This window comes from Giesbergeria sp., from assembly GCF_028686475.1.
Taxonomy (GTDB): Bacteria; Pseudomonadota; Gammaproteobacteria; order Burkholderiales; family Burkholderiaceae_C; genus Simplicispira.
On the sequence record NZ_JAQUCA010000002.1, the window covers coordinates 57,672 to 170,123 of the forward strand.

The window sequence follows — 112,452 nt, forward strand, 5'->3', positions numbered from 1 at the left end:
ATGCGCTATTAAAAGTTAAAAAATATGTACCAATGTAGATGAAATTTTTCTAATTTATGGATTCAGAAAAAAGAATTTCTTTTCTCCCATCAAAATCAAGAGAAATTTCATCACTCATAAGTATTTTAGAATCTGTATCGGTCAGTATTTGAATTTTTGCAAAAGGCAGTTGATTTTCAGGAATTATCAATTCACCTGAATTAGGTATTTTATTAACTGCAAACTTTTGATCACTTGATTTTTTCGAAAGAATATAAATACTTTTCATGTCCGCTGAAAAATTCCATACTATTTTTGAATGGTTTCTTTGTATGACAATAAAATTTTGAGAAGAATTACCTTTATTTTGAATTATTAATTTTTCCGAAGATGAATCGTAGCTTGATTTTTCTACTAAACGACTCTGATTGTAATTTTTAATGGCTTTATTCAGAAATTCAACATCATTTCTGTTTTTGGCATCAACGATGTCAGCAAGGGCTAAAGAAAAAGGGGAATTTTTCAAAACCAACGGCGGTAAGTTAGACGAGTTATTTATTTTTTCTCTAGCTTCCCAAGCGCCCGTCAAAATCATATTGATGTAATCTATCATGTGAAAATCTTTTTCATCAATAATAAAAACACTTTTTGTGCTTTGAAGATAAGAAGAATAATAATGATTCCACTGATTTTTATAAATACTTAATGATTTCCAGTCATTGTATTGACCTTTTGCTGCTAATGCTCCAAAAATAATTAAGATAAAAAATCCTAAAAACCGAAAGAGGCGAGAATTTTCTTTTGTTATCAATCCATAAACAAAAAATGATATGGCCACAGCAAGACCAACCCAAAATGCAAATAAAATGCGTGGCCCAATCAAATGGAATGTGCCGTTTGTTATCGTTATAACAATGGGCAACATTAAACTGGCTGCGATAGCAAGAAAACGCAACCAATCTTGTTTTGTAAATATTTTTTTGAAGATAAAAATAAAAAAGATTATTTTTATAGCATAAATAAAGAATACAGCCGTTAAATTTTTAACTCCGTAAAAAGAGCCTAACATTTGGAAGAAATTTAAAAAAGACTCTTGAGAGCTTATGCCAACCAAAGTTTGGCCATAACCTCCCACTGCACTTCCTAGAATGAATTTGCGCCAAACTACATAAATACTACCAAGCACTATGAAAGGCCACAACCAATAAATTCTATCACGCCATCCTTTAAGCCCAGGCCAGAAAAATAATATTAGAGGCAATGGAACATAAAGCTCTTTGCACAAAGCGGCATTCGCATAAGAAAATGCAGCCAATGCCAAAAATAAAAACGAAAATTTTCCAGACAAAGCTTTCTGGAAAAAAATCATGCACAATAAAGACCAGAGCAAGCCGCTTGTATAATGCCCAAGCATAATAGAATGGGCCGCATGTTGGGCAGGAACCCCTAGAAGAAAAAATGCAGCTGCTATCCACGCAGGAAATAAACCAATCCAATTTTTAAGGAGAATAATAATGGCTACAGCACTGACTGAAATGACGCACAATTGCATCCAGTATAAAGCGGTTGGTGAAAATCCAAAAAAATGAAGCCCTATATCATAAAAAAAAGGATTCCACGGGGTGATATGTGCATACGTTTGCTTAATTAGAACCGCAGGATCAAAAAAATATTGCCACGGTGAATATGAAGAAGCAAAACGCAGATGTTCTCCATCATCAAAACCCCAATTTCCTTCTAAGGCTTTATGATGCAAAAGAAAAGATAGTACTATTAAAGATAGTACTGCAATTAAATATTTTCTATTTGATAAAAAATAATCTTCTAAATTTTTCATTATCAAGCCTTGAATTGCGTTAAAAGAAAAATTCCAGCAAAGATAAATAAAATTCCAATGCCTTTTTGTATGGAAAATAATTCGGAGAAAATAAAATTTCCCATAATTGCTGTTAAGCAAAAGGTGAGACCAGCCATAATTGGCGTAGCTGTACTCATTGCATTAACTTGAAGTACTTTAATGGTTAAAATAAAACTTAATCCATAAAGGGCAATAGCTGCTATAATCCAAACAGAAAAAAGTGAAGTAAGCCAATGTATTGATTTTTCTGAATGATTGCTTTCAATAGAAAACTTCATGCAAATTTGAGCCCCTACATTGCAACAGACAGCCAAAATTGCAAATAACCAATTATTCATGATTATTTTCCAAATTTTCTTTATTGTTAGAATTTTTTGTTATACGGCCTAAAGGGCGGAGCAAATAAATTGGCCGTCCTTTGACTTCTTCATAAAGATAGCCCAAATAATGTGCAATAATACCAAGAACCGCTAAAATAGCTGTTCCAAAAATGACAATCAAGAAATTAACTGTCGTAAACCCTCCAAGGGCCACACCTGAAATTTTTTGAATTAAACTAATAATAATTACAACAAAAGCAAGAGCAGCACTGCTTACTCCAATTAAAGTAGCCAAACGCAAAGGCAAGCGTGAAAATCCGGTTAAATTATCAATGGCATATTTAGCTAATTTCCACGTATTCCAACCACTTTGACCAGATTCACGCGGGGCTACGTCAAATGGAAGACGGGCTGTTGGATACGCAGCCCAAGAAACAAGCCCTCGAAAAAATCGGTGGCGTTCTGGCATAGCAAGCAAGCTAGTTATCACTTTTTTATCTAACAACTTGAAATCGCTGGATCCACGAAGGTTTACATTACCGAAACGATCGAAAACTCCATAAAATATTTTGGCAAACAATTTCTGCGATAAAGACTCTTTGCCTCGCTCTTGCTTCACAGCTTCAACCACGAAAAAACCTTTTTTCCAGCATTGAATCATCTCAGGAATCAGCGAGGGTGGATGCTGAAGATCGGCATCTAAAACAATCACCGCATCACCTTGAGCAGCTTCGAGTCCCGCTAAGATAGCCGCTTCTTTTCCAAAATTGCGCGTCAGTGCCAAAGGATGAATTCTATTATCTTCATGGGCCATAGCGATTATTTCAGCCAGGGTGTTGTCGGCTGATCCATCGTCTATCACCCAACACTCAATTTCCATTTCTTGGTTTTCACATTCAGAAATAATTTTTTGAACGGCATTTTTTATTCCTATGGCTTCATTGTAGGCAGGTATAATCAAAGACAAAATCATATTAAAATTTCATAACTTAATAAATATTTAACAATTACTTGAACCAGAGATTCAAATTAAAATAGCAGATGATTGGTTTTTGAATAATTTTCAGTGAAGAAAAATTTTTAATGATTGAAATCAATTGCTTGACTTATTTTTTAGTCAAAAAACGCCCGACTTTCATTCCGGGTTTTTCAATGAAAATAAAACTTAAAAAAGCTATTAAAATGGTTAACAACAAAGAAAGCCCCACACCTGCAAAAGAATCTAGCCCCAAGCTGTGACGAACCCACAGAATGATAGGAAAATGGCAAAGATAAATAGAATAAGAAGTTTCGGAAATAAAAAAAACAAGTCGATTTTTAATAGATGTACTGTTGATAGCTGCAATCATGAAATAAGTTAAACCCACTCCAGTAATAAAAATAGGGTTAAATACCATGTAGTAGGGCATCAGCATAAAAATCATAGACCCAAGTACGAAGCCAGTAATAGGGTTCCATGTTTTTAATTTTTCTCTGTGGCTATAAATCCAAGAACCTAAAATAAAAAAACAAATCTGTGAAAAAAAGTGATTTCCAAGAAAAAGATAAGAAAATCCAGGGTTGCTATCGGTAACTCCTGGAAACAAAAAATCAAATTTTCTTTGACTCGCAAAATAAGACCATAGTGATGAAAAGACAGCAAAAAACAGCACAGCAGGCCAACGTACAGAGCCTTTTAGTAGCCAAAGAATGAGCGGGGCTAAGGCATACCAAAGTACTTCTACTGTTAAAGTCCAAGTGACATGCAATACATCAAAAGTCAACAAAGCACTAGGAAATAATTGTTGCCATAGTACTAAATTGGCAAAAAAATAACCAGGGAATTGTAAAATTTTACTAATGTTAATGCCGCCAGAGACAAAGCCGATGGTTAAAAAAAAGAAAAGGTATGCTGGTAGAATACGAAAACTGCGATGAAAAAAATAATCACGCAAAGAGTGTTTTTGACAACTCACTGTAATTAAATAGCCACTGATAAGAAAAAAAAGTTGTGGGCCAAATTGCCCACCATAACTGCCTAGAAATGGAAAATTTCCACCAAAAGTATGTTGGGCATGGTGGATAAAAACAGCAGCAACTGCAATGCATCTTAATAAATCAATATTGTTTTGTCGTGAATTATCAAAAATAGATTTGACATTTTCACTGATATTAAATACAGAGCTTTTTTCCATAGGGCATCACTGAAGCATTTGTCAAAAAGAGTACGTTTTTAGTACTTCACCAGTCATCAGCAATACTTGATCTTCTCCCGCGCTGGTTTCTAACCAAAACACCGGCAATTGCGGAAAAGCGGCCTCAAAAAAATCACGTTCATTGCCAATTTCCAGCACCAGTACCGCATGTTCGCTCATTCGGGCTGGGGCGTCGCGCAACAGTTGGCGAATGAAATCCATGCCATCATTGCCACCAGCCAAGGCTAATGCTGGTTCAGCTTGGTATTCTGCTGGCAATTGGGCCATACTTTGGCTATTTACATAAGGTGGATTGCACAAAATCAAATCCCAAGGGCCGGGCAGCTGTGCTAAGCCATCGGATAATTGCAGGTTGATACGCTTTTCTAACCCATGTTTAGCAACATTGATTTGTGCTACTGCCAAGGCATCGGGGGAAATATCGGCCCCTGTCACCTGAATTTCGGGCCAAGCCATTGCAGCCAGCACGGCTAAACTGCCGTTGCCGGTGCATAAATCTAAGACAGTATGGGTATGCTCGCCCAACCAGTCGTCAAAACCGCCATTGGCAATCAGCTCGGCAATGAAACTGCGCGGCACGATGGCGCGTTCGTCAATATAAAATGGTACGCCTTGCAGCCAAGCTTCCTGAGTGAGGTAGGCGGCGGGTTTGCGGCTGTGGATGCGTTGGTTAAACAGGGCAGTTATTTGCGCTTGCTGCTCTGGCGTGACGGCTTGATGCTGTATGGCCTCGGGACCTTCAGTATCTAAGGGAGTGTCCAGCGGTAGGCCCAACTGCCATAGTACCAGCCAAATGGCTTCGTCTTGAGCGTTGGTGGTGCCGTGACCAAACGACACACCAGCCGCTTGTAAGGATTGAGTGCCAGAAGCAATCAGTGCGGCAATAGTGTCGCCTTTCATGACTGGGCCGCCACGGCTTGCGCCTGTAGATTATCCAGCGTGCGGCGGTAGATATTTTTCAATGGCTCAATATCTGCCAAGGCAATATACTCATCGATTTTGTGAATGCTGGCATTGGGCGGGCCAAACTCAATTACTTGTGGGCAAATGGTAGCAATAAAACGGCCATCACTGGTGCCGCCAGTGGTGGACAGTTCAGTCGTCAGGCCGGTTTCTGTCTGGATAGCCTGTTGTACCGCTTGCACCAGTGTGCCGGGGGTGGTTAAAAAGGGTTCGCCGCCCAATGTCCATTGCAATTCATATTCTAAATCGTGGCGATCGAGTACGGCATGGACGCGCTTTTTCAGACCTTCAGCGGTGGATTCGGTGCAAAAACGGAAATTAAAATCAATCACCACGGAACCAGGAATGATATTGCTGGCCCCAGTGCCGCCGTGGATATTGCTCATTTGCCAACTGGTAGGCTGAAAAAAAGCATTGCCTTCGTCCCAACGCATGGCAGCCAATTCTGCCAAGGCAGGTACGGCTTCGTGGATGGGGTTGCGGGCTAAATGTGGGTAGGCAATATGGCCTTGGATACCGCGCACGGTGAGTTTGCCGCTCAGTGTACCCCGGCGGCCATTTTTAATCATATCGCCAGTGCATTTGACGGAAGTGGGTTCACCAACGATGCAATAATCTAATAATTCACCGCGTGCCTTGAGTTGCTTTACCACGATTTTGGTGCCATCCACCGAGGGACCTTCTTCATCACTGGTGAGTAAAAAAGCGATATTCAGCAGGGGTTCTGGTGTGGCAGCCAGAAATTCTTCTACCGCCACCACAAAAGCAGCGATAGAGGTTTTCATGTCGCTGGCACCCCGGCCATAGAGTTTGCCGTCACGCTGCGTGGGTGTGAAGGGGTCGCTTTTCCATTGGGCCACTGGGCCGGTGGGTACAACATCGGTATGACCAGCAAACACCAAAGTTTTAGCGCTGGCAGCGTTGGCCGGGCGTTTGGCCCATAAATTTTTTACCCGAAAATGGGCGGGGCCGCTGTCCATATCTTCACAAACAAAACCCAGTGGGGTCAGGCGTTCGGTAATCAGTTGCAGGCAACCGGCATCTTCGGGGGTGACGGAAGGGCGCGAGATTAACGCCTCGGCCAGAGACAAGGTCAGGGACATGGATAAAAACTTAGAAAAATGCCACAGCGGCCAGCGCCAAGGTGCAGCGGTATTGCTCAGGTGCCTGGTGTGACATCCAAGGTAATTTCGGTGAAGGAGGGGGTATCGTCTTCTGCCGCCTGGTCTTGTTGCTGGGCTTGGGCGGCTTTGGCAGCCAAGGAGAAATCATTTTGCAGCCGCCACATCAGGTTGGTGGGCGAATCGGCATAGGCCAAACCTTCTTTGCGGTCAATGCGGCCTTCCATAATCAGGCGGGCCAAATCTTCTTCAAAAGTTTGTGAACCTTCGGCCATTGATTTTTCCATGGCTTCTTTCACGCCAGAAAAATCGGCTTTTTCGATCAATTCCGATACCAACTTGGTATTTAGCATCACCTCGACGGCGGGCACGCGGGCACCGGCAGAGGTACGCACCAAGCGTTGCGTGACCACGGCCTTGAGGGCTGAGGATAAATCACTCAACATAGTGGCACGCACTTCAACTGGGTAGAAACTCAAAATCCGGTTCAGGGCGTGGTAACTGTTGTTGCCGTGCAAAGTGGCCAAGCACAAATGGCCCGATTGGGCGTAGGCAATGGCTGCTGACATAGATTCGCGGTCGCGGATTTCGCCAATCAAAATCACATCGGGGGCTTGGCGCAGCGCATTTTTGAGCGCAATTTGCATGGATTGGGTATCGCTGCCCACTTCACGCTGGTTGACGATGGATTTTTTGTTGCGAAACTGAAACTCTACCGGGTCTTCAATCGTCAGGATGTGGCCGGTTTGTAGGCCATTGCGCTTGTCAATCATGGCCGCCAGCGTGGTGCTTTTGCCCGAGCCAGTGGCCCCAACCACCAGCACCAACCCGCGTTTTTCCATAATCAAATCACCCAAAATGGGTGGCAGGTTCAGGTCTGCTAGTTGGGGGACTTCTTGGGCAATAAAGCGAATAACCACGGCATAACTGCCGCGTTGGCGCATGGCACTGACCCGAAAACGCCCGACACCCGCAATCGGCACGCCCATATTAAGCTCGCCGGTTTCTTGTAACTCTTCAATGCGCTCAGGAGCCACCACCTCGGACAACAAATTGCGCGGCGCATCGGGCGGCAGAATTTGGTTGTTGATAGGGATGCACTCGCCATTGATTTTGATGAGTGCTGGCGCATTGGCCGAGAGGTAAATATCCGATGCTTTTTTCTCGGCCATCAGGCGCAGAATGCGCTCCATCGTACTCATGGGCAAATCCGCAAAAGGTGGTGGTATGGGTGTGCGAGGGCCATCGCGGCGCTTAGTCGCGCAGCAAGTCGTTCAAGCTGGTTTTGGCGCGGGTTTGGGCATCGACGCGCTTGACGATGATGGCGGCATACAGGCTGTATTTGCCGTCGTCTTTAGGCAGGCTGCCCGAGATAACCACCGAACCGGCAGGTACGCGGCCATAGCTGATTTCGCCGGTGGCGCGGTCGTAAATGGGGGTACTTTGGCCGATATACACGCCCATGCTGATGACGGAGTTTTCTTCGACAATCACGCCTTCGACCACTTCGGAGCGTGCGCCGATGAAACAGTTGTCTTCGATGATGGTTGGATTGGCTTGCAGGGGTTCTAACACGCCACCCAAACCGACACCGCCGGATAGATGCACGTTTTTACCCACTTGGGCGCAGGAGCCGACGGTGGCCCAAGTGTCCACCATTGTGCCCTCATCCACATAAGCGCCGATATTGACGTAAGAGGGCATCAGGATGGCACCCTTGGCAATAAAGCTGCCACGGCGGGCCACGGCGGGGGGCACCACGCGCACGCCAGTGGCGGCGATGTCAGACTCGCTCATGCCTTCGTACTTGGTGGGCACTTTGTCGAAAAAGTTGAGCGCACCCGATTGCATGAGTACGTTGTCTTTCAGGCGGAAGGACAACAGCACCGCTTTTTTAATCCACTGGTGGACTGTCCACTGGCCCACGCCCTCGCGCGTGGCAACGCGCAATTGGCCGTCGTTGAGTTGTGCAATCACATGCTCGACGGCATCGCGTACTTCAGCTGGGGCCACAGCGGGCGAGAGGTTGGCGCGGTTGTCCCAAGCGGCTTCGATGATGGTTTGCAGTTGTTGGCTCATGGTGAATCTTTTAAATCTTAGGGATTGGATTGGATAAATTGAACGATGCGCTGGGCGGCCTCTAGGCATTCGGCGGTTTCGGCCACCAAGGCCATGCGAATGCGCCCTTGGCCGGGGTTGAAGCCTTGGGCTGCGCGCGCCAAGTAGCTACCGGGCAAAACCGTGACATTGTATTGAGCCAGCAATTCGCGTGCGAAGTCGGTGTCGCTGCCATTCCAGCGCGCTGGCACTGCGGCCCAAAGGTAAAAACCGGCATCGGGCAGGGCGACCTCCATCACGCTGGCCAGCAGCGGCGTGACTTGGGCAAACTTGGCACGGTATTGGGCGCGGTTGTCGATGACGTGTTGTTCATCGTTCCAAGCGGCGATGCTGGCGCTTTGCACTACGGGGCTCATGGCGCTGCCGTGGTAGGTGCGATAGAGCAAAAATTGTTGCAAGATGGCGGCATCACCGGCAACAAAGCCGCTACGCAGGCCGGGTACGTTGCTGCGCTTAGACAGGCTGGTAAAGGCTACTAGGCGTTCAAAGCCGGTGCGGCCCAGTTGCGTGGCTGCTTCTAGGCCGCCAAGGGGCGGCTCGTCGCGGAAATAGATTTCGCTGTAGCACTCGTCCGAGGCAATGGTAAAGCCGTAGCGGTCGCTCAGGGCGAACAGTTTGCGCCACTCGTCCAGCGGCATCACGGCCCCAGTGGGGTTGCCGGGCGAGCAGACGTAGAGCAGTTGGGTGCGTTCCCAAACCTCTGGCGGCACGCTGTCCCAATCGACGGCAAAGTTGCGGGCCGGGTCGCTGGGGGCGTAGTACGGTGTCGCACCGGCCAACAGGGCTGCGCCTTCGTAGATTTGGTAAAACGGATTCGGGCAGACGACCGTGGCACCGGCGCGCGTGGGGTCTATCACGGTTTGGGCAAAGGCAAACAGCGCTTCGCGCGTACCATTGACCGACAGCACCTGTGTGGCCGGGTGGACTTGCACGCCATAGCGCCGTTGCAGCCAGTCGGCACAGGCTTGGCGCAGTGCGGGGGTGCCGGTGGTGGCCGGGTAACCCGCTAAGCCGCTGCCCAGCGCTTCGGTCAGGGCTTGCTTGACCAGCTCGGGGGCGGCGTGTTTTGGCTCGCCAATGCCTAAGCTGATGGGCGTATAGGCCGGGTTGGGGGTAATGGGGGCGAAAAGTTCGCGCAGCCGCTCAAACGGGTAGGGCTGCAGACGCGAGAGCAAGGGGTTCATAGCCTTGGATTATCGGACATTTGGCATCCTTACATAGCGCTTGTGGTTCGCCCTGCACCCGTTACCAACGCTGCAACAGCGCATCGACTGCTTCGGTGTAATCGGCCGTGGCGCGGCTTTTGGGGGCAAAATAGCGCAGTGGTTGGCCAGCGGCAAAAGCCTCGGCCACCCGAATATCGTTGCGAATGCCGGGCAACATGCGGCCACGGCCAAATTGCTGGCCCAATCCTTCGGTCACTTGGCGGTGCAAGTTGACCCGAGTGTCTAACATCACCGGCAAAAAGCCCAGCACGCGCAGATTTTCGTTGCTGCCCCGGCTGGCAATTTTGAACAGTACCCGGGCCAGTTGGCGCACGCCTTCTCCGGCTAAGAAATGCGGCACAAAGGGGATGAGTACCCTATCGGCTGCACACAAAGCGTTGAGCAGCAAAGCATCCAGCGAGGGCGGGGTGTCTAACACGATGGTGTCGTAGGCTTGGGCCAAACCACTTTGCTGCAAAGCATCGCGCAGTAATAACTCGCCCACTTGGCCTGAGCCATGCTCAAACAGCGGGTCGCCGGGGATGAGGTCTAGGCCCGGCCAAGCGGTGGGCAGCACAGCAGCCTCTAGCGGGTGGCGGCCGGCCATAAAGCCATGCAAGGTGGGGGCATCGCGCGCTACCGTGATGCCTACGCCATAGGCGCAGTGCGCTTGGGTGTCCATGTCTATCAGCAGCACCCGCTGGCCTCGGGCGTGCAGTTCGGCGGCAATGTTGACAGCGCTGGAGGATTTGCCAGTGCCGCCTTTGCGGTTGCTGATGATGAGGGTACGGGCCATGATAGTGCTGCTTGCCTTGAACGCAGTGAGCGTGTTGAGAACTTAGAACTAGAACAGTTCAATCTTGGGACGGTCGTTGGTGGCGGCACCAGCGGTGGGGGTGGTGCCCATCGCCGCTTGGTGGGCATCAATTTGGCTTTGCATGACGTAGCTCTTGATATGCGCTTCTAAGCGCTCTTTGAGGGTGGTCATGGTGGCGGGGTCCCAAGGGTGGTCAATCAGCTGGTCGGTCATGCTTTGCAGATGCTGGTCTAGCTCAATCATGGCGGCCTGTACATGCTCTACCCGTTGGCGTAGCACATCATGAAACTGCATATGGCCCATTGCTTCGGTCAGGCACAGCGAGATGGAACTGTGCCCACGGTCCACACCGGCAATGATTTGTTCCATGTGCTGAGAAGCCTCGGCAAAGCGCTCTTGCATTTGCTCAATGTCGGTCAGAACATGGCGCATATTGCTGGTAGAAGCATGGCGCTGGTTCACATCTACGGCCTGGGCCAACTCGCTATCAATGCCATCGGTAACGGCAGCAATGCGTTGGGCAATTTCTTTGGCAGCGGAGGCGGTGCGGGTAGAAAGCAGCCGGATTTCTGCCGCTACTACCGCAAACCCCTTGCCACTGGGGCCAGCGCGGGCAGCCTCGATGGTGGCGTTGATGGCCAGAAAGTTGGTTTGCTGTGCCACATTGGTAATCACATCCACCAAACCAGACAGCTGTTTGACTTCTTGCAGCCGCTGAATGCGTTCGACATTGCTGGTTTCATCCTGCTCTTGTTTTTCGACAAACATTTTGAGGATGGCACCCAATTGGCGGTCAATCAGTACCTTGTCATGGAATACCTGCGTGATCTCTGCGCCTTGTTGCTGCGATGAAGCAATGCGCTCTACCTGCTCTTGCGAAGCGGCGTGCATTTGGTCGAGCAGGCTAATCAGCGCCACTACGCCTTCTTCGGCCTGATGCAAAGCCCCTTCTAACTGGCCACGCATCACGCTCAGGTAAGGCACCACGGCGCGAATTTCTTCAGCAGCGACCGCTACCGGCATACGCTGGCCATGACCAGCACCAGCGTACCCGTCGGGGCCTTGGCGTTGGTGCCAGCGGTTCCAAGCCCAATGCAGGGCTGCACCCAAGCCCATACTGGCCAAACTGCTGGACAGCACCCAGAGCCACGGCCCCGATAGCCACAGCACCACGAAAGAGACCAACACCGCCGCAATAACCGACGAAACCAGTGCATATCCGAAAGCAGACGACGATGTATGAACTCCCACGGTTCAACTCCTTCAGCTGGCTCAAGCGCCGGGCAGAACTTGTTTGACGATGCGTACCAAGTCAGGCCCCGAGACGGGTTTGACCAGCCAGCCGGTAGCGCCGAGTTTTTTGCTTTCGTCGCGTTTTTTGGGGTCACTCTCGGTAGTGAGGGTCAGGATGGGAATAAAGCGAAAACCCGGTAGCAGCTTAATTTGACGTATCAGCTCCATGCCGTCCATGCGTGGCATGTTGATGTCGGTGATGATAAGGTTAGGCTTGAGGCCACCTTTGAGTTTGGTCAGGGCTTGTAGGCCATCGCCGGCAGATTCTACTTTGAAGCCGTTCAGCTCTAAATTCGATTTGAGGCTCATGGTCATGGTGAGCGAGTCATCAACAATCAGAATGGTTTTGGTCATGGTGAGTTGTTTGGCTTGAGGGTGGGCTTTTAAGCACCACGCGGGATAAAAATAGATTGAAGAAATTGCTGTAGCACTACATCGCTAGGCCAAGCGTCAATCGGCACTTGGGCGGCCAACAGTACCTGAATATTGGCCGGGTGTAGATGTTCGCAGGTGGATAAATCGGCACTGAGGCCGCCTCTTTTTTGCAGGCCAGCCAGTAGATTTTCGGCTTCTTCTACCCCGACAATGCCTTTGAGCAGCACTTGTTTTTTGCGAAATTCAATCGGCATCAGAGCATCTCCTGGATATTGAGCACCATCAGCACCGAGCCATCGCCCATCAGGGCCGAGCCAGAATACATACTAAGGCCCGCCAGTACCCCCGACAGTGGTTTGAGGATGATGTCGGCAGTTTCATGGAAATTGTCCACCAACAGGCCCAAGGTGGCATTGCCCACACGCACCACCAGCACGGCATATTCGTCGTTATTGTTGCACTGGGGCGGCGCTGCCAGCCCAAGCAGGCGGTTGAGCGATTTGAGCGGCACTACCCGGCCACGCAACACGGTAACCAAGCCTTGTTTAATCTCGCGCACCGCCAAACGGGGCACGCGCACGGTTTCTACCACCTTGTCCATCGGTACGCCAAAAATTTGGCCATCGGCCTCAATCGTCATGACGTTGCTCACTGCCATAGACAGCGGCAGCGACAAGCGGACGCAGGTGCCTTGGCCCAGCACGCTTTCTAGGGCAATGGCCCCATTGACGCGGTTGATGGCGGTACGCACCACATCCATACCCACGCCACGCCCGGACAATTCGGATACCACCTCAACGGTAGAAAAACCGGCCAAAAAAATCAGGTTGATGGCTTCTTGGTCGGTGATGCGCTCTAGCGTGGCTTCGTCAATCAGGCCTTTTTCGTAGGCTTTGCGCTTCATGAGGGTGGGGTCAATCCCTTTGCCGTCGTCGCTGATTTCAATCAGCACCCGGTCGGCCTCTTGGCGCGCAATAATTTTGAGCGTGCCTTGGGCGGGTTTGCCAGCCGCCAGCCGGACTTCGGGCAGTTCTAGGCCGTGGTCCATGCTGTTGCGGACCAAATGGATGAGCGGGTCGCCCATCGCTTCGATGATGTTTTTATCGGCGGCGGTGTCTTGGCCCTCTAGTACCAAGTTGATGTCTTTGCCCAGATTGCGCGAGGTGTCGCGCACCAAACGCGGAAAACGCTGAAAAATGAACGATACCGGCATCATGCGTACCTGCATGATGGCATCTTGCATTTCTTCGGAGATGCGGTTGATAACGGCGTATTGGGCTTTGATTTCGCGCGCTAATTCGCGCACGCCGTATTGGTTTTCGGCCCGGTTGGCCAAATAGGGAATGGCATTTTTGGCCACCACCATCTCGCCAATCAGGTTCATGAGTCGGTCAATTTTGACTTGGTCCACTTTCAGGCTTTTGGGGCTGAGGTGGTCGTCACTGCGGCGGCCCATTTTGGACTCGGTACTGCCAAGGTCTGGCGCTGGTGGAGTTTCTGCTGCTGGCGCTGGGGCGGGTGGGCTTGCTGCTGCTGTGGGCGCTGATTTTGGTGCTGGCGCATGGCTGCTGCCCATGCTAACCACGGTGGCCGTTTCGGGGGTGGCAAAGGCGGTTTCTAGCCATTGGGCCAAAGGCAAGGCTTGGCCTTGTTCTAAGGCTGTATTGGTAGCAGCCTCTAAGCTGGCGCTTTCGGCCAAACGCCCGGTAGCGCGCAAGCAAGCGGCCAGCGCACCCGAGACGGCCTTGAGCCGCCCAGCCAACCAAGCATCGGTATCGGGCAGTGCCAGCACCTCGCGTTGCACCAGCAACAGGTGGTGCAGTGCCTCTTGCGTGGGCAACGATGTTGCCACAGCGCTGGCCGTGGTCGCTGGCGTGGCAGGAGCCGCCAAAGCAGCCTCTGCGTCCTCTGCATCATCGGCCTGTTGTTGGATAAAGGCGTGCCAGTCGGGCGCTTGCAGGGTGCGTATCGACAACACCAAGGCTTGCAGTGCTTGCCAGTCTGGGGTGGTGCTTTGGAGCAGGGTATCGAGCCAGCGCAGTGCCGAGGCCAGCCACAAGCTGCTGTTGGACAGCTCCAGCATCAGGCGCACGGTGCGCGCTAAGCCCGCACTATCGCGTACTTGAACAAATTGCAGCGCATCGGCCACAAAATCTTCATAAACGGGGCCGCCGTTGGGGTCTCCTATGGGCAGGGCCAAACACAGCGCTGGGGTGGGCAAAATTTCAATTTGCTCAGGGACGTAACGAAAATGGGTTTCGATGTCACTGCGGTGGCCGACCACCAACAGCCCAAAGTTGAGCTGGCACTGGTAGGCATCTATCTCGGCCAAGGGCGGCCAAGGGGCGCGTGCCTGCATACCACCCCACAGCAAACCGGGGGTGAGTTTGGCTTGGTGCAGCGGGTCTTCACCCTGAAAAAAGCATTCTTCTGCCGGTTGGTAGCGTACCCACAGCACCGGCTCGCCCTCTTGCGCCCGTTGCCAAGCCTGCAAACGCACACTTTCTGGGATTTGCAGCAACTCGGCCGCGTTGGGCATGGCAGGCACTGGTGGCGTGCTGCGCTCGCTGGCGCTACTGCTGTGTGCCAATGGCTCGGCGTTGTCACTGTTGCCGTCGGGGGTAATGAGCTGGCGCAGACCAGCGGCCAAACGCACTGCCTCGGTGGCCATTGCGGGGTTGGGAGGCTGGTTGCTTTCTATGCCGTCGCACAGGCGGCCAATAAAGTCCATTGCATCCAAAAGGCGATCGGCCAAGGTCTCGGAGTAGCTTACGCGCTCGTGGCGCACCGCGTCCATCAGGTCTTCACCGGCGTGCAACACCCGGGTCATTTCTGGAAAATCAAACAGCCCACTGTTGCCCTTGAGCGTATGCACCAGCCGGAATAGCTGTGTCATCAGCTCTACATCTTGGGGCGCGCGCTCCAACTCCATCAATTTGGTGCCGATGCCCTCTAGCGCATCGCGCGCTTCGGACAAAAATTGCTCTAGCAACTCATTCATGGTTGGGGGCCTCCGAGTAATAAATCAATCGGGGCAAGTAATTGCTCGGGGCGCACCGGTTTGACCAAATACAAATTGGCTCCCGCTGCATAAGCCCGTTTGCGGTCTTGTTCATCCGCTTCAGTGGAGACCATAATAGCCGGTGCTTGCGGTAAATTTTGGCGGCGCAATTCGCGCAGAAAGCCATAACCATCCAACTTGGGCATGTTGACATCCACCAAATACAAATCAAACGGCTGTACCAAGGTTTTTTCTAGTGCTTCGAGGCCATTGACGGCCTCTTGCGTCGCATAGCCCGCCGCCTCGAGAATTTCTCGATGGTACATGCGTACAGTGGCTGCGTCGTCAATGATGAGAATCCTTTTCATGGCACATTACTCGATGGGTTTTTGGTAAACAATGGCTTCGGGAAACTTGCGTACCCGATAGAGGGCTGATATCCGACTCATCGATTCAGAGTGCCCTAGGCAAATAAAACCTCCGGGTCGCAGCGCATCGTAGAAAGTCTCGGCAGCCGCCTTGCGCGAGACATCATCGAAATAAATCAGTAAATTGCGGCAAAATACCACATCAAAATTGCGGTAAGGGCGGGTATCAGCCCGGTCAGATAAATTAACCCTAGTAAACTCTACGGAAGAGCGTACATCATCTATCAGTTGAAACCCATTGGCCACACGCCGAAAATATTTTTGAATATACGATGTAGGCATTTGCGCTACCGAGCGCTCTGAATAAAAACCTGCCTTGGCTTGGGCCAAGATGTTGGTGTCAATATCCGAGGCGACAATTTCTATATCGTATTTCTCTAAATCAGCCCAACGCTCCAGTAAAAAAATAGCAATCGAGTAGGCTTCTTCGCCCGAAGAAGAGGGTAACACCCAAATGCGGAGTGGGCCGCTGTGTTTTTTACGCTCCACTAAATCGGGCAAAATAGATTTTGCCAAGCAATCGAATTGGTACTCTTCGCGAAAAAAATAAGTTTCATTGACCGTCATTAAGTTGGTCAGGTGTTGCAGTTCTTCGCCTGATGCCTGAAAGCGCAGCATGGTAAAGTAACTGCGAAAATTTTGGCTATCGGTGGCGGCCATGCGCTCCAATAAGCGTTTATCTACAAAATAGCGTTTACTAAAATCAAACTGAATACCTGTTTTACGGTAAAAAAACTCACGAAACTTGCCAAAATCTTCGTCGCTAATGGTGGGCTCGGTCATGGTGGGCTCATGCTTCTTTGATGCGCTTAATGGCCAAGTTGGCAGCGAACTGGATATAGGGGTCTTGGGGAAAACGGGCTTTGAGTTGTTGCAACGGATCTAAAGCCGTGGCCGAACCTACTTCGCCCAGCAAATCGACTGCCGTCGCGCAGACGTTGACATGCGGGTCGCGCACAATGACTTCGGTCAGCCAAGTTTCTACTTCGGGGTGGCGCAGGGTTTCTAATACATTGACGGCAAAAATTCGCACATCGCTCGATGGGTCAATCAGCAGCTGGCGCATGATGGGGGCGATGGCTTGGGGCAGTTGCTTGAGTGCTTCGATGGCCTCGCTACGCAGGGCCGCCTCTTCACTGCGTAGGCATTGCACCAAACCGGCCACGGCAGCGGCATCGCCAATGCGTACCAAGGTGGTCAGCATGATTTCGCGCACCGATTGGTCGGGTTCTAGCAGTAGCCGCGCCACAATAGCGGGGCTGCTGTTGGGGCAGTCTTGCAGGTCGCGTGCGGCCCAGCGCCGGGTTTCGGCCTCTGGTGCTTGCAATTGCTGGCACAGCACGGGGTAATCGCGCGCTGCGCGATGGTGGTCCGTGTTGACAGCGGCGTTGGTTTGCTCTTGCTGGGATGGTTTGATAAGGGCCATGATGAATCCAGAGGAGGGCTAGAACAATTCAATTTTGGGACGCTCTACGCCGGGGTGGGGCTTGGTAACAGCTCCGGTGGCGGCGTGGTGGGTGTCCACTTGGCTTTGCATGACATAGCGCTGCATTTGGGCATCAAGGCGTTGTTGCAAGCTGCCCATGCTGCCGGGGTTCCAAGGACGCTCTAGCAGTTGGTCGGCCATGCTTTGCAGGTGTTGGTCTAAATCGGTCATGGCCGTTTTAACATGCTCGATGCGCTGGCGCATCACATCATGGAACTGCACATGGCCCATCGCCTCGGTGAGCAGCTCGACCAGTGCATCGTGGCCTTGGCGCACGTTGCGAATCACCTCTTCCATGCGGTTGTTTTTGGCGGCCTCGGCGAAGCGGGCCTGCATGTCTTTGATGTCAGACAGCACGCGGCGCATATTGCTGCTAGAGGCATCGCGTTGGCTGGTTTCAATGGCATGGGCCAATTGTTCGTCCACGCCTGCGGTGGCTTTGGTGATTTTGGCTCCAATTTCGGTAGCTGCGCTGGCGGTGCGGATAGACAATTGGCGAATTTCCGCCGCGACCACGGCAAAACCGCGCCCAGCGGGGCCAGCACGGGCGGCCTCGATGGCGGCATTGATGGCCAGCACATTGGTTTGCTGCGCCACATGGGCAATCACCGAAACCAAAGAGGACAGCTCTTTGACTTCTTGCAGGTTGTGGATGCGGTCAAGGTTGGTTTGGACATCTTGCTCTTGTTTTTCGACAAACATTTGCAGAATGGAACCCAATTGCTCGTCAATCATTAACTTTTCGCGCACCACTTCTAGCAATTCGTTGCCGCTGCTTTGCGAGGCCGCAATGCGCTGTATTTGGTCTTGCAGCACTTGCGGCATTTGGTTGAGTACCGTTACCAAGGGCAAGACACCGCGTTCGGTCTCTTGCAGGGTGCCCTCTAGTTGTTGGCTGAGTACGTTCAGGTAGGGCGCAACGGTACGCAGTTCGGCCACGGCCTCTGGCAGCGGCATACGGCCTTGGTTTTGCCCGGCCCCTGACCAGCGGGGTTCCAGCCAGCCCAGCGCTAGATAGGCCAGCACGCTGCACAAGGTCATGAGGGCCAGCAAGGCCAGCACATGCGGCCACGGCCAAGCTGGCACATGGTCAAACAGTGCAGCTTGGAGCAGGGGCCAGAGAAAAAACACCAGTCCTATGCCCAGCACCATACTGACCAGCAAAAGCAAAATACTGCGCCCTGACAGCACTGGCTGGCGTATATCGTGAGGCTTCATTTTGTCGGAAATGCCTTGTTTCAAGCGCCTGGCACGACTTGTTTAACGACTTGGATTAAATCGGTGCCAGAGATAGGTTTCACCAACCAGCCGGTGGCCCCCATTTGTTTGCTGGCCTCACGCTTTTTGGGGTTGTTTTCGGTGGTTAAAGTGAGAATGGGCACAAAGCGTACTTCGGGCAGCAATTTGATTTCTCGAATTAACTCTAGGCCATCCATGCGCGGCATTTTGATGTCGGTGATGATGAGGTCGGGTTTGAGACCTGCTTTGAGTTTTTCTAGCGCATCGACACCATCAATGGCAGTGACAACGGTAAAGCCGTTGTGTTCCAAATTGGAGCGTAAACTCAAGGTCATGGTACGCGAATCGTCAACGACGAGGATGATTTTATTGGTCACGGTAGTCAGGCCGGTAAAGCGCACCATCTAGGATGGGCGCAGCGGTTAAAAATCGGTGCCTTGCATGTCCACCGTGTAAGAGGTATACGAAAAAACGAAACAAATCAGCGCAAGCGCCAATTTAGCGTAAAGCCCAAGCTTTGAGTTGGGCTGCGATTTTGTCAATTGGCAGCACCAATGACGCACCACCACGCTCAATCAATTCGGCAGGCATCCCAAAGACCACTGCTGTATCTTCGGATTCCGCTACGGTTTTTCCGCCGCTCTTTTTGATGTCGGCAAAGGCCGCAGCCCCATCATTGCCCATGCCTGTCAGTAACACAGCCACCAGCGATTGCGGGTTAACGTGCTCTAGCGCACTGCGCCCGAGCAACTCTACCGAAGGGTGCCAAAGATGTTGGCTCGATTCGGGTTTGGGCAAAACGGTCAGCGTGGTACCACGCTTGGCCAGTACCATATCGGCCCCGCCTTTGCCAATGTAAATGGTGCCCGGTGTCACGGGCATCGGGCGGCTGGCTTCCACTACTTGCAGCGCGCAGATAGAGTCCAACCGCGCGGCAAAAGGGGCCGTAAAACTGGCAGGCATGTGCTGGGCTACCAGCACTGGCCACGGAAAATCGGCCGGTAACAGCGGCAGCACCTCTTCTAGCGCACGTGGGCCGCCGGTAGAGACCCCCATCAGCACCAAACCCTCGCGCGATTGGCCAGCGCTGCTGACGCGCGCTTTTGCTGCTTGTGCTGCTTGGGTATGTTGTTCGCGCAGGCGCTCGCCCAAGCCACGCGCACTGACGCTGCTGGTGCGTGCTTTGCTGGGGCGCGCACGCACGGCACCACGCACCTTGGCGATGAGGTCGGCTTGGATGGTGTCAATCGACAGCGAAATCGTGCCGCCGGGTTTGGCCACATAGTCCACCGCGCCCAAATTGAGGGCCTCAAAGGTGGCCAAGGCCCCTTTTTCGGTCAGGGAGGACACCATAATGACCGGCACTGGGCGCTCGGCCATGATGAGCGACAACGCCGTGATGCCGTCCATCTGTGGCATGTTGATGTCCAATGTGACGACATCGGGTTGGAAGCTGCGGTTTTCGGCCACTGCCTCGGCACCGTCGCGGGCTTGGCGGATTTCAAAATCCCCCTGCGCCTGAAATAGCATGGAAAGCTGGCGGCGCATCAACGCCGAATCGTCAACGATGAGCAGCTTAATCATCAGTAAATCCTCGGCAAGTTTTACCCCGCTAAATCGTTCATAGAGGTTAAATCGCCTGCACTCAGTAGATGGTCGGGGTCAATCAATTGCAACATGCGTTTTTGCTTTTCTAGGTTCGCCATGCGCGCCAGCAGCTGGACTTGTTCGCTCGATAAGCAAGGGGCTGGCTCAATCGCTTGGCGTGGCACTTTCAGCACCTCGGCCACCGCATCGACAATAAAGCCAGTACGCACGCCACGAATCAAAAACACCACAATGCGCTGGCCATCGTTGCGCTCGACCGTGGGCAAGCCCAAGCGGCGGCGCAAGTCCACCACCGGCAACACGGTGCCGCGCAGGTTAATCACGCCTTCTACGGCAGCTGGGGCCTTGGGCACATGGGTCAGGGTTTCGGGCACGCGCACAATTTCTTGCACGCTGTCTATCGGGACACCAAACTCTTCGGTGCCCAAGCGAAATACCACCACTTGCTCGTCGTCGCCAGCTTGGTTGCGCTCGGCATCATCGGCGGTGCGGGTACGGGTGGAGTTGGCGTCGGTGGCGGTCACGGTGCTCAAAGCCTCTTTGATGGCCGAGTGGCGGAATAAATTTTCGGTAGAAACGATGGAGACCAAGCGTTTTCCATCGGACAGGCGGCAAATATCGGTGATGTCGGCCATGTCGCCATCGCGCGCCAACAGGGCTGGCATGGTCTCGACATTGCGCCGAGGCACGCGCAGCACCTCGTTGACGTTGTCCACCACAATCCCCACGGACGCGCCGCGAATGGAGACCACCACGATGCGGCTTTGCTCGTTGGCCGATTGCTCGGGCAGAGCGAACATGCGCCGCAAAGCCACCAAGGGCAGCAAGCGGTTGCGTAGTGTCATCACACCCAGCACATGCGCTTGGGCATGGGGCACTTGCACGATTTGCTCGGGCACTTGCACAATTTCTTGTACGTCTTCGATGGCGATGGCGTACTCTTGTTTGGCCACGGCAAAACTGACCAAGTGCAGCTCTTCTTCGCTGTTGCGCTCTTCGCTGGCGCTGCGTTGCGCGCTCAGGCCCGATTGCAAACCGCTGTTTTGGCGTTGGTACAACTCGGTCAGTTGAGAAAACTCTTGGGCGATGAGTTTTTCAAAGTTCAGCACCATCACCATCGCATGGCCGCCCACGTCTTTAATGAGGCCCGAGAGTAGTTCGGTATTGACAGTGCCTTGGATGCCCTCGACCCCTTCGATTTTGCTGGCATCGACACCGACCACGCTGGCCACGCGGTCCACCACAAAGCCCATTGGTTGGCCGATGTTAATCACTACCGCGCGCGAGGTGTCATCGGATTCGCGCTCGGTAAAGCCCAATGCGCGGCGCAAAGAGACAATCGGCAGCACTTTGCCGCGCAAATTGGCCAAGCCTTCTAGCGTGGGTGGCGACAAGGGGACGCGCACCACGGCGGGCACGCGGATGATTTCTTGCACCGGGGCCATTTCGACGGCAAACACCTCATCGCCAGCCATAAAGGTGACGTATTGGCGCGTGTCAGACGCTTGTTCTTGTGTCGCGCTGTTGGCACCATTGGCCAGTGGCGTGGCCGTTTCGGGGTTGGTTTCGCTGCTCATAGCCGACCTTTGCCTTAGGCGCTTTGCAGCTCGTCGGCCAGCGAAGCCACTTCTTCAATCGCGGCGGCCAGCTCCTCGGCACCTTGCGATTGTTGGCGTGCGGCCATTGCGGCTTCGTCAGCTGCTTTAGAGGCTTCTTCGGAGGCGGAAGAAATTTGCTCAATACCGCGTTTGACTTGGGCAATAGCGGCACCAATTTCAGTCGAGGCAGTGAGAATTTCGGCAGCACCGCGCTCTACTTCGGCAATATCTACTTCAATCGCATCGAGGTTGCTCGAAGTGGCCTTGGCTTTTTCAACTTCAGCGGTGGCGGTGGCAACAATTTCGTCTAAATCGCGCCCTACTAGCCCAATTTGGTCTTGCACGGCCTTGACCAAGTCTTTGATACGGTCGGCATTTTCGGCGGAATCTTGCGCCAAATTGCGAATATCGGTGGCTACGACGACAAAGCCCTTGCCAAACTCGCCAGCACGGGCGGCTTCAATCGAGCCATTGACGGCCAGCATATTGGTTTGGATGGAGACGGTGGCAATCGCATCGACAATTTTGTCAATGCGGCGCGACACCAGTTCTAGTTCTTTGACTTGCTTGATATTGAGGCGCGTAGCTTCAGCCGAAGACAAAATGCTGGCGACCAAACTGTTGACGGTGGCCTTGTTTTCGGTCAGGAGTTTGCGGATACCGGCCACTTTTTCGGTGTTGGAGGTACCGCGTTGCACCGCCACTTGGGCACCTCGGTCAATTTGCGTGATAGCGGCGGCAGATTCTTCTGCACCTGCCGATTGCACTTCGGCACCCTTGCGAATTTGCTCAATCGCGGCGGCAATTTGCGCGCCTGAACGGCTGATTTCTTGCACCGCTGCCGACAATTCTTCGGCGGCTGAGGCCACTTCTTCGGCACTTTTGGCCACGTCGGTGGATTTTTTCAGGTCTTCGGCCAATTCGGACAGGCTGGCAGCGGCTTGTTCGCTTTGCGACAAGGCTTGCGTTTGTTCAGCCACGGTTTTGGCGGCTTCTTCAGCGGCAGCAGATTGCTCTTCGGCGGCAGTAGCGATGTCTTCGGAGCCTTTGAGGGCCTGGCGCGTGGCCGCTGCCGATTGCACCGCACCGGTAGCAATTTCGCCCACACCCTTGACGATTTCAACCATTTCGGAGCGAATGCGCTCAAGCTGCTGGTTGATGGTTTTGCCGTTTTCGGCTTCGGCTTCGACGGTTTTGGCCGATTGACCAATGCCATCGGCAATCACTTTGACTTCTTGTTGGATTTGGGCCACCAAGCCTTGGATTTGCTTGGCGCTTTTTTCCGAAGTTTCGGCCAAGGTACGCACTTCGTCGGCCACTACGGCAAAGCCCTTGCCATGTTGACCGGCACGGGCGGCTTCAATCGCGGCGTTGAGGGCCAGCAGGTTGGTTTGGTCGGCAATGCGCGCCACGGCTTTGACGATGTCACCAATGTTGGCGGCTTGCTTTTCTAGCTCGGCCACCATCGTTACCGAAGAGCCTTGGCGCTGTGCCGACACGGCGACATTGTTCACCAAGGTGACCACTTCGCCGCTGGCTTTGAGCACCAGCGCTTGGCAGCCTTCGGATTTAAGGCGGCTTTGCTCGGCATTTTGCAGCTGGCGCGCCACCGAGACTTCTACTTGCTTGAAAGCACTGAGCGATTCTTGTGCTGCACCGGCGGCTTCTTCGGCCCCGGTGGCAATTTGGTCGGCTGAGCGCTTGAGCTCTTCGGCAGCAGAGGCGGCTTCGGCAATGCCGGAAGACATTTGGGCTGTGGCAGCGGCAATGCGCTCGGCGGCTTGTTGCTGCTTGGCCAGCGTGCGTGCGCGCTTGCGTTGCACTTCGGCCTCGCGGGCGGCACTGGCCGAGTTGCGAGTGCTGGCCGATAGGCTGGTGTCTACGCTGGCGTTAGGAGAGACAGATTTTTTGACAAGTGCCACGGTAGGCTCCTTTGATTCAGGTATTCAAGAAAATGCAAACAATGCAAAAACGAAAAAAACAGCCATAAAACTAATAGGCAGGGCGATGGCTGTGTTGCTGCTGGGTAGCATTTTGCGCTGGTGCGCTATTTTCTTCTGGTGTAGAAGTAAGTAATTGCTGAATCAGGCGCAATAAATCTATCGGGCTAAAGGGCTTGTTCAGGTAGGCTTTTACCCCAGTGCCCAAGCCGACTTCCCGGTCGCTTTGGCCGTCTAGCGCGGTCAGCATCACCACCGGAATGGCGCTCAGTTGCGGGTCATCGCGCAGGATGCGCCCCACTTCAAAGCCATCCATGCCGGGCATCATCACATCCAGCAAAATCAGGTCGGGGTGCTGGGTGCGGGCCAGCTCTAAGCCCTCGGGGCCGCTGGCGGCCTCTAACACGGTGTGGCCATCAAATTCTAAAGTCATCCGCACCAAGCGCCGGATGTCGGTTTTATCGTCGATGGTGAGGATGGTTTTTTTCATGTCCCAAAAAATTTTTGCCTAAATGTTAAAGAATGTTTCAGTGATTTTAGGGGTTCTGGCGTTTGAATGCAGCTACCAGCAACGTTGGACGTTTTAAAACGGGATGGAGCCATCTGGTGGCTCGTAGCGCTCGGGCAAGTTTTGGGGCGGCCAGCGATCTTCTCTGGGGGGCAGGTGGTGCTGCTCTGGCGCGGATTCGGCTTGGGTGGCGCTGCGTTTGTGGCGCACCTGATAGACCGTCATGACTTGCTGGGCCACGATGTCTAAGGAGGGGCGGTGGTTGCCCTCTTTGTCTTGCCAAGTGGCCACCTTCAGCGGGCCAGTTACGGCAACGCTGTCGCCCTCTTTGAGGGCCAGCAAAGCCGCCACCGGGCCATCGTCAAAGGCAATGACGCTGATAAATTGTGCTTGGCCATCGGTGCCCGTGGCGCGTAGTTTGGCCAATGCAAACAGTTTGCCGTTTTTGCCGCTGCGCTGGGCAGGCTGGCCATACACTTTGCCTGAAATAAGGGCATCAATCATGATAAATTATCCCAAGGGGGGAGAGTGCTAGGAATAAGGAGCATAGAAAAGCAAAGCTTACCAGTTTATCGATATACCATTGTGCAAAAAACCAAGCCAGCACGCCTTACTACACCGCCAAATGCAACTCAATTTCAGTAAAAATATCAGAGCTGCCACGGCCAGTGATGCCGCTGCGATTGCAGAAATTTACAACCATGCGGTACTGCACAGCACCGCCATTTGGAACGAAAAAACCGTGGATGCGGCCAACCGCGTGGCATGGATGGCCGAGCGGCAAAAAATGGGCTATCCGGTGTTGGTGGCAGTAGATGCCCAACAGCAGGTGTTAGGCTACGCCAGCTTTGGCGACTGGCGCGCTTTTGATGGCTACCGGCACACGGTAGAGCATTCTGTGTATGTGCATCCCAAGGCGCAAGGTAGCGGCATCGGCAAGGCCCTGATGCAGGCGCTGATGTTGCAAGCGCAACAACTGGGCAAGCATGTGATGGTGGCTGCGATTGAGGCGGGCAATGCGCCATCCATCGCACTGCACCGCCAATTGGGCTTTAGCCAAACCGGCTACATGCCCCAAGTAGGCACCAAGTTTGGCCGCTGGTTGGATTTGGTATGGATGCAGCGGCAGCTCGATAGCGTCTAGGGCCGGTGATGCACCTAGCGTAACTCGTAAGTGCTTATCACAAAAGAATATTTTCCAAACGGCATCACACGTACTAACCTACAACGTTTTCACCCACCCCGTTTTTTCATGAAAGTTTTGCTATGCTGAAAAAGACCCTCTCTGCTCTGGCCTTGGCCGTGTTGGCCCTGAGCAGCCAAGCTGCCGATGTGCTCAAGGTGGCTGCTACCGCCGTGCCGCACGCCGAGTTGCTCCAATTTGTGAAACCACAGCTACAAGCCCAAGGGGTAGATTTGCAAGTGCGCGAGTTCAGCGACTATGTACAGCCCAATGCCGCCGTGGAAGATAAGCAACTCGATGCCAACTTCTTCCAACACCAGCCCTACCTGAACAGCTACAACAAAGACCGCAAGAGCAGCTTGGTGCAAGTGCCCAACGGGGGCATCCATGTGGAGCCGTTTGGCGCTTATTCGCAAAAAATCAAGCACATCAAAGACCTGAAAGACGGGGCTGTAGTGGCTATCCCGAATGACCCCTCCAACGGTGGCCGCGCCTTGTTGCTATTGCAAAAACAGGGTCTGATTGAATTGAAAGACCCAAAAAACATCACCGCCACGCCGATTGACATTGTTAAAAACCCGAAGAAGCTCAAGTTCCGTGAGCTAGAGGCCGCTTTGCTGCCGCGCGCTTTAGCCGATGTGGATGTGGCTTTGATTAACACCAACTATGCCATCGAGGCCAAGCTCAACCCCACCAAAGATGCGCTGTTTATTGAGGGGGCTGAATCGCCTTACGTGAACATCATTGCTGCGCGTGCCGACCGTGCCAACGACCCCGTGATTCAAAAACTGGTCAAGGCGCTGCGTACCCCCGAGGTGAAGAAGTTCATCCAAGAGAAGTACAAAGGCGCAGTCGTACCAGCGTTCTAAATGCTTGGGGCAAGTTGGGGCAGTTAGCGGTGGCTTAAACGCCGCACTACCCAATCGCCCAAGCTTTGGATGGCTTGCACAAACAAAATCAGCACCAACACCACGGCCAGCATGACATCGGGCAAAAAGCGTTGGTAGCCGTAACGGATGCCCAAGTCGCCCAAGCCACCGCCACCGATAGCACCTGCCATCGCCGAGTAGCCGGTCAGGCTGACCAAGGTGATGGTTAGACCGGCCACGATGCCGGGCATGGCCTCGGGCAGCAGCACTTTATAGACAATCTGGCTGGTGGTGGCTCCCATGGATTGGGCGGCCTCGACCAAGCCGTGGTCCACTTCGCGCAAGGCAGACTCGACCAAACGGGCCACAAACGGGGCGGCTGTCAGGGTGAGGGGCACAATGGCTGCGGCAGTGCCAATCGAGGAGCCTGTGAGCAAGCGTGTGAACGGAATAATCGCCACCAACAAAATAATAAACGGCGTAGAGCGCACCGCATTGACGATGCCGCCCACGCTTTTATTGAACAGGCGGTTTTCCAAAATGCCACCTTGGTCGGTCAGGCGTAAAAATACCCCCAAAGGAATGCCAATCAGCGCACCAGCAAGCCCGGATACCGCCACCATCAGCAGCGTTTCCCACAAGGAGGTGGCAAACAGTTCTAACATCATGGCCGAAAAATGCTCAAACATGGCTTGCCCCTTGGATGTCCACTTCTTGCACGCGCACGCCATCGCTACGCAATTGGAGCAGCGCTGCTTGCAGCTGTGCTGGTGCGCCAGTAACATAAATAGCCAAGGAGCCAAAGGCTTGGCCTTGGATTTCGTCAATTTGGCCGTGCAAAATCGACAACTCCAGCCCGTGGATCCGAATCAGTTGTGATAGCAAGGGCTGGTAAGCCAGCTCTCCGGCGTAGGATAAACGCCACAAGCCGCCAGCACAGCCGGGGGCGGGTTGCTGCAACTGCCGCACATGTGTTAGCACGCTGGCGGGCAGCTCTTGCGGCACAATTTCGTCAATCAGGCGCTGGGTGATGGCTTGTTGTGGGGCGGTAAAGAGGTCTAGTACCGGCCCTTGTTCCACAATTCGGCCTGCATCCATCACGGCTACCCGGTCGGCAATCTGTTTAATCACCTGCATTTGGTGCGTAATCAGTACCACGGTCAGGCCCAATTCGCGGTTGACTTGCCGCAGTAACGACAAAATCGAGCCAGTAGTCTCGGGGTCTAGGGCCGAGGTGGCCTCATCGCTGAGCAAGACCTTGGGCCGACTGGCCAAAGCACGGGCAATGCCCACACGTTGCTTTTGCCCACCGCTGATTTGCGCTGGGTAGCGGTCGGCCAAAGCAGTTAAGCCCACCAGTTCTAACAAGGGCAAAACCCGTTGGCGAATGGCTGGGCGTGGCATATGGGCCAGTTCCAGCGGCAGCGCTACATTGTCAAACACGGTGCGCGACGACAAGAGGTTGAAATGCTGAAACACCATGCCAATATCGCGCCGTGCTGCGCGCAGTTGGGCCTCATTGAGTTGGGCTAAGTTGTGCCCGGCCACAATCACCTCGCCTTGGGTAGGGCGATTGAGCAGGTTGATAACACGCACCAGCGAGCTTTTGCCTGCACCACTGCGTCCAATAATGCCAAACACTTCGCCCGGCAAAATGCGTAAATCTACCCCGCGCAGGGCTTCAACCGGGCCTTGTGGGCCGGGGTAAATCTGGGTAATGCCACGTAAATCAATCATGGTGCCAAGGTTGCTTCAGCAGTCTGCGCCCACCCAATCGTAAAGAGTCGTGCGCTGATTTTCATCGAGCCACAGTTCTTCACGCGTGCAGAGTTTGTCCAAGTTTTGCGCCATTTGCTGTGCCAGTTGCTGCGTGGTATTTTGGCCGGGTGCAAACTGGTGCCCGCCCATTAAAAGGCCACGCAAGACCCAGTTCACCTCTTCGCGGCTGATGTCGCATTGGGCCAAACGGCACAAGTCGCGCACCCGTTTGCCGGTGTCGCGCAGATGGAACGGTTGTTGGGCCAAGTCATCGGCGATGGCTTGCCACAGTTGCCGCCAATCGGCCCGGCCTAAACGCGGTGCCTCGGTGGCATCGCAAATTTGGCGTACCAATTGCGGATCGGCACTGTCTAAAGTGCCATCGCGGCTGGTGGGCGGCATGGGGCGAGCGTGGCGTTGCGGGTCGTACAAATAGCCTCCCGAATGTGACCAGTCTAGCAACAAGGGCGACAACGAGAGCGTTTCAATAAAACGCCTAAAACTACCCAAGCCCGCCCAGCTGCTGCCATCTAAGCCTTGCACTTGTGTGGGCAAACGGCTGGCCAAGCGTGCCAAAGGCACAGCCAAGTCCGAAGTTTCGACTTCTTGGCGGATGATTTGCGTGGCCGCCTCGCGCATGGTTTCCCATTCTTGCGGGTCTGACGTGGCTATCGGTATCGACAACTCTGCCGGGGGCATCCAGTGGTGTGCAGGGGGCTGGTAACTGTAGCGGCTGGGGGCGGGTGCCAAGGTGGGGGGGATGTTCTCGTGGGGATCATCGCTTTCGCCCAAGGCATCGCGTACAAAGCTATCGGTGTCAATCAGCAAGTCTGCCGAGGCTTGGTAAGCCGCCGAAGGAAAGCCCACCGCCAGCACGGTGGTGCGCCGGTCACTGCGGCGCAATTTACGCAGCACCGGCGTAAAGTCGGCATCGGCAGAGAACACAATAAATTCATCAAACCGGGTTTCGTGTTGCAGCAGTTCTACCATGTCCAACACCATGTGGATGTCGGTGCTGGTTTTGCCCTCGGTGGTCATGGGCGGGCAGTCGATGGTCTCAAAGCCAGCACGGTTAAAGTGGGGCCGAAAGCGTTGATAGACATGCGGGTTGAAATAGCAGCGGCGCACCAGCAAACGGCGGCCCTTGGCCCCTAAAGGCGCATGGGCGGGCAGGGGCAGGCTATCGGTCAGCCAGTGCAACCAGTCTAGCGGTTGGCGGGCAAAACGTTCGGCATAGTGGATGTCTAAACGGCGCAGGGCGCTATAAACGTTGTCAAAATCAATAAAAAGAGCGCTTTTCATGAAGAAAATATATATAACAAAGGGCGATTGTGCCTGTCCCTAGGGCTTACGAACGAAAAAATGTTTCAGGCCACGCTACTTGATGGCGCAAATGGTCTAAAGCGCGCACGCCATCGACCCCAATACGGCGCACCACTTCGGCCTCGGCCATGCCAGCGCGCAACCATTGCACAATGGCGGTGTTGCGTAGCACCTGTGGCCCCACCCGTTGCAAAGGATAGGTTTGGCTGTTGGGGTCTTGGGCGGCATGGGCTTGGTGGATGATTTTGGCCGCCACATGGAACAAGGCACGCACCGACAAGGGCCTGCCACCCTTGCGCGAGTAAAACAACAAGCCGCTGGGTTCTGGCTGGTGCGCGCGCCGATAACGTAGCCAATCGGCCAAGGCCGTGCCTACGGCGGGCGGCAAAGTCAAAATGCGCTGCTGGGCCTTGCGTGCGCCCTCAAGACGTAAGGCCGCTGGCGCTGGGGGCGCTGCGGCATCCAAAGCGATGGGGATGCGGTTTTCATCGAGCAAGCCTTCATCGCGCAGGGTGCGGACTTCTTCTGGGGCCAAAGCCAGTTCGTACAGCAGCAGCAAAATAGCCCGGTCGCGTGCGCCTTGCAAACTATCGCTGGCCGGAAATTGCAAGGGCAGTTGCGCCCACAAGGCTGGTGGCAGACAATGGCCTAATTGGTCCACGGCTTTGGGGCGCTCGGTTTTGGGCAAAGCGGTCACCGGGCTGCGCGCCAGCAAACCCTGCTGCACGGCGTAGGCATAAACCCGGTCTAACACGCGCCAATAGCGTCGGCGCGTGACTTCGCTCAATTGCCGGTCGGGCTGGTGGTGCGCGCGTTGGCCAGCGCGGATGCGTAAAAAGCGTGCCACATCTTCGATTTGTGCTTGCTGCCACTCCAACGCGGCAGGTTGCAGGCTCTCTAACCAAGCGTTCCAGATGTCTTGGTACACCGCCAAAGGCTGCGCGCCCAAACGGCGGGCGGTATGGCCGTTTTTTTGCGCTTCTAGCCACTGTAAAAAAACCGCTGGCCCGCTGGGCGGGGTAGGTGCCACAGCAGCGCTCATGTGTGCCTCCGTTTTGGGGGCGGTGCCGGTGGCGCACCCGGTACCCGTTTGCGATAGACCGAATAGCCATAAGATTCTAGTGCTGGATTGACACCATTCAGGCTTTCAGAATGGCCAACAAAAAACCAGCCACCGGGGCGCAGTTTTTTTTGCAATCTATCAATGACACCCCGTTTGGTTTCTTCGTTAAAATAAATCAGCACATTGCGTAAAAAAATTACATCAAAATCACCCACATTGGGCAGTTCTTGGTTTAAATTAATTTGAGAAAAATAGACATGCGCCGTCACTTCGGGGGCAATTAAAAAGCGTCCAGCTTGTGCGCCTACCCCTTTCAGGCAAAATTTGCGTAAAAAATCTTCAGGAATTTCTCGGGCCATTGCTATATCGTACAAAGCCGAACAGGCTTGTTCTAGCACGCGGGTCGATAAATCTGAACCAAATACCTCCCAAGGTGTTTGTCCCAAGGTATGGGCCAATAGCATGGCAATACTATAAGCCTCTTGCCCGGTAGAAGATGCTGCACTCCAAATGCGTAGCGGATGCGCGCCCGTATGACCAGGCAATACCACATCACGCAACAATTCAAAATGGCGTGGCTCCCGAAAAAAATGGGTTTCGTTGGTGGTAAGCAGGTCAATCGCTATTTGGTGTTCTGCGGTATCACGGTGTAAATGCTCAAAGTAAGCATGAAAACTACGCAAGCCGTGGTGTTGCACGCGGCGTGCTAATCGCCCTGCCACCAAAGCTTTTTTACTTGGCCCCATTGAAATTCCGGAAATTTCAAAAATCCAATGCCGAAATTGGTTGAAATCGTGGTCTGATAATATCAAACCTGCGGGGGCATTACCATCCCATTCTTTGTATTTTATCAACATGCCACAGGCCCTTTAACTAGCCTTTAGTGATAGAGCGCATGGCATTGAGTTCTTCTAGCATAATAACCCGTTGGATATTGAGCAAAAGAATGAATTTTTCCTTCACTTTGGCAATGCCTTGCAAAAAATCAGGCCGTATGGGGGTACCAAAGCTGGGGGCAGGTTCAATAGCGGCAGGAGAAATATCCATGACTGCATTCACCATATCTACCACAAAACCTAAAGTGTGGCGCTGCTCAGGAAATTCAGAATACAGCGGAATTTCTAAAATAACAATGCAGTTACGCTTTCCAGTGCTTATCGTCTCCATGCCAAAGCGTTGCGCCAAGTCTAGCACGGGTACCACCATACCGCGTAAATTAATAATGCCGCGCAGGTAGTTGGGCATCATCGGTACGGTCGTGATAGGCCGAAGACCGATAATTTCTTTAATTTGTTCGATGGTGATGGCATACAGCTCACCATTCAGGGTAAAGCTGAGGTACTTTTTAGGCCCAGAGGGAGCCAGTAGCAAAGCCCCAGCAGGCGCTGCTTTGAGCAAGGGTCTGCTGGATGCTGCCAACGATAAAGAATCAGAAGCGGACAAAATCAGCCCCCGGCGAACCTTTGGCGACAGCGGTGCGCCGTGCAGGCATAGTTTGCAATGGCTTTTTAGGGGACGGTTTTCCGGCAGGCTTGTGCGCTGCGTGGTGTTCAGACGGCGGCTTGCCCATCATGCTGGTTTCGTGGGCGCTGAGTTTAAAGAAAGCCATGAGTTGCTGTAACTGTTCTGCTTGCGAACTCATTTCTTCGGCAGTGGCAGCCAATTCTTCACTGGCGGAAGCGCTTTGCTGGGTAGTTTGGTTGAGTTGACCCACTGCTGCATTAATTTGCCCAACACCGCTGCTTTGTTCCTCGCTGGCGGCTGCAATTTCTTTCACCAAATCCGAAGTTTTACGGATAGTGGGCACCATTTCTTCTAACAGTTTGCCCGCGCGTTCGGCTTGGTCCACTGAATTGCTGGCCAATTCGCCAATTTCTTGTGCTGCTTCTTGACTGCGCTCGGCCAATTTTCGTACTTCATCGGCGACGACGGCAAAACCTTTGCCATGTTCACCAGCGCGGGCCGCTTCAATCGCAGCATTCAGCGCTAATAAATTGGTTTGGTAGGCAATATCATCAATAATACCGATTTTGCTGGCAATGCTTTTCATAGCCTGCACCGTTTGCTTCACGGCTTCGCCACCTTGGCCTGCATCTTGGGCAGCTTGGGTTGCCATGCCATCGGTTACACGGGCATTTTCTGAGTTTTGCTGTACCGAGGCGCTGGATTCATCTAAGGTAGAAGAAATTTCTTCTACGCTGGCGGCTTGTTCGGTTGCGCCTTGGGATAAAGATTGGGCTGTGGCCGAAATTTCTTCTGAAGCAGAAGAAAGGTTGTCCGAGGCGGCACGCACATCGGTGATAATTTGCGAAAGTTTGCCCACCATATTTTGCATGGCTTCTTGTAATTGTGCGACTTCGTCCCGGCCTTGTGGATTAATTTGCACACTCAAATCACCGCCAGCCAGCAAACTAGCAACTTGGGTGGCCTCGGCAATCGGACGGGTGACGCTGCGTGTCACCAAGAAGGCAGAAAGCAAGGCCGACAGCACGACACCGCAGGCCAAGCCAATCATTAATTTTTCTGAAGCTTGGTATTGGGCATCCGCATCTTTGCCTGCTTTTTCTACCAATTTTGTCTGGAAATAAATCATGTCTTCTACCGATTTTTGGTAGGGATTCATGGCTTTCTGTAAATCACCCAGCAGCAATATTTTTGCTTCTTCTTTTTGGCCATTGGCCACCAGTTGTAAAAATTTTTCTAAATTATTTCCGTATTGGGCACGATTCTCTTTGATAATGACCAAAAATCGCTTTCCCTCTTCGGATTGTACATTTTTATCTAAAACTGCCAAAACTTCCGTGAATTTTTGACGCACATTGGCAATGTTTTGCTTCTCTTGCTTGGTGGCTTCATCATTTTCTGCCAAAAGAATGTTTCTCATGGCAATGTTCGCTGCATTGAGGCCATCAATCATTTGGTTAGAGACCACCACATTGGGGAAACGCCTATCCACCAAAACCTGGGTGCCATCGTTAAATTTATCCAACTCTAACATCAATAATACCACCATCGTCATAGTGGCAGCAATCACCAGAAAGAACCCAAGCCCTAAACGCAGACCAATACGCAAATTGTTTAACATGCAAATTTCCTATTTTAATGAAGGGTGATGGCTGCTGTTTTTGCCTGATGAGATAAATCTGCCACTGGGAGCGTGGCTTGGTGAATTAATTGCTGTATATCGAGCATTAATGCGACTTCGCCGGTGCCCAGCACCGCAGAACCAGAAATTCCGGGCAATCCATCAATCAGTGGGCCAAGGGGTTTAATCACTGCTTGCAACTCGCCTTTGAGCTGATCGACTACCAAGCCCATTTTACGCCCACCTACCTGCACCACCACGATGTTTTCGCGGCGCAATTCGCGTGGTGCTAAGCTAAAATGTTGCCGTAGCCTGAGCAAGGGTAAAACTTCGCCGCGCAGACTGACATAATTTTTTACATCGGGCTTGAGTTGCACGCATTCGATGACGACATCCAGTGGCACCACATAATGCGAATCACTGACCGACATTAAAAAGCCATCTACAATCGCCAAGGTCAGGGGCAAGCGAATACGGAAGGTGGCTCCGTGACCGGGGCGGTTTTCAATGTCTATGCTGCCGCGCAGGGCTTCGATGTTGCGTTTGACCACATCCATACCGACACCACGCCCAGACAGGTTGCTGACTTGTTCTGCGGTAGAAAATCCTGGCTCAAAAATTAAATCCCAAACTTGGGCATCGCTTAATTCGGCATCGGCAGCAATTAAGCCCTTTTGTATGCCTTTGGCAATAATGCGTTCACGGTTTAAACCTGCGCCATCGTCACCAACTTCGATGCCAATAATGCCAGCCTCGTGGTAGGCGCGTAATTCTAAGCGCCCCGCAGCGGGTTTACCACGTTGCACGCGCACAGTGGGTGGCTCAATACCGTGGTCGATGGCATTACGCACCAAATGGGTTAGAGGGTCGGCAATTTTATCCACTAAAATTTTATCTAATTCGGTGTCGGCACCGCTGATATGCAGTTCAATTTCTTTACCGGTTTCTTTAGAAACATCGCGTACCAAACGCTTAAAACGGTTAAAAGTTTCACCGATTTCTACCATGCGTAGCATCATGGCCCCATCACGTACCTGCTCGGTCAGGCGCGATACGAGTGAGGCCGCTTCGCGCATCGGTCGGTCTTTGTGCTGCCGAGCCAACACGCCTACCGATGAACTGGCAATAATCAATTCGGCCACGCGGTTAATCAGGGCATCGAGTTTATCGGAATGTACCCGAATAAGTTTGGCTTCTTGGGCTTGGCGTTGGCGTAATTCATTTTGTCGCCCAATCGCGCCTTGCACCAATTCAGGCGCTACGGCCTGCTCTTCAATCAAAATTTCGCCCAGCGCATGGCGCTCTTCATCAGGGGCTTGGGCTTGCTCTAGCAAGGCGCGTTGCAGTTCTTGGTCGGTAACGGCACCGCAGGCCAGCAAAATCTCGCCCAATAACATGCGGTCGGCGGGCAACTCGTCTATCAGGCGCAAATAATCTTCTACCAAACTATCAGGTGGTAAAATACGCAATTCGCAGTCGTCACTGACAAATTCAAATACACCTTCAATTTCACTTTTGCTGGCGTGGCTGGCAAAGCGAATTTCAAAACCCAGATAGCAATTTTCTGGATTCATTTCGCTTAAAGCCGGGAGTGCGTGCGTCAGAGTGCTGATTTGCACAATACGCCCCAGCGTACTCAGGTGGTGAATAAACGATGCTGGTTCAAAGCCTTGCTGCATCACACCCGCAGAAAAGCGCAGTGACAAATGCCACAATTCGTTGCTATTGAGGCTTTCGGGGTTATTAAAATCTATTTTGGGCAAGCTGGCAACCTGCACGGCACCGCCCACCGCGCCACAGGCCAATTGCAATTGGGCCAACAATTGCTGCTCTTGGTGGATGAGTGTATCGGTACGCAGGCCACCGGCGGCCATCGCATCGAGTAAATGGCCTACATGGTCGCCACTTTGTAGCAATAAACCGATTAAATCGCTGTCGAGTTTGAGGGTTTCTTCACGCACCAGCACCAACAGGGTTTCGAGGTGGTGGGTGAATAACACTATGTCATCCAAGCCAAACAGACCGGCGGCTCCTTTGATGGTGTGGGCAGCCCGAAACACGGCATTAATGGCTTCTGGGTCGCTGGGCACCTGCTCTAGGTGAATCAGGGCGGCTTCCATGTCGGTAAGCAAGCCCCGACTTTCTTCAAAAAAGGTCTGTAATGCGTCGTTCAGATCCATGAAACGGGCCTTTGTGCGGGGTTGCGCTTATGCAGGGTGGCTGGCAGCAGCAGCCACCACCAAGGGATCGCCCAGCCAAGCGGCCAAGTCATAAATTTCGATGAGTTCTAGTACCGCTGGACTGTGGCCGAGCAAGCGCAACTCTACGCCATGCGCGCGCGCATGGTTTTTAGCGGCCATCAGCACTTGTAGGCCAGCGGTGTCTATTTCAGTGACATTGGACAAATCTACATCAAACGACACCGGGGTACGTAAAATTTCTAGCAGCGCTGCACGCAACGACTCGGCGTGGTAAATGTTGCAATCGCCGCGCAGATGGAGACAGTGTTTATCGCCCGATGGCTCCCGAATGATTTCCATGATGACTGTTCTCCGACATTAAGGCATTTAAGGAGCCAAGCGCTCGCGCACCCAAACACCTTGGTCTTGGCGGTAGCGTAGCCGATCGTGCAGGCGACTTTTGCGGCCTTGCCAAAACTCCCATTGCTCTGGCAGTAAGCGATAGCCGCCCCAGTGTTCTGGACGCGGTGGTTGTAACAGAAATTGCGCCCCATATTTGGCAGCGTTGGCAACCAGCACACTGCGCCCGGCAATGACTTGGCTTTGGGGGCTGGCCCAAGCACCAATGCGCGAGTCTAGCGGACGGCTATGAAAATACGTATCACTTTCTTCGGCGCTGACTTTTTCCATGCGCCCTTCGATACGCACCACGCGCTCCAACTCTACCCAATGGAATTGCAGCGCGGCATAGGGGTTGCCTGCCAGTTCGCGGCCTTTGCGGCTGTCGTAGTTGGTGTACCAGACAATGCCGCGTTCGTCGTAGCCTTTGATGAGTACCACGCGCGTGCTGGGGCGCAAATCGTTGCCGACGGTAGCCACGGTCATGGCGTTGGGTTCGGGCAGTTCGGCTTGGATGGCCTCTTGCAGCCAATGGGCAAATTGGTCTAGCGGCTTGGCGTGCGAGGCTTCTTCGTTCAGTTCGGCGCGTTCGTAGCTTTTACGCAAGTGGGCAATCGAGGCGGAGGGGGTGGTCATTGCAATCAATTCCTCGCTGCTGTTCAGCGCAAACCGGTGCCAGCGGCAGTCTCGGTACGTTGGATGAGTTCGATTTTGTAGCCATCGGGGTCGGTAACAAAGGCAATGACGGTGCTACCGCCTTTGACCGGCCCGGCTTCGCGCGTGATGTTACCCCCGGCAGCACGGATTTTGTCGCAGGCGGCGTAGGCATCGGGTACGCCAATGGCGATATGGCCATAGGCGCTGCCGTGTTCATACTGCTCGGTGCCCCAGTTGTAGGTAAGTTCCAACTCCGCTTGGCCGGGGTTGCCGCCATCGAAGCCTAAAAAAGCCAAGGTGTATTGGTACTCGGGGTTCTCGGAGGTGCGTAGCAGTTGCATCCCTAAGACTTGGGTGTAGAAGTCGATAGAGCGTTGCAGGTTGCCAACGCGCAGCATGGTGTGGAGGATTCGCATAGTGTTTCGGATGGTGCCGGGAGTTGATAAGCCATACGAAAATAGCACCGAATCAACAGAATCGCACAGCAACACGCCAAATTCCCATGCTCCAGACAGAATTTTCACCCAATCCTCGCTCTACCTCACCGTGGCGCATGAGCATCGCGCCGATGCTCGATTGGACAGACCGGCATTGCCGATTTTTTCACCGGCTGTTGTCCAAAAAAGCCCTGCTCTACACCGAAATGGTCAATGCGCGGGCTATCGTGCATGGTGGCACCGAGCGCCATTTGCGCTTCAACCCCGAAGAACACCCTGTCGCCCTGCAACTGGGCGGTAGTGAGCGCGATATCTTGGCACGCAGCGCCCGCTTGGGCGAGGCCTGGGGCTACGATGAAATCAACCTCAATTGCGGCTGCCCGAGTGAACGGGTGCAGCGCGGTGCTTTTGGTGCTTGCCTGATGCAAGAGCCTACTTTGGTAGCCAATTGCATCAAAGCGATGCAGGATGTGGTGCAAGTGCCCGTCACCGTTAAACACCGTATTGGCATCGACAAGAACGAAGACTACGCCTTGGTGCGCGATTTTGTTGGCACCGTGGCCGATGCGGGCTGCAAAGTGTTTATCGTCCATGCGCGCAATGCGTGGCTCAAGGGCCTATCCCCCAAAGAAAACCGCGAAGTGCCCCCGCTGCGCTATGGCGTTGTGGCCCAACTAAAGCAAGACTTCCCTCAGCTCACCATCGCCATCAATGGCGGTTTTAGCGACGATGCGGCCGTGCAAGCGCAACTGGCGCTGCTCGATGGCGTGATGGTGGGGCGCGAGGCTTACCACAACCCGTGGTGGCTTAGCCGTTGGGACGAAGTGTTTTATGGCCAACCCGCATCCAACCTATCGCGCGAGGACGTAGAAGCCCAAATGGTGGACTATATGGCGCGCGAAGCCGCACAGCACGGCACCCACTGGTATGCCATTGCCCGGCATATGTTGGGTTTGCGCCACGGTTTGCGCGGTGCGCGCTATTGGCGCCAAATATGGAGCAACCATCAGCTCAAAGATTTGCCGCCCCACGAAGTCATGGCCTTGGCCCAGCGAGCATCTGTGTCTTGAGTGCAACACCGTTCTAGGGATATTCACTGACCACAGCAGGCTACAGCCCACGCGCCGCCCATATCAACTTGCTATATTGCACTGCAACATTTATATTGCAAGACAACAAAAAAGGATGCCACCATGCTCTACCAGCTCTATGAAACCCAACGCTCCTTGATGGAGCCTTTCTCTGACTTTGCCCAGGCCTCCTCCAAGTTGTTCAGCAACTCCGGTTCGTTCCTGAGCCAGTTGCCTGCGGCACAACGGGTAGCGGCAACCTACGATTTGTTCTACCGTTTGGGCAAAGACTACGAAAAGCCAACCTTTGACATCAAAACCGTCAAGGTCGAGGGTGTAGAGGTAGCCATCCACGAGCGCATTGCCTTAGACAAGCCTTTTTGTGAATTGCGCCGCTTTAAGCGTTTCTCTGACGACCCGGCCACGCTCAACAAACTCAAACAGCAGCCTGCCGTGTTGATAGTCGCCCCGCTGTCGGGCCACTATGCCACGCTGTTGCGCGACACGGTGCGTACCATGTTGCAAGACCACAAGGTATTTATTACCGACTGGAAAAACGCGCGTCTGGTGCCACTGTCTGAGGGCGAGTTCCACTTGGACGATTACGTCAACTACGTACAAGAATTTATCCAACTGCTGCAAGGTGCTTACGGCAATTGCCACGTCATCAGTGTGTGCCAGCCCACCGTGCCGGTGCTGGCAGCGGTGTCCTTAATGGCCAGCCGGGGCGAAAAAACCCCGCTCTCCATGACCATGATGGGTGGCCCGATTGATGCCCGGCATTCGCCCACCGCCGTCAATGATTTGGCCGCCAAACGCAGCTACGAATGGTTTGAGAACAACGTCATTTACCGCGTACCCGAGGGCTTTCCGGGTGTGGGGCGTCGGGTTTATCCGGGCTTCTTGCAATACACCGGCTTTGTCGCCATGAACCCAGACCGCCATATGGTCAGCCATTACGACTACTTCAAAGACCTTATCAAGGGCGATGGAGCCAGTGCCGAAGCACACCGCAAGTTCTATGACGAGTACAACGCGGTGCTGGATATGGACGCCTGTTACTACCTTGAAACCATCCGCACTGTGTTCCAAGAATACAAGCTGGTCAACGGCACTTGGGATGTGCGCTCCAGCAATGGCACCCCAGAGCGTGTGCGCCCGCAAGACATCACGGCTACCCGCCTGCTCACCGTAGAAGGCGAGTTGGACGACATTTCTGGCCCCGGCCAAACCCGTGCGGCGCTGGACTTGTGCAGTGGCATTGCTGCCGCCGACAAACAGCATTTTGAAGCCGCTGGCGCTGGCCACTATGGCATTTTTAGTGGTCGCCGTTGGCGCGAGGTGGTTTATCCGCAAGTGCGTGATTTTATTCTCAGCAGCCAAGGCAACTTGACTGCCACCCCAGTTGCCAGTCCCGCCGCCGTACCCGATGCCGCCCCGGCTGCACCAGAGGCAGCGCCAGCCGCCAAAGTCGCAGCAGCGGTAGCAACACCAGCCATTCAGGCGGAAATTTCTGTGGTCACTGGTGCTGCCGAGCCTATGCACCAAGAAGCCGAGCATGGCATGCAAATGGCCGCCACCGCCGTCACTGCCAGCCCACGCAGCGCACCGGTTAAATACAACCGCCGCACACGCAAGAGCTAAAGCAGATGGAGGCAGTGGCCGCTCAAGAGGGTGCTTGGCAGGTTTTGGCCGAGCGCATTGATGCAGCCCTGCCACAAACGCAATGTGGCCGTTGCGACTACCCAGACTGTGCCGCTTACGCCCAAGCCATCGCCCAAGGCCGGGCGGCCATTAACCAGTGCCCGCCCGGTGGTGCCGAGGGTATCGCCCGACTCGCGGCATTAACCGGGCAAACTATTTTGCCGCTCAACCCCGCACATGGCCAAGAAGGTCCACGCAGTGTGGCCGTCATTGACGAGGCGTGGTGTATCGGCTGCACCCTGTGCCTACCCCCCTGTCCCACCGATGCCATTGTGGGCGCTAACAAGCAGTTGCACACCATCATCAGCGCGCATTGCACCGGCTGTGGTTTGTGCGTGCCTGTGTGCCCCGTCGATTGCATTCAGTTGCTGCCCATCAGCGGCAGTGCCACGGCTTGGCAAGCCTGGACACCCGCCCAAGCACAGCAAGCGCGCAGCCGTTATCACCTGCACCAACAACGCTTGGCACCTCCCCCTGTGCCGCCTGCCCACCTATCCACCCCACCAGCGGCATCTGCCAGTGCTGCCAGCACACCCAGCGACAAAAAAGCAGCTATTGCGGCTATTTTGGCCAAAGCCCGCGCCCAACGCACGGCCAGCCGCTAAACAAAGCCGTACCAGTGCTTTGGTGCGGTCGATAACATAGATAATGTTTTCTGCGTCTGCTGTTGCATCCAGTATCTTCCTTTGGATATTGCATGGATGGATGGCGCAATCGTTCTAGAATGCCCATTTTCCGCAAGGGGATTTTTTCATGGTGAAACGCGTTTCAGTGGCTTTCAGCGCCGCACTGCTTGCAATTTGTGCCTTGCAGCCGGTAGTTGCACAACCATCTCGGGCCAGAGCCACTGCTGATGTTGATTTGAGCGCTCGCCTCAAAGAAGTGCAAGCCAATCCAGCACTAGAAGAGAGCCTGTTCAAGCTGGGGCGCAGGGTGGCTGCGGTCTGTATCCATTGCCACGGCGAAGGTGGCAACAGCCTCAACCCCGATATTCCCAATTTGGCCGGACAAAACCCTGCCTACCTGCTGGAGCAATTGCGCCTGTTTGCCACAGGCCAACGGCGCAATGAATTCATGGAAGGCATGATCAAGTCCATGAACAGCGATGAAAAAGTGGGCATGGTGTTGTTCTACTCGGCACAAAAAGTCGTTCACAAGCCCAGCACCAACCCCACCTTGGCCGAAAAAGGCAAGGCGGTGTACCAGCAGCAGTGTTTGGCCTGCCACGGTGCCAATGGCTTGGGCAACGAGAAAATCGCCGGCATTGCAGGCCAGCAGCCCGGATACCTACGCAAAATGCTAGACCGCTACCGTACCGCCCAATCAGGCCCCTTGGCGCAATCGGTCATGACCCCCACGGTGCGTAGCATGAACGAACCCGATTTACAAGCAGTGATTGCCTTCATTAACTCTATGCCATAAATGGCTAGAAATGGCCAGGTTTGCGGCGTGTGGGCCTGCCTTCAGGTTGCCGCTGCCAAGCCTTGGGCAAAATGGGTTTGCATGGCTTGGGCTGCTGCTGGCGCATCATGGGCCATGATGGCCGCCAAAATCGCCCGATGCTCGCGCAAAGAATCCTCTAAGCGGCCCTGCTTGAATAAAGAATTGTGCCGATTGAGCTTCATCACTTTGCGTAAATCGGTCACCACTTGGCTGCGCCAGCGGTTGTCGGCCAGCTCTAGCAACAGCATATGAAACTGCTCGTTCAGGGCGAAAAAGCGTTCGCGCTCTTGCACGGCGGCTTCGAGTTCGGTATGCAAGGCTTGCAGCGCTTGCAACTGGCTGCTCTCGGCGCGGGTGGCTACGACGGCGGCCGCATCGCTTTCTAGCAAACTGAGCAGGTGATAGACATCGCGCAGGTCTTTTTCTGACATCTCGGTGACGTAAGCACCCCGGCGCACTTTCATCGTCACCAGCCCTTCGGCGGCCAGCACTTTTAAGGCTTCGCGCAGCGGCGTGCGGCTGATGCCAAATTCTTCGGCAATTTTGAGCTCGTCAATCCAGCTACCGGGTTCCAGTTCGCGCCGAAAAATACGCTGGCGCAGTTGCTCGGCCACTTGTTCGTACAGCGCGCGGGGGGTCAGGGTAATGGCAGACATAGGCGCAATGGTACCGAAAAAAACTATAAATTAATAATTATGAATTGCGGTACACTTGCGTTTGTCGTGCGGGCCTGCGAAGCATTGCGAGCGCGCCAGCCACTCTCTTAGCGAATGGAGACTCGATCTATGAGCAGCCCTAACGAAACTTCAGACAATACTTTCAAAACGGCATCTTTGCAAGATTGGCAACGTGCCGCCGCCAAATCGGCCCCCGGTGGCAATGTCGATGCCCTGAATTGGACTACCCCCGACGGCATCGTCGTCAAGCCACTTTATACCGCAGAAGATACGGCTGATTTGCGTCACACCAACACCCTGCCGGGTTTTGAGCCTTATCTGCGCGGCCCCCAAGCCACCATGTACGCGGTGCGCCCTTGGACGATTCGCCAATACGCTGGTTTTTCTACCGCTGAAGAATCCAACGCTTTTTACCGCAAAGCGCTGGCCGCTGGCGGCCAAGGTGTGTCGGTGGCGTTCGACTTGGCCACGCACCGGGGTTACGACTCGGACCATCCGCGCGTCACAGGCGATGTGGGCAAGGCCGGTGTTGCCATTGACTCGGTAGAAGACATGAAAATTTTGTTCAACGACATTCCGTTGGACAAAGTCTCGGTCTCCATGACCATGAACGGTGCCGTGCTACCCGTGTTGGCCGGTTATGTAGTGGCGGCAGAAGAACAAGGCGTGCGCCAAGACCAGCTCTCCGGAACGATTCAGAACGACATTCTGAAAGAGTTCATGGTGCGTAACACCTACATTTATCCGCCCAAGCCGTCGATGAAAATCATTGGCGACATCATCGAGTACACGGCGCAGAATATGCCCAAGTTCAACTCGATTTCGATTTCGGGCTACCACATGCAAGAAGCGGGCGCTAACCAAGCGCTGGAGTTAGCCTTTACGCTGGCCGATGGCAAAGAGTATGTTAAAACCGCCATCGACAAGGGCATGGACGTGGATGCGTTTGCTGGCCGCCTGTCGTTCTTCTGGGCGATTGGCATGAACTTCTATTTAGAAGTAGCCAAAATGCGTGCCGCGCGCCTGTTGTGGTGCCGCATCATGAAAGAAACCGGTGCCAAAAACCCCAAGAGCCTGATGCTACGCACGCACTGCCAGACTTCGGGTTGGAGCCTGACCGAGCAAGACCCGTACAACAACATTGTGCGGACCACCATCGAGGCGATGGCAGCCGTGTTTGGCGGCACGCAAAGCCTGCACACCAACGCACTGGACGAAGCCATCGCTCTGCCGACTGAGTTCTCCTCGCGCATTGCCCGCAACACGCAGCTCATCATCCAAGAAGAAACCCACATCACCAACGTGGTGGACCCTTGGGCTGGCAGCTACATGATGGAAAAGCTGACCCAAGACATGATGGATGCGGCTTGGAAAATCATCGAAGAAGTCGAAGCGATGGGCGGCATGACCCAAGCGGTCGATTCCGGCTGGGCCAAGCTGAAAATTGAAGCTGCTGCGGCTGAAAAGCAAGCACGCATCGACTCTGGCAAAGACGTGATTGTCGGCGTGAACAAATACAAGCTGGCGAAAGAAGACCCAGTAGACATCCTGCAAATTGACAATGTCAAGGTGCGCGAGGGCCAAGTGCAGCGTCTGAACCAAATCAAGGCCAGCCGCGACAACGCCGCGGTGCAAGCTGCTTTGGATGCCCTGACCGCTGCCGCCGAATCGGGCCAAGGCAATTTGCTCGATTTGAGCATCAAGGCCATTCGTTTGCGCGCCACCGTGGGCGAAGTATCCGATGCATTGGAAAAAATCTATGGCCGCCATCGTGCCGATACACAAAAGGTGACCGGGGTGTACGCTGCTGCTTACGATTCTGCCGAAGGCTGGGACAAGCTGAAAGAAGAAATCAACGCTTTTGCCGAGGCCCAAGGTCGTCGCCCGCGCGTCATGATTGCCAAACTGGGCCAAGACGGTCACGACCGTGGCGCTAAAGTGGTGGCCACCGCCTTTGCCGACTTGGGCTTTGACGTGGATATGGGGCCGCTGTTTCAAACCCCGGAAGAATGTGCGCGCCAAGCGATTGAAAACGATGTCCATGCTGTGGGTGTCAGTACCTTGGCCGCTGGGCACAAAACGCTGGTGCCTGCCATCATCCAAGCCCTGAAAGACCAAGGCGCAGACGACATCATCGTGTTTGTGGGTGGCGTGATTCCGGCGCAGGATTACGAACACCTGTACCAAGCGGGCGTGAAGGGCATTTATGGCCCCGGCACCCCAATTCCGGCCAGTGCCAAAGACGTGCTGGAACAAATCCGCAAGGCCCAAGCGGCGTGAACATGGCCGTGCTGGCGCTGCAAGAAGCCCTGTTGCACGGCAATGCGGTGCAACAGCGGCGGGCGATGGCCAAAGCCATCACTCTGCTGGAATCCACCCGTGCCGACCACCGCGCACAGGGCGATGAGCTGCTCACGGCCCTGTTGCCGCACACGGGCAAAGCCTTGCGTTTAGGGATTAGCGGCGTGCCGGGGGTGGGTAAATCCACCTTTATCGAAACGCTGGGCCTGTACCTGATTGCCCAAGGGCATCGGGTGGCAGTGCTGGCGATTGACCCCTCCAGCAGCGTCTCGGGCGGCTCGATTTTGGGCGACAAAACCCGCATGGAGCAGCTCTCGGTGCAGGAGCGGGCCTATATCCGCCCCAGCCCCAGCAGTGGCACGCTGGGCGGTGTGGCCGAAAAAACCCGCGAGGCCATGCTGGTGTGCGAAGCCGCTGGTTACGACATCGTGATTGTCGAAACCGTGGGCGTGGGCCAGTCTGAAACCGCCGTAGCCAACATGACCGATATGTTTGTGTTGTTGCAATTGCCCAATGCGGGCGATGATTTGCAGGCGATTAAAAAAGGCGTGATGGAATTGGCCGATTTAGTCGTCATCAACAAAGCCGACATCGACAAAAACGCCGCTACGCGCGCCGAAGCCCAAATTACCTCCAGCCTGCGCTTGTTGGGCCAACATGGCAATCCAGAACACGCCCACCACAACGAGGCGCTCTGGCACCCCAAGGTAGTGCAAATCAGTGCCTTGCTGGGTCAAGGCGTGGATGGCTTTTGGGCGGCAGTGTCTGAATTCCGGCAACTGCAAAGCGCCAATGGCCGCTTGGCCATCCGGCGCGAAAAACAAGCCCTGAGCTGGATGTGGGAACGCATCGACGCTGGCTTAAAACAAGCATTCCGCCAACATCCCCAAGTGCAGGCGCTGCTGCCCAACACCTTGGCCGATGTAGCAGCGGGCCGTTTGGCCCCCTCCACGGCGGCAAGAAATCTGCTTCTGGCCAATACCCGCTAAATACCAGAAGTTTTCCAACACCACTTCCCCCTACAACCAAAGGACCGACATGCACGAAATCCTAGAAAAACTGGAGCACAAGCGCGAACTTGCCCGCTTGGGCGGCGGCCAACGCCGCATTGACGCACAACATGCCAAAGGCAAGCTCACGGCGCGCGAACGCATCGAGTTGCTGCTGGACGAAGGCACGTTTGAAGAGTGGGATATGTTTGTCGAGCATCGCTGCTCTGACTTCGGGATGCAAGACAACAAAATCCCCGGCGATGGTGTTGTTACCGGCTACGGCATGATCAATGGCCGTTTGGTGTTTGTGTTCAGCCAAGACTTCACCGTGTTTGGTGGTGCGCTGTCCGAAGCCCATGCCGAAAAAATCTGCAAGGTGATGGACCAAGCCATGAAGGTGGGCGCTCCCGTGATTGGCCTGAACGATTCGGGCGGTGCCCGGATTCAAGAAGGCGTGGCCAGCTTGGGCGGTTATGCCGATGTGTTCCAGCGCAACGTGTTGGCCTCGGGCGTGATTCCGCAAATCAGCATGATTATGGGCCCCTGCGCCGGTGGTGCAGTGTATTCGCCCGCCATGACCGACTTTATCTGCATGGTCAAAGACAGCAGCTATATGTTTGTCACTGGTCCCGAAGTGGTCAAGACCGTGACGCACGAAGACGTGACGGCAGAAGAATTGGGCGGCGCGATGGCCCACAGCACCAAGAGCGGTGTGGCCGATTTGGCTTTTGAGAACGATGTCGAAGCCCTGCTGATGCTGCGCCGTCTGTACAACTACCTGCCGCTGAACAACCGCGAAAAGCCCCCGGTGCGCCCCAGTAACGACCCGGCAGACCGCGCTGATTTGTCGTTGGATACGCTGGTACCAGACAATCCAAACAAGCCCTACGACATGAAGGAGCTGATTGTCAAAACGGTGGACGATGGCGATTTCTTCGAGTTGCAGCCCGACTATGCCAAAAACATCGTGATTGGTTTTGGCCGTATGGAAGGCCAAACCGTGGGCATCGTGGCCAACCAGCCGCTGGTGCTGGCTGGTTGCTTGGACATCAAGAGCAGCATCAAGGCGGCCCGCTTTGTGCGCTTCTGCGATGCCTTCAACATCCCCGTGATTACCTTTGTCGATGTGCCCGGCTTTATGCCCGGTACGGCGCAAGAATACGGCGGCATCATCAAACACGGTGCCAAGCTGTTGTACGCCTATGCCGAATGCACGGTGCCCAAAATCACCATCATCACGCGCAAAGCCTACGGCGGCGCTTATGACGTGATGAGCTCCAAGCACTTGCGTGGTGACGTCAACCTGTCGTGGCCCAATGCCGAAATTGCCGTGATGGGCGCTAAGGGTGCGGTGGAAATTATCTTCCGCGAAGACAAAAACGACCCAGTCAAGCTGGCCGCCCGCGAAGCCGAATACAAAGAGCGCTTTGCCAACCCCTTCGTGGCTGGTGCGCGTGGCTTTATCGACGATGTGATTTTGCCGCACGAAACCCGCAAGCGCATCTGCCGCAGTTTGGTCATGCTGCGCGACAAGAAGCTCGACAACCCCTGGCGCAAGCACGGGAACATTCCTTTGTGAAGTCTGCGCCACCTAGAAGAATGAGAGAGCAAGAGCTATGTTTACCAAGATTCTGATTGCCAACCGTGGCGAAATCGCCTGCCGCGTTATCGCTACCGCCCGCAAAATGGGCATTAAAACCGTGGCCGTGTATTCCGATGCCGACCGCGAAGCGCGCCACGTCAAGCTGGCCGATGAAGCCATCCATGTCGGCGCCGCCCCCAGCCGCGAAAGCTACCTGCTGGCCGACAAAATCATTGCTGCGGCCAAGCAAACCGGCGCACAGGCCATCCACCCCGGTTATGGCTTCTTGAGCGAGAACGAAGCCTTTGCCCAGCGTTGCGAAGACGAAGGCATCGCCTTTATCGGCCCCAAGGCCCATTCCATTGCCGCGATGGGCGACAAAATCGCTTCCAAAAAGCTGGCCTTGGCTGCCAAGGTCAACACCATTCCCGGCTGGAATGACGCGATTGAATCGCCAGAGCGCGCCGTAGAAATTGCCAAAGACATCGGCTACCCAGTCATGATCAAGGCATCGGCAGGTGGTGGTGGTAAAGGCTTGCGCGTGGCCTTTAACGACAAAGAAGCCTTTGAAGGCTTTGCCAGTTGCCAAAACGAAGCCCGCAACAGCTTTGGCGATGACCGCATCTTCATCGAAAAGTTTGTGCAAGAGCCGCGCCACATTGAAATCCAAGTGCTGGGCGATAGCCACGGCAATGTGATTTACCTGAATGAGCGCGAATGCTCGATTCAGCGCCGCCACCAAAAGGTGATTGAAGAAGCACCTTCGCCCTTCATCTCGGATGCCACGCGCAAAGCGATGGGCGAGCAGGCGGTGCAATTGGCCAAGGCCGTCAAGTACCAGTCTGCCGGTACAGTCGAATTTGTGGTGGGCAAAGACCAAGACTTCTACTTCTTGGAAATGAACACCCGCTTGCAGGTGGAACACCCCGTCACCGAGTGCATCACCGGCCTGGATTTGGTCGAGCTGATGATTCGCGTGGCTGCTGGCGAGTCCTTGCCCCTGACGCAAGAAGATGTCAAGCGCGACGGCTGGGCGATTGAGTGCCGTATCAACGCCGAAGACCCGTTCCGTAACTTCCTGCCCTCTACCGGTCGTCTGGTGCGCTTCCAGCCGCCCGAAGAAAGCATGTTCCAGTCCGACACCAGCAAAAAGCACGGTGTGCGTGTGGATACTGGTGTGTACGAGGGTGGCGAAATCCCGATGTACTACGACTCGATGATTGCCAAACTCATCGTGCATGGTACCGACCGCAACGATGCCATCACCAAAATGCGCGCCGCGTTGAATGGTTTTGTCATTCGTGGCATCAGCAGCAACATTCCGTTCCAAGCGGCATTGCTGGCGCATCCCAAGTTTGTCACCGGCCAATTCAACACCGGCTTTATCGCCGAGCATTACAGCCAAGGCTTCCATGCCGCTGATGTGCCACACGATGACCCGCTGTTCTTGGTGGCACTGGCCGCCTACATGAACCGCCGCTACCGCGCCCGCGCCTCGGGCATCAGCGGTCAGTTGGCCGGACATGAAGTCAAAGTGGGTGAGAAATTCACCGTGGCCGTGCTGGGTGTCAGTGGCCACAACGAATACCACCAAGTCTCAGTGACGGATTTTGTCGTAGCTGGCCAAGTGCGCTCCAGTGCAGTGCTGGTAGATGGCAAAACCTACCAAATCAGCAGCACGGCGACGTTGGGCCAAATTCGCGTGCAAGGCCAATGCAATGGCATGGGCTTTACCGCCCAAGTCGAGCGCGGCACCGCCAAGAATCCGCTGGCGCTGCGTATCAGCCACAACGGCACACAAATCGAAGCGATGGTGATGTCGCCGCGTGGGGCCGAGCTGCACGCGCTCATGCCCTACAAAGCACCACCAGATTTGTCCAAATTCTTGCTCTCGCCCATGCCCGGCTTGCTGGTGGATGTGGCCGTGCAGCCCGGCCAAGCGGTGCAAGCGGGTGAAAAACTGGCCGTGATTGAAGCCATGAAGATGGAAAACGTATTGTTTGCCACCCAAGATGGCGTGGTCAGCAAAATTGTGGCCGGTAAGGGCGAATCGCTCAGCGTGGACCAAGTGATTATTGAATTCGCCTAAAACGCGGTTTTAAACGACTCTAAGGGGCCTTGTGCCCCTTTTTTATCGCAAAATTGGAGATATTTATGAGTACCACTACACCCCGTCCGTTCAAAGTGCTGGGTATCCAGCAAGTCGCCATTGGTGGCACCGACAAGCAACGCATGAAAACCCTGTGGGTCGATATGCTGGGCTTGGAGCAAACCGGCACCTTCCAAAGCGAACGCGAAAACGTGGATGAAGACATCCTCGCGATGGGCCAAGGCCCTTACAAGGTCGAAGTGGACATCATGCAGCCAATGGACATCGAGAAAAAACCCGCTGTCCATACCACGCCGCTGAACCACATTGGCCTGTGGATTGACAACCTGCCCGTGGCAGTCGAGTGGCTCACCGCGCAAGGGGTGCGCTTTGCCCCCGGTGGTATTCGCAAAGGCGCTGCGGGTTACGACATCACTTTTTTGCACCCCAAAAGCAACGAACAGTTCCCCATTGCCGGTGAAGGCGTGTTGATTGAACTGGTGCAAGCCCCGCCCGAAGTGATTGCGGCCTTGGGTTGATGCTGCCCCTGCGCCAGCTGCTGATTTACAAAGCCGCGGGCTGGAGCGGCTTTTTTGTCATGGGCGTGGAGCTGTTGGGCGGGCGCCTGTTAGCCCCGTTCTTTGGCAACAGCATTTTTGTTTGGGGTGGCGTGATTGCGGTGTTCATGGCCTGCCTGTCGGTGGGCTATTTGCTGGGCGGCCGCTTGTCATTGCAACAACCTTCTCTGACCCAATTGGGCTTGCTGCTGCTGGGCGAGGCGCTGCTGGCCTTGCCGATTATTTTGCTGGGCGATACGGTGTTAGAAGGGCTGTCCGAAGTGGTGCCAGACCCGCGTTATGGCTCCTTGTTGGGGTCCTTGCTGCTGTTTGGTGCGCCCACGGTGTTCTCGGGCATGATTTCGCCCTATGCGGTGCGCTTGCTGATTGTGGCGCTGGATAGCTCTGGCTTAGCGGCGGGGCGCTTGTATTTTGTTTCTACTTTAGGCTCGGCGGCGGGTACGCTCATCACCTCGTTTTACTTGGTACTGTATTTGGAAATCCACACCATTTTGCTGTGCCTGATGGCCATTTCGGCCAGTATTGGGCTGGCGCTGATGGTATTGGACCGGCTACCAGCACACAAGCTGCAAAGGCTGCAAAGGCCCGCTCGATGATGCACCGCTGGGCCGCTACGCTGGCGCTGGTGCTACTGGCAGCGCCAGCCAGCGCTATGCCAGAAGACAAGTTTGCGCTCCAACGCACCATCTACCAAGAAAAATCCCTGTACCGCAATATCTTGGTGGTTGAAAGCGAGGATGGTTACCGCTGCATGAAGTTTGGCCGCCTCCATGCGCGGCAAACTTGCATCCATCTGGCGCAACCGCAACGTTTGGTACTCAATTACACTAAGGGGCTGCTGGCAGCACTCTATATGGCACCCACACCGCGCCGGGTGCTGATTATCGGGCTGGGGGGTGGCGTACTGCCCATGACGCTACGCGCGCTGGATGCCCAACTAGAGATTGATACGGTAGAACTAGACCCGGCAGTGGTCAAGGTGGCGCGCTCGCATTTTCGTTACCAAGAAGATGCCCGCGTGCGTACCCATGTGCAAGATGCGCGCGTATTTGTGCGCCAGCAGCTACGGCACGCAGCGCAATACGATATGGTGCTGGTGGATGCCTTCGACCGCGACTATATCCCCGAGCATTTACTGACCCGAGAATTTTTGCAACAGCTGCACCGTTTGCTTACGCCCAGCGGTGTCTTGGCGGCCAATACTTTTACTGCGGGTGCTTTGTCGCGCCACGAAGCCGCCACTTACCAAGCGGTGTTTGGTCAACTCTATCAATTGGAATTGGCGGGCGGCAACCGTATTTTATTGGCACGTCGCGATGGCCTGCCCGCGTGGGCGCAGGTGCAGCAGCAAGCCCACCACTGGGAGGCGCAACTGGCAAGCTGGGGGGTGTTATCAGCCCAATTGTTGCCACGTTTTAGGTTGCAAGCCAGTGCAGCCGGGGTGCGGGTGTTGACGGATCAGTATTCACCGTCTAATCTGTTGCTGCCATGAACCCAGAATTACGCTCCAACCATCCCCCCTTATTGAGCCAAGACGAGTTAGATGCGCTGATGCAGCGCAAAGCTGCCTTGCAAGCACAATTGCAGGCCCAGGCCGGAGCGGGTGTCTGTGGTAGCACTGGGACGGGCGCTTGCCCCTCTTGCCACTGCGGCAGCAGCGACAGCAATAACGCAGAGTTTGCCTTGCCCACGCAAAAAAGCCGCCTGCTCAAAATTGTGCTGGCGGCTTTGGGGATGCTGCTCGTGGTGGTGCTGGTGTTGCAGCTCTGATAATTTAGCGCTTGTCCAGCGGGCAGGTGTTCATACCCAGCAGGGTGTAAGCTGGGCAGAAACGGAACAAACCCGTCAGCAGGGGCACGATGCCAATGTAGCCCCACCAGCCTACGGTGTTGGTGGCGGCCAGGCCAATCAGCACCAGCCCAACGATGATACGCAGAATGCGGTCCATGCCGCCAATGTTGGATTTCATGATTTTTTCCTTGCTAGTCGGTTGATTAATCGAATGAGGGTTGTTCTGGCTTGGCCACCGGTTTACCTGCACCAGCCCAAGCGTCAAAGCCACCGGCAATGGACTGCACGTTCAGGTAGCCCATCTCTTGCATGGCGCGGGCTGCCAAAGCAGCGCGACCACTGGTTTTGCAGTACAGCACGACTTTTAAGTCGCGTGGCTCCATTGCCGGGGTGCTGCTGAGGCGAAACTCCAGCAAGCCACGCGGCACCAGCACAGCGCCGGGCAAGTGACCAGTGGCAAACTCATCGGCCTCGCGCACATCGAGCAACAGGTCGGCCTCTCGAATGGCCTGTTCGGCCTCGTCGAGTGCAACTTCGCAGATACTGCTTTTGGCTTGCATGACCAAATCGTGGGCGGTTTTCATAGGTTTCTCCTTCAAAGTGGGGCACGAATGCCACAGTAACGACTCACCCAAACCATGCCTTGGTGACCAGGGCCTTCGTCGCATGGTGTTGTCCGTTCAGCGTGTTGGGTGTTCAGAGGCGCTGCACAGCACAGCCCAACTGCAAGGCCAAAGCACTGATGCCGCCACCATTGACCGCTTGGGCGTAGCCATTTTGTTGCAGCCATTGCACGGCGATGCCCGAACGCGCCCCCGAGAGGCAATAAACCACCAAAGGCTGGTTTTGATCGGGCAGCGCGTGTGCTGCCGCCTGGGTTAGCTGGTCTAACGGGAGGTTGATGGCCCCAGCAAGGTGACCAGCAGCAAACTCGCCCGGCGAGCGCACATCGACCAGCAGACTATTTTTTTGTTCCATCAAGCTTTGCATTCAGCACCTGCTCCTTTATACAAAAATCTGATAACTATATGATTATTTAACTAATAAGCTAATTAGTCAAATGAGGTAAGATTATTGCACCATGAAAAATCTGCCTCCGGAAGTTTTGCAGCAAGTAGCCAGCTACTTTCAGGTGCTGGCTGAGCCAACGCGCCTGCGTATCCTCAACTTCTTGCGCCAAGGCGAACACAATGTGGGCGAGCTGGCCCAGTTGTGTGGCTATACGGCGGCCAATGTGTCGCGCCATTTGTCGCTGATGATGCAGCAAGGGCTGGTAGCGCGCGAGAGCCGGGGGACTTGTGTCTATTACCGCATCGCCGACCCCTCGGTGTATGCCTTGTGCGATTTGGTGTGTGACAGCATCGTGCGCCAGTTTGAACAGGCCAGCAAAAATCGCCAAGCCTTACTCGGGTACGCCGCAGAGTCTGAACAAAAAAAGACCGGCTAGGTTTAGCCGGTCTTTGGTGCCGCACCCTCAGCAAGGGTGCGCTGGACGCATTAAGCGCCTCGTCGTTGGCTAGACAGGCGTTGTACTACCGCTACCAGCCGGTCGATTTCGTCAAAGGTGTTGTAAAACGCCAGTGACGGGCGCACGGTGGTTTCTACCCCCATGCGGCGCAAAATCGGCTGCGCGCAGTGGTGGCCGGTACGCACGGCAATGCCTTCTTCGTTCAGGGCCTCGCCCACCTCGGCGGTGGTGTAACCCGCCAAAGTAAATGACATCACGCTGGCTTTGTCTGCCGCTGTGCCAATCAGGCGCACGCCGCGTACATCGCCCAAAGCACGCATTCCATAGACCAGCAAATCATGCTCGTAGCGGGCAATGTTTTCGATGCCGATGCGGTTGACGTAGTCGATGGCCGCGCCCAAGCCTACGGCATCGGCAATGTTGCCCGTGCCAGCCTCAAACTTGTTGGGAATCGGCTGGAACACGGTTTTCTCAAACGTGACATCGGCAATCATGTTGCCGCCGCCTTGCCACGGGGGCATATCCTCCAACACTTCGCGCTTGCCCCAAACCACGCCAATGCCGGTCGGGCCAAACACTTTGTGGCCGGAGAAGACAAAGAAGTCCGCGCCAATGTCTTGCACGTCCACGCGCATATGGGAGATGGACTGCGCCCCATCCACCAGTGCCTTGGCCCCAGCGCGGTGCGCCAGCTCGACAATTTGCTTGACGGGCACCACCGTGCCCAAGGCATTGGATACCTGCGTCACTGAGACCAGCTTGGTGCGGCTGTTGAGCAGCTTTTGGTACTCATCGAGCAGCACTTGGCCGGAGTCATCGACTGGAATCACGCGCAGCTTGGCCCCTTTGGCGGCAGCGAGTTGCTGCCAAGGCACGATGTTGGCGTGGTGTTCCAAGTTAGAAACGATGATTTCGTCGCCCTCACCAATGTGCTGCCAGCCCCAGCTTTTGGCCACCAAATTGATGGCCTCGGTGGTGCCGCGCACAAAGATGACTTCGTTCACATCGGGCGCGTTGATAAAGCGGCGTACCCGCTCCCGTGCGCCTTCGTAGGCATCGGTGGCACGGGCGGCCAGTTCATGGGCAGCGCGGTGGATGTTGGAGTTTTCGTGCGCGTAGAAGTAGCTGATGCGGTCAATCACCGATTGCGGCTTGTGCGTGGTGGCGGCGTTGTCTAGCCAAGCCAAAGGCCGACCATTGACGCGCTCTTGCAGCACCGGGAAATCGCGCCGCACCGCATGGACATCAAACGCTGGGTGCGCGCTCTGGCCTGCTTGTGGCACAGCCCCGGCTTGCGTGGGGTGTGCTGGGGTGGTGTAGCCACCGGGCAGCACCACGGCATCGACAAAGTAAAACTTTGGCTCTGCCGAGGGAACGGTGCTGGGCGCGCCTTTGCCTGCTGTGGGTGCGCTGACGCGCGGCACCTGTGGCGTGGCAAAAGGTGCATGGGCCAAGCTATCGAGTGCATCCGGGTTGCGGTTGGCGGTGCTGGCCGTAGTGCTAGATGGATTTGCCGCCGGGTGGCCTTGCCGGTCTGCCAAAAAGTAGAACGGCGATGCGGTAGCCACGGCGGGGCGGGCGGCAGTGGAGGCTTCGGGCACGCCCAAGACACCACTGCCAAAGCGTGGTTCGTAGCCCGGCAAGGTACTGACCACGCTGTCGGGAGCGCCATTGCCCGCCGCAGCGTGCGGCAGCAGCGCTGGGGCGCGGTGCGCCAAAGAAGCCAAGGGCGTGGGCGAGGCCGGAATCAGATTGGCACCAGGGACGATGCCTTGCGGAAACGGCGTACCCGGCACACTGGGGCCAAACCCCGCTGGACTGACCAAGGGCGAGCCGGGCGGCGCAATGTTGACCGGTGCTTGCACACCGGGCGGTGAAAAATCAGGCGTTTGACCGGGTAGCGCTGTAAAAAAAGCATTCGCCATGCGCGCCAGCAAATCTGGGGCGATGGGTGCTTGCGGAGCCACCGGCACGCCGGTAGGGGTGGATGAAAGGGTAGTCACCACGCGGCCACTTTATTTGTAGGTATCGGGGTAGTCGTGGTACTTGTTGACCTCGACATCGTCCAGCACCGCCAAGGCATCGGGGGTGAGTACGGCCAAGGAGCAGTACAGTGCAATCAGGTACGAGGCAATGGCATGGTTGTTGATGCCCATGAAGCGCACTGACAGGCCGGGGCTTTGTTCGCCAGGCAAACCGGGCTGGTACAAGCCGACCACGCCTTGGCGCTTGTCGCCCACGCGCAGCAGCAAAATTTTGCTCTTGCCATCGGCCACCGGAATTTTGTCCGACGGAATCAGCGGAATACCGCGCCACGTAATGAATTGCGAACCGAACAGGCTCACGGTGGGAGGGGGCGTGCCCCGGCGCGTAGCCTCGCGACCAAACGCGGCAATCGCCAGCGGGTGGGCTAAAAAGAAGGCCGGTTCTTTCCAGACTTTGGTCAGTAGCTCGTCCAAATCGTCGGGGGTGGGTGCGCCAGTGAGCGGGAAGATGCGCTGCTCATCCGTCACTTGGGCCAGCAGGCCATAGTCGGGGTTGTTAATCAGTTCGCTTTCTTGGTTTTCTTTGATAGTCTCGATGGTCAGGCGCAACTGCTCTTTGACTTGGTCGTGCGGGCTGCTGTACAGGTCAGAAATGCGCGTATGCACGTCCAACACAGTGCTAACCCCATTCAAGAAAAACTCGCGTGGATGCTCTTCATATTCGACAAAAGTGCGTGGCAGCTGCTTGCTGTCTTTTTCTTTGGCGCTGCACACCACTTTGATGTCTTCGGGGTTCTTGACGCGGTTGAGGCGGAAGATACCGGCCTCTACCGGCACCCATTGCAGCAAATGGGTCAGCCAACGCGGCGTGATGGTGGACAGCTGGGGGGCTGTCTTGGTGGCGTTGGCTAGTTGCCGTGCGGCGTTATCGCCCAGTGCGGTGGTGCCGCCTACAGTTGCTGACATAAAAAAACTCCCTGAAAAAAACAACGGTGAAAAATAACGATGAAAAACACGCAAAATTCAAAAGCCAGTGTCTGGGTTCTGTCGGTGCGCTTCAACAGGCTATAGCCGCCAATTGCAAGCCGCGCACCAAATTGCTTTGGCGCAGCACTTCGCCACGCTGCACTAAAGTGGAGGGCGCTATGCCCAGCGATAGCGCCAGCTTTTCGACGGTTTGCAAAGAGGCAATGGCGCGGCCACGTTCAATCTCGCCGACATAAGAGCGGTTCAGGTCCGCCTGTTCGGCCAGCCGCTCTTGTGACCAGCCCTGGGCCTCGCGCGATTGGCGCACCGCGAGGCCGAAGCTCTGCACCAAGTTGCTCATGGCTGGCCCTCGCGCGAGATGGCTTGGGTGACGTGGCCGCCAGCGGGTACGTCATGGGTAATCCATACATTGCCACCAATCACCGCGCCGCGCCCCAGCGTGACGCGCCCGAGGATGGTGGCCCCGGCATAAATCACCACGTCGTCTTCTACGACGGGATGGCGTGGCAGCCCCTTTTGCGGGTGGCCTTGGCCATCTTTGGGAAAACTCTTGGCCCCCAGCGTCACAGCTTGGTAGATACGCACGTTTTGCCCGATGACGGCGGTTTCCCCAATCACCACGCCCGTGCCGTGGTCGATAAAGAAGCCCGCGCCAATTTGTGCGCCGGGGTGGATGTCGATGCCAGTTTGGCTGTGCGCCAGCTCCGAGACGATACGCGCCAGCAGCGGCAGGCCCAAGTGGTACAGCCGGTGCGCCAGCCGGTGGTGAATCATGGCCAAAATGCCGGGGTAGCACAGCAGCACTTCATCCACGCCCCGCGCTGCCGGGTCGCCGTAGTAAGCCGCCAGCACATCGCTATCCAACAGATGGCGGATACCCGGCAAGGATTGGGCAAAACTGCGTGTAGCCGCCAGCGCATCGGCTTGCAAATCGCCGTTGCTGCTGGGGTTGTGCCTGCGGCTATAACGCAGCTCTAGCAAGACTTGCCCCAATAGGGCGTGCAACACCGCATCGAGCCGGTGGGCAACAAAAAAATCTTCGCTTTCTTGGCGCAAATCTAGCGGCCCTAAACGCATCGGAAACAGCGCTTCTTTGAGCTGTTCGATAATTTTGGCCAAGGCATCGCGCGAGGGCAGTTCGCGCCCGCCGGGTTCTTGCGAGCGGCTTTGCGCTTCGCGCCATTCGCGGCGTGCAGCGTGTAAGGCTTGGGTGATGCTGGCAATATCGAAGGTGGACATGCTGTGGCCTGCCTTTTCAGTCTTGCACCCACGGCAAGCCGTGGTGGCGCCAGCCGTCGTCTTTGCCGCGCTGCTGGCTGGCATCAATTTCGCCCTCAAAGCCTTCGAGGATGTTAAAAACATGGCTAAAACCAGCGGCGGCGGCAGCCTCAGCGGCCAGTACCGAACGTTTGCCACTGCGGCACAGCAGCAGCACCACGGCCTGTTTGCCACCGTATGGGGCCAGTTTGGCTTCTAACTCGCGCACAAAACGCGGGTTGCGCGTCAGGGAGGTGCCAGTGGCCCAAGCCACATGCAAGCCGGTGGGTACATGGCCGACAAATTTCCGCTCTTCGGTGGTGCGTACATCGACCAGCAGGGCTTGGCCGTTTTGTACCAGCGCCCAAGCGGCGGTGGGCGAGACCCCCCCGGCGTAGGCCAGACCCTCGGTTTGGGCTTGGGTACGGGCTTGCTCTAAGGCTGCTGGTAAGGTGGTGGTTTCTGCAAATGCTGTCGTCATGGTGAATGCTTTTTTGGGTGTGCCAAGCGGTCTATAGCCACCAATGTAAAAACAATCACTCAAATTTCAAAAGAATAAAAAACGTCTTCTAAATAACAAAATCGGCTATAAAAACCATGCTTCTTTAGATTTATTTTGAATAAAGTAAGAGAAATATATTCTTTTGAGTTTTAAGAGTGCCGCCACAGAATCTCCGTTCTGGCAACTTCTTGGCAATCAGCAGCGTGACTTCTTGTATCTCTCCCATCATCGTTCCCGGTTGGCGCGATTCAGGGCCAGGGCACTGGCAAACTTTGTGGGCGCAACGCTTGCAAGGGGCGCAGCGGGTGGTGCAGGATGATTGGATGACCCCGGTGCGCGCGGCCTGGGTGGAGCAACTGGAAAAAACGGTGCTACAAGCCCCCCACCCGGTGGTGATTGTGGCGCACAGTTTGGGTTGCATTACCAGCATTCACATGCGGCCCGAGGCGGCAGCTAAAGTGTGTGGTGCTTTGCTGGTCGCCCCGGCAGACCCGGAGCGCCGTGCCATCCTGACGGACTTTGCCCCGGTGCCTGCTGCCCCTCTGCCCTATCGCAGCATTGTGGTGGCCAGCAGCAACGACCCCTATTGCCCTATCCGTTTAGCAGGTGCTTATGCGCGCGCTTGGGGCAGTGATTTTGTGCGCCTGCAAAATGCAGGCCACATCAATGTGGACTCAGGCTATGGCGAGTGGCCATTGGGCATGGCCTTGCTGCAATCACTGGCGGGACAGATAGAGGGCTGAACCAGCTGAACCGCTTAGCTGTCTTGGCTCAGGGTTTGCTGTGCGTCCAATGCCGGTGCAGGGCGCGGGCTGCCGCATCCAAAGCAAAACCCAGCGCACCAATCAGCAAAATCACCGCCATCAGCTCGGAATAGGCCAAGCGGTCGCGTGTGTCCAGCACAAAGTAGCCCAAACCAGCACTGACACCCAGCATCTCGCACGGTACCAGCACAATCCAGACGATACCAATCGCCAGCCGTAGGCCAGTCAGGATATGGCCCAGCACGCCGGGTAGCACAATGCGGCGCAGCAGCTCCCAGCGCGTGGCGCTGAGGCTTTTGCCCAACATCATCCAGCGGGCATCGAGTTGATGCACCCCGGCCACGGTGTTGAGCAAAATCGGCCAGACTGCGGCAAAGGCGAGCAGAAAATAAATCGGCGCATCGCCCACGCCCAGCACCATCACGGCAATCGGCATCCACGATAGCGGCGAAATCATGCGTAAAAACTGGAACGCCATGCCGGAGCCAGCCTCCAGCAGGCGCGAAGCGCCCACCGCCAGCCCCAACGGTACGCCAATCAGCAGCGCAATCAGCAAGCCCACCAGCACGCGGCGCAAACTGACTAGCACATGCTCGGTCAATTGGTTGCTGATGAGCAGCTGCCACAAGCTGATGAAGGTTTGGTCCGGTGCCAGCGAGGCCGCCAGCGGTATCTGCGCGCGCAGCCAATAGCTGCCACCCCACCACAGCGCCAGCAACAAAGCCAGCCCACCCAGACCCAAGGCCCAGCGGGTGCTGGAGGCCAGCGGTTTTACGGTCGTTGCCATCGTTGCCATAGGCCGGGCTTAGCCGCCAAACACTTCGGTGCGCCCGAAGGATTCGGGGAAGCCAAACGCTTTCAGGCCGCCCGCTTGCTGAATGGCTTTTTTGACAAAGCGGTCATCTACCAAATCGCTGGCCGTCTTTTTGGCATCCAGTGCGGTGATAAAGCCGTTGTCGCCCTCTACCTTAGTGATTTTGAGCAGCTCGACCATTTTTTCGGTGTAGCTAGGGAAGGGATAGGGCTGGAAGTCGATGCGCTCTTCGTTCCACTCGGGGTGGCGAATGGCACCGCTGGCTTGGTATTGCTTGGCCTGCTCGGCGTTGGGTTCCAGCACGCGCAATAGGGTTTCTGCGTTGTGCGGGGTGTAGCGGTTGGGGCCGTCTTTGGCCAGCAGGCGTGCTGTGGCGGCGCGGTTGTTTTGCGTCCAAAGCTGGGCTTGCACCACGCTGTTGACCACTTTTTGGCTCCAATCGGGGCGCTGGTTCAAGTCGCGCTCGTGCATAAAAACGACGCAGCAGGCGTGGTTTTTCCAGACATCTCCGGTAAAGCGCAGCACTTTGCCCACTTTAAGCAATTCTGCTCCGGCATTGAAAGGCTCGGCCACGATGAAGCCAGCAATTTGTTTAGAAGCCAACGCGGGGGTCATGTCGGAGGGTGGCATCACCACCAATTTGACTTGGCTGGCCGTAGGCGTGCCTTTGGTGATGGCCTCTAACGCGCCTTTGCGCAGCAGGTGTTGCAGTACCACGTTGTGCATCGAGTACCAAAATGGCACCGCCACGGTTTTGCCGCCCAGCTGCTTGACCTCGTTAATCTCTGGGGCCACCGTCAGGGCCGAGCCACCGACGTGGTTCCAGGCCACCACTTTGGCCGGTACCTTGCTGCCATAACGCGCCCAGACGGTAATCGGCGAGAGCAAATGCACCACATTCACTTGTCCGGCGATAAAGGCTTCGACCAATTGCGCCCAACTGCGGAACATGCGCGGCGGCTCCACCGCCAAGCCTTGGGCTTCGTAGGTTTTGTTGTGGTGCGCCACCAGCAAGGGCGTGGCATCGGTAATCGGCAGGTAGCCGATACGCACCGGCGCGTTCGCATCGGTAGAGGCGCTGGCATTGAACGTTTGCAGCAGCGGCAGCGCGCCCCCGGCAGTCAGCATGGCGGACAGCTTGAGCCATTCACGGCGGTTATTTAGCAGGTGTTGGGACATGGTCAAATCTCGTAAAGCAAGGGTTCGGAAGAAGGGGCCGCTGTCGGTTTGCGCGCTTGGTGCAGCGCCTCGACAACGGACAGGCGCAACTGCGCCAAGGCGCGCACCGAATCAGCGCGCGGTTCGGGCAAGTTGATGCTCCAATCGCCCACCAAGCGCCCCGGCGTGCCACCAATCAGCACCACGCGGTCGGCCAGCAACAGGGCCTCGTCGATGTCGTGCGTCACCAGTACGGCGGCGGTGTGGTGGCGACGGCAAATGCCGCGCAGTAGGTTTTGCATCTCACTGCGGGTGATTTCATCCAAGGCACTAAAAGGCTCATCGAGCAGCAAAATCTCCGGCTGGCGCGATAGGCCACGCGCCAAGGAGGTGCGTTGCGCCATGCCGCCGGACAATTGCGCCGGGTATTGCCGCCGCGCTTCGCTCAGGCCCACTTCGGCAATCGCCTCTGTTACCCGCTGCTGGCGCTGGGCCGCCGTGAGTACCGGCTGGTGCTTGAAATCCAAGCCAAAGGCCACGTTTTGCTCCAGCGACAACCACGGCAGCAAGCACGGGTCTTGAAATACCATGCTCAGGCGCGGATGCGGGCCGCTCAAGGTTTCGCCATGCACCTGCACCGTGCCGCTTTCTGGCGCTTGCAGTCCGGCCAACACGCGCAGCAGTGACGATTTGCCCACGCCGCTGGGGCCAAGCAGCGCCACAATCTCGCCAGCGGCAATCGCCAGCGAAAAATCTTCCAATACCCGGCGGCTGCCGCCTTGGGGCTGGGGATAGGCCAAGCAGATGCCTTGGGCTTGCAAGACGATGGCGGCGCTCATGGTGCTGCACCCGGTAAAGTCAGTGGGCAAGAGCTGGTCTTGACGCGCACCAGCGCGGGACGCACCTCGTAGGGCACAGGCGTGCAAGCACACAACGCTGCTGCCAGCGTTTGCGCTTGGCGCGCAATCGGCTCAATAAAACGGCTGCTGCGCCCGTCCACCGAAATGCAATCGCCCAAGGCGTAAATTTGCGGCTGGCTGGTTTGCAGGGTTTGGGCAGCCACGGCAATGCCATCGTGCCAAGCCAGCGCGGCACTGCGCGCCAAGCGGCTGGGGGTTTGTAGCCCGGTGGCGGCAATCAGCGCATCCACTTCCCAGCTTTGGCCGCATTGGCTGTGGATGCGGTAACGCGGCCCAGTGCTGCTGGGCAAGGTCTGCACCTGCGCCAATTGGATGCCACCGACAAAACGAATCGGCAAGGCTTGCCAAGCTTGCAATAGTTGCGCGCCAGCGTTGTGTGCGCTCCACGCGGGCAGTGGCTGGGTTTGTGTCTCTAGCAAAGTGATGCGGTGGCCAGCCAATGCCAAGTCATTGGCCAGCTCAGAGCCTATCAAGCCAGCACCGAGGATGGCGATGTCTTTGCTGCCGCCGTCCAGCGTTGCGCGCAGTTTTTCGTAGGTATCGAGGTGATTGATACGCCAGCACCCTTCTGCGGGCACATGGGCGGGCAGTTTGGCTTGTGCGCCATGCGCCAGCACCAGCTGGCGGTAAGGCAAGCTGCCGCGTGTGGTACGCAATTGCTGGCGCTGGGCATCTATGTGAATGGCGTGGGTGTGCGCCAGCAGACGCAGGTTCAGGCGCTGGGCGGCATCTACACCACTTTCTTTACGCAAAGATGCCAAGGACAAATCGCGCGCCAGTGCCACCGACAGCAACGGTTTGTCATAAACATCACCGGCGCAGGCTGTGACCAAGGTAATGGGCACCTCGGCATCGCGCGCGCGCAGGGCGGCGGCCAGCGTCCAGCCCGCACGGCCCGCGCCGACAATCACCACGCCGGGGGCTTGGCGACTTGGTCGGCCAAGGCCAGCAGCAGCGCAGCCACGCGCTTGGGCCTTCAAATCAGCCAGACTGGGGGCTTGGTAGGGCGTGAAGTCCGCCTTGGTGACACCACACAGCGGGCAGGCCCAATCGTCGGGAATATCGGCAAAGCGCGTGCCCGGTGGCAAGCCGCCATCGGGGTCGCCCAGCGCTTCGTCGTAGATATAGCCACAGGCAGCGCAAATAAATTGCAGCCAAGGCGCGGTGTTGGTGGCCGTCATACGGGTTGCACCTCGGCGCTCAGACGGGCCATTTCTTTACGCAAATGCTTGATGGCGGGCGTGACGATGGCGACAAAGTGCGATTCGCGCACGCGCCGCTGCACGTCCGATTGCATCAAATAACCGCGCGCGCCTTGGTGCAGCAGCGCCGATTGCGCGGCGCGCAAGGACAACTCGGCCCCGTGGGCGCGCGTGTCTAGCACGTCAATGAAGAATTCGGTCGAGGTATCGAACGGCGTTTTGGCCAAATCCATCACGCGGCCCAGCAGCGCATCCAACTCGGCTTGCAGCGCGTTCGGGCGGTCTTCTAAAAATTGGTTCACATGGCCCAGCGGCTGCTCCACCGCCCACATCGAATCTATCGCGCCTTGGATGACTCCGGCGGCAATGCCGCACTGCAACAGCACAAAAGCCGGACGAATGCGGGCGATGAAGGGCCGCGCCGGGTCAGCCACGATTTGCTCCGCACCGATAAAATGCTCTTTCAGGCGCAGGGCGTAGGTGCCGGTGCCTTCCATGCCCGAGAAACTCGGGCACTCGTGCAGCTCCACGCCAGCTGCATCGCAGTGCAGCATGAACATCACTTCGCGCCCAGTGGCTTGGCCGTGTTCGTCCACCACGGCGGCAATCGCGCCACAATAATGGTCGGCAGCCAAATGGCTCACCCAAGGCAGGTTGCCGGTGACGCGGTAGCCACCCGCCACCGGCGTGGCCTTGAGCAGCAAAGTTTCAATCTGGGCATAGCTTTTCATCGGGTTGGACAAGGCGGTGCCGCCCATTCCCAGCCCTTGCACATGGCGCTGCAACATGGTGCCGGTCAGTGCCGGGTTGCCCGATTGCTGCAAATACAGCCCGCACACCGCTTGGCACCAGACCATAAAACCCGAAGCCCCACAGACGCGCGCCACCTCGGCCATCGCGGCAATCGCCAAACCAAAATCGCCTGCGCCGTGCGGGGCATCCAAGTGTGCGCTCATGGCACCGAGTTGGGCCAAGGCTTGCAGTTCGGGCTGGGGGTAGTAGCCATCTTGGTCGATGGTTTGTACTTTTTGCGCCAACGGGCCTTGGGCGTAGGCGCGCACAGCGGCCAACAGGGGGGGATTGTCTGTGGTGCTCATGGCGGCTTAGGCTTTTTTGCCGTCCCAGCGGTAGGCGGCCAGTTCGGGGTTGAGTTCGGTGCCAGCCAAGGTGTTGGCAAAGTTGCACAGCGTGGCCAAAGCGACACCCAAAATCACCTCCAGCACCTGCTGCTCGGCATAACCGGCGGCCAAAAAGGCTTGCAGCTCGTCTTGGCTGACGGCCCCTTTGGTGCGAATGACGGCGCGGGTGAACTCGGCCAGCGCTTCGAGTTTGGGGTTGGGCAGCGGCGTTTGGTCGCGCATGGCGTTGACCAAAGTGGGGTCGAGTTTGCCCTGCTTGTAGCAAACCGCCGTGTGGCCCGCCACGCAAAAAGCACAGCCGTGGTTGGTGGCGGCGGTGATTTGCACCGTTTCGCGCTCTTCCAATGTAAAGCTGCTGCGGCTGTTGATTTCCGAGACCTTGACGTACATCTCAATCGCTGTGGGAGCATTGGCCAGCACCCCGAGCAAGTTAGGGATGAAGCCATTTTTGGCTTTGGCAGCGGCCAGATAAGGCTGGCTGGCTTCGGGGGCCGATTCGAGGGTCTGGACGGTCAAGCGCGACATGGAAGCTCCGAAAAAAAAGACGTTGGAAAATGCCTTTGATTTTCAAGAAGCTGGCGACCAGGCTCAATGTGCAAACGTCCCGTTTTCTTGCTCGAATGTCCCATTTTGCACTGCGGCCATGCCGCGGCGCAGGCTACCGGGCAAACTGCCAGTGATTTTTTTGAAAGCCCGCGAGAACGCCGCATCCGACTGGTAACCCACCGATTGCGCCGCGCGCGACAGCGGCATACCCTCTTCCATCCACTGCGTGGCCAGCCGCATCCTGATTTGTGCCAAAAAATGGCTGGGCGAAGTGCCGACAGTCTCTGAAAAGCGCTTGAAAAACCGGGTACGCGACATGCAAGCCACATCGGCCATCGCCTCCACCGTCCAATCGTGTTCGGGCTGGCGCACAATGGCTTCGAGCAGCAGCGCAAACTCGGGCCGCGCCAACACCGCCCACAGGCCAGCACTGACTTCTTGGCGCTGGCACAGGTGCCGAATCACATAAAAAAACATCAAATCCACCAGCCGGGTAATCAGCGGCGAGGGCGCATCCGGATGCGGGCTGTGCTGCGCTTCGGCCAGTATCAAATCAAAAAGCGGTTTGATTTCTTGCAACGTACCACTTTGGCCCGAGACGATGACGTAATCCGGGAACGAGCTTAAAAAAACGCTGTTGAGCGGCGCGCGAAACTCAAAAAAGCCACAGGCCAAAGCGGTGCTGCATGGCACCGTGGCATCGAAGGCCGCCATTGGTATTTTGGGCGCTTGTGCCGCCAGCGTGGCATCGGCGTGCGGGCTGAGCAGGTGCGGCACATCGCGCAAGAAAAACACCGCATCGCCCGCTTGCAGCGCTTGGCTTTGTCCGCTGTGTGGCAAATGCAGCCAGCAGTCGCCATGCAGCAGCACATGAAACCCTGCCCGCGCCAATCCGGTGGTAGAGGCTTGCCAAGAACCACAATACTGCCCCAGATGGAACAGCGTGGTTTGCAGCTCTAGGCTACTGAGCAGCCATTGGATCAAACGGTCTTGGCGGTGGGGCATGGCGTGGTCTGGCAGTGGTCAGGGCGGGAGCCGCGATGCTAGAGTGGCCGCGCCAAAACACCAACAACGTTTTCCGTATTTGTATATGCACGCGGGGCCAAGTACCAGCCACTGCTTATCGACACCTATCAGCGCGCAGCGTGGGCATCCTTTTTCAGCGACAACACCACCGAGGTGCCAATGATGGCCGCCACCACGCCCAAAGACACCGCTACCGGGATTGGGTACACATCCAGCAGCAACATCTTCACGCCAATAAACATCAGCACCAGCGCCAGCCCGTATTTCAGCAGCGAGAAGCGGTCAGCCATATCGGCCATCAGAAAGTACATCGCACGCAGGCCCAAAATAGCAAATACGTTCGAGGTCAGCACAATGAACGGGTCGGTAGTGATGGCAAAAATCGCCGGAATAGAGTCCACGGCAAAAATCACATCGCTCAGTTCAACCAACACCAGCACCAAGAACAAGGGCGTGACGTAGCGCACCCATTGCACATCACCATGTGGGCCGCAAACTTGCTTCTGGACAAAGAAGCGCTCGCCGTGCAGCTCGTTGGTGACTTTCATGTGCTTGCGAATCCAACGAATCACCGGGTTGCTGGACAAATCTGGCTCTTGGTCGGCAAACCACCACATTTTGATACCGGTGATGAGCAAGAAAGCACCAAACACGTACAACAACCAATGGAATTGGGCAATCAGCCACACGCCCGCAAAAATCATCCCGGTACGCATGATGATGGCACCCAACACGCCAAACACCAGCACGCGCTTTTGCAGCTCTAGCGGGATGGCAAAGAAGTTGAACAGCATCAACCAAACAAACACGTTGTCCACGGCCAGCGATTTTTCAATCAAATAGCCGGTGACAAATTGCAAGGCTTTTTCATTCGCCACTTCGCGCCCAGCGGCCCCATCCAAATACCACCAGAGCGCGCCCGCAAACAGCATCGAGACACTGACCCAGATGCCTGACCAAGTAAGCGCCTCTTTGAACGAGACGCGATGCTGCTTGCCGCCACCGACGACAAACAAGTCGATGGCCAGCATGACGAGGACGATGGCGAAGAATCCCGCCCACATCCACCAAGTACCAATGGTTTCCATTGTGTGCTTCCTTGTAAAAATTTGTGCTGGCGGATTATTCCGGCGCTATCATTTCTAATAAACCAGATAAAAATTTACTTTAACTTCTAAAAAACCGAAGCTTCGCCCATGCTCAACTATCGTCACTTGTATTATTTTTGGATGGTGGCCAAAGAAGGTGGCCTGGCCCGTGCCGCCGAACGGCTAGACATGGCCATTCAAACCATCAGCGTGCAAGTGCGGGCCTTAGAAAAATCCTTGGGCCGCCAACTGCTCAAACCCGCTGGGCGCACCGTGGTATTGACCGAAGCCGGTGAGCAAGTGTTTGCCCGTGCCGAAGCTATTTTTCAGCTGGGACAACGTTTAGAAGAGGACATCAGCCAGCAAGATACTGTGGGTGCCAGCGTGCGCTTGGCGGTAGGGCTGTCCGATGGCATCTCGAAACTGGCAGCGCATACTTTGCTCCGACCGGTATTGGCCAGCACCCAGTTGCGCCTGCTGTGCCACGAAGGCGAGTTTGAGCAATTGCAAAGCGAACTGGCCCAGCACCATCTGGATGTGGTGCTGGCCGGGCAGGCAGCACCGCCCAACCCTAACCTGCGCCTGAGCAGCGAACGCATGGTTTCATCTCCGGTAGATTGGTATGGCCCGGCCCCCTTGGTGCAGGCCAGTGCGGGGCTGGCGTTTCCGGCGGTGCTGCAACAACTGCCCATTTTGTTGCCTACGGCGCACTCGGTATTGCGCGCCAGCGTCAATCGGTGGTTGGAAGAACAAGGGCTACGCCCGCATATCGTGGGCGAGTTTGAAGACAGCGCCCTGATGTCGGTGTTTGCAGCACACGGGCTGGGCGTGTTTCCGGTCAGTCGCTTGGGTGCTGACGACATTGGCTTGATGCCCGGCTTGGTGCTGCTAGGACGCTGCGAGGATTTGCACGAAGAAATCCATGCCATTTATGGCCGCCGGGGCCAACACCATCCTTTGGTGCAAAAGCTACTCGCGCGAGGGCTGTGCCAATAGGGCATCAATGGCTTGAATCTCGGCATCGCCCAAATGGCCACTGGCTTGGCGCAGTTTGAGGCTGCCCAGCAGTACGTTGTAACGCGCCAACGCCAAATCGCGCTTGGTTTGGTAGAGTTGGCTTTGGGCGTTGAGCACATCTATATTGATACGCACCCCGACTTGGTAACCCAATTGGTTGGCCTCTAAGGCGCTTTGGCTAGAGGCTTCAGCCGCCTCTAGTGCTTTTACTTGCCCTAAGCCTGATTGCACACCGTAAAAAGCGGCGCGGGCATTCTGCGCCAGCGTGCGGCGCAGGTTGTCTAAATCGGCGCGGGCTTTGGTTTCTAACGCTAAGGTTTCTTTTACCCGATTTTGCACGGCAAAACCAGCAAACAGCGGCAGATTGAGGGCCACGCTAATGCTGGTGCTGTGGGTGCGGCTAGACACACCAGGGGCAGTGAGGGTGCCATTGGGCGCACGCTGGGTGTTGTAGCCCACTTGGGCATCTATGGTGGGCAAATGGCCGGTTTCGGCTTTGCGCGTTTCTAGCTGGGCGACTTCTAGGGCAATGGCGGCTTGGCGCACCAAGGGCTGGGTGCTTTCGGCTTGGGCCACCCAGTGCTGTGGGTTGTCGGGTTGCACCTCTGGCAACAGCACCGGCTGGGCCAAAGGCAATGGCTGGAGCTTGCTTTGGCCTACCAATTGTTCTAAGGCCAAATTTTTGACGCGCAAATCGTTTTCGGCGGCAATTTCTTGTGCCAGCACCAAGTCGTAGCGGGCTTGGGCTTCGCGGGTATCGGTAATGGTGGAGGTGCCAACTTCAAAATTGCGCTTGGCGGCCGCCAATTGCTCGGAGACCGCTGCTTTTTGCGCTTGCACAAAGGTCAGGGTGTCTTGGGCAGCCAGCACGTCAAAATAGCCTTGGCTTACGCGCACCAACAGCTCTTGGGTCACGGCATCCAATTGTGCCTGTGCGGCATCGACCCCACGCTGTGCCTGCTCTAAGCTGATGCGGTTGGCAGGCCGATACAAGGGCTGTGAGGCATTGAGGCCCAAGGTTTGGTTGGTCAGGCCGACATTGCGCGGCCATTGGCTGCCGCCGTTTTCGGTGCGCGATACACCCGCCGACAAGCCCGCACTGGGCAGCAAGCCAGCACGGGCTTGTTCTGCGCGGTGCTGGGCGGCTTCTAGCTGCGCTTGGGCGGCTTGCCAAGGTGCATCGTATTGGCGCGCAGATTCCACCAAGGCCCGCAGGCTTTGGGCTTGTGCTGGCGCTGAAAATGCAGCGGCCACAGCCAGAGTAAGAGGCCACAATGGGCGGAAAAAGCGCATAGCGATAAACTCAGAATTTGAAAGTGGAAGGTTGGGTAAAACCTTGCAAACGTGGCGAGGTGGTGTCCCAAGGTTGGGTGGTCTCAAAACGGGGGCCTTTGCGCTCCACAATCGTCATCCGCATCACCGGAAAATCACCCACAATCGCGGCCAGTCGGCCGTGGTCTTTGAGCTTGGCCAACAAATCTTGCGGTACTTCAGAGACGGAACCACTTAGCACAATCACGTCAAATGGGCCTTCGGGCAGGGCATCGCGCGAGCCATCGCCTTGGCGCACCGTGGCATTGCTGATGCCAGCGCGTTGCAAATTGGCACGGGCTTTTGCTACCAAGTCGGGTTCAATGTCCAAGGCCAGCACTTGGGCGCTGCAACGGGCCAGCAAGGCCGTCATGTAGCCAGAACCTGCACCAATTTCTAGCACTTTTTCGTGCTTGCGGACTTTCAAATCATTGAGCAGGCGGGCTTCGATTTTGGGGGCCAGCATACATTGGCCGGTGCGGATACCCTCTTCAGGGGTGCCGTGCAGCGGGATTTCCATGTCCATAAAGGCCAGATGGCGGTAGGCCAGCGGGGCAAAATCTTCGCGGCGCAGGCTGTGCAGCAGCTCGATCACGTCCGCGTCATACACGTTCCACGGCCTGATTTGCTGCTCGACCATGTTGTAGCGCGCTTGCTCAATCGGGTCATGGGTGTGAATGGAAGACGTGTTCAGGGGCATGTTCATGGAAAAAATCTCCGCAAGGGGCAGTTCGGGGTCAACCCCTGATTTTAGGCCGCCCAGCATGGCTTGGTAGCACCACGACGCTTGCAATCGTGGCTGGAGTTGGTTTTTCTGTGGGGCCGATACCCAAACACAGGCTTCGCCCCACAATGCAGGCATGATGACTTTGCAACACATTACTTTAGGTGGCGGCTGCTTTTGGTGTACCGAGGCCGTCTTTACCCGCTTACGCGGCATCCACCGCGTACAAAGTGGCTATGCCAATGGCCACACCCCACAGCCTAGTTATGAGCAGGTGTGCAGCGGCACTACGGGCCACGCCGAAGTGGTGCAGCTGGCTTTTGACCCTGAAATAATGGGTCTGCGGCAGATTTTAGAAATCTTCTTTGCCACCCACGACCCCACGACCCTCAACCGCCAAGGCCACGATGTCGGCACACAGTACCGCAGTGCTATCTATTGGCACAGCCCAGAGCAAGAAGCGCTGGCCCATGCGTTGATAACCGACATCACGGCCCAAGGCATGTGGGAGGCCCCCATTGTGACCGAAGTGGCCCCCTTGCAAACATTCTGGCCCGCCGAAGACTACCACCAGCAGTATTACGCCCGCCATCCCGCACAAGGCTATTGTGCGGCGGTGATTACGCCCAAACTGGCCAAATTTCGCCAAACCTTTGCCCAATGGCTGCGACATGAAGATGCGTAAAAAATCAGACTTGCCGCAAAAAATTTGCCTGCACTGCGGCTTGCCATTTGTCTGGCGCAAAAAGTGGGCGCGCGATTGGGAACAGGTCAAATACTGTTCCGAACGCTGCCGCCGCTCTGCATGAGATTTTTAAAATATCTCGATATTTTTATCGTAGTCTTACCCAGTCCATACTTGAAAGATAGGAATAAATACCTTTTAGACGCTAAAGCCGGCCTAAGTGATTAGGTGTTTTCCCTTAAATCTCGAGATTTTTTCTGTATTGGGCCAGAATCTGGCATATTTGACTGCGGAACACAGCCCCCGGTTGGGGGCTGCTTTTTGCATCCCCAAGGACAAATCAATATGAAAAAAATCCGCAGCCTGCTGGTGGCCAACCGCAGTGAAATCGCCATCCGCGTCTTGCGCGCTGCCTCCGAGATGGGCATCCGCACCGTGGCCATCTACGCCAATGAAGACCGCTTCGCCTTGCACCGCTTTAAGGCCGATGAGTCGTATTTGGTCGGCGTAGGCAAAAAGCCGATTCAAGCCTATTTGGACATCCCCGACATCATCCGCATTGCCAAAGAAGCAGGGGTCGATGCCATTCACCCCGGCTATGGTTTCTTGTCGGAAAACCCTGACTTCGCTTTGGCTTGCGCCCAAGCCGGTATCGCCTTTATTGGCCCCAGCAGCGATGTCATGAAGCAACTGGGCAACAAAGTGGCAGCACGCGAGTTGGCCGAGCGCGCTGGCGTGCCGGTGGTGCCCGCCACCATCGCTTTGCCGCACGATATTGACAAAGCGCAAGCAATGGCCCAAGCCGTGGGTTACCCGCTGATGCTCAAAGCCAGCTGGGGCGGTGGTGGACGCGGTATGCGCGTGGTAGAGAAACTGCCGCCGAGCTGCCCGGAGCGATTGACGTGGCACGCCGCGAAGCCCAAAGCGCCTTTGGCAACGATGAGGTGTATTTAGAAAAACTGGTACGCCGCGCCCGCCATGTGGAAGTGCAGGTGATGGAAGAAGTCGGCTTACCCTTGCACTTCCACACCCACGACACCAGTGGCATTGCCGCCGCCTCCGTGCTGGCAGCGGTAGAAGCTGGTTGTGATGCGGTGGATGGCGCTTTGGATGCGCTCTCGGGCCTGACCTCACAGCCCAATTTAGGCTCTATTGCTGCCGCGCTGCAAGGCACCGAGCGCGACCCCGGCATGGATGGCGCTGCGTTGCTCTCGCTGTCGCAATACTGGGAAGGGGTGCGCCACGCCTACGCCCCGTTTGAGCCGGAAATCCGTTCCGGCACTTCGGATGTCTATAACCACGCCATGCCCGGCGGCCAATACACCAATCTGCGCGAACAAGCCCGGGCGATGGGCTTGGAACACCGCTGGCCGGAAATCTCACGCGCTTATGCCGATGTAAACCAACTGTTTGGCGACATTGTCAAAGTCACACCCACCTCTAAGGTGGTGGGGGATATGGCCATCTTTATGGTGGCCAATGATTTGACCCCGCAAGAGGTGGCGCATCCAGAGAAAGAAATCGCCTTCCCCGAGTCGGTGATTTCCTTGTTCAAGGGCGAATTGGGCTTTCCGCCCGAAGGCTTCCCCAAAGCCTTGGAGGCGAAGGTACTCAAGGGCGAGCAGCCTTTGGCAGGCCGCGTGGGCAACTTCTTGCCCGCTGTCGATTTGGAGGCCAAACGCCACGAAGCCGAGCAAGCGCTGGGCCGCCACATCAGCGACACCGATTTGGCCTCGTACCTGATGTACCCCAAGGTGTACAAAGACTATGCCGAACACCGTCGCCACTACAGTGATGTCTCGCTGCTGCCCACTTCGGCTTTCTTCTATGGTCTGCAAGACAACGAAGAAGTAGCGGTAGAAATCGACCGGGGTAAGTCCTTGGTGGTGCGCCAGACTGGCCGCTCCGAAGCGCCAGACGAAGAAGGCATGATCAAGGTCTTCTTTGAACTGAACGGCCAACCGCGTACCGTGCGCGTGGAAAAAACCGGGACCAGTGCCAGCAAACGCGCCCATGCCCGGCATGGTGGTCACGGTGGCGGTGAAGCCCGGCCAAAAGGTGGCCAAGGGCGCACCACTCATCACCCTAGAGGCCATGAAAATGGAAACTGTACTCACAGCCGAGCGCGATGCCACGATCAAGGCCGTGCATGTGAAATCCGGTGATACGGTAGAGGCCAAAGATTTGGTGGTCGAATTCGCCTAAGACCACTCGGCCTATCATGCACCTGAATGGTGCAGCCTGAGCAGCTCCAGTACACTGGCACCTTGCCGCGCCAGTGCTGGGGCTGCTTTGTTGTCTTCCAAATTTTTTGAAGGGTGATTTCATCATGCGCCGTGTTTGGCTCTCTTGCGTTGCAGTTTTGTTTTCGACCCCCATCATGCTGGCGCAAGCCCAGTCGCATTCTGAGCAAGAAAAACAGCAAGACATCGAACGCCACCGCGCAATGGCAGCTGCCCATACGGCAGCAGCGCAATGCTTGGCCTCGGGCAAAGACGAGCAACAATGCCTGAAAGAATTGCAAGCGGCCTGCAAAAACTTGGCGATTGGCAAATACTGCGGCATGAAGCACGGGCACTAAACCCATTTCTGCATGGCTATTTTTCGGCAGCAACCACATCGACCTGCTTGGCCCTGCTTGGGGGCTGCGCCCAGCCGTGCGCTGTGGTGGCTGTGCGCGCTGCTGCTGGTGTTGGCCCCCAGTCTGGGCCAGATACACCGTGTTTTGCACAGCGGGCAGGCTGCTCACCCGCCGCTGGCGCTGCATGACACCATCAGCGCCCATCCAGACCATCCCGCCAGTGGCTTACACCAGCTATTTTCCAGCCACCGCCCTACCGACCCCAATTGCCTTTTATTAGACGAAGGCAGTTGGGCCACGCCCGAAGTTGCTTTACAGCCGCTGCCTCCACTGGCACCGGCCACGCTGCGCCCAGCAGGGCCATACAGCCACCCGGCCGCCACACGCTTAGCGGCCTTTCAGGCACGCGCTCCACCCGATAAGTCTCTGGGTTGAGACTTCATCCCACCTGATTGATTTTGCAGCCGGTGTTTTTGCATGCTTTGCATGGCAGCACGGGCTAGTCTTTCTTTTTTCCGCTGCAATCCTGCACCGCCTGCCATCGCTTAGACCGATGGCAGGCGTGTGGCGTGCGTCGCGCGGTTGTTTCTTGATTTTTTATGTCGTCTTTCTCCTCTTCCTTGCCTTTGGTGGCACCTGCATCGGTCTGCCGTCCTGCCCAACAGCCTCTGCGCCGCCAACCACTGGCTTATGCCGTCGCTTGGTTCTTGGCCAGCTTGGGCAGCAACGCACCAGCCCAAACGCCTAGCGCTGCTGCGCCGGTAGTGGCTTTGCCCGACGTTACCGTGTCGGCCAGTGGTTTGCAACACAGCAGCAACGATATGGCGACCCCAGTCACTGTTTTGGAGGGCGACGAGTTGCTCCAGCGGCGGCAAGCCAATTTGGGCGAAACGCTCAATGGCGAGCCGGGCATCCACTCTAGCCATTTTGGAGCTGGGGCCAGTCGCCCCATCATCCGGGGCATGGATGGCCCGCGTGTACGTTTACTCTCCGATGGTGCCCCCATCCATGATGCCTCCACCATCAGCCCCGACCATGCCGTGGTGGCCGAGCCATTATTGGCCACCCAAATCGAAGTGCTACGTGGTCCCGCCGCACTGACGCACGGTGGTGGCGCTATCGGCGGTGTAGTCAATGTGTTGGATGGCAAAGTGCCCACCGCCATTCCAGCCAAAGGCTACGAAGGCAGTGCCGAATTGCGTGCCAGCAGCGCCAATGCCGAGCGTGCTGGCGCTTTCAGCCTCACTGGGGGTGCTGGGGCGGTAGCGATTCACGTCGAAGGTAGCAAAAGCCAAGCCAACGACTACCGAGTGGGCCAAGGTTGGGCCGGAGGGCGCAAAGTGGCAGGCAGCTTTAACGATAACGACAGCGCCAGTTTAGGTGTTTCTTGGGTGGGAAAGCGTGGCTACCTTGGTTTGGCTTACAGCCGCCAAAATGCCGATTACGGCCTGCCCGGCCACAGCCACAGCTACGATGGCTGTCATCTACATGGCATGAGCTTGCACTGTGGCGGCCACGGCCCCGAGCTAGAACACGGAGATGAACATCACGAGGATGAGCATGGTGCAGCACATGGTGTGCCCGTAGTCGATTTACGCAGTGAACGGCTGGATGTGCGCGGCGAGTTACGCAACCCCCTGCCCGGTTTTAGCAATTTGCGCCTGCGTGCCGGTAAAACCGATTACCAACACCACGAAAAAGAAGCCGGTGCTATCAGCACCACTTTCAGCAACCGTGCCCATGACATGCGCTTAGAAATGCAACATCTGCCGGTGGCTGGTTGGCGTGGCGTGCTGGGCGTACAAACCAGCCAGCGCCGTTTTGCTGCCGAAGGCGAAGAAGCCTACATCCAACCCACCGACACACGCCAACGCAGCCTGTTTGTGTTGGAAGAATACCGCTGGCAAAATTGGCGCTTTGAGGCCGCCTTGCGCCACGAACACCAAACCATCTTGGCCGCTCAACCTGGCACAGCAACCAGCCACGATGGCACTTCGGCAGCCTTGGGCGCGGTGTGGAGATTTCAACCCGGTTACCAACTGCAAGCCTCTTGGAGCCACGCTAAACGCTTACCCACCGCGGAAGAGTTGTATGCCCGGGGCCTGCACCTCGCCACCAGCACCTACGAACTCGGCAACGCCCAGTTGCACAGCGAAACCGCGCAAAATATCGACCTCGGGTTACGCAAAACTGCTGGCGACACCACGTTTGACATCAGTTTGTTCCATAACCGGGTCAAAAACTATATCTATGGCCGCACGCTAGAGGAATTGGATGGCCTGCAACTGCTGCAATACCAGCAACAAGACGCACGTTTTACCGGCTTGGAAGGGCGCGTGCAACAGCGCCTGGGCCGAGACTTTAGCATCAGTTTATTTGGTGATGTGGTGCGCGCCCGTTTGGATGGCGGCGGCAAACTGCCGCGTATTCCAGCCGACCGGGTGGGCCTGCGCTTGGATGGTCAGTGGCAAGCGTGGCAAGGCTACACCGAGTGGGTACAAGTGGCGCGCCAAACCCGCATTGCTGCCTTTGAAAGCGAAACCCCCAGCTATGGCCTGTTGAATCTGGGGCTGTCCTACCAAACCCGCAGCAGCAGCGGCCAAGCGTGGAAAATCTACCTGCGCGCGCGCAACCTGAATGACCGACTGGCCTACGCCCACAGCTCTTTCATTAAAAATGCAGCTCCGTTAATGGGACGTAATATCACGCTGGGCGTGCGCTTAGACTTCTAACTATCTGATAAACCAGATAAATTTGGTTACATTGCTGGCATCAGTAGCCTCGTGCTGGCAATGGAAATGGCGTTCAATGGAGCAAATCTCCTGCAACGCCATCTCCTTGACTGTTATGCCAGCCCCAACAACACCGGAAGACATCCGCCCCGCCGACCTGAAAACCATCCTGCATTCCAAGCGGGCCAATCTTTACTACTTGGAACACTGCCGCGTTTTGGTCAACGGTGGCCGGGTGGAATATGTAACTGACGCGGGAAAGCGCAGCTTGTACTGGAATATTCCTATCGCCAACACCACCAGCATTTTGCTGGGCACAGGTACTTCCATCACCCAAGCGGCCATGCGTGAGCTGGCCAAGGCGGGCGTGTTGGTAGGGTTTTGTGGTGGTGGCGGCACGCCTTTGTTCACTGCCAATGAAGTCGATGTGGAAGTGGCATGGCTGCTACCCCAGAGTGAATATCGCCCCACCCCATATTTGCAGTCTTGGGTGAAATTTTGGTTTGAGGACGACTTGCGCTTGGCAGCGGCCAAGCAATTGCAACTGCTAAGGCTAGAGCGTTTGTTGCCTGCATGGAACACGCGCACATTGCGCGAAGCCGGTTTTGCCGTAGATGCGAACCAACTGCAAACGCTGGTACAGCAGTTTCGCGTGCTGATAACCAATGCCCCCGATGTTACTGCCTTGCTTACGGACGAAGCCCGCCTGACCAAAGCCCTGTTTAAGCTGGCCGTGCAAGCCACAGGCTATGGCGACTTTACCCGCGCCAAACGTGGCACAGGCACCGACCCGGCCAACCGCTTTCTAGACCACGGCAATTATCTGGCCTATGGCTTGGGTGCAACCGCCACTTGGGTACTCGGGTTGCCACATGGTTTAGCCGTACTGCATGGCAAAACGCGTCGGGGTGGCTTGGTTTTTGATGCCGCCGATTTGGTGAAAGATGCTGTCATCCTGCCGCAAGCGTTTCTCTCGGCCATGCGTGGTGATGATGAGCAGTCCTTCCGCCGCCATTGCATTGAAGCCCTGACCCGCACCGAAGCGCTAGACTTCATCATCGAATCGCTCCAGCAGATTGCAAACGACACCGCACGACTGGCCCAACACACTGCAACCTCGACCAGTACGACCGGAGACACCCCATGAATGTGCTGTTTATTTCACAATGCAGCAAACGGGCGCTGACCGAAACCCGCCGCATCCTAGACCAGTTTGCCGAGCGCCGGGGCGATAGAACTTGGCAAACCCCCATCACCCAAGCTGGGCTAGACACTGTACGCAAACTTTTGCGCCAAACGGCGCGTAAAAACACCGCCGTGGCCTGCCACTGGATACATGGCAAAGACCACAGCGAACTGCTCTGGGTAGTGGGCGATGGCCGCCAGTTCAATACCGAAGGTGCAGTACCTACCAACACCACTGCCAACGATGTGTTGCGGGCCAACGATGAAAATACTTGGCACCATCTACCGTTGCTGACGGCCTTGAGCGCCTTGGCTGCTTTGCTGCATGACTTGGGCAAAGCCACGCAGGCTTTTCAAGACCGCTTGCGCCAACCCGGCCTGCGTGAACGCAACCTTTATCGGCATGAATGGGTTTCGGTGCGCTTGTTTCAGGCTTTTGTGGGCAACGATGATGATGCGGGCTGGCTACAACGCTTGGCCGCTTGTGGCAATGCAGCGCTTGATGCTTCAGCCTTTGAAGCCTTGTGGTTAGACCACCAAAAAGGACGCTTGCTGCGCGATGGCCTAGATACCCCACAGGCCGAAGGCCGTCTGCCATTTGCGGTGTTACCACCGTTGGCGCAAGCCGTAGCGTGGCTGATTTTGACCCACCACCGCCTGCCTTGCCTGCCAGTAGCAAAAGCCAATGGCAGCAGTGACGAAGACATCGACCAGCCACAAAACAAATACTGCCGCTTTGGGGCGCACCCTAGCTCGGTCAACCTTCTGACCTTGCAAGCTCTGTTGCAGCGCATCAATGCCGATTGGAATGAACCACACGAAGCCAGCCACGATTCCACGGTACGCGCCTATTGGACTTTTCCGCACGGGCTGCCGGTGGTGATGTTGCCTTGGCGCAAACAGGCGGCACGCTATGCCCAAAAATTGCTGGCGTTGTCGCAATTACCCACCCACATCACAGCACTGCATGACCCCTTTGCCATGCACGTCTCGCGCCTGTGCTTGATGCTGGCCGATCACCATTACTCCAGCATCAACGCTGAAGAGCAGCGCAAACCCTACCGTAACCCCAGCTATCCCCTGTATGCCAACACCAGCAAAAATCCTGCTGGTGCCTCTGTGTTCAATCAAACACTGGATGAGCATCTGCTGGGCGTGCAGGCCCATGCCTCATTGGTAGCGCATTCCTTGCCCTCGCTGGTACGCAGTTTGCCCGCCTTACAAAACCACCGTGGCCTGAGAAAACGCAGTGCTGATGCCCGTTTTCAATGGCAAGACAAAGCCGCTGATATAGCCGCCAGCGTGCGCCAGCGCAGTGCATCGCAAGGAGCGTTTATTGTCAATATGGCCTCTACCGGCTGTGGCAAAACGCTGGGCAATGCCCGCATTATGAACGCTTTGGCCCATCCCGAGCTGGGCTTGCGCTGCGCCTTTGCTATTGGCTTGCGTACCCTGACCTTGCAGACTGGGCGAGTGTTTCAGCATGATTTAGGTTTGGGCGAAGATCAGTTGGCCATCCAAGTGGGCGGTGCCGCCAGTCGTGCCCTGTTTGAGTATTGGGAGGCCCAAGCCGAGGCCACCGGGTCTGCCTCTAGCCAAGCCCTGTTGGATGAAGGCGGACAAGTGCTGTTTGAGGGCAATGACCGCCATCCCCTGCTAGAGCGCCTGAGCAACGATGCCAAGGTACGCTCTTTGATTGCCGCCCCCCTGTTGGTGTGTACGGTCGATCACCTCACGCCCGCCACCGAAAGCCTGCGCGGAGGCCGCCAAATTGCCCCCATGTTGCGCCTCATGACGGGTGATTTGGTGCTGGACGAGCCAGACGATTTTGACATGGCCGACCTGCCCGCACTCACGCGCTTGGTGCATTGGGCCGGGCTATTGGGGGCGCGGGTGCTGTTGTCCTCGGCCACCTTGCCACCGGCGTTGGTAGAAGGGCTATTTTTGGCTTACCAAGCGGGGCGCACGGTGTTCCAGCAGCACCGCAGTGAGCGCCCGAGCGAAGTACCCCAAATTTGCTGTTTGTGGGTAGATGAATTTCACCAAACGGTTTTGGATTGCCCAGACCGTGCCACTTTCCAAGCCGCCCATGCAGCGTATGTGCAAAAGCGCACGACGCAATTGGGCAACACTGAGGTACGCCGCCGTGCCCAAATTGTGCCCTTGCCCCCAGAGTGGAATGACATGGACAAAACATTCCGGCGCACCGACTTTGCCCGGTTTTTGTTGCAATGTGCGTGGCAGTTGCACCAGCAGCCACAAAACCACAGCCTAGACCCTGCCAGTGGCAAGCGTATCAGCGTGGGGCTGATTCGGATGCCCAACATCGAACCGCTGTTTGACGTGGCCTTGGCTATGTACCAACAAGGCATCTCAGTGGCCGGGGTGCATGTGCATCTGTGCGTCTATCACTCGCAATTTCCCTTGCTGGCGCGCTCCAGCATCGAACACCAACTTGATACCCTACTCAACCGCCGCTCAAGCACTGGTAGCCCTGACCCCATCCTTCAACAGCCTGCCATACGAGCCTTGATAGATGCACATCCAGAAAAAGACCAACTGTTTATCGTCTTAGGTAGCCCCGTAACCGAAGTAGGCCGCGACCATGACTATGACTGGGCGGTGGTAGAACCCTCTTCGATGCGCTCCTTCATCCAACTGGCAGGCCGAGTGCGCCGCCACCGTGCTGGCGCGGTGGACAAGGCCAACCTGCTGCTGCTCGATAGCAATCTACGGGCCTATGAGGAGCAACCGGGCAAGGCTGCATTTTGCAAACCAGGATTTGAGACAGAAAAAGTCAACGCAAAAACCGATGCAGCGTACTACTTCCATCTGCAATCCCATTCCTTGCAAGAACTGCTGCTGCGCCAAACCCAAGGGGCTACAGATTGGCCGATAGATGCACGCCCCCGCATTAGCGCCGGTAAATTACAACCCACTAAAAACTTGGTGGACTTAGAACACGCCCGGATGCACGATGCCATGCTGCCCCGTAGCGCAGACCAAGCAGCTGCCACACCGGTAAAACGTGCCGCCAGCCTGTATTGGGCCAGCCATGAAAGGCTGTGGTTGACTGGGCTATTGCCACAGTACCAACGTTTTCGTGATGACCCGGCACCAAGGGTTGATGTGGTTTGGTTGCCTGACGACGACGAAGAGCGCCTGTCTTTGCACCGCGTGGTAGATGGACAGCGGCGTGGCGATAAGTTGTATCCGACAGTAGAAAGCCAGTTGCATCGCATACCGCTGGTGGCAAAAACCAGCATCACGCCGTGGATTCGAGTGGATTTACTCGATGAATTAACCCACCTTGCCCAAAGCAAGGATTGGACACTGCGGAAATGTGCTGAACGCTACGCCACAGCAAGCCTGCCAGACCAGCAGCAAGGCTGGCGCTGGCATGAGCTGCTGGGATTTAGCCGGGCAAAATAAGCCTGTTTAGGCAGGGTGCAACTGCATCGGATGCACCGCCTGCATGGCCGTTTGCAGGGTTTGATTTAACTCTGCCGAGCGTAAATCGTAGGCCGTTTGCAAATTCAGCCACGATTGTGCATCGCCACCAAAGAAGCGACTCAAGCGCAAGGCCGTATCGGCGCTGACACCACGCCGCTCTAACACGATGTCGTTGATACGCGAGGCCGGCACATGCAAATGCCGGGCCAGCGCATTGGCGCTCATGTTCATCGGCTTGAGATAGTCCTCGCGCAAGACTTCGCCAGGGTGTACCGGGCGCATACCGTTTTTTATCATGTTGCAACTCCTATGCAGCAGCCAAGGAAAGGGCTTCAGTGGTAGTCCACGATTTCCACATCAGCAACCCCTTGTTCTGTCCAAACAAAACACACCCGCCATTGTTCATTGATGCGAATACTGTGCTGGCCTTGGCGGTCTCCGGCCAGCCTTTCCAACCGGTTGCCCGGAGGGCTACGCAGAAACTCCAGTGTGGTTGCGGCATCCAGTTGTGCCAACTTGCGTTCTGCTACGGTCTGGATGTTGGCAAATTGGCGGGTTCTTCCACTGGCGAACAGGCGTTGCGTTTCCTAACATTTGAAAGAAAGTATGGTCATGCAGGGAAATTTTATACCGTTTACCGGTAATAAGTACACTGCCTATGCGGCAGAAAAAAGAGCAACGATGCTCTCAAGCATCATTTTCTAAGCTGCTTCTACAGCAGTAGTATGTATCGCATTGTAACAAACAACCTCAAGTATCATGGATTAGATTAAGCTGCTATTCCAGAACAACCGAGGAACCCGATATGCCCCTCACCGAACGCCGTTTGCTCTGGCATGGAGTTATTGCAACCTTCATCCAAGAGAGGCTGGATGCCAAACTCGACAAGCTCAAGGATGACGATGCAAAACGCCTAGAACTATTAGCGCAACACCAGTATGGCGCATGGATTGAGAACGCAGCCAAACGGGTGGGACAAATCCAAGCCGTCACCCATGCCCTCAAACCCATACACCCTGATGCCCGAGGTACTAATCTCTATGTGGAGCCAAACCAGTTACCCAAATTGGAAGTGCTAGGCAGCCACGCGCTAGGAACCACTTTTGCAGGTGATGTAGTAGGTAATGCGGCCGCCTTAGATGTGTACAAGTTTTTGCGGCTAGAGTTAAACGGCTGTAGTTTGCTGGCTGCTTTGTTGGCCGAAGACGAAGCGGCTATGCAAGCACTGCATGATGACCCAGTGCAGGCTCAAACTTTACGCGATGCTTTTGCCGCACTCACGCAGCCGCGCACAGGTGGCCCCAGCTCGCATCCACTGGCCAAGCAGTTGTACTGGCTTACTGATAGCGACCCATGTGTGGATAGCCATTATGAGTTACTGGCTCCGCTGTTTCCTACCTCACTGGCCCATGTCGTCCACGCGCACATCCAAGAACACCGCTTTGGCGAGGCCAACAAGGCCGCCCGGCAAGCCTACTACGCACACAAAGCCAATACAGGGGTTTTTCACCATTACCCCAATTTGGCGGTGCAAAAAATGGGCGGAACGAAGCCGCAAAATATCAGCCAACTTAATAGTGAACGCGGCGGTAACAATTACCTCTTGGCCTCGTTGCCTCCCACATGGAGGGCCAGTGCTGCTCGGCTGCCCGTACACAGCCATTCGGTGTTTGAACGTCTTTTCTCGGCCCGGCCCGAAGTACGCAAAACGCTACGCCAGTTGCGCCAGTTTCTAGCCTCTGACCCAGAGCCGAATCAGCAAACCCGCCAGCGCCGCGCCGCCTACATCGACACCCTGATTGACGAAATGGTTTCTCTATCAGGCGAGTTGGTACAAACCATGCCCGCAGGTTGGACAAGCCAAAGTGTGGACACCGAAGACCGCTTCAAAGAGTTGAATCGTGCAGAACAACTTTGGCTCGACCCGCTACGCGCCCAACTACCAGCAGAAACTGATTTCGCCCAAGAATGGTTAAAAATGGATTGGCCTGCCGAGGTGGGTAAACGTTTTGCCAACTGGCTCAACCATGCGCTAAAAAACCAACTGCCCGTGGGTGATGCCGAGGCCCAACAATGGCAAAAAGCCTTGTTGGTCGATGAAGATGGCTTTAAGCAACAACTGCGCGAGTTACGCCAGCGGCTGGATAAACAAGCCATGCCAGAACCCGGAGCAACGCTATGAGCTTGTCATCTATTCCCCAAGCTATTTTGGTATTTCCGCACCTGCGCGTGCAAAACGCCAATGCCATTTCCAGCCCACTGACGCATGGTTTTCCATCCATCACCGCCTTTACCGGCCTGATGTGGGCGTTAGAGCGCCAACTGGCCCAATCCAACATCCCGCTGCATTTGCACCAAGTGGGCATCATCTGCCACCAGCATCAGGAGCAAGTGGCCCCCGGTTTTGTGCATACCTTCCACCTGACGCGCAACCCCATCGATAAAGATGGCAGCACCGCCGCGATTGTGGAAGAAGGCCGTATCCATCTGGATATCACACTGGTGTTTACCGTGTCAGAAAACACACCCAGTAGCGCAGTGCCCACCTTGGTACAAGGCAGCGAAGAAGCCATGCAGCAATGGGCCGATGCAGCGGGGCAAATTTTGTCGCAGATGCGCGTTGCCGGGGGCAGCTTACTGCCGGGGCGTGCTGCCCCTGGCCGACGGCTACGCCCTTGGCTGGCGGTGTTACCAGACGATGCCGCCCAGCGTGAACAGCAATGGCGACACTGGCGACGGCAGTGGCTGCCCGGATTTGCCTTGGTGGCACGCGATGATTTACTGGTCGAACGTTTGGCTGAACTGCAAAAACAACAACCTCAAGCCACTTTGCTCGATGCTTGGCTACACGCCAGCCGCTTTAACTACCAACCCGCACAGCCAGAGCCAGACACCTCCGAGAAAAAGGTGACATGGGCCGACCCGCAACGCGGCCCCGGCAGCGGTTGGATTGTGCCGATTCCCGTGGGTTACGCCGCCTTGTCGGAGCGCCATCCCCCTGGTGTGGTGGCCAATGCCCGCGATGCCCGTGTGCCCGTGCGCTTTGTCGAGGCCGTCTATTCTTTGGGTGAATGGCTCAGTCCGCACCGACTCACACACTTAGAGCAATTACTCTGGCAGGCACACACCGACGAAGCCCAAGGTTTGTACCGCTGCCGCAATGCTTACAAGTCCCCCGATGCCGCACTGTCGGACGCTGAAGACAGCGACGACGATGACTACCCCTACTGACATCCTTCTTCCCGCCATTCCCCTTCTCCCTCGTGTTGCAAAAGGACTGAACCACCATGTCGAATTCCCTAAAAACTGCCTCCGTCTTGGCTTTTGAGCGCAAACTTGACCCTTCTGATGCTGTGTTTCATGCAGGCTGCTGGGACGAGCGTGACGCGGCTGCATCGTGGGCTGCGGTGCAGGTACGCACCAAATCTGTGCGCGGCACCATCTCCAACCGGCTCAAAACCAAAGACCAAGACCCAGCCAAACTCGACGCTGCCATCGAAAATCCCAACTTGCAAACCGTGGATGTAGCCGCCTTGCCTGCCGATGCAGACACGTTAAAAGTGCAATTTACTCTGCGGGTTTTAGCAGGTGCTGGTACGCCATCGGCCTGCAACAGTGCCGAATACCAAGCCAAATTGGCCCAAACCGTCCAAACCTATGTAGCCAGCCACGGTTTTACTGCTTTGGCCCAGCGTTATGCAGCCAATTTAGCCAATGGCCGCTTTTTATGGCGCAACCGTGTCGGAGCAGAAAGCGTACAAGTGCAGGTAAGCCAGCTGAAAAATGGCAAAGCAGAAACAACTTGGGTGTTTGATGCACTGGCACATCCTTTGCGCGCACTCGACACCAGCCATCAAGACCTTCAAGCCTTAGCAGCACTGCTGGCTGCTGGCTTGGCTGGTACAGCACATGTTTTGCTGCAAATTACTGCCTTTGTTCGTCTGGGAGCAGGCCAAGAAGTGTTTCCATCGCAAGAACTCATTTTGGACAAGGGCAGCGCGGGTAAAAGTAAAACCCTGTACCACATTGGCGAGAAAGGCCATGAAATCGCCGCCATTCATTCACAAAAAATTGGCAATGCCATTCGTACCATCGACAACTGGTATGAAGGAGCTGAGCAATTGGGGCCGATTGCTGTGGAACCCTACGGCTCTGTCACCACACAGGGCAAAGCCTATCGTCAACCCAAGCAAAAGCAAGATTTTTATACCTTGCTCGACAATTGGTTGCTCAATGACAAAGTGCCTACCGTAGAACAGCAGCATTTCGTCATGGCGGTGCTGATTCGGGGTGGCGTGTTTGGCGATGCAAGTTGATGCTATGACCACCCATTACATTGATTTAACCCTGCTGCCTGACCCAGAGTTTAGCCAAGCCCATCTTTGGCGGGCGCTCTATGCCAAACTGCATCGGGCCTTGGTGCAATTACAAACCTCGGCCATTGGGGTAAGTTTTCCGCAATACCAGTTAAAGCCACAAACTTTAGGGCAAGTTTTGCGTTTGCATGGTGAAATAGCCCCATTAGAGCAATTGATGGCCACCGATTGGCTCAAGGGGATGCGCGACCATGTAACAGTGGCTAGTTTGGCCCCTGCACCTGCCCAAGCACCGCACCGCATTGTCCAGCGGCAGCAGTTTAAAACCAGTGTTGAAAGGTTACGCCGCCGCCGTATGCAGCGCAAAGGTGAGACAGTTGAACAGGCCATCGCAGCCATTCCAGATAGTATGGAGCGCCGCCCACCGCGTTTGCCCTATGTGCAACTGCGTAGCAGCAGCAATGGGCAATCATTCTACCTCTGGATTGAGCAAGGGCCACTGCAAGCCCTGCCCAGCACTGGCCGGGGCTTCAATGCTTACGGCTTGGGCCAAGCCAGTGGTGATAGCATCCCGTGGTTCTGACCCTTTTTTAGGGCCGCCCTCAGTTCTTATACAAATCAATGACTTGCGTCAGAGGCGTAGAAAAGGGGAGGTAGCTCTTTTAGGGTACAATGTCCTTTAAAAACCGACACTTGGCCGAAATTTCGGCCAGTTTTCTGCCGCACAGGCAGCTTAGAAATCTCGGTCGGGATTTAGACGCTTGGTATGCCGGTTTTCTGCCGCACAGGCAGCTTAGAAATCCGTTCTTTTTCAGTTCCTCTTTTCCGTTCCGTTTTCTGCCGCACAGGCAGCTTAGAAAATCAGTGTGCCAGCACCCGCCGTGCCAGCCGTGTTTTCTGCCGCACAGGCAGCTTAGAAAAACAATGGGTTTGTTGACGCGCATGGATTCCAGTTTTCTGCCGCACAGGCAGCTTAGAAAAAGCGCAGTCTTTGGTGTCGTTGTAGTGCATAGTTTTCTGCCGCACAGGCAGCTTAGAAAAGCAAGCCAAAGCCTTTGACCCCGGAAAACTGGTTTTCTGCCGCACAGGCAGCTTAGAAATCAATAAAGCGCTCGCGCAGTAGCCAGCGCGCGTTTTCTGCCGCACAGGCAGCTTAGAAAACATGGACAAGTGGCTTCTGTCTGAGATTGCGTGTTTTCTGCCGCACAGGCAGCTTAGAAATCTATCTGCCCGCGCCTTGCTAGTTTTTACATGTTTTCTGCCGCACAGGCAGCTTAGAAAATCGGTTTGAAGGCTTCGGACATGGCGCGGTCGTTTTCTGCCGCACAGGCAGCTTAGAAAATTGTGTAATCTTGCGCCGCACTAATCGCCAAGTTTTCTGCCGCACAGGCAGCTTAGAAACTGCAAGATGCCGTCAACAAAAAGCCGATGCACGTTTTCTGCCGCACAGGCAGCTTAGAAATACCCCCCAAGCCCACATTGCCGTAGCTACCCGTTTTCTGCCGCACAGGCAGCTTAGAAACGGAACACATCATCGGCCATCGCCACGGCGTTCGTTTTCTGCCGCACAGGCAGCTTAGAAATTGGTGGCAGTGCTGCAAAAAAGCACTTGCCAGTTTTCTGCCGCACAGGCAGCTTAGAAACGCCCCGGCGCACGGTTTGAGGTCAAGCGGGAGTTTTCTGCCGCACAGGCAGCTTAGAAATGTCCAGGCAGGGCGCTTGAATGATGGCACCCGTTTTCTGCCGCACAGGCAGCTTAGAAAACTTTGCGGCCATCCTTCAATGGGCCTGTGACGTTTTCTGCCGCACAGGCAGCTTAGAAAATGCCAGAAAGCCGACTACATCAGCGCCAGATTGTTTTCTGCCGCACAGGCAGCTTAGAAAGGGGCAAGGGCAGCAATACTGAAGGGGCAGATGTTTTCTGCCGCACAGGCAGCTTAGAAATGTGACTGATAACGCTACTACCCCTGTGACTGGTTTTCTACCGCACAGGCAGCTTAGAAAACTGCACTCCTTCACGAAGTAGCTGCAAGCATGTTTTCTGCCGCACAGGCAGCTTAGAAATTAGCTACTGACATTTAATGTAAGGGCCATCAGTTTTCTGCCGCACAGGCAGCTTAGGAAACTTGCGCCTTGGCAGTGCCAGGCAGTGCTAGACCAAAAACGAAAAAAGCCAGCAATGACGCTGGCTTACGTGGCTTTTGTGCCTGATAGTTCCTGTCAGTTCCTATTGCAGAATCACTCCCACTCAATGGTGGCTGGAGGCTTGCTCGACACATCATAGGTCACACGGTTGATGCCGCGTACCTCATTGATGATGCGGCCAGAGACCTTCTTGAGCAGCGCATAGGGCAGTTCGGCCCAATCAGCGGTCATGAAGTCAGAAGTTTGCACCGCACGCAGCGCGACCACGTAGTCGTAGGTGCGGCCATCACCCATCACGCCCACGCTTTTCACCGGTAAAAATACCGTAAAGGCTTGGCTAGTCAGGTCGTACCAACTCTTGCCGCAGGCTTCATCGACAAAATTGCCCAATTCTTCAATGAAGATGGCATCCGCACGGCGCAGTAAATCGGCATACTCCTTCTTCACTTCGCCCAAAATACGCACGCCTAAACCGGGGCCGGGGAAGGGGTGGCGATAGACCATATTGCGCGGCAGGCCCAAAGCCACGCCCAGTTCACGCACTTCGTCTTTGAACAAATCGCGCAGCGGCTCTAATAATTTCAAGCCCAATTGCTCAGGTAGACCACCGACGTTGTGGTGGCTCTTGATGGTGACAGCCTTTTTGCTCTTAGCGCCGCCAGACTCAATCACATCGGGATAAATCGTGCCTTGGGCTAAGAAAGTCGCCCCCTTGTGCCCGCCATCACCGGCTTTGAGTTTAGCGGCTTCTGCCTTAAACACATCGACAAACAAACCACCAATGATTTTGCGTTTTTGCTCTGGGTCAGAAACCCCAGCCAGCTTGCCCAAGAACAGCTCGGACGCATCGACCCGAATCACCTTGGCGTGCAATTTGCCTGCAAACATCTCCATCACCATGTCGCCCTCGTTCAGGCGCAGCAGCCCATGATCGACAAACACACAGGTAAGCTGGTCGCCAATGGCACGGTGAATCAGCGCGGCCGCCACGGACGAATCAACGCCACCCGACAGGCCCAAAATCACCTCTTCATCGCCCACCTGTTCACGGATTTTTTGCACCGCTTCGGCGATGTAGTCGCCCATAATCCAATCCGGGCGGGCTTGGCAAATATCCAGCACAAAGCGATTGAGCAGGGCTTGGCCTTGCACGGTGTGCGTGACTTCGGGGTGGAACTGCACCGCATAGTATTTGCGCGCCTCGTCGGCCATACCGGCAATCGGGCAGCTCGGGGTGCTGGCCATCACTTCAAAGCCGGGCGGCAGTTGCGTTACCTTGTCGCCGTGGCTCATCCAGACCTTGAGCATCCCGTGGCCTTCGGGCGTGGTGAAGTCGGCAATATCCTTCAGCAAGGCGGTATGGCCGTGGGCGCGCACTTCAGCATAGCCAAACTCGCGTGTGTGGCCGCTTTCTACCTTTCCGCCCAATTGTTGCGCCATGGTTTGCATACCGTAGCAAATGCCCAGCACCGGCACGCCCAGGTCAAATACGGCCTGTGGGGCGCGGTCAGTGCTGTCTTCATATACGCTGGCATGGCTGCCGGACAAAATCACGCCCTTGAGCGTGCCGTCTTGGGCATAGGCGCGCACCCAGTCGTCCGAGACATCGCAAGGATGCACTTCGCAGAACACATGGGCTTCGCGCACCCGGCGGGCAATTAACTGCGTGACTTGGGAACCGAAGTCAAGGATGAGGATTTTGGAATGTTGCATGGCGATAAAAAGAAAAAGGCCCGAACACCACTGGCTGGGTTCGGGCCTGTCAATACAGAAAAATCAATCGGCGCGGTAGTTGGGTGCTTCTTTGGTGATTTGCACGTCATGGACGTGGCTTTCGCGGATACCAGCGGTGGTAATTTCGACAAACTCGGCTTTTTCGTTCATCTCAGCAATGGTGGCGCAACCGCAATAGCCCATTGCGGCGCGCACGCCACCGGCCATCTGATAGACGATGGAAACCATCGAACCCTTGTAGGGTACGCGGCCTTCAATGCCCTCGGGCACCAGCTTGTCGGCATTGGGGTTGCCGGTGCTGGATTCTTGGAAGTAGCGGTCGGCGCTGCCTTGCTGCATGGCACCAATACTGCCCATGCCACGGTAGCTTTTGTAAGAGCGCCCTTGGAACAAAATCACCTCGCCGGGGGCTTCTTCGGTACCGGCAAACATGCCACCCATCATGATGGTGCTGGCCCCAGCGGCCAAGGCTTTGGCGATGTCGCCGGAGTAGCGAACGCCACCGTCGGCAATCAAAGGCACGCCGGTGCCCTTGAGGGCTGTCGCTACGCTGTCGATGGCCATGATTTGCGGCACCCCGACACCCGCCACAATGCGCGTGGTGCAGATAGAACCGGGGCCAATCCCCACCTTGACCGCATCGGCACCGGCCTCGACCAGCGCCAGCGCTGCTGCGCCGGTAGCAATGTTGCCGCCGACCACATCCACCTGCGGGTAATTTTGCTTGACCCAACGCACGCGCTCAATCACACCTTGACTGTGGCCGTGGGCCGTATCCACAATGATGGCATCCACGCCCGCACGTACCAGCGCCTCAACGCGCTCTTCGGTGCCTGCACCCACGCCCACGGCAGCACCCACGCGCAAGCGGCCAGAGGCATCGCGGGCGGCATTGGGAAAGCTGGTTTGTTTGGTGATGTCTTTAACGGTGATGAGGCCCTTGAGCTCAAAGGCATCGTTGACCACCAAGATGCGCTCTAATTTGTGCTTGTTCAGCAGGGCTTTAGCGGCGGCGGGGCTGGTGTTGTCGCGCTCGTTGACGGTAATGAGCCTCTCGCGCGGGGTCATGATTTGATGCACTTTGACATCGTAGCGGGTCTCAAAGCGCAAATCGCGCCCCGTAACGATACCCACCACCTTGCCACCGTCGCAGACCGGAAAGCCAGAAATGCCCAATTGCTCAGACAATTGCAACACCTGTAACACCGTGTGTTCTGGCGTAATGACTACGGGGTCGCGCAGTACGCCCGATTCGTAGCGCTTGACGCGCGCCACTTGGGCGGCCTGCTCTTGGGCTGTAAGGTTTTTGTGTACGATGCCAATACCGCCCTCTTGGGCGATGGCAATGGCCAAGCGTGCCTCGGTCACGGTATCCATCGCGGCGGAGACCAAAGGCAGGTTGAGCGCAATGTTGCGCGAGAAACGGGTGGCCAGGGAGGTGTCCTTGGGCAGGACTTGGGAGTACGCTGGCACCAACAACACGTCGTCGAAGGTGAGTGCTTTTCCAAGAAGGCGCATGTGAAAGCTCCAAAAAACCGATTGTAGCCGTCTCTAGCGCCCCGCACCGTTGGCCAGCACCGCTACACTTGCACCCATGAAAAAGCACTACGCCCTTTTGCTTGCACTGCTGGCCACCCTGTCATTGGGCGTTGAGGCCCAATGGCAATGGATAGAAAAAGATGGCCGCAAGGTTTTCAGTGACCGTGCGCCCCCAATAGACATCCCCGAGCAGAGCATTTTGCGCCGCCCCGGCAACCACCAGCCCACCACTGCGCCCGCGCCTGCCACAGAGGCCGCACCCAGCACCGAAGCAGCCACCGGTAGCACCACCAAAGCGGCACCCAAGCCGACTTTGGTCGATAAAGAGCTGCAAGCCCGCAAAGCCCAAGCCGAAGCAGCTGAAGAGGCAAAAAAGAAAGCCGAAGAAGAACGCCAAGCGAAAAGCAAAGCCGAGAACTGCACCCGCGCCCGCACGGCCAAAACCACTTTTGAATCAGGGCAATTGTTGCGCCACACCAACGCCCAAGGCGAGAGTGTCTTTATGGACGAGGCCACGCGCAAAGCCGAAACCCAGCGCCTGCAAGGCATCATCGACAACGATTGCAAACGCTAAAAATTTGCTGGATTACAGCCGGGCTTTGGGGCGGGCAAACAAGCCCGCAGCGCGGGCACCTTGGCGTGCAAAACGTTCGCGTCGGGCCACCTTGGGGTCCACCGTCAGGGGGCGGTAAAGCTCTACCCGGTCTAAATCGTGCAGTGGCTGGCTTAATGGCCGCACTTTGCCCCAAATGCCGCAAGGGGGCCAAGCGTGCAGTGGCACATCGGGCGGCAACAAGCCACTGGCACGCACCGCATCGGCCAAAATCGCCCCCGCAGGCAGTTGCAAGGCGCACTCTAGCACTTGGCCCGGCTGCAACGACGCGGCCACCACCACCCGAATATCAGCCATACACCTGCTGGGCGCGCTTGATAAAGGCATCGACCATCGTGGCGGCGATGCGGTCAAATACAGGACCTACCAACCCGGCCAGCACCTTGTTAGAAAACCCATAATGCAGTTTTAGCTCTACGCGCGAGGCCCGTTGCGAGCCATCGCCCACCGCATGGAACTGCCAATCACCGTCCAAGCGCGAAAATGGCCCCTTGACCAGCCGCATCTGTACCCGTCGCCCTTGCTCGTGGGTGTTGCGCGTCACAAACGACTGGCGCAGGCCACTGAGGGCGATGCCGATTTCGGCCAGCATACTGTTACCGTCATGCTCTAGCACACGCGCCCGGTCGCACCACGGCAAAAACTGTGGATACTTATCCACCCCCGTGACCAAGGCAAACATCTCTTCGGGGCTATACCAAATGAGGACGGACTTACTAACAGTTTTCATGGAGTGGTGGTAGGCAAACTAGAATCACAGCTAACGCGACAACCGCCATTGTAGGGAGGCCCTTGATCTCCCGGTTGGCACCGCAACTATTTCCGATGGCCAAGAAACCCCAAACATCCTCTCGCATTGCTGACAATAAAAAAGCGGCATACAACTATTTTTTTGAAGAGCGCTACGAAGCGGGCGTGGTGCTGCAAGGCTGGGAAGTCAAAGCCCTGCGCGAAGGCAAGGTACAGCTCACCGATGGCTATGTGGTCATCCGTGAGGGCGAATTGTTTTTGTTCGGCTGCCAAATCAACCCGCTCAAAACCGCCTCTACCCATGTCAACCCGGATGCAGTACGCACCAAAAAGCTGCTCATGCACAAAGAAGAAATCCGCCGCCTGATTGGCAAGGTCGAGCAAAAAGGCTATACCCTGATTGCCCTGAACCTGCACTGGAAAGAAGGCAAGGTGAAATGTGAAGTCGCACTGGCCAAAGGCAAGGCCGAACACGACAAGCGTGACACCATCAAAGACCGCGAAGGCAAGCGCGAAGTCGAGCGCGCCATGAAGGTACACCACCGCTAAAGCGGCAGTGCCTTTCAATTTTTAAGGTTTTTTAGTCTTGTAGCGCCGCCAGCGGGTGCGCGTGGGCCGGCCAAGGGCTGCTAAAGAAGGATTGCACCAATTCGGGCGATACATCCTCAATCCGCTGTGGGTTCCAGCGTGGGCTTTGGTCTTTGTCCACCGCCAAAGCACGAATGCCCTCTAAGGTTTCACTTTGACCGGGGCGCAAATAGAAGCAATGGCGCACCAAATCGCGCTCCATACGCAAATCATCGGCCAAATTGAGGCTACGCGCGCGACGCACTTGCTCCAACACCACATGCAGCATCAGCGGCGAACGCTTGCGTAACAGGGCGGCAGTGGCTTTGGCCCAATCGCTGCTGGCCGCTTCTAGGGCGTTCACGATGTCTGGCACCGTTTTCAGGGCAAAGTATTGGTTGATTTCGGCATGGCAGGCTTCTAGCTTGGGCACGGCGGTTTTTAATTCGGCGGCCACAAAACTGCGCACAGCGGCAGCATTGGCAAAACTCTGACTGCCCAAGGCTTCCCAAACGCGCGCTTGCTGGTCTGCGGGCAAAAAGCCATCAGCCAAATTAAACGCAATCGCATCACCGGCACCAATGGTTTCGCCCACCAAGCCCAGCCACTCGCCTGCACGCCCAGGGCAACGGCTTAAAAAGTAACCGCCACCGACATCGGGGAACAGGCCAATTGCCGTTTCGGGCATAGCCATTTTGGTGCGCTCAGTCACGATACGCAGGGCCGCGCCTTGGCTAATGCCCATGCCACCGCCCATGACGATGCCATCCATAAAAGCAATATAAGGCTTGGGATAGCGGTGAATCAGGTGGTTGAGGGCGTATTCTTCGGTAAAAAAGTCTTCAATTTGTGGGTCGCCTACGCTGCCTGCTTGGTGCAAAAAGCGAATATCGCCCCCGGCACAGAAAGCGCCAAACGGCCCTTCTTTGTTGCTGCCGCGCACGGCCACGGCCAGCACGCGCGCATCGTCTTTCCAAGCCAACAAAATGGCCATCAAATCACGTACCATGCCCAACGAGAGCGCATTGAGCGCACGCGGACGGTTGAGCGTAATCAGGCCCACTTGGCCGCGCACTTCGCTCAAAACTTCAGAGACAGTCTCCGCCATTTTTCTTCCTTTCTGGTTCATTAACAAGACAAAGCACGCATTGTGCGATAGAGCGCAGCACCGATTGCGCCATTGCGGTGACTCGGTGCGCGGTATCAACATGGCATACAATGGACGGCTACCCATGCACAGCGCGTTCTGCATACCTACTAAAGCCGTATCCCCGGCCCCTTCTTAGTCTGCCCCACGGGCGCAGCAACCTCTATAGCCCGCTACGTCCAGCGCGGCCACCCTTGGCAGGGTGCATGGTTTTTGTGCTGGTTGTGTGCCATATGCCTTGGCACCTCCGCTAGACGATAGACACTCCAACTTGCTTTTTACGAGATAAAACATGGCCAAAGAAGAACTGATTGAAATGCAGGGCAGCGTGACCGAAGTGCTGCCCGACTCGCGTTTTCGCGTTACCCTCGAAAACGGACACCAACTGATTGCCTACACTGGCGGCAAGATGCGTAAGCACCACATCCGCATTTTGGCGGGCGACAAAGTCTCGCTAGAGATGTCGCCCTACGATTTGAGCAAAGGCCGCATCACCTTCCGCCATCTGGCAGGCCGTGGCCCCGGTCCGTCCTCGCGTTAACTTTGCCTTGCCCCCTGATTTTTAGCCAGCTTTTGCAAATCGGGGCTTTTTCTGTATATAATTCAAGTCTTGTCGGAGCGTAGCGCAGCCTGGTAGCGCATCTGCTTTGGGAGCAGAGGGTCGCGAGTTCGAATCCCGCCGCTCCGACCACCGTTTAAAAGCCTGTTGCATCTTGGTGCAACAGGCTTTTTGCTTGGCTAGGCCACCATAGCCCCTTTACACAAATTTTTGCCCATGAAAATTTTTCGCGGTTTCCGTCACCCCGGCATTGCCCCCGCCAGTGCCGTGACCTTGGGCAATTTCGATGGCGTACACCGGGGCCATCAGGCCATGTTGGCGCTGCTGCAAAACGAAGCCCTGCATCGGGGCGTGCCCAGCTGTGTGCTTACTTTTGAGCCGCACCCGCGCGATTATTTTGCCGGTGCCTTGCATCGGCCCGAACTGGCCCCAGCACGCATTGGCACCCTGCGCGACAAACTGACCGAGTTGCAGCGCTGTGGGGTCGAGCAAACGGTGATTTTGCCGTTTGATGCGCGCTTGGCGGCCCAATCACCCCAAGCTTTTATGGATGAAGTCTTGGTAGCGGGTTTAGGGGCGCGCTATGTCTTGGTGGGCGATGATTTCCGCTTCGGTGCCCAGCGTGCCGGTGACTATGCGCTGCTGGATGCCGCCGGTGCAGAAAAAGGCTTTGATGTCGCCCGCATGATGAGCTACGAAGTGCATGGCCTGCGCGTGTCCAGCTCGGCGGTGCGCCAAGCGCTGTTGGCAGGCCGAATGCAAGAGGCCGCCCAGCTGTTGGGGCGGCCTTACACCATCTCGGGCCATGTGGTGCATGGGCGCAAGCTGGGGCGGGCGCTCGGGGCCAGCAACGCGCAGGCGGACAATGGCTTTCGTACCCTCAATTTGCGTTTTGCCCATTGGAAGCCTGCCGCCAGTGGCATCTTTACCGTCTTGGTGCATGGACTCAGTGATGCGCCTTTGCCCGGCGTAGCCAATTTGGGCATTCGCCCCTCATTAGACCCCAACGATGTCAATGGGGGCCGCGTGCTGCTCGAAACCCATTGCCTGGCATGGCCGAGCCACCTCGGGGCGGAAGGGGGCTACGGTAAAATTGCCCGGGTGGAACTGCTGCACAAACTGCACGACGAACTCAAATACGACAGCTTCGATGCCCTCACGGCTGGCATCGCGCGCGATTGTGCCGATGCGCGCGCTTGGTTTGCCAGCCATGCCCAAACCCGCCGCCAAACCACGCGCGACCGAATTTGAGGGGCTACGCTGCCCACTTTCATCCCCTTTCGTGCCGCCTCACCCCTTGCCAGTTGGGGCCGCGTTGCCTGTATTTTTCTGAGAATCTTTCCATGTCCGACGCTCAAAAAACCGCTGCCACCCCCGATTACCGCAGCACCCTGAACCTGCCTGACACCCCCTTCCCGATGCGTGGCGACCTGCCCAAACGCGAACCGGCTTGGGTGAAGGAATGGGAGGACAAAGGCATCTACCAAAAACTGCGGGCGGCCCGCAGCGGCAAGCCCAAGTTCATCTTGCACGATGGCCCGCCCTACGCCAACGGCCAAATCCATATCGGTCATGCCGTGAACAAAGTCCTCAAGGACATGATTACCAAGGCACGTCAGCTAGAGGGTTACGACGCGCAGTATGTGCCCGGTTGGGACTGCCACGGCCTGCCGATTGAAAACGCTATCGAAAAACTGCATGGCCGCAACCTGCCACGCGACGAAATGCAGGCCAAAAGCCGCGCTTTTGCTACCGAGCAAATCGCGCAGCAAATGCAAGACTTCAAGCGCTTGGGCGTGCTAGGGCAGTGGGATAAGCCTTACAAAACCATGAACTTCGCTAACGAGGCGGGAGAGTTGCGCGCCCTCAAGCGCGTGATGGAGCGCGGCTATGTCTATCGTGGTCTCAAGCCGGTCTATTGGTGCTTTGACTGCGGCAGCTCCTTGGCCGAGTTTGAAATTGAATACCAAGACAAAAAGAGCGAAACGCTGGACGTGGCCTTCAAAGCGCACGACCCAGCACGCTTGGCCGCTGCTTTTGGCCTGCCTGCGGTGCAGCAGGATGCCTTTATCGTCATTTGGACCACCACCGCTTGGACGATTCCGGCCAACCAAGCCCTGAACCTGAACCCTGAATTGCCCTATGCGCTGGTGCAAACCGAGCGCGGCCAGTTCATTGTGGCGGCCCAGTTGGTGGACAACTGCCTGCAACGCTGGGGCTTGACCGGCCAAGTGCTGGCTACCGTGCCCGGCCAGCAGCTAGAGGGTTTGGAGTTTGAACACCCGCTGTACGACGTAGCCAACCCCGATGGCAGTTATGGCTACCGCCGTTTGGCCCCGGTCTATCTGGCCGACTACGCCACCGCCAGCGACGGCACGGGTATCGTCCACGCTGCCCCCGCTTATGGTGTCGATGACTTTAACTCCTGCGTTGCCCACGGCCTGAAGTACGACGACATCCTCAACCCCGTGCAAGGCAATGGCTGCTACGCCGCCGACTTCCCCTTGTTTGGCGGCCTGCACATCTGGAAAGCCGTGCCGGTGGTGTTGCAAACCCTGCGCGATGCCGGGCGCTTGCTGGCAACGCAAACCATCACCCACAGCTACCCGCACTGCTGGCGGCACAAAACCCCGGTCATTTACCGCGCTGCCGCGCAATGGTTTGTGCGTATGGATGCGGGTGAAGGCGTATTTGCCAGCGACAAGGCCGCAGGCACGCTGCGCCAATTGGCCTTGGACGCGATTGAACAGACCCATTTCTACCCCGCCAATGGCAAGGCGCGTCTGCGCGACATGATTGCCAACCGACCCGATTGGTGCATCTCGCGCCAGCGCTCTTGGGGCGTGCCGCTGCCGTTCTTCCTGCATAAAGATTCGGGCGAGCTGCATCCGCGCACGATGGAAATCATTGACCAAGCCGCCGCCATCGTCGAGCAAGGTGGTATCGAAGCGTGGAGCCGTGTTAGCGCCGAAGAAATCTTGGGCGCAGAAGACGCACCCCATTACACCAAAAGCACCGACATCTTAGAAGTGTGGTTTGATTCTGGCTCTACCTTTTGGCATGTGATGCGCGGAACCCATGCCGAACTGCACCACGACAGGGGCCCCGAGGCCGACCTGTACCTCGAAGGCCATGACCAGCACCGGGGTTGGTTCCACAGCTCGCTGCTGCTGGCCAGTGCTATCTATGGGCGCGCCCCCTACCGTGGCTTGCTCACGCACGGCTTTACCGTGGATGGCCAAGGCAAAAAGATGAGCAAGTCCTTGGGCAACACCGTCTCGCCGCAAGCAGTCAGTGGCAAGCTGGGGGCAGAAATCATCCGCCTGTGGTGTGCCTCGACCGATTATTCGGGCGACTTGGCGATTGACGACAAAATCTTGGCCCGCGTGGTGGACTCCTACCGCCGCATTCGCAACACGCTGCGCTTTTTGCTGGCCAACGTGAGTGATTTTGACCCGGCGCAAGATGTCGTGCCGTTTGAGCAACTGCTAGAAATTGACCGCTACGCGCTGATGCGTGCCACCCAGTTCCAGCAAGAAGTGTTGGCCCATTACAAGGTCTATGAGTTCCATCCCGTGGTGGCCAAGCTGCAACTGTATTGCTCCGAAGACTTGGGCGGTTTCTATCTGGACGTGCTGAAAGACCGGCTCTATACCACAGCCCCCAAGAGTTTGGCACGCCGTAGCGCCCAAACCGCGCTCTGGCATATCACCCATGCCATGTTGCGCTGGATGGCCCCGTTCCTCAGCTTTACCGCTGAAGAAGCATGGAAGGTGTTTGGCCAGTCTGAATCTATCTTTTTGGAAACCTACGGCAGCATTGGTGTCGGCACCACTACCGACGAGGGCTTGCTCGATAAGTGGGAGCGCATCCGCGCTATCCGCGATTTGGTGAACAAAGACATCGAAGTGGTGCGCGCTGCTGGCCAAGTAGGTTCTTCCTTGCAAGCCAAGGTGGTGCTAACGGTTGCGCCCGAAGACTACGCCCTGCTGGCCAGCTTGGGTGAAGATTTGAAGTTTGTCTTCATCACCTCGCAGCTGGAGTTGCAAGCAGGCGAAGCCTATGCCGCCCACGTTAGCCCGATGGAGGCCGCCAAATGCGAGCGCTGCTGGCATTACCGCGACGATGTCGGCCACGATGCTGCCCATCCTACCCTGTGTGGGCGTTGCACCAGCAACCTGTATGGGGCCGGTGAAGACCGGGCGCACGCCTAAATGACCGCCGCTGCACCCGAGGCGGGGCGCACGGGCGGCGGCAGCAGCTTCTGGCCTTGGTTGGGCTGGGCGCTGCTGTTGTTGCTGGCCGACCAAATCACCAAGCAAATGATTTTGCAAGCCTACCAATGGGGCGAAGGCAGCATCATCACCGGCTTTTTTAACATTGTGCGCGCACACAATACCGGTGCCGCCTTCTCGTTCTTGGCCGATGCTGGGGGCTGGCAGCGCTGGATGTTTACCGGCATTGGTGTGCTGGCAACGGTGATTATTGTGTGGCAGTTGCGCCGCCACCCTGAGCAAAAATTACTCTGCTTTGCGATGGCCAGCATCTTAGGCGGTGCCATTGGCAACGTGATTGACCGCGTGCTGTACGGCTATGTGGTGGATTTTTTGGATTTCCACTGGGCTGGCTGGCATTTTCCAGCGTTTAACATCGCCGATATGGGGATTAGCGTGGGTGCGGCTTTGTTGATTTTGGATGAATTTTTGCGGGCGCGCCAAAAATGAAGCAAGCGCTCAGCCCCAGCACCATCGCCATGCTCACCTTGGCCCCATTGCTCTGGGCTGGTAACGCGGTGGTCGGTCGCCTCATCAGCGATTTAGTCCCCCCCATGACGCTGAACCTGCTGCGCTGGGTGCTGGCCTTTGTGTTGCTGCTGCCACTGGCTTACCGGGTGCTGGGGCTCAGTAGCCCCATGTGGCAGCACTGGCGGCGCTTTATAGTGCTGGGGCTGTTGGGTATTGGCTGTTATAACGCGCTGTTGTATTTGGCGCTGCAAACTTCTACGCCGATTAACGTCACGCTGGTGGGCTCGAGTATGCCGGTGTGGATGCTGGCGATTGGTGCCTTGTTTTTTGGGGTCTCGGTCAACCAGCGGCAGGTGGTTGGGGCGGTGCTGTCCATGATTGGCGTGGTGGTGGTACTGAGCCGGGGCGATTGGCAGCAGTTGTTGGCTTTTCGCTGGGTGCCGGGGGATTTTTTCATTTTGCTGGCCACCATTGGCTGGGGGTTTTACAGTTGGCTGCTGGTACGCACCACCGAACCGGCCAGCATTCGCAACGATTGGGCCGCCTTTTTAATGGGCCAACTGGTGTTTGGCTTGGGCTGGTCCGCCTTGTTTGCGGGCGCTGAATGGGCTACGGACATGGGCACGCCGATTGTCTGGGGCGCGCCCTTGCTGGCGGCACTGGCGTTTATTGCCATCGGCCCGGCTTTGCTGGCGTATTGTTTTTGGGGCATTGGGGTACGCCGCGCTGGCCCCAATTTGGCGGGCTTTTTTAGCAACCTCACGCCGCTGTTTGCCGCGCTGCTTTCGGCAGCGTTTTTGGGCGAAGCGCCGCACCTGTACCACGCACTGGCCTTTGCCCTGATTGTGGGTGGGATTGTGGTGTCGTCGGGGCAGCGTTAATCGTCGTAGCCTACCCGCTTGGCTCCGGCCACCAACTGCGATAAATCGCGGTCTAGCAAGGCGGCATCGCCCAATTGCCACTCAATCAAGCGGCGCAGGTGGGTGATGCTGTCCAAATCCATGTGCAGACAGCGCAGACCGGTTTGGTGCGCCTCGCAGCGTGCTACCTCGACAGCCATGTTGATATGCACACTCGATGGGGCCAGCGTAAGCTGCAATTGGCACAAGGTGCCAGACTCTAGCGTGTGGTTGGCAGGCAACTCGACCAAAGCGCCCTTGAGCGAGAGGTCTAGGATATGCACACGCAGGCTAGAGTGGTCCAACTTTAACAAAGCGGGCGCATCGAAGTGGACACGGGTGAAATGGCGGCGTTCGTGGGACATGGCGGGCTGAGGTGGGATGAGACGAATGCGCCAGTTTAAGCCCCCACCGCCCTAGCGTGTGCGAAACTCACACTTTCTTCCTGCATCCGCTCTTATGGCTACACCCACTTTCTCGCCGCCGTTTTGTACCCTGTCAGACCTGACCCAACGGCTGCAAACACAGGGTTTTGCGGTGTTATCGGCCTCTGATGTCGTCGCTTGGTTAGGCTGTGATGCGGCCCAATTGCAAATGCTGCAAACCGATTGGCAAAATCTGCCGCCTGACCGTTACCTGAAAGATGGTGGCCGCTACCGCCAGCGCCGCCATGCCTCGTTTATCGTACAAAAAGACACGGTGCATACGGTGCCGCACCGCGCCCACTGGCAACCCCTAGAGTACAACGCCCTGCACGGCGGTATGGAGCGCTGGTTTGAGCCTATCTTGCCCGAAAGCTTGGCGCGGCCCATTTGGCAGCGTTTGCTGCAAACGCTGGGCCAGCTGTGCAACCAGGTTTTTACCCCTGAAGCGTGTGACGCTGCATTGCCTACACCGTGGTTTATCGAGGCGCACGAGTTCCGTATTGATACCAGCGATGGCATTGGTCGCCCCACGCCCGAGGGCGCACACCGCGATGGTGTCGATTTGGTGGCCGTGTTTTTGTTGGCGCGCCAAGACATTAAGGGTGGAGAAACCCGCGTCTTTGAAGCCTGCGCGCCCGCTGGGCAGCGCTTTACGCTGATGCAGCCGTGGTCTTTGCTGTTGCTCGACGATGCGCGCATGATTCACGAGACCACGCCCATCCAACCGCAAGGGCTGGGGGGCTACCGCGACACGCTGGTGATTACCTGTCGGCGCAATGGCTTTCAGGATAGCCCCAGCAGCAGCGCTTAAATCTGCTGCCGTGACCAAAGCAGCATTAACCCGGCTGCTGGGTGCTGGCGCTGGGCAATCCAGCGTCAGCGTGCGTGTCGGGGGCTTCTGGAGCCTGTTCGCTCCCGCCGTGGCGCACGGTGGTGGTTTTAGCGCGCAGTTTTTCTTCTTTTTTCTTTTTCTTTGCCAGCTCGCGCTGGCGTTTTTCGTATCCGTAGTTGGGGGTGGCCAAGGTGCTTGCTTTCTGTTGAGTGAAAAATGGAATGGGCCACTGTAACAGTTTCACAGCTGGCCGTGCAGTCGGCCCCGCATCAGCGGCAGAAGTTAGCTGTTGATTTGCCCCCAGAGCTTGTCCAGCCGTTTGATACTGACCGGCTGCGGGGTGCGTAATTCTTGGGCAAAAAAGCTCACGCGCAATTCTTCTAGCAACCAACGCAACTCTTGCATTCGGGTGTCAATCTGGCCTTTGCGCTCGGCCACCAAGCGCCAATAGCGTTGCTCTTGTGGGCGCAGTTCGGCCAACTTGGCAGCATCGCGGGCGGGGTCGGCGCGGAACTTGTCTAGGCGCAAGGTGATGGCCTTGAGGTAGCGCGCAAAATGGGCCAATTGCGGCCACGGAGCCAGCGCTAAAAAGTTCTTGGGGACTAGGCGTTGCAGTTGTTGTGCGGCATCGGCGGTGGCTTCGGGCGCGCCTTTGGTGTCTTTGATTTTGCGCGCTGCCACGGCGTATTCGGCCAAAATGGTGCCTGCCAGCCGGGCGACTTCATTGGCAATCAAGGTCAGGCGGCCCCGGCCTTCGTCAATGCGCTGCTTGAACTCGACTTCGGTGGTGGGCAGCGGTTCCAGCAAAAAGGCGCGGTCGATGGCGATGTCGATGATTTGCTGGCGCAGTTCTTCTTGCGTGCCCAAAGGCATATAGGCCACGGCCATTTTTTGCAAATCTGGGATATTTTTCTCCAAGTATTTGAGCGCATCTTTGATGTGCAGGGCGCACAAACGGCGCAGGCCCAAGCGGTGCTTGGCTGCCGCCACTTCTGGCTCGTCAAACACTTCAATCGTTACCGCATCGCCACCGTCAATCAGCGCTGGGAAACCAATCAAGGTTTGGCCGCGTCGGCCAATTTCCATCAGCTCGGGCAGCTCGCCAAACGTCCAAGCGGTGTAGCGCTGCTCGGCGTTGGCCGGAGTGGCCGTTTCTGTCTGCTTGGGGGCTGCCTTGGCATGGGGTGCGCTGCTAGGACGAGCGGTTTCTGGCTCTGGGGTGGCTGTGGTGGCCGATGCGCCTGCTTGGCTGGCCAGCTTTAAGCCCGCCAAGGCTTGGAAGGCTCCACGCGCCTTGGCCCCCAGTTCTGCCTTGAGCGCCCCCAGATTGCGCCCATGCCCCAACTGCCGTCCATGCTCATCGACAATGCGGAAGTTCATGAACAGGTGCGCGGGCAGCATGTCCAATTTGAAGTCGGTGCGCTTGACATCCAAGGAGGTTTCATCGCGCACTTGCTTGAGCAAGGCATCGACCAGCCCGATATGGCCGATGCGGTCCGGCGTGCCCAACAGTTCAGCCAAGCGACTGGCGGATTCTGGCAAGGGCACGAAGCGGCTGCGCGGGCGTTGCGGCAAGCTTTTGAGCAGGGCTTGGATTTTGTCTTTCAACATCCCCGGAACCAGCCATTCACAACGTTCGTCCTGCACTTGGTTCAGCACAAACAGCGGTATCGTGACGGTAATGCCATCGCGCGGGTCACCCGGCTCGTGCAGGTAGCTGGCGGCACAATCCACACCGCCCAGCCGTACCACGCGCGGAAAAGCGCTGGTGGTGATGCCTGCGGCCTCGTGGCGCATCAGCTCGTCGCGTGACAGTTTAAGCAAATCGGGGCGATTTTTGCTCTCGGCACGGTGCCACTGCTCAAACGTGCGGCCATTGCATACTTCTTGCGGAATTTGCTGGTCGTAAAAGGCAAAAATCAGCTCTTCATCTACCAGCACATCTTGGCGGCGGGATTTGTGCTCTAGCTCCTCTACCTTGGCAATGAGTTTTTCATTCGCCCTGAGAAAGGGCAGGCGCTTGTCCCAATCTACCGGCACTTCACCCGCCACCAGTGCTTGGCGGATAAACATCTCGCGTGCAGCGTGCGGGTCAATTTTGTCGTAACCCATGCGCCGCCCACTATAGACCACGATGCCATAGAGGGTGGCGCGCTCAAAGGCCACCACTTCGGCGGCTTTTTTCTCCCAGTGCGGGTCGAGTAGCTGTTTTTTCAGCAGGTGCGCGCCCACTTCTTCTAGCCATTGTGGCTCGATGGCGGCGATACCACGCCCAAACAGGCGCGTAGTTTCGACCAATTCGGCACAGACAATCCAACGGCCCGGCTTTTTACGCAAATGCGCGCCCGGATGGCGATGGAACTTGATACCCCGCGCGCCCAAGTAAACGTCTTCTTCTTCCGGCTTAAAACCAATATTGCCCAACAAACCCGACAGCATGGACAAATGCAATTGCTCGTAACTTGCTGGTTGTGGATTGAGCGCCCAGCCATGTTCGGCTACTACCGTGAGCAACTGGCTATGCACATCGCGCCACTCGCGCACCCGGCGCACATTGATAAAGTTTTGCCGTAGCAATTGCTCGTATTGGCGGTTGCTAAGTTTGTGCGTGGGGGCCACTGCTGCCACGGCGGGTGCATTGGCTGGTGCTGGTGCGGCCAAGCGCTGCGCCACCGGCAACACCGCCTGCGATGGCCCTTTGCGCTGCGCTTGCTGTTGCTGCACCCGTGCCGATGGCAAAGTGGGCGGCGTGCCGCCACGGGCTTGTTGCAGCCAGTTCCACAACGTCAGGTAACCACTGAACTCGCTCTTGTCGTCGTCAAACTTGGCGTGTTGCTGGTCGGCCTGTTGTTGTGCGTCCAAGGGGCGGTCGCGCACGTCTTGCAAACTCAAGGCGCTGGCGATAATCAGCACTTCGTTCAACGCACCGCGCGCGCGCGCTTCCAAAATCATGCAGCCCACACGCGGGTCTAGCGGCAGTTTGACCAACTCGCGCCCTGTGGCGGTCAGTTCGTTTTTGTCATCGACTGCGCCCAGTTCCGTCAGTAACTGGTAGCCATCGGCAATCGCGCGGCCCGAGGGTGCATCAATGAACGGGAACTCTTCTACCACGCCCAAGTGCAAAGACTTCATGCGTAAGATAACCCCAGCCAGCGAGCTACGCAAAATTTCGGGGTCGGTAAAGCGCGGACGGCCAGCAAAGTCTGCCTCATCGTACAAGCGGATGCAAATGCCGTTGGCCACCCGGCCACAGCGGCCTGCACGTTGGTTGGCAGCGGCTTGGCTAATCGGCTCGACCAATAGTTGTTCTACTTTGCTGCGTAGGCTGTAACGTTTCACCCGCGCCGTACCGGCATCAATCACATAGCGGATGCCCGGCACGGTGAGCGAGGTTTCGGCCACATTGGTCGCCAAAATGATGCGCCGCCCAGTGTGGCCGTCAAAAATGCGGTCTTGCTCGGCTTGGCTCAGGCGGGCAAACAGGGGTAGCACTTCGGCGCTGCGCGTGACCGGGTGGTGGGCCAAATGCTTACGCAGGTGGTCAGCGGCTTCGCGGATTTCACGCTCGCCGGGCAAAAACACCAAAATATCGCCACCAGCACGGCCCTGCCACAGTTCATCCACACCATCGGCAATGGCATCGTTGAGGCCATAGTCGCGGCTTTCTTCAAAAGGCCGCCAGCGTTGTTCTACCGGAAAGGTGCGCCCCGACACCATCATCACCGGCGCTGGCCCCTTGGCGCTGGCAAAGTGTTGGGCAAAACGGTCTGCATCAATGGTGGCCGAGGTAACGACCACCTTCAAATCAGGGCGGCGCGGCAAAATTTGCCGAATGTAGCCCAGCAGAAAATCAATGTTCAAGCTGCGCTCGTGCGCCTCGTCAATGATGAGGGTGTCGTAGGCTTTGAGCAGCGGGTCGGTTTGGGTTTCGGCCAGCAAAATACCGTCGGTCATTAGCTTGACCGAGGCATCGCGGCTGAGGCGGTCTTGAAAACGCACCTTGTAGCCCACCACCTCGCCCAAAGGGGTGTTTAATTCTTCGGCAATGCGTTTGGCTACGCTGCTGGCGGCAATGCGCCGGGGCTGGGTGTGGCCGATGAGTTGGCCTTTTTGGCCGGGCGGCGCATTGAGTTTGCCACGCCCCAAAGCGAGGGCGATTTTGGGCAGTTGGGTGGTTTTGCCCGAACCAGTCTCACCGCAGACGATGATGACTTGGTGCTGCTGCAAAGCAGCCATGATTTCGTCGCGCCGGGCGGATACCGGCAGTGACTCGGGGAAAGTGATTTTCAGGGGGGAGGCGGGGGCGGAAGCGTTCAAGGCAGCGAACTTTTGAGAGAATCGCTAATTATCCCAGCCCGGTGCTGGTTTCGCCCGGTAGCGCCTTACATCCACATGCACCGGGGCAAGACCTTTGTCGTCGGCCTGTCTGGCGAAGCCATCGCGGTAGGCAAAATTTGGCGCTGCTCCAAAGCATGGGGGTGAAAAAGCGCTGAACGGCTTACCATTAGCTTACACCAGCGGTTTCCTGTTTTTTATGAAACCAAATGAAACGCCACGCCCAATCGGCATAGGCTTGCTCGGTACGGATGCTGTAATGCTGTGTACGAAAATGGATGCGTAGGTACTCCAGCAGTTTGGGCTGGCGTGGGGCATCGGTGTTGGGGGTGTAGCGAAGCAGGCATCCGCAAAAATTTAGATTTGTCTAAACAGCTGGTTGTTGGCGTTTTCCTATGAATAGGGTAGGATGGTATTATTTTATCCGACTGCTGGCCTGCGTGGGACAGTCGACTAATCCTAGTTAGAAATTATTAACACCCCTGAAGTTAGCTGAGATCAAACAATGATTCAAAATCCTGGCGTTTTACCCGGAGTCCCCCTTCACACACTGGGATCTTTGGAAATAGAAATAGCAAATAATCTTTCCACTTTTTGGTTTGTTGCTTTTGCATCTGTTAAAAATACCGGAAACTCAAGATTTCCTTGGCTTATACTTAAGCCATGCGATAAGTTCAAAGAGCGATTCAATTTAATACATGATATTCTATGCGTTTTTCACCCTTACCCGGTTATTGATTCACGTTTGATAGACAGCATAAATGAAATATTAAACTCACAAGGATCTCGTCTTGATCGCCTTTGCATTGTTCTTATAACAAATGCTGAGCGGCTTTCTATTAATATTGCTGACAATTCAGACTCAGACCCAAGAATAATAATACCTTTTAAGTATCAAGAGCTTCGCGGAGGAGTTGCTGGAAAAGAAAATTTAATGATAGAGAATTTCGAGAGATTACTATTTACTAAAGATTTATTCTCAATGTCGTCTGCGTTGAAAACTGAGAAGTATTTTTTCGGGCGTGCTGCAGATATTCAGCGACTTGTTGGACACTACCAAAATAATGAAAACAGTTCTGTTTTCGGTCTTCGTAGAATTGGTAAAACTTCCGTTTTATGGGCAATAATCCGGCATTTAAAATCAATAAATGCTTATGGCGTCATAATTGACGGAAATGATACCAGATACCATAAGGCGAGTTGGAATAAAGCCTTATATCGTATCAAAGAAATATTATATACATCCAGTGGAATTGACTCTAGAACAGGAAAGCAGGAGGGCGACTATACGGAAGCTGATGCGGCAGCATGTTTTACCGATGATTTGAAATTCTTAAAACAGCGATCTGGTCGCCCAAGTTTAATAATTTTTGATGAGATTCAGAATTTATGTTTTGATATTTCATCTACGATTAGCTGGAGCGACGGGACTGCATCGTTGCCTTTTTGGCAAACGATACGATCAGTATATCAACAAAATCAGAATTTATTCAGCTTTATTCTCGCCGGAACTAACCCTCACATCGTGGAGAAGGCACACACGCCATCAGGGTTGGATAATCCACTATTTAATTATGTTGCGTCTTATTATTTGGGATTCTTTGATTATGACAACGTAAAATCAATGATAACTCAAATTGGTTTACACATGGGAGCATCTTTTGATTCAGCCATTTTTACGTATTTGACTGATGATTTTGGTGGCCATCCATTTTTGATACGTCAAGCGTGCAGTCATTTGTGGAGAACTCAGTCTTCTCCCAACGTTCCACGCCGTATCACTACTTCTAAATTCTTTTATCAATCATGCAAAAGTGGCCTTTTCGATTACACCAGAAATTATATAGCAATGATTTTAGAGGTTTTGACAGATAGATATCCGAGAGAATACGAATTATTGCGGATTCTGGCTGCTCAAGATCATGTGAAATTTAATGTATTTGCTGAACAAAACCCTCAAGATATTCAACATCTTGTAGGATATGGATTAATAGCAAAAGAAAATGACAAGTATTATTTTAGGATAGCGGCTGTTGAAATGGCGGTTCGTGAGAATGCTCGTGACTTGATATGCCCAAGCTCCATAGAAGAGCGGTGGGCAATAATAAGTAAGGAACGGAATCAATTTGAGTATAGATTCCGTGAATTTGTTCGATCAAATCTAAAAAGTTCAGTCGGAAAAATAGAAGCAAAACGTATGGCAATATCTGTAATGCAGAAACGCTCGCAAATAAATAAAGCTAATGACCAAGACGTAGATACGATATTTTCAGGTGAGTTCTATTTTTCCAACCTGCGCGACTTAGTGATTCAGCAGTGGGAAAGGTTTAAATTTCTTTTTGATGATGATAAACAAAAATTTACCAATGCAATGACCGAGGCGAACAAGTTGCGAGCAGATGCACACGCATCAACCATTACAGAGGATCAATTCAAATCTGTAATGCCACAATTAGTTTGGCTATCGAATTCCTTTAATGAAAACTCATAAATCCTAAATTTCCGTTGCGCCTGAAAAACTGCAAAGCCACGCCCGGCTTGCAGCCGCCGGTTACTTTGGTTCGTTAGCACTTGCCCACGGTCGTGCTTATTCCACGCACGTTAAAAATCCGGTTTTTGTTTGTGCCAATGTTTCAAAAGTAGGCTTTGCCTTTGGTTTTCTAGCCCAGTTTTTCCGGTGTCGTATTGGTGCTGGCACAGAATCGTTTTTCCGGCTATGCTGCTGGCTTTGGGTGGCTGCTGTGTGGGCTTGGGTTCTAACCCGGCAGTCAACGCGGACAGCCTACAGCCGCCGGTTACTTTGGTTCGTTAGGCTTGATGCCGAAATCACCGAGAATAGAGAATGAGTACAGGAACATACGAAGAGCCTCTGCCATGCGGGGGAAAGCTGAAAGTTACAAAGGCCTCATGGGAAATTTTCTACTATTTTTCCGGGCCAGACATGAGATACAACGGCATCATTGTTTTAGTGCCTGGTGCCTCAATTGAAAAATATATCTCAGCGTTCAATGAAAATTGGGCGGAGTACGAGCAATTAAAAGCAGCCATACCAAAAGGTGGGGAATTCTCCAAACCAGGCAAACAAGGTATGACAATTCGCATTGGTAATTTTTCTCAAGGTGTGTGCATTGAGTCGTATCACATGCCTATTAGTTCCGTTCAGCAACTTGAGAAGGTAATCAGCGGCTACCGTTATGCGGCGCAAAGAGCACCACAAATACAAAAATTCTTGGGCTCACTGTAGTTCATGAAGCCTAACACTGCGCTCCAGTGGGACGCTACGCCGGCAAGCCGGCTCCGCGCCCCTGAGCTTCAACGTTAACCCACCAAATCAGTAGTGGTAGCGCAATTGAGCAATGAGCAAAGCATCACCGTCAACTCGGTAAACTATACGGTGTTCATCAGTGATGCGTCGAGACCAATAACCAGACAGAACATGCTTCAAAGGCTCTGGCTTTCCTATGCCAGTAAACGGTTCTCTTCTAATTTCTTTAATAAGTTTATTGACACGCTCAACCATGCGCTTATCTTTTTCTTGCCAGAATAAATAGTCTTCCCAAGCTGTTTCTGCAAATATTAGTTTCATTCTGCAAGCTTTCGCTCTCTACCTTCACCCATGCTTAGCTGTTGGATGGCAGCCATTAGACGTTTGGTATTGGCTGGACTACGCAGTAGATATGCTGTTTCTTCCAATGCAGTAAAATCTTCCAGCGAAAGCATCACAACCGATGGTTGTCCGTTACGTGTGATAATGAGTGGCTCGTGGTCGTCACAAACGCGGCTCATTGTGTTGGCCAAATTTGCGCGTGCAGCGGAATACGAAATGGCATCCATAAAACATGCTCCTTATTGTACGCAAAATTGTACCTATAAATTTGTAAACTCGTCCATCTAAGACGCACTTCCACCTAGCTGGCTAGGTGGGTTTCGTCTTGGCGCGGTTTGCGCCCATCGTCAACCTTAAAACTGCGGCCGCCCCCGGCGCAGCAAGGCCACCAGCAGCGCTGTCAACACCACACTAAAACCAACAAAACCAAGAAACGACCAGTTGGCAATCGAGCCGCCCAGAAACGTCCAATCAATCGCGGTGCAATCACCCGAGCCACGAAAAATCATCGGCAAGGCGCGGCTGATGGGGTAGTTTTCAATCATGCCGTAAAAATCACGGCCACAGGTGGCCACTTCGGGTGGATACCACTGCAACCAGCTTTGGCGCGCGGCGGTAAAGGCCCCAAAATCAGCCGCCAACAAGCCCGCCACCGACCAGCCCATTTGCCAACCCCGCCCCTCGCGCAAGCTGGCCAAGCCAGCCGTGACCGCCACCAGCACCAGCGCATAACGCTGCACAATGCACATAGGGCAAGGCTCTAGCCCCAAACCGTGTTGCAAATAAGCGCCAAAGGCCAGCATGAAGAGGCAGACGACGGCCACGCCAGCCAGCACCCGGCGCGAGGCACCGGCCAAACAAGTCAAAAATACCATATCCATCCTTGAGGCTGCCACTGGGCCGCCCAGCATGGCAGCAGCCTCAGATATTGGCAGCTTGGTCTAAAAATACACGCGCGCGCCGAGGTGTGACGACCAGCGTTTCACCTTCACGCAAGCCCATTGCCTTGAACTGTTGCGCCGGAATTTGCGCTTCAATCAGGGATTCAGAAGCTGCATTGTCGGCGGGTTTGGCCGCTTCTACCGGAATAAGTTCCAGCCGGGCAATGGGGCCGACGACAATGGCGCGGCTCAATTGCGCCACAATGCCGCGCGGGCGGCCTTGCTCGTCCAAGCCAGCGCCAGCAGCATAGCGCTCTACCTCCAAATCGTGCGGGCGCACATAGGCAAAGGCTTTGGCATTTTGCGCGGCACGGTGTTCGGGGGAATCCAATTCCATGCCTTCCAAATGCACCAGCCCCTCGTGGGCGCGGCCATGAAACAGGTTCACATCGCCCAAGAAGCCATAGACAAACGGGCTGGCCGGATGCTCCCACACTTCTTGCGGCGAACCGCTTTGCTCGATTTTGCCTTGGTTAATCACCACCACCCGGTCGGCTACTTCCAAGGCTTCTTCTTGGTCGTGCGTGACAAAAATGCTGGTGACGTGCAACTCATCGTGCAAGCGGCGCAACCAGCGGCGCAGTTCTTTGCGTACTTTGGCATCCAATGCGCCAAACGGTTCATCCAGCAGCAGCACCTTGGGCTCTACCGCCAAAGCACGCGCCAAAGCAATGCGCTGGCGCTGGCCGCCCGACAGTTGCGACGGGTAACGGTCGGCAATCCAATCCAATTGCACCAGTTTGAGCAAGTCCATCACTTTCTTCTTGATCTGGGCCTCACTGGGGCGCTCGTTGCGCGGTTTGACGCGCAGGCCAAAGGCCACGTTCTCAAACACCGTCATGTGCCGAAACAGCGCGTAGTGTTGGAACACAAAGCCCACGCCCCGGTCGCGCACATGCACATCGGTGGTGTCTTCACCCGAGAAATGGATGCTGCCTACATCTGGGGTTTCTAGCCCGGCAATGATGCGTAGCAGCGTGGTTTTGCCGCAGCCCGATGGCCCCAGCAGCGCAATCAACTCGCCCGAGTTAATATCCAGACTGACATCACGCAGCGCCTGAAAGCTGCCAAACTGTTTGCTGATGTTGCGAATTTCAATGCTCATGGTGGATTCTTTCAGCGCACTGTGGGGGCGGTGGGCAAAGTGGGGCGCTCAGGGGGCAATTCGGCTGTCGCTTTGAGCAATTGCTCGTTGCGCCATTCGGCCACTGATTTAATCACCAGCGTAATCAGCGCCAACAGTGCCAGCAATGATGCTGCTGCAAACGCTGCCACCGATTGGTACTCGTTGTACAAAATTTCGACATGCAAAGGCAGGGTGTTGGTTTGGCCCCGGATATGGCCCGACACCACCGAGACTGCGCCAAACTCGCCCATCGCACGCGCATTGCACAAAATCACGCCATACAACAGGCCCCATTTGATATTGGGCAGCGTGACATGCCAAAAGGTTTGCCAGCCGCTGGCCCCGAGCACAATTGCGGCTTGTTCTTCGTCGTTGCCTTGGGCTTGCATCAGCGGAATCAACTCGCGCGCAATAAACGGGAAGGTCACAAACACCGTAGCCAACACAATACCGGGCACGGCAAAGATGATTTTGATGTCATGCTCTTGCAGCCACGGGCCAAACCAGCCTTGTGCGCCAAACACCAACACATACATCAGCCCCGCCACAACCGGCGAGATAGAAAACGGCAAATCAATCAGCGTAATCAGAAAAGCTTTGCCTTTGAATTCATACTTGGCAATACACCAAGCCGCAGCCATGCCAAATACCAAGTTCAGCGGTACGGCGACGGCAGCAGCTATCAAAGTAAGTTGAATAGCTGACCAAGCATCCGGTTCACGCAGGCCCTCAAAGTAAGCACCTAGCCCCTTGCGTAGCGCTTCGGTAAACACGGCGGCCAGCGGCAGCACTAAAAACAGCAAGACAAAAGCCAGCGCCACGCCAATCAGCGTATAGCGCACCCAAGCAGCTTCAGTCGTGCCCGCTTGAGCGCGGCGCACGGTACGGGTAGGGGCGGCACTCATGCGGGGGCTCCGGCGTGGCGGCGCTGCCAGGCTTGCAGCGCATTAATCACCAGCAACAAAACAAACGAAATCACTAACATCACTACCGCCACGGCGGTGGCCCCGGCGTAATCGTATTGCTCTAGCTTGCCAATGATGATGAGCGGGGTAATCTCCGACACCATCGGCATATTGCCTGCAATAAAAATCACTGAGCCATATTCGCCCACGGCACGGGCAAAGGCCATCGCAAAACCCGTCATGAGTGCTGGGGTGATGCTGGGCAAAATCACCTTGCTAAAAATTTGCCAGCGCGTGGCCCCCAAACTGGTGGCAGCTTCTTCGAGCTCTTTTTCGGCATCTTCTAGCACTGGCTGCACGGTACGCACGACAAACGGCAGGCCAATAAAAATCAGCGCCACCACAATCCCGGCAGGCTTAAAGGCCAATTGGATGCCCATTGGTTCTAGGTATTGGCCAACCCAGCCATTGCCTGCCAACAATGCCGTCAGCGAGATACCCGCCACGGCGGTGGGCAAAGCAAAGGGCAAGTCCACCAGCGCATCGACGATTTTTTTGCCCGGAAAAGAATAACGCACCAACACCCAAGCAATCAGCAAGCCAAACACCAAATTGACCAAGGCGGCGAACAAGGATGCGCCAAAGGTCAGTTGGTACGAGGCCACGACACGCGGCGAGCTAATCGCCTCCCAAAACTGCACCCACGTGAGCGTGAAGGTTTTGAACAGCAAGGCCGACAGCGGCACCAGCACAATGATGCTGAGATAAAACAAGGTGTAACCCAGCGTCAGGCCAAAACCGGGCAGCACCCGTTTGGCCTTGCCCACCGTAGCACGGGGCGCAGGAACACCCACCGCACCCGCAGGTGCGGAAAAAGAGGCAGCGGTACTCATGGGTTATTTAGCGCCGGGGGTGTAGAGCTTGTCAAACTGGCCGCCGTCGTTGAAATGCACTTTTTGCGCTTCACCCAAAGAGCCAAAATACTTGGCGACAGTAAATTGCTTGAGCGGCTTGAAAACGGCAGCGTGCTTTTTCAGCACCGCTTCGGAGCGCGGACGCAGCGCGTGCTTGGCAGCGATTTCTTGCGCTTCTTCCGAGTAGAGGTAATCTAAATAAGCCTTGGCGACCTCGCCCGAGCCTTTCTTGGCCGCCGTGCGCTCTACCACGGCCACTGGGTTCTCGGCCACAATGCTAGAAGAAGGGTAAATGGCATCGACTTTGCCTGCACCAAACTCGCGGTCAATCGACAACACTTCGGATTCAAACGTAATCAACACATCGCCAATGTTGCGCTGCAAGAAGATGGCGGTGGCATCACGCCCACCCTTGCCCAACACCGGCACGTTTTTGTACAGCTTGCCGACAAAATCTGCTGCTTGGGCATCGGTACCGCCTTTTTCGCGCACAGCCCCCCAAGCGGCCAAGTAGGCGTAACGGCCATTACCGCCGGTTTTAGGGTTGACCACAATCACCTGCACGCCGGGTTTGAC

At 55.6% G+C, this 112,452-nt stretch carries 109 protein-coding genes, 1 tRNA gene, 1 pseudogene and 1 CRISPR repeat array (1 of these 112 cut by a window edge); of the genes and pseudogenes, 40 read left to right on the forward strand and 71 right to left on the reverse strand.

Going from position 1 to position 112,452, the window contains the following annotated elements; translation table 11 throughout:
* Positions 1-49: 49 nt before the first annotated feature.
* The 24 genes from PHX60_RS01600 to PHX60_RS01715 form a co-directional block, all read right to left on the reverse strand.
* A complete protein-coding gene (locus PHX60_RS01600) occupies positions 50-1,816 on the reverse strand; it encodes a hypothetical protein (protein WP_300073735.1) in 1,767 nt (588 codons plus the stop codon).
* A 2-nt stretch (positions 1,817-1,818) separates the two neighbouring features.
* Positions 1,819-2,175, reverse strand: a complete 357-nt coding sequence (locus PHX60_RS01605; protein ID WP_300073738.1) for a hypothetical protein — start codon at positions 2,173-2,175, stop codon at positions 1,819-1,821.
* The gene (locus PHX60_RS01610; protein ID WP_300073741.1) at positions 2,168-3,130 is read right to left on the reverse strand and encodes a glycosyltransferase family 2 protein; all 963 of its coding nucleotides are present in this window, start codon (positions 3,128-3,130) and stop codon (positions 2,168-2,170) included. The genes PHX60_RS01605 and PHX60_RS01610 overlap by 8 nt, the downstream gene beginning before the upstream one ends.
* A gap of 133 nt (positions 3,131-3,263) precedes the next feature.
* Positions 3,264-4,331, reverse strand: a complete 1,068-nt coding sequence (locus PHX60_RS01615; RefSeq protein WP_300073744.1) for an acyltransferase — start codon at positions 4,329-4,331, stop codon at positions 3,264-3,266.
* A 21-nt stretch (positions 4,332-4,352) separates the two neighbouring features.
* The gene (prmB, locus tag PHX60_RS01620; protein ID WP_300073747.1) at positions 4,353-5,252 is read right to left on the reverse strand and encodes a 50S ribosomal protein L3 N(5)-glutamine methyltransferase; all 900 of its coding nucleotides are present in this window, start codon (positions 5,250-5,252) and stop codon (positions 4,353-4,355) included.
* Positions 5,249-6,418: a succinyl-diaminopimelate desuccinylase gene (gene dapE, locus PHX60_RS01625; RefSeq protein WP_300073749.1), complete on the reverse strand. Its 1,170-nt coding sequence runs from the start codon at positions 6,416-6,418 to the stop codon at positions 5,249-5,251. Before dapE ends, prmB begins: the two co-directional genes overlap by 4 nt.
* A gap of 56 nt (positions 6,419-6,474) precedes the next feature.
* Positions 6,475-7,638 (reverse strand): PilT/PilU family type 4a pilus ATPase, encoded by a 1,164-nt coding sequence (locus tag PHX60_RS01630; protein ID WP_300073754.1) that lies wholly within the window; start codon positions 7,636-7,638, stop codon positions 6,475-6,477.
* Positions 7,639-7,690: 52 nt separating this feature from the next.
* Positions 7,691-8,515: a 2,3,4,5-tetrahydropyridine-2,6-dicarboxylate N-succinyltransferase gene (gene dapD, locus PHX60_RS01635; RefSeq protein ID WP_300073757.1), complete on the reverse strand. Its 825-nt coding sequence runs from the start codon at positions 8,513-8,515 to the stop codon at positions 7,691-7,693.
* A gap of 17 nt (positions 8,516-8,532) precedes the next feature.
* Positions 8,533-9,738, reverse strand: a complete 1,206-nt coding sequence (dapC, locus tag PHX60_RS01640) for a succinyldiaminopimelate transaminase (protein ID WP_300073759.1) — start codon at positions 9,736-9,738, stop codon at positions 8,533-8,535.
* Positions 9,739-9,799: 61 nt separating this feature from the next.
* A complete protein-coding gene (locus tag PHX60_RS01645; protein WP_300073761.1) occupies positions 9,800-10,555 on the reverse strand; it encodes a ParA family protein in 756 nt (251 codons plus the stop codon).
* 48 nt (positions 10,556-10,603) lie between these two features.
* Complete coding sequence (locus PHX60_RS01650) at positions 10,604-11,827, reverse strand: methyl-accepting chemotaxis protein (protein ID WP_300073764.1); 1,224 nt, start codon at positions 11,825-11,827, stop codon at positions 10,604-10,606.
* 21 nt (positions 11,828-11,848) lie between these two features.
* Entirely contained in the window at positions 11,849-12,223 is a 375-nt protein-coding gene (locus tag PHX60_RS01655; RefSeq protein WP_300073767.1) for a response regulator, read from the reverse strand.
* Positions 12,224-12,252: 29 nt separating this feature from the next.
* Positions 12,253-12,498 (reverse strand): hypothetical protein, encoded by a 246-nt coding sequence (locus PHX60_RS01660; RefSeq protein WP_300073770.1) that lies wholly within the window; start codon positions 12,496-12,498, stop codon positions 12,253-12,255.
* Positions 12,498-15,245 carry a chemotaxis protein CheA gene (locus PHX60_RS01665; RefSeq protein WP_300073773.1) on the reverse strand — a complete coding sequence of 916 codons (2,748 nt, stop codon included), beginning with the start codon at positions 15,243-15,245 and terminating at the stop codon, positions 12,498-12,500. The genes PHX60_RS01660 and PHX60_RS01665 overlap by 1 nt, the downstream gene beginning before the upstream one ends.
* Positions 15,242-15,613, reverse strand: a complete 372-nt coding sequence (locus PHX60_RS01670) for a response regulator (protein ID WP_300073775.1) — start codon at positions 15,611-15,613, stop codon at positions 15,242-15,244. The genes PHX60_RS01665 and PHX60_RS01670 overlap by 4 nt, the downstream gene beginning before the upstream one ends.
* A gap of 6 nt (positions 15,614-15,619) precedes the next feature.
* Positions 15,620-16,456: a protein-glutamate O-methyltransferase CheR gene (locus tag PHX60_RS01675; protein ID WP_300073778.1), complete on the reverse strand. Its 837-nt coding sequence runs from the start codon at positions 16,454-16,456 to the stop codon at positions 15,620-15,622.
* A 7-nt stretch (positions 16,457-16,463) separates the two neighbouring features.
* A complete protein-coding gene (locus PHX60_RS01680) occupies positions 16,464-17,099 on the reverse strand; it encodes a HEAT repeat domain-containing protein (RefSeq protein ID WP_300073780.1) in 636 nt (211 codons plus the stop codon).
* An 18-nt stretch (positions 17,100-17,117) separates the two neighbouring features.
* Positions 17,118-18,377, reverse strand: coding sequence for a methyl-accepting chemotaxis protein (locus tag PHX60_RS01685; RefSeq protein ID WP_300073782.1), 1,260 nt, complete (start codon positions 18,375-18,377; stop codon positions 17,118-17,120).
* Between the two features lie 20 nt (positions 18,378-18,397).
* Positions 18,398-18,775, reverse strand: coding sequence for a response regulator (locus tag PHX60_RS01690; protein WP_300073784.1), 378 nt, complete (start codon positions 18,773-18,775; stop codon positions 18,398-18,400).
* 121 nt (positions 18,776-18,896) lie between these two features.
* The gene (cheB, locus tag PHX60_RS01695; RefSeq protein WP_300073787.1) at positions 18,897-19,982 is read right to left on the reverse strand and encodes a chemotaxis-specific protein-glutamate methyltransferase CheB; all 1,086 of its coding nucleotides are present in this window, start codon (positions 19,980-19,982) and stop codon (positions 18,897-18,899) included.
* Positions 19,983-20,002: 20 nt separating this feature from the next.
* Positions 20,003-21,583 (reverse strand): chemotaxis protein CheW, encoded by a 1,581-nt coding sequence (locus tag PHX60_RS01700; protein ID WP_300073789.1) that lies wholly within the window; start codon positions 21,581-21,583, stop codon positions 20,003-20,005.
* A gap of 14 nt (positions 21,584-21,597) precedes the next feature.
* Positions 21,598-23,526 (reverse strand): methyl-accepting chemotaxis protein, encoded by a 1,929-nt coding sequence (locus PHX60_RS01705; protein WP_300073792.1) that lies wholly within the window; start codon positions 23,524-23,526, stop codon positions 21,598-21,600.
* Positions 23,527-23,596: 70 nt separating this feature from the next.
* The gene (locus PHX60_RS01710) at positions 23,597-24,034 is read right to left on the reverse strand and encodes a response regulator (protein WP_300073795.1); all 438 of its coding nucleotides are present in this window, start codon (positions 24,032-24,034) and stop codon (positions 23,597-23,599) included.
* Positions 24,035-24,127: 93 nt separating this feature from the next.
* Complete coding sequence (locus tag PHX60_RS01715; RefSeq protein WP_300073798.1) at positions 24,128-24,556, reverse strand: single-stranded DNA-binding protein; 429 nt, start codon at positions 24,554-24,556, stop codon at positions 24,128-24,130.
* Between the two features lie 121 nt (positions 24,557-24,677).
* Here PHX60_RS01715 and PHX60_RS01720 point away from each other — a divergent pair, with 121 nt between their 5' ends.
* Together PHX60_RS01720 and PHX60_RS01725 are read left to right on the forward strand one after the other, a co-directional pair.
* Positions 24,678-25,196, forward strand: coding sequence for a GNAT family N-acetyltransferase (locus tag PHX60_RS01720; RefSeq protein WP_300073802.1), 519 nt, complete (start codon positions 24,678-24,680; stop codon positions 25,194-25,196).
* A gap of 122 nt (positions 25,197-25,318) precedes the next feature.
* A complete protein-coding gene (locus tag PHX60_RS01725; RefSeq protein ID WP_300073805.1) occupies positions 25,319-26,104 on the forward strand; it encodes a MetQ/NlpA family ABC transporter substrate-binding protein in 786 nt (261 codons plus the stop codon).
* Between the two features lie 23 nt (positions 26,105-26,127).
* Here PHX60_RS01725 and PHX60_RS01730 read toward each other — a convergent pair whose 3' ends face one another.
* From PHX60_RS01730 to gloA, 11 genes are read right to left on the reverse strand one after another with little or no spacing between them, the layout of a single operon-like run.
* Complete coding sequence (locus tag PHX60_RS01730; RefSeq protein ID WP_300073810.1) at positions 26,128-26,793, reverse strand: methionine ABC transporter permease; 666 nt, start codon at positions 26,791-26,793, stop codon at positions 26,128-26,130.
* Entirely contained in the window at positions 26,786-27,841 is a 1,056-nt protein-coding gene (locus PHX60_RS01735; protein WP_300073813.1) for a methionine ABC transporter ATP-binding protein, read from the reverse strand. The genes PHX60_RS01730 and PHX60_RS01735 overlap by 8 nt, the downstream gene beginning before the upstream one ends.
* A 15-nt stretch (positions 27,842-27,856) precedes the next feature.
* Complete coding sequence (locus tag PHX60_RS01740; protein WP_300073816.1) at positions 27,857-29,164, reverse strand: NYN domain-containing protein; 1,308 nt, start codon at positions 29,162-29,164, stop codon at positions 27,857-27,859.
* 46 nt (positions 29,165-29,210) lie between these two features.
* A complete protein-coding gene (locus PHX60_RS01745; RefSeq protein WP_300073819.1) occupies positions 29,211-30,227 on the reverse strand; it encodes a site-specific integrase in 1,017 nt (338 codons plus the stop codon).
* A complete protein-coding gene (locus PHX60_RS01750) occupies positions 30,224-31,105 on the reverse strand; it encodes a protein-glutamate O-methyltransferase CheR (RefSeq protein ID WP_300073822.1) in 882 nt (293 codons plus the stop codon). Before PHX60_RS01750 ends, PHX60_RS01745 begins: the two co-directional genes overlap by 4 nt.
* Before the next feature lie 16 nt (positions 31,106-31,121).
* Positions 31,122-31,691 carry a chemotaxis protein CheW gene (locus tag PHX60_RS01755; protein WP_300073825.1) on the reverse strand — a complete coding sequence of 190 codons (570 nt, stop codon included), beginning with the start codon at positions 31,689-31,691 and terminating at the stop codon, positions 31,122-31,124.
* Complete coding sequence (locus PHX60_RS01760) at positions 31,678-33,333, reverse strand: methyl-accepting chemotaxis protein (RefSeq protein WP_300073828.1); 1,656 nt, start codon at positions 33,331-33,333, stop codon at positions 31,678-31,680. Before PHX60_RS01760 ends, PHX60_RS01755 begins: the two co-directional genes overlap by 14 nt.
* 14 nt (positions 33,334-33,347) lie before the next feature.
* The gene (locus tag PHX60_RS01765; protein WP_300073831.1) at positions 33,348-35,513 is read right to left on the reverse strand and encodes a chemotaxis protein CheA; all 2,166 of its coding nucleotides are present in this window, start codon (positions 35,511-35,513) and stop codon (positions 33,348-33,350) included.
* Positions 35,514-35,540: 27 nt separating this feature from the next.
* Positions 35,541-35,873 (reverse strand): STAS domain-containing protein, encoded by a 333-nt coding sequence (locus tag PHX60_RS01770; protein ID WP_300073834.1) that lies wholly within the window; start codon positions 35,871-35,873, stop codon positions 35,541-35,543.
* A gap of 27 nt (positions 35,874-35,900) precedes the next feature.
* Positions 35,901-36,548, reverse strand: coding sequence for a pyridoxamine 5'-phosphate oxidase (gene pdxH, locus PHX60_RS01775; RefSeq protein ID WP_300073837.1), 648 nt, complete (start codon positions 36,546-36,548; stop codon positions 35,901-35,903).
* Positions 36,549-36,571: 23 nt separating this feature from the next.
* The gene (gene gloA / locus PHX60_RS01780; RefSeq protein ID WP_300073840.1) at positions 36,572-36,985 is read right to left on the reverse strand and encodes a lactoylglutathione lyase; all 414 of its coding nucleotides are present in this window, start codon (positions 36,983-36,985) and stop codon (positions 36,572-36,574) included.
* 86 nt (positions 36,986-37,071) lie between these two features.
* Between gloA and dusA the strand changes: the two genes are divergently transcribed.
* The 4 genes from dusA (at position 37,072) to PHX60_RS01800 (ending at position 41,202) form a co-directional block, all read left to right on the forward strand.
* A complete protein-coding gene (dusA, locus tag PHX60_RS01785) occupies positions 37,072-38,076 on the forward strand; it encodes a tRNA dihydrouridine(20/20a) synthase DusA (RefSeq protein WP_300073843.1) in 1,005 nt (334 codons plus the stop codon).
* Between the two features lie 123 nt (positions 38,077-38,199).
* The gene (phaZ, locus tag PHX60_RS01790; RefSeq protein WP_300073846.1) at positions 38,200-39,720 is read left to right on the forward strand and encodes a polyhydroxyalkanoate depolymerase; all 1,521 of its coding nucleotides are present in this window, start codon (positions 38,200-38,202) and stop codon (positions 39,718-39,720) included.
* A 5-nt stretch (positions 39,721-39,725) separates the two neighbouring features.
* Positions 39,726-40,385 (forward strand): RnfABCDGE type electron transport complex subunit B, encoded by a 660-nt coding sequence (locus PHX60_RS01795; protein WP_300073848.1) that lies wholly within the window; start codon positions 39,726-39,728, stop codon positions 40,383-40,385.
* Between the two features lie 256 nt (positions 40,386-40,641).
* A complete protein-coding gene (locus PHX60_RS01800; RefSeq protein ID WP_300073850.1) occupies positions 40,642-41,202 on the forward strand; it encodes a c-type cytochrome in 561 nt (186 codons plus the stop codon).
* A 41-nt stretch (positions 41,203-41,243) separates the two neighbouring features.
* Here the strand turns inward: PHX60_RS01800 and PHX60_RS01805 are convergent, their stop codons facing one another.
* Positions 41,244-41,879: a GntR family transcriptional regulator gene (locus tag PHX60_RS01805; protein ID WP_300073853.1), complete on the reverse strand. Its 636-nt coding sequence runs from the start codon at positions 41,877-41,879 to the stop codon at positions 41,244-41,246.
* Between the two features lie 129 nt (positions 41,880-42,008).
* On the opposite strand from PHX60_RS01805, the gene scpA reads away from it, so the two are divergent.
* The 8 genes from scpA (at position 42,009) to PHX60_RS01845 (ending at position 51,212) form a co-directional block, all read left to right on the forward strand.
* Entirely contained in the window at positions 42,009-44,180 is a 2,172-nt protein-coding gene (gene scpA, locus PHX60_RS01810; RefSeq protein ID WP_300073856.1) for a methylmalonyl-CoA mutase, read from the forward strand.
* Between the two features lie 2 nt (positions 44,181-44,182).
* Positions 44,183-45,190, forward strand: coding sequence for a methylmalonyl Co-A mutase-associated GTPase MeaB (gene meaB / locus PHX60_RS01815; RefSeq protein WP_300074220.1), 1,008 nt, complete (start codon positions 44,183-44,185; stop codon positions 45,188-45,190).
* A 49-nt stretch (positions 45,191-45,239) separates the two neighbouring features.
* A complete protein-coding gene (locus PHX60_RS01820; RefSeq protein WP_300073859.1) occupies positions 45,240-46,772 on the forward strand; it encodes an acyl-CoA carboxylase subunit beta in 1,533 nt (510 codons plus the stop codon).
* Positions 46,773-46,809: 37 nt separating this feature from the next.
* Entirely contained in the window at positions 46,810-48,864 is a 2,055-nt protein-coding gene (locus PHX60_RS01825) for an acetyl/propionyl/methylcrotonyl-CoA carboxylase subunit alpha (RefSeq protein ID WP_300073862.1), read from the forward strand.
* Between the two features lie 65 nt (positions 48,865-48,929).
* Positions 48,930-49,403, forward strand: coding sequence for a VOC family protein (locus PHX60_RS01830; protein WP_300073864.1), 474 nt, complete (start codon positions 48,930-48,932; stop codon positions 49,401-49,403).
* Positions 49,403-50,038, forward strand: coding sequence for a fused MFS/spermidine synthase (locus PHX60_RS01835; protein ID WP_300073866.1), 636 nt, complete (start codon positions 49,403-49,405; stop codon positions 50,036-50,038). Before PHX60_RS01830 ends, PHX60_RS01835 begins: the two co-directional genes overlap by 1 nt.
* Positions 50,035-50,934, forward strand: coding sequence for a fused MFS/spermidine synthase (locus tag PHX60_RS01840; RefSeq protein WP_300073869.1), 900 nt, complete (start codon positions 50,035-50,037; stop codon positions 50,932-50,934). Before PHX60_RS01835 ends, PHX60_RS01840 begins: the two co-directional genes overlap by 4 nt.
* Complete coding sequence (locus PHX60_RS01845) at positions 50,931-51,212, forward strand: hypothetical protein (protein WP_300073872.1); 282 nt, start codon at positions 50,931-50,933, stop codon at positions 51,210-51,212. Before PHX60_RS01840 ends, PHX60_RS01845 begins: the two co-directional genes overlap by 4 nt.
* A gap of 4 nt (positions 51,213-51,216) precedes the next feature.
* On the opposite strand, the gene PHX60_RS01850 is transcribed toward PHX60_RS01845, so the two are convergent.
* From PHX60_RS01850 to PHX60_RS01860, 3 genes are all read right to left on the reverse strand, one after another.
* Entirely contained in the window at positions 51,217-51,411 is a 195-nt protein-coding gene (locus tag PHX60_RS01850; RefSeq protein WP_300073875.1) for a DUF2892 domain-containing protein, read from the reverse strand.
* 25 nt (positions 51,412-51,436) lie between these two features.
* Positions 51,437-51,817, reverse strand: a complete 381-nt coding sequence (locus PHX60_RS01855; protein ID WP_300073878.1) for a rhodanese-like domain-containing protein — start codon at positions 51,815-51,817, stop codon at positions 51,437-51,439.
* Between the two features lie 112 nt (positions 51,818-51,929).
* The gene (locus tag PHX60_RS01860; protein WP_300073881.1) at positions 51,930-52,223 is read right to left on the reverse strand and encodes a rhodanese-like domain-containing protein; all 294 of its coding nucleotides are present in this window, start codon (positions 52,221-52,223) and stop codon (positions 51,930-51,932) included.
* A gap of 91 nt (positions 52,224-52,314) precedes the next feature.
* Between PHX60_RS01860 and PHX60_RS01865 the strand changes: the two genes are divergently transcribed.
* Positions 52,315-52,680 (forward strand): metalloregulator ArsR/SmtB family transcription factor, encoded by a 366-nt coding sequence (locus PHX60_RS01865; protein WP_300073883.1) that lies wholly within the window; start codon positions 52,315-52,317, stop codon positions 52,678-52,680.
* A 50-nt stretch (positions 52,681-52,730) separates the two neighbouring features.
* Here PHX60_RS01865 and PHX60_RS01870 read toward each other — a convergent pair whose 3' ends face one another.
* The 5 genes from PHX60_RS01870 to PHX60_RS01890 form a co-directional block, all read right to left on the reverse strand.
* Positions 52,731-54,707, reverse strand: coding sequence for a family 2A encapsulin nanocompartment cargo protein cysteine desulfurase (locus PHX60_RS01870; RefSeq protein WP_300073885.1), 1,977 nt, complete (start codon positions 54,705-54,707; stop codon positions 52,731-52,733).
* A 9-nt stretch (positions 54,708-54,716) separates the two neighbouring features.
* Positions 54,717-55,652, reverse strand: a complete 936-nt coding sequence (locus PHX60_RS01875) for a family 2A encapsulin nanocompartment shell protein (protein ID WP_300073887.1) — start codon at positions 55,650-55,652, stop codon at positions 54,717-54,719.
* A 91-nt stretch (positions 55,653-55,743) separates the two neighbouring features.
* A complete protein-coding gene (locus tag PHX60_RS01880; RefSeq protein WP_300073890.1) occupies positions 55,744-56,013 on the reverse strand; it encodes a helix-turn-helix transcriptional regulator in 270 nt (89 codons plus the stop codon).
* Entirely contained in the window at positions 56,010-56,912 is a 903-nt protein-coding gene (epsC, locus tag PHX60_RS01885; protein ID WP_300073892.1) for a serine O-acetyltransferase EpsC, read from the reverse strand. Before epsC ends, PHX60_RS01880 begins: the two co-directional genes overlap by 4 nt.
* A gap of 16 nt (positions 56,913-56,928) precedes the next feature.
* On the reverse strand, positions 56,929-57,411 hold the full coding sequence (locus PHX60_RS01890) for a rhodanese-like domain-containing protein (RefSeq protein WP_300073895.1): 483 nt from the start codon (positions 57,409-57,411) through the stop codon (positions 56,929-56,931).
* Between the two features lie 224 nt (positions 57,412-57,635).
* Between PHX60_RS01890 and PHX60_RS01895 the strand changes: the two genes are divergently transcribed.
* Positions 57,636-58,175, forward strand: a complete 540-nt coding sequence (locus PHX60_RS01895) for an alpha/beta hydrolase (RefSeq protein ID WP_300073898.1) — start codon at positions 57,636-57,638, stop codon at positions 58,173-58,175.
* A 28-nt stretch (positions 58,176-58,203) separates the two neighbouring features.
* Here the strand turns inward: PHX60_RS01895 and PHX60_RS01900 are convergent, their stop codons facing one another.
* The 8 genes from PHX60_RS01900 to PHX60_RS01935 form a co-directional block, all read right to left on the reverse strand.
* The gene (locus PHX60_RS01900; RefSeq protein ID WP_300073901.1) at positions 58,204-58,983 is read right to left on the reverse strand and encodes an ABC transporter permease; all 780 of its coding nucleotides are present in this window, start codon (positions 58,981-58,983) and stop codon (positions 58,204-58,206) included.
* A gap of 18 nt (positions 58,984-59,001) precedes the next feature.
* Entirely contained in the window at positions 59,002-60,189 is a 1,188-nt protein-coding gene (locus tag PHX60_RS01905; RefSeq protein WP_300073904.1) for an ABC transporter substrate-binding protein, read from the reverse strand.
* 2 nt (positions 60,190-60,191) lie between these two features.
* A complete protein-coding gene (locus PHX60_RS01910; protein ID WP_300073907.1) occupies positions 60,192-61,007 on the reverse strand; it encodes an ABC transporter ATP-binding protein in 816 nt (271 codons plus the stop codon).
* On the reverse strand, positions 61,004-62,269 hold the full coding sequence (locus tag PHX60_RS01915; protein WP_300073910.1) for an FAD-dependent oxidoreductase: 1,266 nt from the start codon (positions 62,267-62,269) through the stop codon (positions 61,004-61,006). Before PHX60_RS01915 ends, PHX60_RS01910 begins: the two co-directional genes overlap by 4 nt.
* Positions 62,266-63,387, reverse strand: a complete 1,122-nt coding sequence (locus tag PHX60_RS01920; protein ID WP_300073913.1) for an acyl-CoA dehydrogenase family protein — start codon at positions 63,385-63,387, stop codon at positions 62,266-62,268. The genes PHX60_RS01915 and PHX60_RS01920 overlap by 4 nt, the downstream gene beginning before the upstream one ends.
* 6 nt (positions 63,388-63,393) lie before the next feature.
* Entirely contained in the window at positions 63,394-63,954 is a 561-nt protein-coding gene (locus PHX60_RS01925; protein ID WP_300073916.1) for a carboxymuconolactone decarboxylase family protein, read from the reverse strand.
* A 63-nt stretch (positions 63,955-64,017) separates the two neighbouring features.
* Positions 64,018-64,980, reverse strand: coding sequence for an AraC family transcriptional regulator (locus PHX60_RS01930; protein ID WP_300073919.1), 963 nt, complete (start codon positions 64,978-64,980; stop codon positions 64,018-64,020).
* A 128-nt stretch (positions 64,981-65,108) separates the two neighbouring features.
* On the reverse strand, positions 65,109-66,089 hold the full coding sequence (locus tag PHX60_RS01935) for a TerC family protein (RefSeq protein WP_300073922.1): 981 nt from the start codon (positions 66,087-66,089) through the stop codon (positions 65,109-65,111).
* Between the two features lie 108 nt (positions 66,090-66,197).
* Between PHX60_RS01935 and PHX60_RS01940 the strand changes: the two genes are divergently transcribed.
* Positions 66,198-67,085, forward strand: coding sequence for a LysR family transcriptional regulator (locus PHX60_RS01940; RefSeq protein WP_300073925.1), 888 nt, complete (start codon positions 66,198-66,200; stop codon positions 67,083-67,085).
* On the opposite strand, the gene PHX60_RS01945 is transcribed toward PHX60_RS01940, so the two are convergent.
* Both PHX60_RS01945 and PHX60_RS01950 read right to left on the reverse strand, forming a co-directional pair.
* Positions 67,059-68,399 (reverse strand): TolC family outer membrane protein, encoded by a 1,341-nt coding sequence (locus tag PHX60_RS01945; protein ID WP_300073928.1) that lies wholly within the window; start codon positions 68,397-68,399, stop codon positions 67,059-67,061. The genes PHX60_RS01940 and PHX60_RS01945 overlap by 27 nt on opposite strands.
* Positions 68,400-68,409: 10 nt before the next feature.
* Positions 68,410-69,123 carry a protein-L-isoaspartate O-methyltransferase gene (locus PHX60_RS01950; protein ID WP_300074223.1) on the reverse strand — a complete coding sequence of 238 codons (714 nt, stop codon included), beginning with the start codon at positions 69,121-69,123 and terminating at the stop codon, positions 68,410-68,412.
* A gap of 154 nt (positions 69,124-69,277) precedes the next feature.
* Here PHX60_RS01950 and msrA point away from each other — a divergent pair, with 154 nt between their 5' ends.
* From msrA to cas3f, 8 genes and pseudogenes are all read left to right on the forward strand, one after another.
* Positions 69,278-69,826: a peptide-methionine (S)-S-oxide reductase MsrA gene (gene msrA, locus PHX60_RS01955; RefSeq protein ID WP_300073931.1), complete on the forward strand. Its 549-nt coding sequence runs from the start codon at positions 69,278-69,280 to the stop codon at positions 69,824-69,826.
* A complete protein-coding gene (locus tag PHX60_RS01960) occupies positions 69,813-69,950 on the forward strand; it encodes a DUF2256 domain-containing protein (protein WP_300073934.1) in 138 nt (45 codons plus the stop codon). The genes msrA and PHX60_RS01960 overlap by 14 nt, the downstream gene beginning before the upstream one ends.
* A 221-nt stretch (positions 69,951-70,171) precedes the next feature.
* Positions 70,172-72,031: pseudogene (locus tag PHX60_RS01965) on the forward strand (biotin carboxylase N-terminal domain-containing protein).
* 124 nt (positions 72,032-72,155) lie between these two features.
* Positions 72,156-72,407, forward strand: a complete 252-nt coding sequence (locus tag PHX60_RS01970) for a hypothetical protein (protein WP_300073938.1) — start codon at positions 72,156-72,158, stop codon at positions 72,405-72,407.
* Positions 72,408-72,419: 12 nt separating this feature from the next.
* Positions 72,420-72,842, forward strand: a complete 423-nt coding sequence (locus PHX60_RS01975) for a hypothetical protein (RefSeq protein ID WP_300073941.1) — start codon at positions 72,420-72,422, stop codon at positions 72,840-72,842.
* Between the two features lie 164 nt (positions 72,843-73,006).
* Positions 73,007-75,139: a TonB-dependent receptor gene (locus PHX60_RS01980; RefSeq protein ID WP_300073944.1), complete on the forward strand. Its 2,133-nt coding sequence runs from the start codon at positions 73,007-73,009 to the stop codon at positions 75,137-75,139.
* 115 nt (positions 75,140-75,254) lie between these two features.
* Positions 75,255-76,286, forward strand: a complete 1,032-nt coding sequence (gene cas1f / locus PHX60_RS01985; RefSeq protein WP_300073946.1) for a type I-F CRISPR-associated endonuclease Cas1f — start codon at positions 75,255-75,257, stop codon at positions 76,284-76,286.
* Positions 76,283-79,756, forward strand: a complete 3,474-nt coding sequence (gene cas3f, locus PHX60_RS01990) for a type I-F CRISPR-associated helicase Cas3f (protein ID WP_300073949.1) — start codon at positions 76,283-76,285, stop codon at positions 79,754-79,756. Before cas1f ends, cas3f begins: the two co-directional genes overlap by 4 nt.
* Positions 79,757-79,762: 6 nt before the next feature.
* On the opposite strand, the gene PHX60_RS01995 is transcribed toward cas3f, so the two are convergent.
* On the reverse strand, positions 79,763-80,074 hold the full coding sequence (locus tag PHX60_RS01995) for a HigA family addiction module antitoxin (protein WP_300073952.1): 312 nt from the start codon (positions 80,072-80,074) through the stop codon (positions 79,763-79,765).
* A gap of 35 nt (positions 80,075-80,109) precedes the next feature.
* A complete protein-coding gene (locus PHX60_RS02000; protein WP_300074226.1) occupies positions 80,110-80,352 on the reverse strand; it encodes a type II toxin-antitoxin system RelE/ParE family toxin in 243 nt (80 codons plus the stop codon).
* Between the two features lie 230 nt (positions 80,353-80,582).
* On the opposite strand from PHX60_RS02000, the gene csy1 reads away from it, so the two are divergent.
* The 4 genes from csy1 to cas6f are packed head-to-tail and all read left to right on the forward strand — an operon-like array spanning position 80,583 to position 84,676.
* Positions 80,583-81,959 (forward strand): type I-F CRISPR-associated protein Csy1, encoded by a 1,377-nt coding sequence (gene csy1, locus PHX60_RS02005; RefSeq protein ID WP_300073955.1) that lies wholly within the window; start codon positions 80,583-80,585, stop codon positions 81,957-81,959.
* Positions 81,956-83,008: a type I-F CRISPR-associated protein Csy2 gene (gene csy2 / locus PHX60_RS02010; RefSeq protein WP_300073957.1), complete on the forward strand. Its 1,053-nt coding sequence runs from the start codon at positions 81,956-81,958 to the stop codon at positions 83,006-83,008. Before csy1 ends, csy2 begins: the two co-directional genes overlap by 4 nt.
* 56 nt (positions 83,009-83,064) lie before the next feature.
* Positions 83,065-84,093 carry a type I-F CRISPR-associated protein Csy3 gene (gene csy3, locus PHX60_RS02015; protein ID WP_300073960.1) on the forward strand — a complete coding sequence of 343 codons (1,029 nt, stop codon included), beginning with the start codon at positions 83,065-83,067 and terminating at the stop codon, positions 84,091-84,093.
* Between the two features lie 4 nt (positions 84,094-84,097).
* Complete coding sequence (cas6f, locus tag PHX60_RS02020) at positions 84,098-84,676, forward strand: type I-F CRISPR-associated endoribonuclease Cas6/Csy4 (RefSeq protein WP_300073963.1); 579 nt, start codon at positions 84,098-84,100, stop codon at positions 84,674-84,676.
* 129 nt (positions 84,677-84,805) lie between these two features.
* Positions 84,806-86,217: a CRISPR direct-repeat array (repeat unit 28 nt; unit sequence GTTTTCTGCCGCACAGGCAGCTTAGAAA).
* Positions 86,218-86,331: 114 nt separating this feature from the next.
* Here the strand turns inward: cas6f and guaA are convergent.
* Positions 86,332-87,951, reverse strand: a complete 1,620-nt coding sequence (gene guaA, locus PHX60_RS02025; RefSeq protein ID WP_300073965.1) for a glutamine-hydrolyzing GMP synthase — start codon at positions 87,949-87,951, stop codon at positions 86,332-86,334.
* Between the two features lie 63 nt (positions 87,952-88,014).
* Positions 88,015-89,490, reverse strand: a complete 1,476-nt coding sequence (guaB, locus tag PHX60_RS02030) for an IMP dehydrogenase (protein ID WP_300073968.1) — start codon at positions 89,488-89,490, stop codon at positions 88,015-88,017.
* A 76-nt stretch (positions 89,491-89,566) separates the two neighbouring features.
* Here guaB and PHX60_RS02035 point away from each other — a divergent pair, with 76 nt between their 5' ends.
* A complete protein-coding gene (locus PHX60_RS02035) occupies positions 89,567-90,085 on the forward strand; it encodes a DUF4124 domain-containing protein (RefSeq protein ID WP_300073971.1) in 519 nt (172 codons plus the stop codon).
* A 12-nt stretch (positions 90,086-90,097) separates the two neighbouring features.
* On the opposite strand, the gene PHX60_RS02040 is transcribed toward PHX60_RS02035, so the two are convergent.
* Positions 90,098-90,421, reverse strand: coding sequence for an RnfH family protein (locus tag PHX60_RS02040; protein WP_300073974.1), 324 nt, complete (start codon positions 90,419-90,421; stop codon positions 90,098-90,100).
* Positions 90,414-90,854, reverse strand: coding sequence for a type II toxin-antitoxin system RatA family toxin (locus tag PHX60_RS02045; RefSeq protein ID WP_300073976.1), 441 nt, complete (start codon positions 90,852-90,854; stop codon positions 90,414-90,416). Before PHX60_RS02045 ends, PHX60_RS02040 begins: the two co-directional genes overlap by 8 nt.
* A gap of 95 nt (positions 90,855-90,949) precedes the next feature.
* On the opposite strand from PHX60_RS02045, the gene smpB reads away from it, so the two are divergent.
* Positions 90,950-91,423, forward strand: coding sequence for an SsrA-binding protein SmpB (gene smpB / locus PHX60_RS02050; protein ID WP_300073979.1), 474 nt, complete (start codon positions 90,950-90,952; stop codon positions 91,421-91,423).
* Positions 91,424-91,454: 31 nt separating this feature from the next.
* Here smpB and PHX60_RS02055 read toward each other — a convergent pair whose 3' ends face one another.
* Positions 91,455-92,549, reverse strand: coding sequence for an enoyl-CoA hydratase/isomerase family protein (locus PHX60_RS02055; RefSeq protein ID WP_300073982.1), 1,095 nt, complete (start codon positions 92,547-92,549; stop codon positions 91,455-91,457).
* 331 nt (positions 92,550-92,880) lie between these two features.
* Between PHX60_RS02055 and infA the strand changes: the two genes are divergently transcribed.
* The 6 genes from infA (at position 92,881) to PHX60_RS02085 (ending at position 98,773) form a co-directional block, all read left to right on the forward strand.
* On the forward strand, positions 92,881-93,129 hold the full coding sequence (infA, locus tag PHX60_RS02060) for a translation initiation factor IF-1 (RefSeq protein WP_300073985.1): 249 nt from the start codon (positions 92,881-92,883) through the stop codon (positions 93,127-93,129).
* 73 nt (positions 93,130-93,202) lie between these two features.
* Positions 93,203-93,279, forward strand: a tRNA-Pro gene (locus PHX60_RS02065).
* An 84-nt stretch (positions 93,280-93,363) separates the two neighbouring features.
* Positions 93,364-94,398, forward strand: coding sequence for a bifunctional riboflavin kinase/FAD synthetase (locus PHX60_RS02070; RefSeq protein ID WP_300073988.1), 1,035 nt, complete (start codon positions 93,364-93,366; stop codon positions 94,396-94,398).
* 92 nt (positions 94,399-94,490) lie between these two features.
* Positions 94,491-97,361, forward strand: a complete 2,871-nt coding sequence (ileS, locus tag PHX60_RS02075; RefSeq protein ID WP_300073991.1) for an isoleucine--tRNA ligase — start codon at positions 94,491-94,493, stop codon at positions 97,359-97,361.
* Complete coding sequence (gene lspA / locus PHX60_RS02080; protein ID WP_300073994.1) at positions 97,362-97,871, forward strand: signal peptidase II; 510 nt, start codon at positions 97,362-97,364, stop codon at positions 97,869-97,871.
* Complete coding sequence (locus PHX60_RS02085) at positions 97,868-98,773, forward strand: DMT family transporter (RefSeq protein ID WP_300073997.1); 906 nt, start codon at positions 97,868-97,870, stop codon at positions 98,771-98,773. Before lspA ends, PHX60_RS02085 begins: the two co-directional genes overlap by 4 nt.
* Here PHX60_RS02085 and PHX60_RS02090 read toward each other — a convergent pair.
* The gene (locus PHX60_RS02090; protein WP_300074000.1) at positions 98,770-99,156 is read right to left on the reverse strand and encodes a PilZ domain-containing protein; all 387 of its coding nucleotides are present in this window, start codon (positions 99,154-99,156) and stop codon (positions 98,770-98,772) included. The genes PHX60_RS02085 and PHX60_RS02090 overlap by 4 nt on opposite strands.
* Positions 99,157-99,250: 94 nt before the next feature.
* Here PHX60_RS02090 and PHX60_RS02095 point away from each other — a divergent pair, with 94 nt between their 5' ends.
* A complete protein-coding gene (locus PHX60_RS02095; RefSeq protein ID WP_300074003.1) occupies positions 99,251-100,027 on the forward strand; it encodes a 2OG-Fe dioxygenase family protein in 777 nt (258 codons plus the stop codon).
* Positions 100,028-100,052: 25 nt separating this feature from the next.
* On the opposite strand, the gene PHX60_RS02100 is transcribed toward PHX60_RS02095, so the two are convergent.
* Positions 100,053-100,238, reverse strand: coding sequence for a hypothetical protein (locus tag PHX60_RS02100; RefSeq protein ID WP_300074006.1), 186 nt, complete (start codon positions 100,236-100,238; stop codon positions 100,053-100,055).
* Positions 100,239-100,330: 92 nt separating this feature from the next.
* The gene (gene hrpA / locus PHX60_RS02105; protein WP_300074010.1) at positions 100,331-104,365 is read right to left on the reverse strand and encodes an ATP-dependent RNA helicase HrpA; all 4,035 of its coding nucleotides are present in this window, start codon (positions 104,363-104,365) and stop codon (positions 100,331-100,333) included.
* A gap of 523 nt (positions 104,366-104,888) precedes the next feature.
* On the opposite strand from hrpA, the gene PHX60_RS02110 reads away from it, so the two are divergent.
* Entirely contained in the window at positions 104,889-106,874 is a 1,986-nt protein-coding gene (locus PHX60_RS02110; protein WP_300074012.1) for an AAA-like domain-containing protein, read from the forward strand.
* A gap of 351 nt (positions 106,875-107,225) precedes the next feature.
* Complete coding sequence (locus PHX60_RS02115; protein ID WP_300074015.1) at positions 107,226-107,627, forward strand: hypothetical protein; 402 nt, start codon at positions 107,226-107,228, stop codon at positions 107,625-107,627.
* Between the two features lie 87 nt (positions 107,628-107,714).
* On the opposite strand, the gene PHX60_RS02120 is transcribed toward PHX60_RS02115, so the two are convergent.
* From PHX60_RS02120 to PHX60_RS02150, 7 genes are all read right to left on the reverse strand, one after another.
* Positions 107,715-107,969 carry a Txe/YoeB family addiction module toxin gene (locus PHX60_RS02120; RefSeq protein ID WP_300074017.1) on the reverse strand — a complete coding sequence of 85 codons (255 nt, stop codon included), beginning with the start codon at positions 107,967-107,969 and terminating at the stop codon, positions 107,715-107,717.
* Complete coding sequence (locus PHX60_RS02125) at positions 107,966-108,217, reverse strand: type II toxin-antitoxin system prevent-host-death family antitoxin (RefSeq protein ID WP_300074020.1); 252 nt, start codon at positions 108,215-108,217, stop codon at positions 107,966-107,968. The genes PHX60_RS02120 and PHX60_RS02125 overlap by 4 nt, the downstream gene beginning before the upstream one ends.
* A 126-nt stretch (positions 108,218-108,343) precedes the next feature.
* On the reverse strand, positions 108,344-108,865 hold the full coding sequence (locus tag PHX60_RS02130) for a disulfide bond formation protein B (RefSeq protein WP_300074023.1): 522 nt from the start codon (positions 108,863-108,865) through the stop codon (positions 108,344-108,346).
* Positions 108,866-108,911: 46 nt separating this feature from the next.
* Positions 108,912-110,036, reverse strand: coding sequence for a sulfate ABC transporter ATP-binding protein (locus PHX60_RS02135; protein ID WP_300074026.1), 1,125 nt, complete (start codon positions 110,034-110,036; stop codon positions 108,912-108,914).
* Positions 110,037-110,047: 11 nt separating this feature from the next.
* Positions 110,048-110,962 (reverse strand): sulfate ABC transporter permease subunit CysW, encoded by a 915-nt coding sequence (gene cysW, locus PHX60_RS02140; protein WP_300074028.1) that lies wholly within the window; start codon positions 110,960-110,962, stop codon positions 110,048-110,050.
* Positions 110,959-111,855, reverse strand: coding sequence for a sulfate ABC transporter permease subunit CysT (cysT, locus tag PHX60_RS02145; protein WP_300074030.1), 897 nt, complete (start codon positions 111,853-111,855; stop codon positions 110,959-110,961). Before cysT ends, cysW begins: the two co-directional genes overlap by 4 nt.
* Before the next feature lie 3 nt (positions 111,856-111,858).
* A protein-coding gene (locus PHX60_RS02150; protein ID WP_300074032.1) for a sulfate ABC transporter substrate-binding protein crosses the window boundary here: on the reverse strand, positions 111,859-112,452 show its 3' portion. 414 nt of this gene lie beyond the right edge of the window; 594 of the gene's 1,008 nt are visible here — the last part of the coding sequence; its start codon lies beyond the right edge, outside the window; the stop codon is at positions 111,859-111,861.

What these genes read in the sequence shown, in the direction of transcription:
- csy2 (WP_300073957.1), top strand. Translation starts at nt 81,956, where the DNA reads ATGAGCTTGTCATCTATTCCCCAAGCTATTTTGGTATTTCCGCACCTG.
- PHX60_RS01910 (WP_300073907.1), bottom strand. Translation starts at nt 61,007, where the DNA reads ATGAGCGCCGCCATCGTCTTGCAAGCCCAAGGCATCTGCTTGGCCTAT.
- PHX60_RS01730 (WP_300073810.1), bottom strand. Translation starts at nt 26,793, where the DNA reads ATGTTTGAGCATTTTTCGGCCATGATGTTAGAACTGTTTGCCACCTCC.
- PHX60_RS02130 (WP_300074023.1), bottom strand. Translation starts at nt 108,865, where the DNA reads ATGGTATTTTTGACTTGTTTGGCCGGTGCCTCGCGCCGGGTGCTGGCT.
- PHX60_RS01905 (WP_300073904.1), bottom strand. Translation starts at nt 60,189, where the DNA reads ATGTCCCAACACCTGCTAAATAACCGCCGTGAATGGCTCAAGCTGTCC.
- cysT (WP_300074030.1), bottom strand. Translation starts at nt 111,855, where the DNA reads ATGAGTACCGCTGCCTCTTTTTCCGCACCTGCGGGTGCGGTGGGTGTT.
- csy3 (WP_300073960.1), top strand. Translation starts at nt 83,065, where the DNA reads ATGTCGAATTCCCTAAAAACTGCCTCCGTCTTGGCTTTTGAGCGCAAA.
- PHX60_RS02035 (WP_300073971.1), top strand. Translation starts at nt 89,567, where the DNA reads ATGAAAAAGCACTACGCCCTTTTGCTTGCACTGCTGGCCACCCTGTCA.
- PHX60_RS01805 (WP_300073853.1), bottom strand. Translation starts at nt 41,879, where the DNA reads ATGTCTGCCATTACCCTGACCCCCCGCGCGCTGTACGAACAAGTGGCC.
- dusA (WP_300073843.1), top strand. Translation starts at nt 37,072, where the DNA reads ATGCTCCAGACAGAATTTTCACCCAATCCTCGCTCTACCTCACCGTGG.
- PHX60_RS01915 (WP_300073910.1), bottom strand. Translation starts at nt 62,269, where the DNA reads ATGACGGCCACCAACACCGCGCCTTGGCTGCAATTTATTTGCGCTGCC.
- PHX60_RS01925 (WP_300073916.1), bottom strand. Translation starts at nt 63,954, where the DNA reads ATGTCGCGCTTGACCGTCCAGACCCTCGAATCGGCCCCCGAAGCCAGC.
- PHX60_RS01950 (WP_300074223.1), bottom strand. Translation starts at nt 69,123, where the DNA reads ATGAACATGCCCCTGAACACGTCTTCCATTCACACCCATGACCCGATT.
- PHX60_RS01845 (WP_300073872.1), top strand. Translation starts at nt 50,931, where the DNA reads ATGAACCCAGAATTACGCTCCAACCATCCCCCCTTATTGAGCCAAGAC.
- scpA (WP_300073856.1), top strand. Translation starts at nt 42,009, where the DNA reads ATGAGCAGCCCTAACGAAACTTCAGACAATACTTTCAAAACGGCATCT.
- PHX60_RS02085 (WP_300073997.1), top strand. Translation starts at nt 97,868, where the DNA reads ATGAAGCAAGCGCTCAGCCCCAGCACCATCGCCATGCTCACCTTGGCC.
- csy1 (WP_300073955.1), top strand. Translation starts at nt 80,583, where the DNA reads ATGCCCCTCACCGAACGCCGTTTGCTCTGGCATGGAGTTATTGCAACC.
- PHX60_RS01710 (WP_300073795.1), bottom strand. Translation starts at nt 24,034, where the DNA reads ATGAAAAAAACCATCCTCACCATCGACGATAAAACCGACATCCGGCGC.
- dapD (WP_300073757.1), bottom strand. Translation starts at nt 8,515, where the DNA reads ATGAGCCAACAACTGCAAACCATCATCGAAGCCGCTTGGGACAACCGC.
- prmB (WP_300073747.1), bottom strand. Translation starts at nt 5,252, where the DNA reads ATGAAAGGCGACACTATTGCCGCACTGATTGCTTCTGGCACTCAATCC.
- PHX60_RS01980 (WP_300073944.1), top strand. Translation starts at nt 73,007, where the DNA reads ATGTCGTCTTTCTCCTCTTCCTTGCCTTTGGTGGCACCTGCATCGGTC.
- phaZ (WP_300073846.1), top strand. Translation starts at nt 38,200, where the DNA reads ATGCTCTACCAGCTCTATGAAACCCAACGCTCCTTGATGGAGCCTTTC.
- cas3f (WP_300073949.1), top strand. Translation starts at nt 76,283, where the DNA reads ATGAATGTGCTGTTTATTTCACAATGCAGCAAACGGGCGCTGACCGAA.
- PHX60_RS02090 (WP_300074000.1), bottom strand. Translation starts at nt 99,156, where the DNA reads ATGTCCCACGAACGCCGCCATTTCACCCGTGTCCACTTCGATGCGCCC.
- PHX60_RS01715 (WP_300073798.1), bottom strand. Translation starts at nt 24,556, where the DNA reads ATGATTGATGCCCTTATTTCAGGCAAAGTGTATGGCCAGCCTGCCCAG.
- lspA (WP_300073994.1), top strand. Translation starts at nt 97,362, where the DNA reads ATGACCGCCGCTGCACCCGAGGCGGGGCGCACGGGCGGCGGCAGCAGC.
- PHX60_RS01920 (WP_300073913.1), bottom strand. Translation starts at nt 63,387, where the DNA reads ATGAGCACCACAGACAATCCCCCCCTGTTGGCCGCTGTGCGCGCCTAC.
- PHX60_RS01855 (WP_300073878.1), bottom strand. Translation starts at nt 51,817, where the DNA reads ATGAAAACCGCCCACGATTTGGTCATGCAAGCCAAAAGCAGTATCTGC.
- PHX60_RS01875 (WP_300073887.1), bottom strand. Translation starts at nt 55,652, where the DNA reads ATGTCAGCAACTGTAGGCGGCACCACCGCACTGGGCGATAACGCCGCA.
- PHX60_RS01945 (WP_300073928.1), bottom strand. Translation starts at nt 68,399, where the DNA reads ATGCGCTTTTTCCGCCCATTGTGGCCTCTTACTCTGGCTGTGGCCGCT.
- PHX60_RS01630 (WP_300073754.1), bottom strand. Translation starts at nt 7,638, where the DNA reads ATGAGTACGATGGAGCGCATTCTGCGCCTGATGGCCGAGAAAAAAGCA.
- PHX60_RS01940 (WP_300073925.1), top strand. Translation starts at nt 66,198, where the DNA reads ATGCTCAACTATCGTCACTTGTATTATTTTTGGATGGTGGCCAAAGAA.
- PHX60_RS02040 (WP_300073974.1), bottom strand. Translation starts at nt 90,421, where the DNA reads ATGGCTGATATTCGGGTGGTGGTGGCCGCGTCGTTGCAGCCGGGCCAA.
- smpB (WP_300073979.1), top strand. Translation starts at nt 90,950, where the DNA reads ATGGCCAAGAAACCCCAAACATCCTCTCGCATTGCTGACAATAAAAAA.
- PHX60_RS01975 (WP_300073941.1), top strand. Translation starts at nt 72,420, where the DNA reads ATGGCTATTTTTCGGCAGCAACCACATCGACCTGCTTGGCCCTGCTTG.
- PHX60_RS02115 (WP_300074015.1), top strand. Translation starts at nt 107,226, where the DNA reads ATGAGTACAGGAACATACGAAGAGCCTCTGCCATGCGGGGGAAAGCTG.
- dapE (WP_300073749.1), bottom strand. Translation starts at nt 6,418, where the DNA reads ATGTCCCTGACCTTGTCTCTGGCCGAGGCGTTAATCTCGCGCCCTTCC.
- PHX60_RS01795 (WP_300073848.1), top strand. Translation starts at nt 39,726, where the DNA reads ATGGAGGCAGTGGCCGCTCAAGAGGGTGCTTGGCAGGTTTTGGCCGAG.
- gloA (WP_300073840.1), bottom strand. Translation starts at nt 36,985, where the DNA reads ATGCGAATCCTCCACACCATGCTGCGCGTTGGCAACCTGCAACGCTCT.
- cas6f (WP_300073963.1), top strand. Translation starts at nt 84,098, where the DNA reads ATGACCACCCATTACATTGATTTAACCCTGCTGCCTGACCCAGAGTTT.
- PHX60_RS01745 (WP_300073819.1), bottom strand. Translation starts at nt 30,227, where the DNA reads ATGAGCGCTGCTGTGGCACCTACCCCGCCCAGCGGGCCAGCGGTTTTT.
- PHX60_RS02125 (WP_300074020.1), bottom strand. Translation starts at nt 108,217, where the DNA reads ATGGATGCCATTTCGTATTCCGCTGCACGCGCAAATTTGGCCAACACA.
- PHX60_RS02070 (WP_300073988.1), top strand. Translation starts at nt 93,364, where the DNA reads ATGAAAATTTTTCGCGGTTTCCGTCACCCCGGCATTGCCCCCGCCAGT.
- PHX60_RS01655 (WP_300073767.1), bottom strand. Translation starts at nt 12,223, where the DNA reads ATGACCAAAACCATTCTGATTGTTGATGACTCGCTCACCATGACCATG.
- PHX60_RS01750 (WP_300073822.1), bottom strand. Translation starts at nt 31,105, where the DNA reads ATGTTGATAAAATACAAAGAATGGGATGGTAATGCCCCCGCAGGTTTG.
- PHX60_RS01850 (WP_300073875.1), bottom strand. Translation starts at nt 51,411, where the DNA reads ATGAAATCCAACATTGGCGGCATGGACCGCATTCTGCGTATCATCGTT.
- PHX60_RS01615 (WP_300073744.1), bottom strand. Translation starts at nt 4,331, where the DNA reads ATGGAAAAAAGCTCTGTATTTAATATCAGTGAAAATGTCAAATCTATT.
- guaB (WP_300073968.1), bottom strand. Translation starts at nt 89,490, where the DNA reads ATGCGCCTTCTTGGAAAAGCACTCACCTTCGACGACGTGTTGTTGGTG.
- PHX60_RS01685 (WP_300073782.1), bottom strand. Translation starts at nt 18,377, where the DNA reads ATGAAGCCTCACGATATACGCCAGCCAGTGCTGTCAGGGCGCAGTATT.
- PHX60_RS01740 (WP_300073816.1), bottom strand. Translation starts at nt 29,164, where the DNA reads ATGAAAAGCGCTCTTTTTATTGATTTTGACAACGTTTATAGCGCCCTG.
- PHX60_RS01995 (WP_300073952.1), bottom strand. Translation starts at nt 80,074, where the DNA reads ATGATAAAAAACGGTATGCGCCCGGTACACCCTGGCGAAGTCTTGCGC.
- PHX60_RS02135 (WP_300074026.1), bottom strand. Translation starts at nt 110,036, where the DNA reads ATGAGCATTGAAATTCGCAACATCAGCAAACAGTTTGGCAGCTTTCAG.
- meaB (WP_300074220.1), top strand. Translation starts at nt 44,183, where the DNA reads ATGGCCGTGCTGGCGCTGCAAGAAGCCCTGTTGCACGGCAATGCGGTG.
- PHX60_RS01765 (WP_300073831.1), bottom strand. Translation starts at nt 35,513, where the DNA reads ATGGATCTGAACGACGCATTACAGACCTTTTTTGAAGAAAGTCGGGGC.
- PHX60_RS01825 (WP_300073862.1), top strand. Translation starts at nt 46,810, where the DNA reads ATGTTTACCAAGATTCTGATTGCCAACCGTGGCGAAATCGCCTGCCGC.
- ileS (WP_300073991.1), top strand. Translation starts at nt 94,491, where the DNA reads ATGTCCGACGCTCAAAAAACCGCTGCCACCCCCGATTACCGCAGCACC.
- guaA (WP_300073965.1), bottom strand. Translation starts at nt 87,951, where the DNA reads ATGCAACATTCCAAAATCCTCATCCTTGACTTCGGTTCCCAAGTCACG.
- msrA (WP_300073931.1), top strand. Translation starts at nt 69,278, where the DNA reads ATGATGACTTTGCAACACATTACTTTAGGTGGCGGCTGCTTTTGGTGT.
- PHX60_RS01860 (WP_300073881.1), bottom strand. Translation starts at nt 52,223, where the DNA reads ATGCAAAGCTTGATGGAACAAAAAAATAGTCTGCTGGTCGATGTGCGC.
- PHX60_RS01935 (WP_300073922.1), bottom strand. Translation starts at nt 66,089, where the DNA reads ATGGAAACCATTGGTACTTGGTGGATGTGGGCGGGATTCTTCGCCATC.
- PHX60_RS01770 (WP_300073834.1), bottom strand. Translation starts at nt 35,873, where the DNA reads ATGGAAATCATTCGGGAGCCATCGGGCGATAAACACTGTCTCCATCTG.
- PHX60_RS01970 (WP_300073938.1), top strand. Translation starts at nt 72,156, where the DNA reads ATGCGCCGTGTTTGGCTCTCTTGCGTTGCAGTTTTGTTTTCGACCCCC.
- PHX60_RS01605 (WP_300073738.1), bottom strand. Translation starts at nt 2,175, where the DNA reads ATGAATAATTGGTTATTTGCAATTTTGGCTGTCTGTTGCAATGTAGGG.
- PHX60_RS01665 (WP_300073773.1), bottom strand. Translation starts at nt 15,245, where the DNA reads ATGAATGAGTTGCTAGAGCAATTTTTGTCCGAAGCGCGCGATGCGCTA.
- PHX60_RS02055 (WP_300073982.1), bottom strand. Translation starts at nt 92,549, where the DNA reads ATGGCGGAGACTGTCTCTGAAGTTTTGAGCGAAGTGCGCGGCCAAGTG.
- PHX60_RS01600 (WP_300073735.1), bottom strand. Translation starts at nt 1,816, where the DNA reads ATGAAAAATTTAGAAGATTATTTTTTATCAAATAGAAAATATTTAATT.
- PHX60_RS01660 (WP_300073770.1), bottom strand. Translation starts at nt 12,498, where the DNA reads ATGCCGATTGAATTTCGCAAAAAACAAGTGCTGCTCAAAGGCATTGTC.
- PHX60_RS01890 (WP_300073895.1), bottom strand. Translation starts at nt 57,411, where the DNA reads ATGACGACAGCATTTGCAGAAACCACCACCTTACCAGCAGCCTTAGAG.
- PHX60_RS01645 (WP_300073761.1), bottom strand. Translation starts at nt 10,555, where the DNA reads ATGGCCCGTACCCTCATCATCAGCAACCGCAAAGGCGGCACTGGCAAA.
- PHX60_RS02095 (WP_300074003.1), top strand. Translation starts at nt 99,251, where the DNA reads ATGGCTACACCCACTTTCTCGCCGCCGTTTTGTACCCTGTCAGACCTG.
- PHX60_RS01675 (WP_300073778.1), bottom strand. Translation starts at nt 16,456, where the DNA reads ATGACCGAGCCCACCATTAGCGACGAAGATTTTGGCAAGTTTCGTGAG.
- PHX60_RS01700 (WP_300073789.1), bottom strand. Translation starts at nt 21,583, where the DNA reads ATGAGCAGCGAAACCAACCCCGAAACGGCCACGCCACTGGCCAATGGT.
- PHX60_RS01830 (WP_300073864.1), top strand. Translation starts at nt 48,930, where the DNA reads ATGAGTACCACTACACCCCGTCCGTTCAAAGTGCTGGGTATCCAGCAA.
- PHX60_RS01735 (WP_300073813.1), bottom strand. Translation starts at nt 27,841, where the DNA reads ATGATTGATTTACGTGGCATTACCCAGATTTACCCCGGCCCACAAGGC.
- PHX60_RS01865 (WP_300073883.1), top strand. Translation starts at nt 52,315, where the DNA reads ATGAAAAATCTGCCTCCGGAAGTTTTGCAGCAAGTAGCCAGCTACTTT.
- PHX60_RS01670 (WP_300073775.1), bottom strand. Translation starts at nt 15,613, where the DNA reads ATGAAAAGGATTCTCATCATTGACGACGCAGCCACTGTACGCATGTAC.
- PHX60_RS01725 (WP_300073805.1), top strand. Translation starts at nt 25,319, where the DNA reads ATGCTGAAAAAGACCCTCTCTGCTCTGGCCTTGGCCGTGTTGGCCCTG.
- PHX60_RS01760 (WP_300073828.1), bottom strand. Translation starts at nt 33,333, where the DNA reads ATGTTAAACAATTTGCGTATTGGTCTGCGTTTAGGGCTTGGGTTCTTT.
- PHX60_RS01960 (WP_300073934.1), top strand. Translation starts at nt 69,813, where the DNA reads ATGAAGATGCGTAAAAAATCAGACTTGCCGCAAAAAATTTGCCTGCAC.
- PHX60_RS02045 (WP_300073976.1), bottom strand. Translation starts at nt 90,854, where the DNA reads ATGAAAACTGTTAGTAAGTCCGTCCTCATTTGGTATAGCCCCGAAGAG.
- dapC (WP_300073759.1), bottom strand. Translation starts at nt 9,738, where the DNA reads ATGAACCCCTTGCTCTCGCGTCTGCAGCCCTACCCGTTTGAGCGGCTG.
- PHX60_RS01930 (WP_300073919.1), bottom strand. Translation starts at nt 64,980, where the DNA reads ATGCCCCACCGCCAAGACCGTTTGATCCAATGGCTGCTCAGTAGCCTA.
- pdxH (WP_300073837.1), bottom strand. Translation starts at nt 36,548, where the DNA reads ATGACCACCCCCTCCGCCTCGATTGCCCACTTGCGTAAAAGCTACGAA.
- cysW (WP_300074028.1), bottom strand. Translation starts at nt 110,962, where the DNA reads ATGAGTGCCGCCCCTACCCGTACCGTGCGCCGCGCTCAAGCGGGCACG.
- PHX60_RS01840 (WP_300073869.1), top strand. Translation starts at nt 50,035, where the DNA reads ATGATGCACCGCTGGGCCGCTACGCTGGCGCTGGTGCTACTGGCAGCG.
- cas1f (WP_300073946.1), top strand. Translation starts at nt 75,255, where the DNA reads ATGCCAGCCCCAACAACACCGGAAGACATCCGCCCCGCCGACCTGAAA.
- cheB (WP_300073787.1), bottom strand. Translation starts at nt 19,982, where the DNA reads ATGATTAAGCTGCTCATCGTTGACGATTCGGCGTTGATGCGCCGCCAG.
- PHX60_RS02120 (WP_300074017.1), bottom strand. Translation starts at nt 107,969, where the DNA reads ATGAAACTAATATTTGCAGAAACAGCTTGGGAAGACTATTTATTCTGG.
- PHX60_RS01610 (WP_300073741.1), bottom strand. Translation starts at nt 3,130, where the DNA reads ATGATTTTGTCTTTGATTATACCTGCCTACAATGAAGCCATAGGAATA.
- PHX60_RS01680 (WP_300073780.1), bottom strand. Translation starts at nt 17,099, where the DNA reads ATGGCCCTTATCAAACCATCCCAGCAAGAGCAAACCAACGCCGCTGTC.
- infA (WP_300073985.1), top strand. Translation starts at nt 92,881, where the DNA reads ATGGCCAAAGAAGAACTGATTGAAATGCAGGGCAGCGTGACCGAAGTG.
- epsC (WP_300073892.1), bottom strand. Translation starts at nt 56,912, where the DNA reads ATGTCCACCTTCGATATTGCCAGCATCACCCAAGCCTTACACGCTGCA.
- PHX60_RS01880 (WP_300073890.1), bottom strand. Translation starts at nt 56,013, where the DNA reads ATGAGCAACTTGGTGCAGAGCTTCGGCCTCGCGGTGCGCCAATCGCGC.
- PHX60_RS01720 (WP_300073802.1), top strand. Translation starts at nt 24,678, where the DNA reads ATGCAACTCAATTTCAGTAAAAATATCAGAGCTGCCACGGCCAGTGAT.
- PHX60_RS01820 (WP_300073859.1), top strand. Translation starts at nt 45,240, where the DNA reads ATGCACGAAATCCTAGAAAAACTGGAGCACAAGCGCGAACTTGCCCGC.
- PHX60_RS01835 (WP_300073866.1), top strand. Translation starts at nt 49,403, where the DNA reads ATGCTGCCCCTGCGCCAGCTGCTGATTTACAAAGCCGCGGGCTGGAGC.
- PHX60_RS02110 (WP_300074012.1), top strand. Translation starts at nt 104,889, where the DNA reads ATGATTCAAAATCCTGGCGTTTTACCCGGAGTCCCCCTTCACACACTG.
- PHX60_RS01900 (WP_300073901.1), bottom strand. Translation starts at nt 58,983, where the DNA reads ATGGCAACGACCGTAAAACCGCTGGCCTCCAGCACCCGCTGGGCCTTG.